Source organism: Herbaspirillum sp. (assembly GCF_017744395.1).
Classification (GTDB): Bacteria; Pseudomonadota; Gammaproteobacteria; order Burkholderiales; family Burkholderiaceae_D; genus Herbaspirillum.
Window position 1 is genome coordinate 56,178 of record NZ_JAGIBI010000002.1, and the last position, 111,900, is coordinate 168,077.

Below are 111,900 nucleotides of genomic sequence, written 5' to 3' on the forward strand. Positions count from 1 at the left end.
CTGACCGAACCTGAACTGACCGGCGAGTGGGAGCACAAGCTGGCGCAGATGGAGCGCGGCAACATCAGCCGCGACGAGTTCATGCGCGAGATCGCGCAGATGACCCAGATTATCGTCAAGCGCGCCAAGGAATACGACAACGACACCATCCCCGGCGACTACGCGACGCTGCAGACGCCCTGCCCGAACTGCGGCGGCGTGGTCAAGGAAAACTATCGCCGCTTCGCCTGCACCAAGTGCGAGTTCTCGATGACCAAGGTGCCGGGCGGCCGCCAGTTCGAAATCGCCGAAGTGGAAGAGCTGCTGAAGAACCGCACCATCGGTCCGCTGCAGGGCTTCCGCTCCAAGATGGGCCGGCCGTTCGCCGCCATCCTGAAGATTTCTCGCGACGAGGAAATCAAGAACTACAAGCTGGAGTTCGATTTCGGCCAGAACGACGGCGAAGGCGAGGGCGGCGAACCGGTCGACTTCAGCGAACAGACGCCGCTGGGCGCCTGCCCCAAGTGCGGTTCGGGCGTCTACGAAATGGGCCTGGCTTATGTTTGCGAAAAGACCGTGGCCAAGCCCAAGGCCTGCGACTTCCGCAGCAGCCGCATCATCCTGCAGCAAGAGATCCTGCCGGAGCAGATGGCCAAGCTGTTGAACGACGGCAAGACCGACCTGCTGCCGGGCTTCATCTCGCAGCGTACGCGCCGGCCGTTCAAGGCCTTCCTGGTGCGCGGCAAGGACGGCAAGATCGGCTTCGAGTTTGAGGAGCGCAAGGCCAAAGCGCCTGCCAAGGGCAAGGCTGCAGCGGCGGAAGCCGATGACGGCGCCGACGAGGCGACGGCCAAGCCGGTGAAGAAGGCGGCGGCGACCAAGGCCAAGACAGCAACAGCCAAGAAACCGGCCGCGGCCAAGAAGCCGCCCCTGAAGAAGGCGACGCCGAAGAAGGCCGCCAGCGCGTAATCGTCACGCACTGTTGCGCTGCCAAAAAGAAAACCCTCGCGATGCAAGTCGCGAGGGTTTTTTGTTATCGGCCGTTTTTCCGCAGCTCAGATGCCGAACGGACGCTGGCCCAGCGCTTCGACCACATGATCGACGAAGCAGGTGATGCGCGCGGCCAGGGCGGTGTTGCGATAGTAGACCGCGTTGATCGACTGGGGTGTATCCAGCGTGTGCCCGGCCAATACCTGCACCAGCCGGCCGCTGTCGCGATCCTCGCGCGTCATGAAATCCGACAGGCAGACGATGCCCAGGCCCGCCAGCGCCATGTGCCGCAGCGTTTCGCCGCTGGAGGAGGCGATGGTCGGCCTGATGTGGACGGTGTTGCCGTCGGCGTCGCGCAGCGGCCAGTCGTTCAGCGTTTCCGGCTGGTTGAAGCCCAGCAGCGCGTGTTCCCTGAGTTCGCCCGGTTCGGCGGGCGCGCCGTGGCGCTTGAGATAGGCGGGACTGGCCAATATCCGCAGGCGGCTGGTGCCGATGGGGCGGGCGTGCAGGGTGGAGTCCTTCAGGGGGCCGATGCGCAGCGCCACGTCGGTGCGCTTTTCGATCAGGTCGACGATGCCCTCGTTGGAGTTCAGCTCCAGTTCCACCTCGGGGTAGCGCGCGCGAAAACCTTCCAGCAGCGGCACCAGCACATGCAGCATGAAGGGCGTGGCCGCATCGACCCGCAGCCGTCCGGCCGGGCGCATGCGGCGCGCCGCCATCTGTTCCTCGGCCTCGTCGACCGAGGCCAGGATGGCGCGGGCATGCTGCAAAAAGGCCGTGCCTTCCTCGGTCAGTTCCAGCCGGCGGGTGGTGCGGCGTAGCAGGGTGGTCTGCAGCTTTTCCTCTAGCCGTCCCAGCGTGCGGCTGGTGGCCGAGATCGTCAGGCCCAGCAGCTCGGAGGCAGCGGTGATCGAACCGGTGTCCACGACGGCCGCGAAGGCCTGCAATTCGTCGAGCGTGGTTTTCATTATTGATATGAAATCAAAAGTATTTGGCTTATACGAGGCTTAATCTGCAAATATAAACCAAGGAGAATGCAATCCATCGAAAAACCCAAGATTTCCTTCAAGGAGAAGTTGCAATGAAGTCATCCACTGCCTTATTTGCCCTAGCCATCGGCGCATTCGCCATCGGCACCACCGAATTCACCCCGATGGGCTTGCTGCCGGTGATCGCCGACGGTGTACAGGTCAGCATCCCCACGGCGGGTATGCTGGTCTCGGCCTATGCGGTCGGCGTCATGGCCGGCGCGCCCGTGATGACGCTGCTGTTCAGCCGCTTCGGCAAGCGCGCCGCCCTGATGTCGCTGATGCTGATCTTTACCGTCGGTAACCTGCTGTCGGCGTTCGCGCCCAGCTACGCCACGCTGCTGCTGTCGCGCCTGATCACCAGCCTCAACCACGGCGCCTTCTTCGGCATCGGGGCGGTGGTGGCGGCCAGCGTCGTGCCCAAGGAAAAGCAGGCCAGCGCGATCGCGGCCATGTTCATGGGCCTGACCATCGCCAACATCGGCGGCGTGCCGGCGGCCACCTGGATCGGGCAGCAGCTGGGCTGGCGCCTGGCCTTCGGCGGCACCGCCGCGCTCGGCCTGATCACCATCGCCGCGCTTTGGCTGGCATTGCCCAAGGGCGAGCCGGGCGCGCGTCCGGATGTGAAGCGCGAACTGAAGGTGCTGACCCGTCCTGAAGTGCTGCTGGCCATGGGCACCACGGTGCTGGGTTCCGGTGCGATGTTCGCGCTCTATACCTATGTCGCGCCGATGCTGGCCGACATCACCCATGCCAGCCCGAGTTTCGTGGCCTTCGCCCTGGTGCTGATCGGCATCGGCTTCACGCTCGGCAACAGCCTGGGCGGCCGCCTGGCCGACTGGTCGCTGGACGGCGCCACCAAGCTGATCCTGGCTGCGCTGGCCATCGTCATGATCGTGCTGCCGCTGGCGATGACGACCCATGTGGGCGCCGCTGTCGGCCTGGTGGTCTGGGGCGCCGCCGCTTTCGGCATCGTGCCGCCGGTGCAGATGCGTGTGATGCAGGCCGCTGCCCAAGCTCCTGGTCTGGCTTCGTCGGTCAACGTCGGCGCCTTCAACCTGGGCAATGCGGTGGGGGCTGCCCTGGGTGGCGCCGTCATCGGCCAAGGCCTGGGCTATGCCGCCGTGCCGCTGGTCGGCGCAGCGCTGGCGGCCGGCGGCCTGGGTTTGGTCTGGCTGGGCAATATGGGACGCCGTGGCGTGGCGACCAGTGCCTGAGCGCACATTCGATCCCCTTTTAATCGTTCCTTTTACCTAATTTGATTCAGGAGTTTTTATGAGCATCCCTTCCTTTGGCGTTGGCACCTTCCGTCTGACCGGCCAGGCCGCGATCGATTCCGTACGCAACGCGCTGGATGTAGGCTACCGCGCCGTCGATACCGCGCAGATCTATGGCAACGAGGCCGAAGTGGGCCAAGCGATCGCCGAGAGCGGCGTCCAGCGTTCCGAGCTGTTCGTGACCACCAAGATCTGGACCGAAAACTACGCCAGGACCAAGCTGGTCGCCAGCCTGCGCGACAGCCTGCAGAAGTTGCGCACCGACTACGTCGACCTGACGCTGATCCATTGGCCGGCCCCCGGCAACGGCGTGGAACTGGCCGAATACATGGAAGCGCTGGCCGAAGCCAAGGCGCTGGGCCTGACCCGCCAGATCGGCGTCTCCAACTTCAACATCGAACTGACCAAGCAAGCCATCGCGGCCGTCGGCAAGGGCGAGATCGCCACCAACCAGATCGAACTGAGTCCCTACCTGCAAAGCCGCAAGCTGACCGCTTTCCTGAAGGAGCAAGACATTGCCGTGACGTCGTACATGACCCTGGCCTATGGCAAGGTGCTCAAGGATCCGGTGCTGGCCAGGATCGCCGACAAGCACCAGGCCACGGTGGCGCAAGTGACGTTGGCCTGGGCGCTGCAACTGGGCTACGCGGTGATCCCGTCCTCGACCAAGCGCGAGAACCTGGCCAGCAACCTGCTGGCGCGCGACCTGAAGCTGGATGCCGACGACATGGCGCTGATCGCCGCGCTGGAGCGCAACGGCCGCGAAGTCAGTCCCGAAGGCCTGGCCCCGGCATGGGATTGATGGAGCGTTTGCGATGACAACGTCTTTGGCGCACCTGGCGGACGGGGGCTTGAGCATCGGCATCGAGGCCCCGCTGGACAACGACTGGACGTCCGTCGGCGAGCAGTCGCGGCGCCAGGCCGGCCGCCTGCCCGGCGAGCCGGATCTGCAGCGCCATGCAGAACTGGCCCAACTGGCCGACCGGCTCGGTTTTCGCGCGCTGTGGGTGCGCGACGTGCCGGTGTACGACCCGTCTTTCGGCGATGCGGCGCAGGTATTCGAGGTGTTTTCCTACCTGGGATACCTGGCTGGCATCACGCGCGATATCTTGCTCGGCACCGCCGCGGTGGTGCTGCCGATCCGCGAACCGCTGCTCACGTTGAAGTCGGCGGCGACGGTGCAGCGCCTGAGCGGCAATCGCCTGATGCTGGGCGTGGCCAGCGGCGACCGGCCGGTGGAATACCCGCTGTTCGGCCGCGATTTCGCCGGCCGCGGCGACAACTTCCGCGAGCAGGTGGCATTGCTGCGCGACGGCGCGCAATCCAGCCTGCCTTCCGGCCTGGAGGTGTTGCCAAGAATGGAGAATCCATTGCCGTTGCTGGTGGCCGGTTTGGCCCAGCAAAGTCCGGCATGGGTGGGGCAGAACATGGATGGCTGTTTGGCCTATCCGGGCACACCCGAGGACCATACGCGCCGCGTGGCGGCCTGGCGCGCCGTGGCCGGCGACAAGCCGTATGCCAGCTTCATCCACCTGGATTTGAGCGAACGCGCCGACGAACCCATGCAGCGCTGGCGTTTCGGCTTGCGCGGCGGCCGCCAGGCGCTGGTTGCCGAACTGCGCGCGCTGCACGCTGCCGGCGTCGACCATGTCGGCCTGCATTTCCGCCGTAACCGGCGCCCGCTCGACGAAACCTTCCATGAGATCGCCGAGCATGTGCTGCCTGTTTTCCACACCCTGCCGGCGGCCGCTGCCGTACTGGCCGAGGAGAGTTGCCATGCCTGATACCCAAGCCCCGCTGTTTGCCGGGCGCAGTTTCCGCGTCGATTACGATGGCCTGTCGGCGCACAACAGTTATTCGGAAGACGGCGGGACGATCCGCTATGCGATCGTCGCCGGCCCGTATGCCGGCGCCAGCGGCGAGGCGCGTTGCCAATGGCGGCAAGTGGGCGAGGGGGTGTATGCGATTTCGTGGCAGGAAGCCGACGGCGCCACCGTCGTGCATATCGACGACTTCATCGGCGGCCATTCGCAGACCTTCTTTACGGCCGCCGACTTGTCATTCCATCGCATGCAAGGCCCGCTGTCCGAATTGGCGGAGTAATCCGCTTCCGCTAATGCGGGGGATGGGTTATCCGCCGTACACGATCGTCAGCGGCGCATGGTCGGAGAAGCGCTGCTCCTTGTAGATCGCCGCGTTCTTCGCGCTGGAAGCGATGCCCTTGGTCGCCACGTGGTAGTCGATGCGCCATCCCACGTTGTTGGCCCAGGCCTGGCCGCGGTTGCTCCACCAGGTATAGGCGTCGCCGGTGGTGTCCGGATGCAGGTGGCGGTAGACGTCGACCAGGCCGAGCTGGTCGAATATCTGCGTCATCCAGGCGCGCTCTTCCGGCAGGAAGCCGGAGTTCTTCTGGTTGCTCTTCCAGTTCTTCAGGTCGATTTCCTTGTGGGCGATGTTCCAGTCGCCGCAGATGACAATCTCGCGGCCGCTCTGTTCCAGTTCCACCAGGTGCGGCAGGAACACTTCCATGAAGCGGAACTTGGCTTGCTGGCGCTCGTCGCTGGAGGAGCCAGACGGCGCATACAGCGAGATCACGGTGAGCTCGCCGAAGTCGCATTCGACATAGCGCCCTTCGTCGTCGAACTCGGTATTGCCGAAGCCGATGCGCACCGAATCCGGCTCGCGCTTGCTATAGACGCCTACGCCCGAATAGCCCTTTTTCTGCGCATAGTGGAAGTGGCCGACATAGCCCTCAGGGGCCAGGAACTGCTCGGTCATGTCGGCCGCCTGGGCCTTCAGTTCCTGCACGCAGACGAAATCGGGCGATTCCTTCTGCAGCCATTCGAAGAAGCCTTTTTTGGCGGCGGAGCGGATGCCATTGAGGTTGGCGGAGACGATTTTAGGCATGGTGTTGTTCCTGCGAAGTAAGGCCGGTAGCATAACCGATAGGGCGTTTCATTTAAAATGTCGGTCTGATTTCGCTGCGCGCAGAAATTGCCAATTGGCAAACATCAGACGCGCCAGCTTCGACTCCACTTTTCCCCGGGAATGTATCTTGAGCAACTTGAGACAGGAATTCATCGAATTCGCCGTGTCGGCCGGCGTGCTGCGCTTCGGCGAATTCGTCACCAAGGCGGGCCGCACCTCGCCTTACTTCTTCAACGCCGGCCTGTTCAATGAAGGCGCGACGCTGGCCCAGGTGGCGCGCTTCTACGCGCAGACGCTGCAGGATGCCGGCATCGAATACGACATGCTGTTCGGCCCCGCCTACAAGGGCATCACGCTGGCCTCGGCCACCGCCGTGGCGCTGGCCGGCATGGGCCGCAACGTGCCGTTCGCCTTCAACCGCAAGGAAGCCAAGGACCATGGCGAAGGCGGCACCATCGTCGGCGCCAAGCTGCAGGGCAAGGTCGTGATCATCGACGACGTGATCTCGGCCGGTACCTCGGTGCGCGAATCGGTGGACATGATCCGCGCCGCAGGCGCCACGCCGTGCGCGGTGCTGATCGCGCTCGACCGCATGGAGCGTTCGGGCAAAGACGGCGCGCTGTCGGAACACTCGGCGGTGCAGGAAGTGGCGAAGGAATACGGCATGCCGGTCATTTCCATCGGCAACCTGAACGACCTGTTCGAGTACATCTCCAACGGCGGCGATGAGCGGGTGTTGCAGTACAAGGATGCGGTGGCTGCGTATCGCACTCGTTACGGCGTGTGATCGCTCCAGGAGCGTGCCGAAATGAAAACGGCTGCATCGGAAGATGCAGCCGTTTTTTTATGCGCGCAGGTTCACAACGGTTTGATTGTTCCCGCAGCGTCCTTGCGATGCAGCCGGTCGTCGAGTTCGCCGAGTTGTGCCGCGACGGCATTCCCGGTCTGCTCCAGCCGCAGGCCCAGTTCTTTTTGCAGCGTGTTCAGGCGCTGTTCCAACTGGGTTTGCTGTTCCGTATGGCGCCGGTGCAATTGTTCCAGCTCGGCCTGCAGATAGGTGCGCAAGTCGTTGAAGCGCGAATATTCCGCCTGGTCGGCCAGGCTGCGTTGCGTTTCCAGTTGCTTGGTCAGGCGCCGGCTCTCCAGCAGCACGCTGGTCTGCAGCGCCAGCGTGTAGAGCAGGAAGAAGGCGGTCAGCACCACCGTCACGCCCAGCATGACCAGGCCCAGCGGCGCCTGGAAATCGGTGTAGATCAGCGACAGCGTGGTCGGTGCCACGAAGGCCGTCCAGTTGACGGCGGCGAAGATGGCGACCAGCGCCAGCAGGACGATAAGGAAAACGGTTCGGAATCTCATTGCAGCCTCCTGTATTGGGTTTGTTTGCAGGCACGCAATGGCGAGTGTAGCAGGGCGGTTGCGATCGCGGCCGTGCTTGCCTGTCCGGCAAGTACGGCCGCTTGGACTGTGCGATGGCTGAGATGTTCCTGGGTCGGCACCGCCTCAGCGCGGCACGCCGCCTTCCACCGTGGTGCGGTACAGCGTGCGGCGCAGGTGCTGCGGCGTGATGGCGGCGTAGTGCTGGGTGCTGCGGTTGTCCCAGAACACCATGTCGTGCGCTTGCCAGCGATGGGTGTAGACGTTCTCCGGCCGTGTGATGTGGGCGTGCAGTTCCTTGAGCAGCGCGTCGCTTTCGTCGCGCGGGATGCCGACGATGTGCGAAGTGAAGCCCTCGCTGACGAACAGGATCTTGCGTCCGCTCTCGGGATGGGTGATGACCACCGGATGCTCGACCGGAGGCACTTCGTCGATCTGCTTTTGCGTCAGCTCGGCGCGCCACGGCGAGAGCTTGCGCAGGCGTTCGTAGCGGTAGACGTAGGAGTGCACCGCGCGTTTGCCTTCCAGCAGCTTCTTGGTTGCCTCAGGCAGCGTGTCCCAGGCGTCGGCGGTATTGGCGTACAGCGTGTCGCCGCGCTCGGCGGGCAGTTCCTGCGAATGCAGCAGCGCGCCCAGGCTGGGCCGGGGCATATAGGACAGGTCCGAATGCCAGTCGGCGCCGGCGTCGACCAGGCCGATCGGCTTGCCGTCTTCCACCACGTTGGAGACGATCAGGATTTCCGGATGGTTCTTCAGGTGGAAGCGGTTGAGCACGTGCACCTGCAGCGGGCCGAAGCGGCGGCTGAACTCGATGTGCTGCTCAGGCGTGATGCGCTGGTCGCGGAACACCACCACGCCGTGCTTGACGAAGGCGGCGCGGATGCGTGCCAGTTCGTCGTCGGCTACCGGACGGTTGAGGTCCAGCCCGACCACTTCCGCACCCAGCGAGCCTCCAAAGGGACGGATTTCAAAAGACTGGCGCAATGCCTGCGCGCGTTCCTGGGTATCAACCGACATGTCTGCTCCATAGCTTGCTGATGGGCTGCCGACGGTGCTGGACGCAGGCTGGGCAGCGAAAAACATCCATTACACTCCCGGTGCCCAATATCAACAACGAAGAAGAATGCATATCGATATGCGCACACTGCCGGATCCCCGGTCGCGGGGATAAAATGCGCGGTATGAAGAAACCCGTAGTCGGAAAGGAAACCGCGGCCGCGGATCACCCGCCTTCGCGGCCGTTGCCGCCGCGCCCCTCGTGGGAAGGCATGAGCGCCGAAGAGGTGGCCGCCCGCAAGCTGGCCAGGGAAGAACGGGATGCGCAGGTGCGCGGCGTGTCGTCCATGGAACAGATGCGCGCGGCGATCAGGCGCGCCAGCCGCGGCTTGCCGGCGCTTGCCGAGGTGCCGCGCATCCGGTCGTCCGGGGCCGCCGCGTTCCGGGCGCGCGCCGCGCTCGGCCTGCCGTTCGTGATCACGGGCATGGTCGGCAAGTGGCCGCTGTCGGCGCTCGCGCCGCAGACCCTGCGCGAGCACTTTGGCCGGCTGGCGGTGCGGGCGCGGGTGGGCGACTACGTCAATACCGCGTTCGCGCCCGACCGCGCCATGCAGGACATGTCGTTGCTGCAATACCTGGACCTGGTCGCTGGCGATCCGCAGACGCTGCCGCCCTACCTGGGCAACCTGGAGCTGGGCGAACTCAACGCCCTGTGTCACTGGCCGGGCTACTTCGACAAGATGGGGCCGCCGCGCTTCTGGATCGGTCCTGCAGGAACGGTGACGCCGCTGCATTGCGACTATGACGACAACATTTTCGCGCAGGTCTGGGGGCGCAAGCGCATCTGGCTCGCGCCCGCGCACCACGACGAGTTCCTGTATCCGAAGGAGGCTAACCCGGTCCTGTTCGGCTCGCCCTTCGATCCCGACCATCCGGATTTCGAGCGATTTCCGCTGGCGCGCCGGGCGGCGCTGGTGGAGTGCGTGATGCAGCCGGGCGAGATGCTGTACCTGCCTGCCGGCTGGTACCACCAGGTCAGGTCGCTGAGTTTCTCGTTATCGGCCAATCGTTGGGCCAGGGGCCGGCCGCTGGCGCTGCAGGGGATGGCGGGGTGATGCCGGCAGGAGCCGTTCAGCGGTAGAAGGCTTCGACCTCGCCCTTGAGCTTGGTCAGCATGGGATTGCCCTTGCGATCCAGCGCCTTGCCTGCGGGGATTTTGATCCAGCCTTCGCTGATGCAATATTCGCCGACGTTGGTGAATTCCTTGCCGTTGAGGCGGATGCCGACGTCGTGCTCGAAGACGGCGGCGACATGGTGCGGGCTGCGAGGATCGATCGACAGGCGATCGGGAAGCGGGGGACGTTGTGCGGTATCGTTCATGGCGACCATTATCGGCGATCTGGCCGGCCAGAACAATTCTTCCATCGGCGCAATCGGGCAGGATGCCGCGACGCCAATGAAAAAGCCGCATCGTGGGATGCGGCTTTTTCGTCACGGCGCGGCCGATGCCGTCAGCCCGCGAGTTTCTTGCGCAGCAACTCGGTCAGTTGCGCCGGGTTGGCCTTGCCGCGGGTGGCCTTCATGGCCTGGCCGATCAGGGCGTTGATGGCCTGCTCCTTGCCGGCGCGGAACTCGGCCACCGACTTCTCGTTGGCCGCCAGCACCTGGTCGACGATGGCTTCCAGCGCGCCGCTGTCGGAGATCTGCTTCAGGCCCTTGGCTTCGATGATGTCGTCGGCCAGCGAGTCCTTGCCGGACTTGGCTTCCCACATGCCGGCGAAGACTTCCTTGGCGATCTTGTTGGAGATGGTGCCGTCGGCGATGCGCTTCAACAGCAGCGCGAACTGCACCGCGCTGACCGGGGCATCGGCGATGTCGGTGTCTTCGCGGTTCAGGGTCGAGGCGACGTCGCCCATCAGCCAGTTGGCGGCGGGCTTGGCTTGTTCGCGGCCGGCCGCGGCCACCACCGCTTCGAAATAGGACGCCATCGCCTTCGACTGGGTCAGCACGGCGGCATCGTATTCCGGCAGCGCGTAATCCTTGACGAAACGCTCGCGCATCGCGCCCGGCAGTTCCGGCATGGTGGCCTTGACGCGCTCGATCCATTCTTGCGCGATGGCCAGCGGCGGCAGGTCGGGGTCGGGGAAGTAGCGGTAATCCTGCGCGTCTTCCTTGCTGCGCATGGAGCGGGTTTCCTTCTTGTCCGGATCGTACAGGCGGGTTTCCTGCACCACGGTGCCGCCGTCCTCGATCAGTTCGATCTGGCGGCGCACTTCGTAGTTGATCGCCTCTTCCAGGAAGCGGAACGAGTTCAGGTTCTTGATCTCGCAGCGGGTGCCGAATTCGGCCTGGCCCACCGGGCGCACCGAGACGTTGGCGTCGCAGCGGAACGAGCCTTCCTGCATGTTGCCGTCGCAGATGCCCAGCCACACCACCAGCGAGTGCAGCGCCTTGGCGTAGCCGACCGCTTCGGCGGCGCTGCGCATTTCAGGCTCGGTGACGATTTCCAGCAGCGGCGTGCCGGCACGGTTCAGGTCGATGCCGGTCATGCCATGGTAGTCCTCGTGCAGCGACTTGCCGGCGTCTTCTTCCAGGTGGGCGCGGGTCAGGTTGATGGTCTTGAACTCGGTCTTGCCGTCCTTCTCGACCGCGAAGGTCATGGTGCCGCCTTGCACCACCGGGATCTCGAACTGGCTGATCTGGTAGCCCTTGGGCAGGTCGGGGTAGAAGTAGTTCTTGCGCGCGAACACCGAGCGCGGCGCGATGGTGGCGCCGATCGCCAGGCCGAACTGGATGGCGCGTTCGACCGCTCCCTTGTTCAATACCGGCAGCACGCCCGGCAGCGCCAGGTCGACCGGGCTGGCCTGGGTGTTGGGTTCGGCGCCGAACTGGGTCGAGCTGCCGCTGAAGATCTTGGATTGGGTCGAAAGCTGCGTGTGCGTTTCGAGGCCGATGACGACTTCCCACTGCATGATGTTGTCCTTGCGAATTCTGTTGATGATTGGCTGGTGCGCAACGGCTTAGGCCGGCTCGCGCAGGTGCCAGTCGGTCGCTTGCTGGAACTGGTGCGCCACGTTCAGCAGGCGGGCTTCGTCGAAATAGTTGCCGATGATCTGCAGGCCGACCGGGCGCTTGCCGTTCTTCTCGCCCTGGCCGAAGCCGCAAGGAATCGACATGCCCGGCAAGCCGGCCAGGCTGGTCGACAGCGTGAAGATGTCGGCCAGGTAGTTGGCGACCGGGTCGTCGGTCTTGTCGCCCAGGTCCCAGGCCACTGTCGGCGACACCGGCCCCATGATGACGTCGCACTGCTTGCCGGCGCCGGCAAGCGCGTTCTGGAAGTCCTGCGCGATCAGGCGGCGGATCTTTTGCGCCTGCAGGTAGTAGGCGTCGTAATAGCCGTGCGACAGTACGTAGGAGCCGACCAGGATGCGGCGCTTGACCTCGTCGCCGAAACCTTCCGCGCGCGACTTCTTGTACATGTCGGCCAGGTCCTTGTAGTCCGCGGCGCGATGGCCGTAGCGCACGCCGTCAAAGCGCGACAGGTTGGACGAGGCCTCGGCCGGGGCGATCACGTAGTACACGGGGATCGACAGTTCGGTCTTGGGCAGCGAGATGTCGACCAGCGTGGCGCCCAGCTTCTCGAATTCGGCCAGCGCGGCGCGCACGGCCTGTTCCACGTCCGATGCCAGGCCGGCGCCGAAGAATTCCTTCGGTACGCCGATGCGCAAGCCTTTGAGGCTATCGTTCAGCGAGCGGTTGAAGTCTTCCTTGGGGCGTTGCAGGCTGGTGGAATCGCGCTCGTCGAAGCCGGTCATGGCGTTCAGCAGCAGGCCGCAGTCTTCAGCGGTCTTGGCGATCGGGCCGCCCTGGTCGAGCGAGGAAGCGAAGGCGATCATGCCGTAGCGCGACACGCTGCCATAGGTCGGCTTGATGCCGGTCACGCCGCACAGCGAGGAGGGCTGGCGGATCGAGCCGCCGGTGTCGGTGGCGGTGGCAGCCGGCGCCAGGCGCGCGGCCACGGCGGCAGCCGAGCCGCCGGAGGAGCCGCCTGGCACGGCAGTCTTGTCCCAGGGGTTCTTGACCGCGCCGTAGAAGGAGTTCTCGTTGCCCGAACCCATTGCGAATTCGTCGCAGTTCACCTTGCCCAGGGTCACGGTTCCGGCATTGTTGAACTGTTCCACCACGGTCGCGTCGAAGGGGCTCACGTAGTTTTGCAGCATCTTCGAGCCGGCGGTGGTGCGCCAGCCGCGGGTGACGAAGATGTCCTTGTGGGCGATCGGGATGCCGGTCAGCGGGCCGGCGTCGTTGCCGGCCAGGCGCGCATCGGCGGCCTTGGCCTGCGCCAGGGTCAGTTCGCGGTCCACGTGCAGGAAGGCGTTGAGGTCGCTGGCATCGATGCGGTCGAGGAACAGCGTCGCCAGTTCGGCGGCGGAAATCTTGCGCGACTGCAGTTGCGCGGACAGTTCTTTGAGGGTGAGCTTGTGCATGGAGTATTCGTTTCGCTGCTGCTGAATAGGTGATCCGGAAGGCGCTTGGACGCCGATGCGGCTTATTCGATGACCTTGGGCACCAGGTACAGGCCGTCCTGGGTGGCCGGCGCCGGCCGCTGGTAATCCTCGCGGCGGTTGGTCTCGGTCACGGCGTCTTCGCGCAGGCGCAGCGCCAGGGCCGGTTCGATGGCGGCGATCGGGTGCGACAGCGGCTCCACGCCGCTGGTGTCGACCGCCTTCATCTGTTCCACCAGGGCGAAGATGCCGTTGAGCTTGTCCAGCGTTTGCTCGGCCTGGGCGTCGGTCAGCTCCAGGCGGGACAGGTTGGCGATGCGTTTGACGTCGGAAAGGGCAAGTGACATGGTCGAAAAGGTGCGCCGGGGCGCGTTGCATGATGTTGAGTTGGAGGCTGGCACGGGCCGGCGGCCGGCAAGCTGGAAGGCAAGCGGCTTTCCGGTTCGCCGGTGCGGCCGCAAAGCCGGCTTGCCGGGATCGTCTCCGGCGGCAGCGGTTTTACAGTCGAAAAGACGGGAAATCCTTGCCAAATGCCCGCCAGATGGCCTTATCGGGCTGGAATTTTTGGCGGATATGCCTGCTGGTTTCTGTTGAATTATAAGGTAGAATGTCGGATTAATGCCTTGCTGGCGCCGGTTTTTCGTGTCGCCGCGGTCATGAACGGACACCCCCCTTATCAAAAAGTTAGGCGCCCTGCGCGGGCGCATCAGGACAATTCATGTTTGGATTTTTACGTAGTTACTTCTCGAACGACCTGGCGATCGACCTGGGTACCGCGAATACGCTGATTTACGTGCGCGGCCAGGGCATCGTGCTGGACGAGCCGTCGGTCGTGGCGATCCGCCAGCAAGGCGGCCCCAACGGCAAGAAAACCATCCAGGCGGTCGGCAAGGAAGCCAAGCAGATGCTGGGCAAGGTGCCCGGCAACATCGAGGCGATCCGCCCGATGAAGGACGGCGTGATCGCCGACTTCACCGTCACCGAGCAGATGCTCAAGCAATTCATCCGCATGGTGCACGACTCCAAGCTGTTCCGCCCCTCGCCGCGCATCATCATCTGCGTGCCGTGCGGCTCGACCCAGGTGGAACGCCGCGCGATCCGCGAATCGGCGCTGGGCGCCGGCGCTTCGCAGGTGTACCTGATCGAAGAGCCGATGGCGGCCGCGATCGGTTCCGGCCTGCCGGTCTCCGACGCCACCGGCTCGATGGTGGTCGACATCGGCGGCGGCACCACCGAAGTGGGCATCATCTCGCTGGGCGGCATGGTCTACAAGGGTTCGGTGCGCGTGGGCGGCGACAAGTTCGACGAAGCCATCGTCAACTACATCCGCCGCAACTACGGCATGCTGATCGGCGAACAGACCGCCGAAGCGATCAAGAAGGAAATCGGCTCCGCCTTCCCCGGCTCCGAAGTCAAGGAAATGGAAGTCAAGGGCCGCAATCTGTCCGAAGGCATCCCGCGCTCGTTCACCATCTCCAGCAACGAAATCCTGGAAGCGCTGACCGACCCGCTGAACAACATCGTGTCGGCCGTCAAGAACGCGCTGGAACAGACCCCGCCGGAACTGGGCGCCGACATCGCCGAAAAGGGCATGATGCTGACCGGCGGCGGCGCGCTGCTGCGCGACCTGGACCGCCTGCTGATGGAAGAGACCGGCCTGCCGGTGATCGTGGCCGAAGACCCGCTGACCTGCGTGGTGCGCGGCTCGGGCATGGCGCTGGACCGCATGGACAAGCTGGGCTCGATCTTCTCGGCTGAGTAATTTACCTGCGCCGGTACCCAGGTGCCGGCCCTCACTTCTCCGGCGGAGATGTCCGCCGGAACCACCGGGGAACCGATACGTTCGATATGACGCAGTTCACACCGACTTGCCCACAGGCGCGGATCTCCATTCCGCCCGGGGTGCAGGCTCGGCTGCGGGACTGTGGCGCATCGGCCTCCCTTTTTATACCGTTCACGACGCAGGAAATGAGTGCCTCGTCCTGCAGTTGGCCGCATCCGTCGGCCCTGCGGCCGGCCTGACGCGATGGAAATCCCACCACTCTTCAAGCAGGGCGCCTCCGCCCGCCTGCGCGTTACCGTATTCGCGCTGCTGTCGGTCGTGATGCTGGTGGTCGATGCCCGCATGCACGTGCTGGGCACGCTGCGCCAGGGCATCGGCACCGTGCTCTATCCCTTCCAGCGGGTGGCGATGATGCCGCGCGACGCCGCCGTCAGCGTGGCCGACTATTTCTCTTCGCTGACCGCCCTGCAGAAGGAAAACCAGGTCTTGCACCAGCAGCAGACCGTCAATGCGCAACTGATGCAACAGGCGCGTCAACTGGTGGCCGAGAACGCGCAGTTGCGCAAGCTGCTGGACATGCAGCAGAAGGTGCCGGTCAAGTCGCTGGTGGGCGAGATCCTGTACGACGCCCGCGACCCCTTCACCCGCAAGGTGATCCTCAACCGCGGCTCGCAGCAGGGCGTGGCGGCCGGCCAGCCGGTGATCGACGATGTCGGCATCGTCGGCCAGGTCACGCGGGTGTTCCCGTTCACCTCCGAAATCACGCTGCTGACCGACAAGGACCAAGCCATCCCCGTGCAGGTGCTGCGCAACGGCCTGCGCAGCGTGGCCTACGGCCGCGGCCAGACCGGCGTGCTGGACTTGCGCTTCATGCCGGCCAACGCCGACATCCAGAAGGGCGACACCCTGGTGACCTCGGGCATCGACGGGGTCTATCCGCCCGGCCTGTCGGTGGCGACCGTGGCGCTGGTGGAGACCCGCTCGGCGGATTCCTTCGCGCGCATCGTCTGCCAGCCGCTGGCCGGCATCGACCGCCATCGCCAGTTGCTGGTCCTGCTGGTCGAGCAGAACCTGCTGCCGCGTCCCGAGCCGGACGCCACCGATGAGAAATCCGCCAAGCTGTTCAAGCGCCGCCTGCGCGACAGCACTCGCGACAGCAGCGGCGACGACGCCAACGCCACGCCCAAGGGCAACGTCTCCGAAGAGCGCAAGGGCGCGGACAAGGTGACGCCACCCGCTGCCCCGGCCGCCGCGCCGGCCCAGTCCGACGGCAAGGAAAAAGCCCGATGAACGATCCGCACTACATCCTGCTGCCGGCCAACCCGCTGTTCATCGCGTTCAGCCTGCTGGTGGCCTTCCTGCTCAACCTGATGCCTTGGGGGCAGATGATCGGCGTGCCCGACTTCGTGGCGCTGGCGCTGGTGTTCTGGAACATCCACCAGCCGCGCAAGGTCGGCATCAGCGTGGCGTTCCTGATGGGCCTGCTGATGGACGTCAACGGCGCCACGCTGCTGGGCGAGAATGCCCTGGCCTACACGCTGCTGTCGTACTTCGCGATCATGATCCACCGCCGCGTGCTGTGGTTCCCGCTGCGCACCCAGGCGCTGCACGTGCTGCCGCTGCTGCTGCTGGCGCAGGCGGTGCAACTGCTGATCCAGCTGCTGGTGACCGGCAAGTATCCGCACTGGTTCTACTTCAGCGAGAGCGTGATCTCGGCCATCCTGTGGCCGCTGGTCAGCGCGCTGCTGCTGGCGCCGCAGCGCCGCGCGATCAATCGCGACGATAACCGTCCCATCTGACGGCCTGAAACAGTTCATCACAGGCGCCAGGCAGCATGACCGAATTCAAGAACACCGCGCACGAACTGAAGCTGTTCAGGCTGCGCCTGCTCGCCGTGAGCGTGCTGGTGCTGGTCTGCTTCGGGCTGCTGCTGGCGCGCTTCCTGTGGCTGCAGGTGGTGCGCCATGACGCCTACGCCGCGCAGGCCGAGGAAAACCGCATCTCGGTGGTGCCGATCGTGCCCAACCGCGGCCTGATCCTGGACCGCAACGGCGTGGTGCTGGCGCGCAACTATTCGGCCTACACGCTGGAAATCACGCCCTCCAAGATCAAGACCAACATCGACGACCTGATCGACGAGCTGGGCACGCTGGTGGAGATCCAGCAGCGCGACCGCCGCCGTTTCCGCCGCCTGCAGGAAGAATCCAAGAATTTCGAAAGCGTTCCCATCCGCACCCGCCTGACCGACGAGGAGGTGGCGAAATTCACCGCCCAGCGTTATCGCTTCCCCGGCGTCGAGGTGCAGGCGCGCCTGTTCCGCCAGTACCCGTACGGCAAGACCGCCGCCCACGTGATCGGCTACATCGGCCGCATCAGCGCCCGCGACGCCGAGCGCATCGCCGACTCCGACGACGAGGCCAACTACAACGGCACCGACTACATCGGCAAGGAAGGCCTGGAAAAGAGCTACGAAAGCCAGTTGCACGGCACCACCGGCTACGAGGAAGTGGAAATCTCGGCCAGCGGCCGCGCCGTGCGCTCGCTCTCGCGCACCCCGGCCACGCCCGGCAAGAACCTGATCCTGTCGATCGACATCGAGCTGCAGAAGGTGGTGGAAGAAGCCTTCGGCGACCAGAAGGGCGCGCTGGTGGCGATCAACCCGGCCACCGGCGATATCCTGGCCTATGTCTCGCAGCCGTCCTACGACCCCAACCTGTTCGTCGAAGGCATCGACCAGCAAAGCTGGGACGAGCTGAACAAGTCGCCTGACCGGCCGCTGCTGAACCGGCCGCTGTCGGGCACCTATTCGCCCGGCTCGACCTACAAGCCGTTCATGGCGCTGGCGGCGCTGGAGCTGGGCCGCCGCCGTCCGCAGGATGCCATCCGCGACCCCGGTTTCTTCGTGCTCGGCAACCACCGTTTCCGCGACGACAAGGAAGGCGGCCACGGCGTGGTCGACATGTACCGCTCCATCGCGATCTCCTGCGACACCTATTACTACATGCTGGCCAACGACCTGGGCGTGAACGCGATCCACGACTTCATGAAGCCGTTCGGTTTCGGCCAGATCACCGGCATCGACCTGGAACACGAGCGCAGCGGCATCCTGCCCTCCACCGAGTGGAAGCGCACCGCCTTCAGGAAGCCCGAGCAGAAGCGCTGGATCGCCGGCGACACCGTCTCGCTGGGCATCGGCCAGGGCTACAACAGCTTCACGCCGCTGCAACTGGCGCAGGCGACCTCGATCCTGGCCAACAACGGCGTGGTGATGAAGCCGCACCTGGTCAAGATCATCGAGGACGGCGTCACCCACGAGCGCACCGAGACCGTGCCCAAGGAAAGCTACCGCATCCCGCTGAAGCAGGAGAACGTCGACTTCATCAAGCGCGCCATGGTCGGCGTGGTCAAGGAAGGCACCGGCCGGGCGGCGTTCCAGGGCGCGCCTTACGAGTCGGGCGGCAAGACCGGCACGGCGCAGGTGGTCAACATCGCCAAGAACCAGAAGTACGACTCCAAGAAGCTCTCGCGCATCTATCACGACAACGGCCTGTACATCGGCTTCGCCCCGGCCGATGCGCCGCGCATCGCCATCGCCGCGGTGGTCGAGAACGGCGGCTGGGGCGCCGGCGTGGCCGCGCCGCTGGTGCGCAAGGCGATGGATTACTTCATGCTGGGCAAGCGCCCCAACGAGCCGATCAAGTCGGTGGCGCCGGCCGATACCGCCGTCGAAGCGCCGGCCGAGGACAGCGGCGGCACGCCCGCCGTCCCGCCCCAGCCAGATGCGCAGCAGGAGTGAGCGTGCGCATCGTTTATCATCCCCATGCGCGCCGCACCTGCGTCGCCGACCAAGCGAGGGAGCCGGCATGAGCCTGCAACGTCCGCCCCTGTGGCAAATCATCAAGCCGCACCTGACGGTGTTCGACGGCGCGTTGTCGCTGATCGTGTTCCTGATCCTGTCGGTGGGCATCGTCACCCTGTACTCGGCCGGGATGAACTTCCCCGGCCGCGTGGAAGACCAGCTGCGCAACATCCTGATCGCCTTCATCGTCATGTGGGCGGCCGCCAACGTCTCGCCGCAACTGCTGCTGCGGCTGGCGGTGCCGGTCTATACGGTGGGCGTGACGCTGCTGATCGCGGTGGCGCTGTTCGGCATCATCAAGAAGGGCTCGCGCCGCTGGCTCAACATCGGCATGGTGGTGCAGCCCTCCGAAATCATGAAGATCGCCATGCCGCTGATGCTGGCGTGGTACTTCCAGAAGCGCGAAGGCATGCTGCGCTGGGATGCCTTCCTGGTGGCGACCATATTGCTGCTGATCCCCGGCTTCCTGATCATCCGCCAGCCCGACCTCGGCACCGGCCTGCTGGTGCTGGCCGCCGGCTTCTACGTGATCTTCTTCGCCGGCCTGCCGTGGAAGGTGCTGGTGGGGCTGTTCATCGCCGGCGCCGCCAGCCTGCCGGTGGTGTGGTCGTTCATGCACGACTACCAGCGCCAGCGCATCATGATGCTGATCGACCCGACTTCCGATCCGCTGGGCAAGGGCTTCCACATCATCCAGTCGACCATCGCCATCGGTTCCGGCGGCATCACCGGCAAGGGCTGGCTGATGGGCACGCAGACCCACCTCGAATTCATTCCCGAGCGCACCACCGACTTCATCTTCTCGGTGTATTCGGAAGAGTTCGGCCTGATCGGCAATATCGTGCTGCTGGTGCTTTACCTGCTGCTGATCGGGCGCGGCATGATGATCACCGCCAATGCGCCGACGCTGTTTACGCGCCTGCTGGGCGGCGCCATCACGATGATTTTCTTCACTTATGCCTTCGTCAACATGGGCATGGTCAGCGGCATCCTGCCGGTGGTCGGCGTGCCGCTGCCGTTCATGAGCTATGGCGGCACCGCGCTGGTGACGCTGGGGCTGGGGGCGGGGATACTGATGAGCATCCAGCGCCACCGCAAGCTGGTCCAGACCTGACGCCCTTCTAGCCGTCTTCTGTTGTCTCAATGGCAATCAGGGGCGCTCCAACGATGAACTTATGTCGTTGGCTGCTTGTCAGCCATGCGGCAACGCACTCTGGTATCGTTGCGAAAAATTCCAGCCGGAGATAGGAATGCACACCATATCGTTCGAATCGCATCGCACGGCCTTCCGCCTGCGCGTCTTGCGCGCGGCGGCGCTGGTCCTGCCGGTGCTGCTGGCGGCCTGCGGCACCACGCCGCCGCCGGCGCGCCAGACGACTGCCCAGGCGCCGGTCAAGGCCGGCGGCGGCGCCCGTCCGTCCAATGTCCCCGCCTTGCCGGCGGCCGGCTCCGGACGCGGCGGCTATTACAAGGATGACGGTCCGGGCGACCACATCCCCGACGGCCTGCTCGACGTGGCCGATGCCGAGCCGCAGGTGGAGCCGGTCTCCAAGGCCGCCACCAGGCCCTACGTGGTATTCGGCAAGACCTATGTGCCGATCACCGACAACCAGCCCTTCATCCAGCGCGGCATCGGCAGCTGGTACGGCAAGAAGTTCCACGGCCAGAAGACCTCTTCCGGCGAGCTGTACGACATGTACAAGATGACCGCCGCGCACCCGACGCTGCCGATCCCCTCCTATGCCCGCGTCACCAACCTGAAGACCGGCAAGCAGGTGATCGTGCGCATCAACGACCGCGGGCCGTTCCACTCCAGCCGCATCATCGACCTTTCCTACACCGCCGCGCTGAAGCTGGGCTATCTCGGTTCCGGCAGCAGCGAACTGGAAGTCGAGCGCATCCTGCCCGAAGAGGCGCAGCGCATGGCCGACGCCCGCCGCAACGGTACCGCGCCGGCGGCGGCCGATCCGATCAACGCGGTCGCCGAGAACGGCGCGGGCATCGCCACCGGCGCGGTCGCCATCAATTCGGTCACGGCCCAGAGCCTGCCGCCGCAGCCGACGGTGGCCGCGGTGCAGCCGATCAACGCCACGACATCGACTTCCGCCAACGGCGCCGGCATGGCCGGTGGCGGCGGCATCATCAACGCGGTCGCCAGCGGTTCCTCGCCGTCGCCGGCCATGCCCCAGGCGGTACCGCTGACGGCCGGCTATTACCTGCAGTTCGGCGCCTATTCGCAAGAGGCCAACGCCTTGCAGGCGCGCGACAAGCTGATGCCGAGCCTGTCGGGCATCGTCGACAACCTGCAGGCGGTGCAGGTCAACGGCCTGTATCGCCTCTACGCCGGCCCGTACCCGACCCGTCCCGACGCGCAGAATGCGGCCTTGATGGTGCGCCAGCGCAGCGTCGGCGCGCCGTTCGTGGTCGAGCGCTGAGGCGGGGCAAGCCTATGCATCCTTACCTCGCGCTCGGCATCGCCATCGTGTCCGAAGTCATCGCCACTTCCGCGCTGCGCGCTTCCGACGGTTTTTCGAAGCTGTGGCCTTCGCTGATCGTGGTGGCCGGCTATGGCCTGGCTTTCTTTTTCCTGTCCGTCACGCTCAAGTCGATTCCGGTGGGCGTGGCGTATGCGATCTGGTCAGGCCTGGGCGTGGTGCTGATCTCGCTGGCGGCCTGGGTGTTGTTCGGCCAGAAGCTGGACCTGGCGGCGATCGTCGGCATGGGTTTGATTGTCGCGGGCGTGCTGGTGCTGAACTTGTTTTCCAAGTCTTCAGCACATTAGTTTTTGATTATTCGTTTTTCAATTCCAGCGCGCGCTCATAGAGCGCGTTTTTTTTCTGCCCGGTGATTTGCGCGGTAAGTGTGGCGGCTTGCTTGACCGGCAACTCTTCCAGCAGGATGCGCAGGATGCGTTCGGCGTCGGCCTGGTTGCCGTCGGACGGCGGCGCTCCCTGCACCAGCACCACGAATTCGCCGCGCTGGCGGTTGGCGTCTTCCTCCAGCCACGCCGGCGCTTCTCCCAGCGGGCAGCGGTGGATGCTTTCGAACAGCTTGGTCAGTTCGCGCGCCAGCACCACCTGGCGCTGCGGTCCGAACACCTGCAGCATGGCTTGCACGGTCTCGACGATGCGGTGCGGCGCTTCATAGAACACCAGCGCGGCCTGCATCGAGGCCAGTTCCTGCAATGCCGTCTCGCGCTGGCGCGCCTTGGACGGCAGGAAACCGACGAAGTGGAAACGCTGGTCGTCCAGCCCGGACGCCGACAGCGCCGTCACCGCCGCCGATGCGCCCGGCAGCGGCACCACTTGCAGGCCGGCCGCGCGCACCGCGTCGACCACCCGCGCGCCGGGATCCGACACCGCCGGCGTGCCGGCATCCGAGACCAGCGCGATGCGCTCGCCCTGGCGCAGCCGTTCGACGATCCTGGCGGCGGCTTCGCGCTCGTTGTGCTCGTGCGCCGCCAGCAGGGTCTTGGACAGGCCGTAGCGCTGCAGCAACTGGCTGGTGTTGCGGGTGTCCTCGCACGCCACCGCATCGGCGATGGCCAGCACGTGCAGCGCGCGCAGGGTGATGTCGCAGGCATTTCCGATGGGCGTGGCCAGCACATATAATGCCGACACCGGATAGTTTTGCTGTGCGGCATCAGACAGGATGGCGGCGGCGGCGCTGGTGTTCTGGTTCATTGGAGGAGGCGGGATGTTCACTGGATTCAAAAAAATGGCCGCGCTGGCGGGTTTGGCCGGCGGCCTTGGCGGATTCTGGATGCCGGTTTGGGCGGCAGCCCCGACAGCCGACAGTGTACCTCTGCTGGCACAAGCTGAGACGAACGCGCCGCAGGCTACTTCACCCGAATCCGCTCCGGTGCGCATGGCGCTGCTGCTGCCCAACCGCGGCGGCATGTTCGGCGCCGCGGCCGATGCCGTGCGCAGCGGCGTCCTGGCGGCCTATTCGCGCCAGAAGGAAAACATCCAGCTGGTCGTGGTCGAGACCGGCGACTCGGTGCCGGACATGCAGCGCGCCTATGACGACGCCTCCGCCAAGTTCGACATCCTGATTGGCCCGCTTTCTCGCAGCGCCGTCACATCCGTCATCCAGAGCGGGCGCGTGGCCAAGCCGACCATCGCGCTGGCCCAGCCCGATCTGCCCGGCGAGGCCGAGGCGCAGCTGCCGCCGATGATGCTCACCGTCGGCCTCTCGATCGACGACGAGGCGCGCCAGGTGGCCAATTGGGTCGAGAAGGAAAAGGCGCCCGGCAAGATCTTCGCCATCTCCACCGCGGTGGCCTGGCAAAAGCGTGCTGTCCGTTCCTTCCAGGCCCGGGCGCGCCAGCTCGGGCTGCAGGTCGACACGCTGGAACTGAGCACGCCCGGCAATGCCCTCTCCGCGCCGGGCCTGGCGCAACTGGCCAAGCGCATCGAACAGGAAAAGCCGGCGTTGATCTTCGCCGCGCTCGACGCCGGCCAGGCGGTGCAGCTGCGCAGCGCGGTCGGCACCGAACTGCCGTTCTACGGCACCTCGCAGATCAACCCCTTCACGCTCAACCGCGACAATCCCAACGACAAGATACCGGAGCTCGATGGCGTCAAGCTGATCGACCTGCCCTGGCAACTGGAACCCGACAACGTCGCGGTGGCGCGCTATCCGCATCCGGCCGGCAATGACGGCGACCGGCCCAATCCGGACCTGGCCCGCCTGTATGCGCTGGGCATCGACGCTTACCGCATCGCCTATGGAATTTCCCGGCAGCAGTCCGGTTTCGACCTCGACGGCGTCACCGGCCGCCTCAATGTCAACATGGCCAGGGGCGGTTCCACCTATTTCCAGCGCCAGGAAACCCAGGCGGTGTACCAGGACGGCCTGCCGGTGCCGACCGCCGACCAATACTGAGCGCGCCATGGGTTTGTTCGACGCCTGGCGCCGCCCGTCGGAGGCGTCCGGTCCTGACTCCCGGACCGGACGCCAGCGTACCGGCGCCGCCGCCGAGGATGCGGCGCTGGCCCATTTGCGCGGCCACGGCCTGGTGCTGGTGGAGCGCAATTTCCGCTGCAAGGGCGGCGAAATCGACCTAGTCATGCGCGACGGCGATGCACTGGTGTTCGTCGAGGTGCGCGCCCGCGCCAGCCGTTCGCACGGCGGCGCCGCGGCCAGCGTCACGCCGGCCAAGCAGCGTCGCCTGATCGTCGCCGCGCAATCGTTCCTGCAGCGTTATCCGTCGCCGCCGCCATGTCGTTTCGACGTGGTGGGTTTCGATGGTCCGGAAGTGGAATGGCTGCGCAACGCCATCGAGGCATAGGCGCTGTTCCGGCGGCGCAAGCCGCAACGGCTCGTCTCCGGTATCCGGCCGCGTCAGGCGGTATCATGTGGAGCGGAATGCCGTGAAACGTTTTCTTTACGGTTCATGCGCGGCTTGGTGCCGCGCAACTCAACTATAATCGCAAGCACTATGACAAATCCCCGCATCCTCGCCCATTTCCAGGAAAGCGCCGACCTGAAGATGAAGGCAGCCAGCGTACTGGCGCAACCGATCGAACAGGCGATTGAACTTATGTTTACCGCGCTGTCGAATGGCAACAAGATTCTTGCCTGCGGCAACGGCGGTTCGGCCGCCGACTGCCAGCATTTCGCGGCCGAACTGGTCGGGCGTTTCGAGCGTGAGCGCCTGCCGCTGCCGGCCATGGCGCTGACCACCGACACTTCCATCCTGACCGCGGTCGGCAACGATTACAGCTACCAGGAAATCTTCTCGAAGCAGGTCCAGGCCTTCGGCCAGGCGGGCGACATCCTGCTGGCGTTTTCCACCTCGGGCAATTCGGGCAATGTGCTGGCGGCCATCGAAGTGGCTCATGAGCGCGACATGCGCGTCATTGCCCTGACCGGCAAAGGCGGCGGCGCCATCGGCAAGATCCTGAACGACACCGATGTCCACATCTGTGTGCCGCATGACCGTACCGCGCGCATCCAGGAAGTGCATCTGGTGACCTTGCACTGCATTTGCGACGGCATCGACGTCGCGCTTTTTGGAGATGATGCGAATGAGTGATACACGATCGATGTTTGTCAGGATGCGCCGCCCGCTGGCGGCAGTGGCCCTGGGCGGCATGCTGGCCCTGAGCTTGCAGGGCTGTTTCGCGGTGTTCGCCGGCGGCGCGCTGGCCACCACCTTCGCTGCCACCGATCGCCGCACGCTGGGCGCGCAGACTGAAGACAAGGCGATCGTGGTCAAGGGCGAGGCCCGCATTCCCGACGTGGTGGCCGCCGGCTCGCACGTCAATGTGACCGCCTTCAACCGCAAGGTGCTGCTCACCGGCGAAGTGCCGGACGAGGCATCCAAGGCCGCCGCCGAGCGCGAGGCCAAGGCGATCACCAACGTCGACACCGTGTACAACGAGCTGGCCATCGGCCCGGCTTCCAGCTTCGGCTCGCGTTCCAGCGATGCGCTCATCACCAGCAAGGTCCTGGCCAGCCTGGTGGATGACAAGACGCTGTACTCCACCGCCTTCAAGATCACCACCGAGCGCGGCATCGTGTACATGATGGGCCGCGTGACCCAGCGCGAAGGCCAGCTCGGCGCCAAGATCGCCAGCGGCGTGTCGGGCGTGCAGAAGGTGGTGACGCTGTACGAGTACATCACTGAAGAAGAACTGCAGGAATACCAGCGCAAGCCGGCCAGCGAGAACAAGGCTTCCAGCTGAACCGGGTCAACCCCGCCTGACCTGCATCAAACCGCCGGCTCGTCCGGCGGTTTTCACATCCGCCGGCCCGCCGCAGGAATCGGCCGGCGCGATTATAATGACTGGGTTACCCTTTCCCGGCGCCGGCCCCATGTTGCCGTCGCGACATTGACGTCCGGATAACGGACGCCGGGGAGCAGCCCGCCATTGGAGCAAGCCCATGTCAGCACCCGCCACATCATCACGCAGCAGCCTTTGGATCAAGATCGCCGGCCTGGCCGTGGTCGTGGCCATTGCCGCCTTCGCCTATTTCAAGATGAGCGCCGGCAACGCGGCGCCCGACGTCACCTTTACCCGGCTCGATGGCCAGCAGGTCGCGTTGAAGGACCTGCGCGGCAAGGTGGTGATGGTCAACTTCTGGGCCACCAGTTGCACCACCTGCGTGGGCGAGATGCCGAAGATGATCGAGACCTACAACAAGTACAAGGAGCGCGGCCTGGACTTCGTTGCCGTGGCCATGAGCTACGATCCGCCGAACTATGTGCTGAACTACACCGAGACCCGCAAGCTGCCTTTCCAGGTGGCGCTGGATACGCAGGACAAGCTGGCCCAGGCCTTCGGCGACGTCAAGCTGACCCCGACCACCTTCGTCATCGGCAAGGACGGCAACATCATCAAGCGCTATGTCGGCGAGCCGCAGTTCGCCGAGCTGCACCAATTGCTGGAGAAGGAACTGGCCAAGGCCTGAACCCGGGTTGTTCCGACCCTGAAAGAAAACGCCGGCAATCGCCGGCGTTTTTGTTAGGGCGGCAGGGAGCCGCGCCGCATCCCATGGCAAGCGCCGTCAACGCGCCGCGACGGCCGGCGTACCGTTTTCCAGCCGGAACACGCTGACCGCCTCCGACAGCGCCGTAGCCTGGTCCTGCATGGCCTTGGCCGCGGCCGCCGCTTCTTCCACCAGCGCGGCGTTCTGCTGCGTGGCCTGGTCGATATGGGTGATGGCCAGGTTGACCTGTTCGATGCCGTCGCTTTGCTCCTGGCTGGCCGCGGTGATCTCGCGCACGATGTCGGTCACGCGCGCCACGCTGGCGACCACTTCGCTCATGGTGGCGCCGGCCTGTTCGACCAGCCTGCTGCCATCATCCACCTGCTGCACCGAATCGTCGATCAACTGCTTGATTTCCTTGGCCGCCGAGGCCGCGCGTTGCGCCAGTGTGCGCACCTCCGAGGCGACGACGGCGAAGCCGCGACCCTGTTCCCCGGCGCGCGCCGCCTCCACCGCGGCATTCAAGGCCAGGATGTTGGTCTGGAAAGCGATGCCGTCGATCACGCCGATGATGTCCGCGATCTTCTGCGAAGAGGCATGGATCGACCCCATGGTCGCCACCACGCGGCCCACCACGTCGCCGCCCTGTTGCGCCACTTCCGAGGCCGAGGTGGCCAGCTGGTTGGCCTGGCGCGCGTTGTCGGCGTTCTGCTTGACGGTGGAGGTCAGCTCTTCCATGGCTGAAGCGGTTTCCTCCAGCGAACCTGCCTGCTGTTCGGTGCGCGCCGACAGGTCCATGTTGCCGCTGGCGATCTCGCGCGAGGCGGTGTTGATGGTCTCGGTGCCCACGCGCACGCGGCCGACGATGTCGAGCAGGTTGTTGTTCATGGTGCGCAGCGCCGCCAGCAGTTTGCCGGTCTCGTCGTTGGTGTCGCTGGCGATGTGGGAGGTCAGGTCGCCGGCCGCCACGGTCTGGGCGATGTTGAGCGCCTGGTTCAGCGGCCGCGTGATGCTTTGCGTGAGCAGCCAGGCCAGTGCCGCGCCCAGCGCCAGTTCGATCAGCCCCAGTACCAGCAGCAGGTTGCGGCCGGAACGGTAGTTGCCGTTGATGTCGGCGGCGGCCTTGTCGATCAGCTGCTTCTGGAAGTCCGAATACCGCAGCACGCCGTTGGCGTAGGCATCCATCATCCTGACCAGTTCGCCGTCGGTCAGGGTGCGCGCCTGCTCGGCGTCGCCCGCGGCCTTCATGTCGAAGATGCGCTGGCGCATGTCGCGGTAGCCGGCGCGCAGCTTGCCGACTTCATCGAACAGGCGTTTCTCGTCGGCGCTGGCGATGGCCGACTCGACGCGCTTCTGCAGTTTGCTGATGTTGGCCGATTCGGCATCGATCTGGCCCTGGAAGAATTTTTGGAAGGCGGCGTCGTCGCTCTTCATCACCGCGAAGGTGCGCACGCCGTTGGTCTTGATCGCCGCATGCCATTGCTCGGCATCGCGCTCTTTCTGCAGGGCGACGCTGACCATGTCTTCGGTGGCGTCGCCGATGTTTTCCAGGCGCCAGACCGCGATCCCCACCATCACCGCCATGAGCATCAGCAATGAAATGAAGCCGATGGCCAGGCGTACGCCTATCTTGAGATTTTTCATCCCTGTCTCCCTCGTGTTGCGGCCCTTGTTCTTGTCGTTTGGTGCGGGCCGGTCGATTATGGCGCGGGCAGCGTAACTACCGCATGTCGGTTTAGCGTAACACAGGGAGGCGTATTTGCGAGCGCAATAATCGTTGTGGCGCAATGCGGCAACACAGGAGGATGGCGCCGGGTAGCGGGAGCGGGAAGCGTCTCAATGCGCGTGCCGGCGCGCCGCCACTCCGCCGGGCAGCAGCACGCACAGCGCGGCGCAGAAGATCAGCGCGAATCCCCACAGGTCGGAGGCGTCCGGGCGTTCCCCCAGCAGGACGACGGCGCCGCAGATGCCGACCACCGGCACCAGCAGCGTGCCCAGCGAGGCCACGCCGGCCGGCATGCGCGCCACGATGTTGAACCAGAGGAGGTAGCCCAGCGCCATGCCGAACAGGATGTGATACCCCAGCGCCGCCAGCACTTGCGGCGCCAAGCCGTGCCAGTGCGGCCAGCCTTCGAAGCTGAGCAGGCCGGTCAGCGCCACCAGCGCGCCGATCAGTAATTGCCATGCGGCTACCGCCAGCGGTTCGGAGCGCAGTCGCGCCCACTTGGTGTAGACGGTGCCGGCGGCCCAGGTGAGCGCAGCCGCCAGCGCCAGCAGCACGCCTTGCGGCATGCCCTTGCCCAGCAGCGGCCACAGCAGGACGGCCAGCCCGCCGGCTCCCAGCAGCAAACCGCAGGCGCGCAGCCGGTCCAGCCGTTCGCCCAGCGCGATGCGGGCGAACAGCACCGACCAGAGCGGCATCGAATAGGTGATGATGGCCACGCGCGAAGTGGCCGCGCCGAGCTGGGCGAAGGTCAGGACGATGTTGAACACGGCCACGTTGAGCAGCCCGGCTACTGCGATATGCATGCGTTCGCGTCCCGAGCGGATCGCCAGTTGGCGTCCCCGCAGCAGGCCCAGCGCGAACACGGCGCAGGTCGCCGCGCTCAGGCCAATGCTGCGCAACGCCCAGGGCGAGACGCCCGACAAGGCCACCTTCACCGCTGGCCAGTTCAGGCCCCACAAGATGCCCAGCAGCACCAGCATGGCTTTGGACTGGCCGTGCTGGCCGGCCGGCGCGGCGCCGTTCATGGCCCGGTTACCAAACCATATCCGCATCCAGCGGATAGATCGGACGGCGCACCTTCTTGATCGGGAACAGCCTGAGGTTGGCGCTGGTCGGCCCGCCGCTGTCCGAATCGCATTCCACCAGGCCGCGGCTGATCGGCACGAATACCGGGCGGCAGTACATGCGCGACTTCAGGATCAGGAAGGATTGCGCCGCCGGATCCAGCCCGAGGCTGGTGAACACGCCCAGGTCGTAGGGTTCGACGCGCTCCTCGGTCACCACGATACGGGCGCGCCCGATGTCGAGCAGCACGCTGCGTCCCATCTGTATCGTCGAGCCGGTATAGATCGGCCCGGTCACGGTGAACTTGCCGTCGGTGATCGCCGCCACCTTGCCGGTCAGCACCGGCGGCACCTTGGTGATTCCCTGTTGGGTCAGCGGCACCTTGTTGCCCACGGCCAGCGTGACGGTGGCGCCCAGTCCCGCTTCGACCATCTGCGCCACCGCTTCCGGGTCGCTGATAGGGCCGACCGCGATGCCGTCCAGCCCCGCCTCCAGCGCCGCTTCCAGCACATCCATGGTGTTGCAGGTGCCGCCCGACATCACGTTGTCGCTATGGTCCAGCAACAGCACCGGGCCGCTGCCGCCACCTTGGCTGCGCTCTCTGGCCTGCGCCAGCGACTGCTTCAGCGGCAGGCTGTCGTAGACGAAGTCGTCGCGCTCGGTCCACATCTGGCGCGCGATCTTCTCGGCCACGGCATCGGCCAGGATGTTGTCGTTCTCGGTGACCACCACCACCGACATGCCGGCATCGCGGAAGTCGGACAGCGGGAAGCCCGCCAGCACCGATACCGCCAGCACGCCATCCTGCCTTTCCGCCGCCTTCGCGGCTTCCACCGCGCGCTGCATGGCCGAGGCCGAGGTGTTGCTGGTCAGCGTGGCCGACAGCAGCGGCAACTGGCGCCAGGCGAGCAGGGGTTTGGATTTTCCATGCAGCAGGTCGACCAGCAAACGGCCGGCATGTTCGCCGGTCTCGTACATGTCGATATGCGGATAGGTCTTGAAACTGACGATGATGTCGGCGTGGTCCACCATCTTCTGCGTGACGTTGCCGTGCAGGTCCAGCGCCACCGCCATCGGCGTATCGGGCGCGACGCGGCGGATGCGTTCGAGCAGGGCGCCTTCGCCATCGTCGGCATTCTCGGCCACCATGGCGCCGTGCAGGTCGAGCATGATGGCGTCGCAGCCCTGTTCGATGGCGCGCACGATGCCGTCGCACATCACGGTGTAGGCATCGGCCGCCACCGCGGCGCTGGGATTGGCCCAGGCCGCCAGCGGCGTGACGATCTCGGCGCCGAGCCTTTCGGCGATGTCGAGGAAGGCGCCCATCGCGGTGCGCGCGCCTTTCTGGTCGCGGTAGGCGGCTGCGTCCCATTGCGGGGCGAAGGCATCGAGCGGCGTGGGAATCGGCGAGAAGGTATTGGTCTCGTGATTCATGCGGGCAATCACGATCTTTGCGATCTTCGGTTTCATGGACATCCTTAGTCGTTGACTACGCCGGCGCTGGCCAGCATGGCCTGCAGCAGCACGTTGCAGCCGGCTTCCAGGTGTTCCGGCTTGGCGTCTTCGATCTCGTTGTGCGATACGCCGTCCTTGCACGGCACGAAGATCATTCCCGACGGCGCCAGGCGCGCGGTGTAGATGGCGTCATGGCCGGCGCCGGAGACCACGTCCATGGTCTTGTAGCCGAGCGCGCCGGCGGCCGCGCGCACATTGCCTACGCAGTCCGGATGGAAGGGGCAGGGCGGGTAATAGGACACGCGCTCCAGCTCGATCTTCAGGCCGGTGCGCTGGCGCGTTTCCTCGATGAAGGCCAGCATGTCCTGGTGCATCCTGTCGAGCAGTTCGTCGCTGACGTTGCGCAGGTCGATCGAGAACTTCACCTGGCCCGGGATCACGTTGCGGCTGTTGGGCATCACCTGCACCGAACCGACCGTGCCGCGCCCGTAGGGCGGATAGCGGTTGGCGATGGCCACCGTCTCCTGCATGATGTAAGTCGAGACCTGCAGCGCATCCTTGCGGATGGCCATCGGCGTCGGGCCGGCGTGCGATTCGAAACCGGTCACCGTGCAGTCGTACCACGACAGCCCCAGCACCGCCGGCACCACGCCGATCACGGTGTCGGCGTTTTCCAGCACCGGCCCCTGCTCGATGTGCGCCTCGTAGTAGGCGCCGATGGGATGGTCGCCGCATTTCTGCTCGCCGATGTAGCCGATGCGCGCCAGCTCGTCCTTCACCTTCTTGCCGTCGGTGTCGGTGGCGTTGTACGCATGCTCCAGCGTGAAGGCGCCGCAGAACACGCCCGAACCCATCATCACCGGCACGAAGCGCGAGCCTTCCTCGTTGGTCCACACCGCCACCTCGATCGGCGCCTCGGTCCGGATATTGTGCCGGTTCAGGGTACGCACCACCTCGATGCCGGACAGCACGCCATAGTTGCCGTCGAACTTGCCTCCGGTCGGCTGCGTATCGATGTGCGAGCCGGTCATCACCGGCGGCAGGTCGTTGTTGCGGCCGGGGCGGCGCATGAAGATGTTGCCTATCTGGTCCACCACCACGCTCATGCCTTCGGCCCTGGCCCACGAGGAGACCAGGTCGCGGCCCTGTTTGTCGAGGTCGGTCAGCGCCAGCCGGCATACGCCGCCTTTGGCGGTGGCGCCGATCTGTCCCAGTTCCATCAGCGAATTCCACAGGCGCTTGCCGTCGATGCGCAGGGTGTTTGTTTGGATTTTCATGTCCATGATGCTTTCCTTGTTGTCTAGTGCGGTGCACCTTCGATACGGCCTGCGGCCTACTCAGGCCGAACGGTAGTCAAACATCCCACTACCGTTCGACCTGAGTAGCTGCGCAGCAGCGTATCGAAGGCGCATCGTCGTCATGCCGCCAGGTTCACGCCCAGGTAGCGGTCCTTCACGCCATCGTCGGCCAGGAACTCGGCATTGCTGCCGCTGTAGGCGATGCGGCCCTGTTCCACAATGTAGTGGCGGTCGGCCAGTTGCGTGCACACTTCCAGGTTCTGCTCGACCAGGATGATGGACATCCCGGTGGCCTTGATCAGCTTGATCTGCGCCACGATCTCATCGACGATCACCGGCGCCAGGCCTTCCACCGGCTCGTCCAGCATCAGCACCTTGGGATGGGTCATCAATGCGCGCGCGATCGCCAGCATCTGCTGCTCGCCGCCGGAGAGCTGGCCGCCGCCGTTCTTGCGGCGTTCCTTCAGGCGCGGGAAGATCTTGTACACGTCTTCCAGGCCCCAGGCCGATTCCTTGCGCGCCGCCATCTTGAGGTTTTCCTCTACGGTGAGCAGCTTGAAGATGCCGCGATGCTCCGGCACCAGGCACACCCCGCGCGCGGCGATCTTGTAGGCCGGCAGGCCGCTGACCTGCTGGCCCTCGAACAGCACGCGTCCCTGCGCCGGCGGCACCACGCCGACGATGCTCTTCAACGTGGTGGTCTTGCCGGCGCCGTTGCGGCCCAGCAGCGTGACCACCTCGCCGGCGTCCACTTGCAGCGACACGCCTTGCAGGATGTGGCTCTTGCCGTAGTAGCCATGTACGTCTTCCACTTGCAGGATCATGCCTTGCCTCCGGTAATCATGCTGCCGAGATAGGCGCGGCGCACGCGCTCGTCGTTGCGGATCTCGTCTGGTTTGCCTTGCGCCAGGATCTGCCCCAACTGCATCACGGTGATGCGGTCGGAAATGTCCATCACGATATCCATGTTGTGCTCGATCAGCACCACCGTGTAGTCGTCGCGCAATGAATGGATCAGGTGTTTCATGTCGGCGATGTCGTCGATGCCCATGCCCGAGGTCGGCTCGTCGAGGAAGATCACCTTGGGCCGGCCGGCCATGGCCATGCCCACTTCCAGCCGGCGCTGCTGGCCGTGCGACAGTTCCGCGGCCACGCGCTGCGCCACGCCCTGCAGCGACAGGCGCGCCACCAGCTGGTCGGCCAGTTCGCAGGCGGCGTGCATCTGCTCGGCGCGTTTCCATGGATTGAGCGCGGCCAGCGGGTTGCGGCCCTGCGCGGCCAGGCGCAGGTTTTCCCATACGCTCAGGTTGGGGAACAGGCTGGTCACCTGGAACGAGCGCGCCAGGCCTTTCTTGACGCGCTTGTAGCCGGGCAGGTGCGCCACTTCCTCGCCTTCCACGCGGATGCTACCTTCGGTGATCGGGGTGGTGCCGGTCAGCGTGTGGAACAGCGTGGTCTTGCCGGCGCCGTTGGGTCCGATCACCGAATGCACGGTGCCGGGCATGATGTCCAGCGTGATGCCGTTGACCGCGGTGAACTTGCCGTAGCGCTTGGTGACGTTCACCGCTTGCAGGATGGGGGCGCTCATGAATGCTTCTCCTTGGCGGTGGCTTTGACGGCGCCCTCGGGTTTGGCCGGGCGCACCGCATCGACCAGTTTCATGGCCAGGCCAAACAGGCCCTTCTGCATGTACAGGCTGACCGCGATCAGCAGCAGGCCCAGCAGCATCAGCCAGCGCGGCCACAAGGTGGAAAGCCAGTTGCCGGCCAGCACGTAGAACGAGGCGCCCAGTACAGAAGCGAACAGGTTGCCGGTGCCGCCGATGACGGTCATGATCAGGATGGCTTCGCTGGTGTGGTACTCGATGTTGGACAGCGGCGCCACGCCGGTCATCATCGCGTGCAGGCCGCCGGCCAGGCCGGTCACCGCGCCTGAGATCACGAAGGCGGCCAGCTTGAGCAGGCGGATGTCGTAGCCCACCGCCGAGGCGCGCGCCTCGTTGTCGCGCACCGCCAGCAGGGTGCGGCCCAGCACCGAATCGACCACCCGCTGCAGCAGCCAGAACACCAGCACGAACAGGACCGCCACCACCGTGTAGTACTGCCACGAGGTAGCGGTCGGCAGCAGCGTCTGGCCGAACACGGACAGCGGCGGGCGCGGGATGTCGAGCAGGCCGTTGTCGCCGCCGGTGACGTCCTTCATCGTGTAGGCGAGGAAGTAGAACATCTGGGCGAAGGCCAGCGTCAGCATCACGAAGTAGGTGCCGCGCTGGCGGATCGAGAACCAGCCCACCAGCAGCGCGGCGATGGCGCCGCCCAACGCGGCCATGGCCAGCGCGGGCAGCAGCGGCGCCTTCAGGTGCAGCAGCACCACGCCGGCGGTATAGCTGCCCACGCCGAAGAAGATGCCCTGGCCGAACGACATCAGCCCGGTATAGCCCAACAGCAGGTTGCAGCCCAGCGCGGCCAGCGCGAACACCAGCACTTCGGTGGCCAGCGTGCCGGAGGTCAGCGCCAGCGGCAGCAGCAGCGCGACCGCGGCGGCCAGCAGGGTATAGCGGAAATGCGCGATATGTTTCATGTGTTCCTCCTCACGCCGCGCCGGGCCGGCCGAGCAGGCCGTTGGGCCGCAGCAGCATGACCGCCGCCATGGCGACGTAGATCATCAGGTGCGCGCCTTCGGACCACACCGTGCTCATCACGCTTTGCACGATGCCGACCAGGATGCCGCCGATCAGCGCGCCCCAGAAACTGCCCAGGCCGCCGACCACCACCACCACGAAGGCGATGCCCAGCGCCTCCACGCCCATGAACGGATCGGCGCCGCGAATGGGCGCGGCCAGCGCGCCGGCCAGCCCGGCGGTGGCCGCGCCCAGCGCGAACACCAGGCTGAAGATGCGGTTGATGTTCAGGCCCAGCAGCGACACCATCTCGGTCGATTCGCTGCCGGCGCGCACGATGGAACCCAGGCGCGTGCCTTCCAGCACCCACCACAGGATCACCGCCATGACCGCGGTGAAGGCGATCACGAACAGCCGGTACTTGGGATAGACGAAGCCGCCGGCCATCACCACGCCTTGCAGCAGGTCGGGCGGCGAGACGTTGTTGCCCAGCGGGCCCCAGTACGAGATCACCGCCTCCTGCAGCACCAGCGCCAGGCCGACCGTGAACAGGATGTGGAAGTGGTGCGGCAGCGCATACACGTGGCGCAGCACGAAGCGCTCCACTACCCAGGCGAACAGGCCCACTACCAGCGGCGCGACCAGCAGCGACCACCAGAAGCCGATGCCCATGTCGGCGATCTGGAAGCACAGGTAGGCGCCCAGCAGGAAGAACGCGCCGTGCGAGAAATTGACGAAGCGCAACAGGCCGAACACGATGGACAGGCCCACCGCCAGCAGGAAGTAGAGCATGCCGATGCCTATGCCGTTGGCGATCTGCAGCAGGTAGATATTCATGGAACCCCGTGACACTCAGTAATACACAATGACCGTTCGGACTGAGTAGGCCCGAAGGGTCGTATCGAAGACTCACCGCCATGTTTCGCACGCAGTCGCGTCTTCGATACGCCGCTGGAGCGGCTACTCAGTCCGAACGGTTGAGTAGCCGCTCCAGCTAGAACGCATTACAGCTTGCACTGCGTCTTTTCCAACGGCAGGAATGACTTGCCGGAAGACACGATATCCGCATAGTCGTTCTTGTTCGCCATCTTCGACTTCGCCTTGCCCTTGAGCAGGTAGTAGTTCTTGATCACCTGGTGGTCGCCCTTGCGGATTTCCTCGGTGCCGGTCAGGCCTTCGTACTTCATGCCTTCCATCGCCGCGATGACCGCCTTCGGATCGGTGCTGTTGGCCTTGATGATGGCGTCGAGCATGATCTTGGTACAGATGTAGGAACCGGCCAGGCTGTAGTTCGGATCGATCTTCAGGTTGTCGTTGACCAGCTTGACGAACTCCTTGTTGAACGGCGAATCGATCGCGTGCCAGTATTGCGCGCCGAAGTAGACGCCGTCGCAGATGTCGGCGCCCAGCGTCTCGAATTGCTCCAGCCCCGAGGCCCAGGCCAGCAGGATCGTACAGTTGTTCTTCATGCCGAAGCTGACCGCCTGGCGCAGCGTGTCGGAAGACTGGGAGCCGAAGTTCAGCAGCAGCAGCACGTCCGGCTTGGCCGCCATGGCGTTGGTCAGGTAGCCGGAGAATTCCTTCTCGGTCAGCGAGTGGTAGCTGTTGCCGACATGCTCGATGCCTTTTTCCTTGAAGATGTTCTTGGCCGCGGTCAACAGGCCTTCGCCGAACACGTATTGCGGAGTGATGGTGTACCAGCGCTTGGCCTTGGGCATCTTTTCCAGCAGCGGGCGCACGGTTTGTTCGATGGCGCCGAAGGTCGGCACCGACCAGCGGAAGGTGGAACGGTTGCAATCGCTGCCGGTGATCTCGTCGGCGCCGGCGGTGGTGATGAAGATGCCGCCGGCCTTGTCGGCTTCCTTGCCCATGGCCAGGGCCTCGCCGGAGAGGATGCCGCCGGCGAAGAAGCGCGTGCCCTTCTCGATGGTCTCCTGCATCTTGCGCACGGCGGTGGCCGGCTTGCCTTCGGTGTCGAGCGTCACGTAGCTGGTGTTCTTGCCCAGCACCTTGCCGTATTTTTGCAGCACCAGCTTCATGCCCATGTCGGCGAACTTGCCGTTGGCGGCGAAGGGGCCTGACATCGGCACCGGACAGCCGAAGGAAATCGCATCGGCTTGCGCGAACACGTCGTTGAAGGCCAGCGCGCCCGGCGCGGCAAGCGCGGACAGTTTCAGAAAATCGCGACGGTTGATCATATTCACATCTCCCTCAGGATAAAAAATTCACAGGTGACATCCACGAAACTTCAACGATTCCTAACGCAAATTCCATGCCCAGCAAGACTGAAAATTCGAATGAAACGAGACGCCGCGCAAGGGCCGGGCGAGCGCATTCCTCCGTCTGGAAAACGCGGATAAGAAAGGTCGAACGGGCATGACATGATGCGAACGATCATGGCGGGCTCCTCCTGGCCGTGAAATGCGTGTCTCTCATTCGATGTTGCGATCCGGTGTCCATGCCCCGATGTATGTTCATGCGGTGGCCATGCGGATTTTCTTGTTTTCCGGAGATGTTCATCTCCATTGCGATTGTCGTCTTTTCCCTCCCTTTGTGCGCTTAATATTTTTCACCGACATTGCAGTGCATTTTGTGCCGCCGCCGCTGCTTTCTTGCACCAACAACCGGCAGTTCCCGCGGTGTGGAAAAACAAAAAACGGCATGAAGGATTCATGCCGTTTTTATTTTCTCTGCCTTACTTCATCTGCGGGAACGCGAACTCCGCTCCGGCGCTTGCGGTGTTTGGCCAGCGTTGCATCACCGCCTTGGCACGCGTATAGAAACGCACGCCCTCCGGCCCGTACATGTGGTGGTCGCCGAACAGGCTGCGCTTCCAGCCGCCGAAGCTGGAGAAGGCCATCGGCACCGGCAGCGGCACGTTCACGCCGACCATGCCGACTTCGATCTGGCGCACGAACTCGCGCGCCACGCCGCCGTCGCGCGTGTACACCGCCACGCCGTTGCCGTATTCGTGGGCATTGATCAGCTCCACCGCGCTGGCGATGTCGGGCGCGCGCAGCACGCACAGCACCGGGCCGAAGATTTCTTCCTTGTAGATCGTCATGTCCGGCGTGACGTGGTCGAACAGGGTGCCGCCGACGAAGAAGCCCTTGTCGAAACCGGGCACCTTGTAGCCGCGGCCGTCGACCACCAGCTTGGCGCCTTCTTCCACGCCGCGGCCGATCAGGCCCTCGATGCGTTCCTTGGCCGCCGCGGTCACCACCGGACCCATCTCGGCGCCGGCGGCCATGCCTTCGTTGATCTTCAGGCTGCGCGCGCGTTCGGCCAGCGCTTCCACCAGCTTGTCGCCGGCCGCGCCGACCGCCACCGCGACCGAGATCGCCATGCAGCGCTCGCCGGCCGAGCCGAAGGCCGCGCCCATGAGCGCGTCGACCGCCAGTTGCATGTCGGCGTCGGGCATCACCACCATGTGGTTCTTGGCGCCGCCCAGCGCCTGCACGCGCTTGCCCTTGGCGGAGCCGCGCGCGTAGATGTACTCGGCGATCGGGGTCGAGCCGACGAAGCTGATGGCCTTGACCTGAGGGTGGTCGAGCAGCGCGTCGACGGTGGTCTTGTCGCCCTGCACGACGTTGAAAACGCCGTCGGGCAAGCCGGCTTCCTGCAGCAGTTCGGCGATCAGCAGCGCGGCCGACGGGTCGCGTTCGGAAGGCTTGAGCACGAAGCTGTTGCCGCAGGCGATGGCGATCGGGAACATCCACATCGGCACCATCGCCGGGAAGTTGAACGGCGTGATGCCGGCCACCACGCCCAGCGGCTGGCGCATCGACCAGGCGTCGATGCCGCGCGCGATCTGGTCGGTGTATTCGCCCTTCAACATCTGCGGGATGCCGGCCGCGAACTCGACGATCTCGATGCCGCGCGCGACTTCGCCCTGGGCATCGGAGAAGGTCTTGCCGTGCTCGCGCACGATGATGCGCGCGAAGTCGTCGGCGCGCTGCTGGATCAGGTGCAGGAAGCGGAACAGCACGCGCGCGCGGGTCAGCGGCGGGGTGTTGGACCAGGCGCCGAAGGCGGCGGCGCCGGCCTTGACCGCGGCGTCGACCTCATCGGCCGTGCCCAGCGCGACCTGCGCCACCGGCACGCCTTGCGCCGGATTGAAGACATCGGCGTAGCGGCCGCTGGTGGTATCGACGCGCTTGCCGCCGATGTAGTGGGTGATCTTTTCCATTGTTGCCCGTTGCTCCGTTATTTGTGATCAGGCCAGCGTCTTGAGGATCGCGGCCAGCTTGCCGAACAGTTCGTCGATTTGCTGCTTGTTGATGATCAGCGGCGGCGACAGCGCGATGATGTCGCCGGTCACGCGGATCAGGATGCCGTCGTTGAAGGCGCGCACGAAGGCGTCGTAGGCGCGTGCGCCAACCTTGCCCGGAATCGATGCCAGCTCGATGCCGGCGATCAGGCCGATGGTGCGCACGTCGATCACGTGCGGCAGGCCGCGCAGCGCGTGCGCCGCATCCTGGAAGTAGTCCGACACCGATTGCGCATGCTCCAGCACGCCTTCCTGCTGGAACACGTCCAGCGAAGCCAGGCCGGCGGCGCAGGCCAGCGGATGGCCCGAATAGGTGTAGCCGTGGAACAGCTCGATGCCGTCCGGGCCGTTCATGAAGGCGTCGTGGATCTCTTGTTTGACGAACACCGCGCCCATCGGCACCACGCCGTTGGTCAGACCCTTGGCGGTAGTGAAGATGTCCGGTTCGACGTCGAAATAGTCGGAGGCGAACGGCGTGCCCAGGCGGCCGAAGCCGGTGATCACTTCGTCGAAGATCAGCAGGATGCCGTGCTTGGTGCACAGCTCGCGCAGGCGCTTCAGATAGCCCTTGGGCGGCACCAGCACGCCGGTTGAGCCGGCTACCGGCTCGACGATCACGGCGGCGATGTTGGAGGCGTCATGCAGCGCGACCAGGCGCTCCAGCTCGTCGGCCAGGTGTGCGCCGTATTCCGGCTCGCCCTTGGTGAAGGCGTTCTTTTCCAGGTTGTGGGTGTGCGGCAGGTGGTCCACGCCCGCGATCAGCGCGCTGCTGAAGGTCTTGCGGTTGCCGCCGATGCCGCCCACCGACATGCCGCCGAAGCCGACGCCGTGGTAGCCGCGCTCGCGGCCGATCAGGCGGGTGCGGGTGGCGTTGCCCTTGGCGCGGTGGTAGGCCAGCGCGATCTTCAGCGCGGTATCCACCGCTTCCGAACCGGAGCCGGTGTAGAACACGTTGGCGAAACGGTTGCCGGTGTAGGCCTTGAGGCGCTCGGCCAGTTCGAAGGCGCTCGGGTGGCCGAGCTGGAAGGACGGCGCGTAGTCGAGGGTGGCCACCGACTTCTGCACGGCCGACACGATCTTGGGATGGGCGTGGCCCAGCGGCACGCACCACAGGCCGGCGGTGCCGTCGAGGATGGCATTGCCGGCGTCGTCGCGGTAATGCATGCCTTCGGCCGAGACCAGCATGCGCGGGCTGGCCTTGAAATTGCGGTTGGCGGTAAATGGCATCCAGTAGGCGGAGAGGCCGGCTTTTTGTTCGGTATGGGACATGGAACGCACCATTTGAGCGAAGTTGGGAACGACTTGATTATTGCCAGACACTCGCAGTATTGTTAGCTACACTTTCAAATTTGATCTGAAACTGTATTGTTTATTTCAATAAACTGTATTGATTGATTCGGCGGGAGCACGGTGCGGCAGCTCGCTTCGCTTTACCGTTGGAAAATGCCGTGCAGTGGCGATTTTCCGGAGCATGAGGCGATATGGCGAAGTGCCCGCAGTACGCTGATGTGTGCTGGACGGAAACAATACACTTTTAAAAAAGATCGAACACTTCAAGCCGGCGGCCAATGAGGTCGCCTGGCAATACGCCGAGAGGATGTCCATGGCCAAGCTTCAGCGCGCGCCGCTGCAACTGGATTTGCAAAGGAATACCGCCGCCCGGCTGGTGGAGCAGGTGGCCGACGGGTTGGCGCTGCTGATCGAGCGCGGCGAGCTGCGTTCGGGCGAGCGCCTGCCGTCGGTGCGGCAACTGGCCGAGAGCCACGGCATCGGCGCCTCTACCGTGGTCGAGGCCTATGAGCAATTGGTGGCGCGCGGCATGCTGCTGGCGCGGCGCGGAGCCGGCTTCTTCGTCGCCGCGCGCGCCGGGCTGGCAGGGGCGCGCGCGGTGTTCACACCGCACGAGCCGGTGATCGACTCGGCCTGGCTGCTGTCGGAAATGTTCGCCGACGAGCGGGTGCCGATCAAGGCCGGCTGCGGCTGGCTGCCGGGTAAGTGGCTCAACGACGAAGGTTTGCACCAGGCCGAGCGCCGCATCATTCGTTCACCCGGCGCGCAGCAGGTCGGTTACGGCCATCCTTTCGGCTATGCGCCGCTGCGCCAGCTGATCGCGCAATTCCTCGGCCACTGGTCGCTCGACGTCGCCATCGACCAGGTGCTGACCACCCACGGCGCGACCCAGGCGCTGGACCTGGTGATCCGCACCATGACCCAGCCCGGCGACACGGTGATGATCGACGATCCCGGCTACTGCAACCTGATCGCGATGCTGCGCCTGGCCGGGCTGAATGTGATCGGCGTGCCGCGCACGCCCGGCGGCGTCGACACCGACATGCTGGAAACGCTGGCGCGCGCCCACCAGCCCAAGATGTTCTTCACCACCAGCGTGCTGCAAAACCCGACCGGCACTTCCTACACGCCGGCCTGCGCCATGCGTGTGCTGCAGGCGGCTGAACGGCATGGCTTCTGGGTGGTGGAGGACGACATCTTCCGCGAGCTGGGCCAGGCCACCGATCCGATGCTGGCCGCGCTGGACGGCTTGCAGCGGGTGATCTACGTGGGCAGCTATTCCAAGACCATCGCGCCATCGCTGCGCGTGGGCTACGTCGCGTGCCAGCGCGAACTGGCGCGCCAGATCGTGCATACCAAGATGGTGCTGACGCTGACCAATTCCGAGATCAACGAGCGCCTGGTCCACAACGTGCTGACCGAAGGCCACCACCGGCGCCACGTGCAGACGCTCAACGCCACGCTGCTCAATGCGCAGTCCACGCTCAACGCCAAGCTGGCCGACGCCGGCCTCACGCCCTTCACCGCGGCGCGCGGCGGCATGTTCACCTGGGCCACGCTGGAAGGCAGCGGCCTGTCGGCGCGCGAGATCGCCGACCGCGCGCGGCAAAAGGGCATCTGGCTGGCGCCGGGCGACTTCTTCCACCTGGCGCCGCCGCAGGTGCCGAGCTTCCGTTTCAATGTGGGCTATGCGGATGCGCCGGAGTTGTTCGATTTCTTCCGCGCGCTGTAGCGGGGGAGTTGCTTACACTTCTTCACGCAGGCGTTTTGGCTGGCCAGTAGAATGGTTGTTCCCTATTCGCGAGGAACGCCACGCATGAGCATTTCCACCCCGACTTCAGGCATCCGCGCCGTCGTGTTCGATTTCGGCGGCGTGCTGTTCGACTGGAGCCCGCTGCACGTCTACCGACACCTGATCGCCGACGACGCCGAGCGCCTGCATTTCCTGACCCACATCTGTTCGCCCGAATGGAATATCCAGCAGGATGGCGGCCGCTCGCTGGCCGATGGCACCGCGCTGCTGGTGCGGCAGCATCCGCAATACGAGAGCCTGATCCGCGTCTTCTACGACCGCTGGAAGGAAATGCTGCGCGGCCAGCTGGATGAGGGCGTGGCGCTGCTGAAGGACTTGCACGCGAAGCAGGTGCCGCTGTTCGGCCTGACCAACTGGTCGGCCGAGACCTTTCCGTTCGCGCGCGACAACTACGATTTCCTCAGTGTGTTCCAGGACATCGTGGTGTCGGGCGAAGAGAAATGCATCAAGCCCGATGCGCGCATCTACGAGATTGCGCTGGCGCGCTATGGCCGCCATCTGGTGGATCTGAAACCGAGGGAGTTGGTGTTCATCGACGATGTGAAGAAGAACGTCGAGGCGGCGCAGGCCTTGGGATGGCGCGGCATCCATCATGTGGATGCGGGCGAGACGCGTGCGCAGTTGAAGTTGCTGGGATTGCCGTTATAAAAGGCGCACCGTCATCCCGGCCCGCGCCGGGATGACGGATTAGTGGCGGCAGGTCAGTTGCAATTGCCGCCGTCGATATCGCATTGCGCGATTGGAGAGCCGGCATTGCCGGCCGTATCGCCGCGGGTTTCCTGCTGCAGGAACTGCGCCCACTCTTCAGGCCGTCCCAGCCACATTCCCACATCCAGCACTTCCAGCGTATCGCCCCGCTGCAGCACGAAGGTGGGGAAGCCACGGCCGCCGACGTAGTTCAGCAGCTCGCGGCTGGCTTCGATGTGCCGGGCCAGTTCCTCTTCTTCGATCTTGTGCAAGGCCTGCGTAAAGGCGTCCGCATCGGCGCCCAGCTTCTGCGCCAGTGCGACCAGCGTGCTTTCGTCGGAGATGCGCAGGCCGTCCCGATAATGCGCGAGCTGGATCACGGCCAGCATGTCCAGTCCGGCATCGTTGCCCTTGAGCGCCTGCATGGCCAGCACCGCGGCGATCGGCGGCGCCGAGTCGAATACCGCGCTGGTATCGGTCAGCAGCCCGTTGAAGTAGTTGTCGCCGAAGGTTTGTCCGGTCATCTGCGCGATGCGGCGGTCGTGCGGCATCACGTAGTTGCGCAATCCGGCATCGACCTGGCGCCGGCTTGGGCCGGCCATCATGCCGCCGCCGTGCGCCTGTACCGGCAGCACCTTGCGCGCCGCCGCCACCAGCGGCGCGGCGCCGTAGCACCAGCCGCACAGCGGATCGTAGATGTAGTGGAGGGCTTGGGTTGTCGCGTTCATGCTCAGTAGCCTACCGTGAAACGCGCGCGCACGTGCTTCGGCTGTTCCAGTTCATCCAGCAGGGCGATGGCGAAATCCTCGTAGGAGATCGAGCTCTTGCCGTCGGCGGCGACCAGCAACTGGTTCTGGCCCAGGCGGAACTTGCCGGTGCGCTCGCCCGGCACGAACAGCGCGGACGGCGACAGGAAAGTCCACGCGATATCCTTTTCATTGCGCAGGTCGTTCAGGAAGTCGCGGCCGGCCGAGGCTTCCGGCTTGTATTCGGCGGGGAATTCCGGGGTGTCGATCAGCGCCTTGCCCGGTGCGATTTCCAGGCTGCCGGCGCCGCCCACCACGGCCAGGCGCTTGACGCCGGCTTGCTTCACCGCAGGCAGCAGATCGGCCGCCTTGAAGTTGGCGAAACGGCCGCTGGAAACCACGGCGTCGGCGCCCTGGAGGGCGGCCGCCAGCGCGGCGGTATCGTGGACGTCGGCGCTGCGAGCGGTGACGTTGGCGCGTGCCGCGATCTTAGAGGCGTCGCGGGCGATGGCGATGACGCTGTGGCCGCGGCGCAGGGCTTCTTCGAGGATGCGGCTGCCGACGTTGCCGGTGGCGCCGATGATGGCGATGTTCATGGTGTTTCCTTTCAACTCAGTGGATGTAGTAAGTGTAGTGGACGGGCAGGAGTCGGCTCAGGGCCACTTCATCTCGCCCTTGATGACCTTGGCGGAGAGTTCCAGCGAAGCGCTGTCGCCCAGTTCCGGATAGCGCTGCTGCATGGCGGTAACCAGCGCGGCGGCGTCGGCGGCCTTGGCGGCTTCCTCATCGAAGGCCTTCAGGTAGTTGCGGGTGAAGCGTACCGATTCGATGTCCAGCGGCGCGCCTTCCGAGAAGTGGCCCGGCACCACGACTTTCGGTTTCAGCTTCTCGATGCGGTTCAGCGTGCCCAGCCAATCCTTGCGCGACTTCAGGCTTTGCGTATCGGCGATCCAGACATGCAGCTTGCCGTCCACCACCACGCCGCCGACCACCGCCTTGAGCGACGGAATCCACACGAAGCTGCGTTCCGGTTGCGGGCCATCGAGGCCGGTGATTTCCAGCTTGCGGCCTTCCAGCGTCAGGTTGCGGCCCTTCAGCGCTTCGGGCACGATGGTCGCGGCCGGCGCGTTGTCGCCCAGCTTGGGGCCCCAGTAGGCCAGCTTGCCTTGAACGGTTTCGCGGATGTGCGCCACGGTCTGCGGAGTGGCGACGATCTTCGCGTCCGGATAGGCGGCGTGGATGGTGTCCAGGCCGAAGTAGTAGTCCGGGTCGCCGTGGCTGATGTAGATGGTGGTCAGCTTCTTGCCGCTGGCGCGGATCTTTTCCACCACTTGCTGCGCTTCGCGCTTGCCGAACTGGGCATCGACCAGGATCGCTTCGCGCTGGCCGGTGACCAGCACGGACGAGACCGGGAAGATGGCTTGCTTGCCGGGGTTGTAGACGTCCAGCTTGAGCGCGTCGGCGGCTTGCGCGCCGGCGGCGGTGAAGCCGGTGGCGGCCAGCGCCAGCGTCAGAGAGAGGCGCAGCAGGCGGGTGGGGAAGTTCATGGAGAGGCTCCGTATCGGTGGAAGGAGTGCTCATCATAGAGTCGCTTTTGTTTTTGAAAAACAGCATAATCGATCATAGTTTGTTTCTAAAAACGTTCAGATGAACAGGCGGCGATGCGATGGACAGATTGACGGCGATGCAAGTATTCGTGGCGGTGGTGGACGGCGGCAGCCTGTCGGCGGCGGCGCAGCAGCTCGACTTGTCGCGCCCGGTGGTGTCGCGCTATGTGGCCGAGCTGGAGGAGTGGGTGGGCGCGCGCCTGCTGCACCGGACCACGCGCCGGCTGTCGCTGACCCCGGCCGGCAACGAGATCCTGCCGCGCTGCCGGCAGATGCTGGAGTTTTCCGACGACATGCGCCACGCCGTCGACGCCCCCGGCGAAACCCCGCGCGGCTTGCTGCGCATCACGTCCAGCACGTCGTTCGCGCAGAGCCAGTTGGTGCAGGCGGTGGTGGAGTACGGCCGGCGCTATCCGGAAGTCGCGGTCGACCTGGTGGCGCTGGACCGCACGGTGAACCTGGTGGAGGAGCGCATCGACCTGGCCATCCGCATGACCACCCGGCTCGATCCCAGCCTGATCGCCCGCAAGCTCAGCGTATGCCGCTCGGTGGTGTGCGCCTCGCCGGATTACCTGGCGCGCCACGGCACGCCGCAGAAGGTGGAAGACCTGGCCTTGCACAATTGCCTGACGCATTCCTACGTCGGCCGCAGCCTGTGGCAGTTCGAAGGCCGCGGCAAGGGCACCAAGCCGGCCTCGGTGGCGGTGGGCGGCAGCATCAGCGCCAATGAGGTGACGGTACTGCTGCAGGCGGTGCTGGCCGGCGTGGGCATCGGCCATATGCCAGCCTATTCGGCGGCGCCGCTGGTGGCTTCCGGGCAACTGGTGCAATTGCTGCCGGAGTACGAGCCGACCCAGCTCGGCATGTACGCGGTGTATGCCTCGCGCAAGCACATGCCGGCGACCTTGCGCACGATGCTGGATTTCCTGGCGGAACGTTTCGGCGGGCAGCCGTTTTGAATTGCGCCCGGCTCAGGGCGTAATGCTGAGCAACTTGTGGACCAGTTCGGAAGAGGTGGACGCGGCGAACTTGCGCATCAGCCGGGCCCGGTGCATCTCCACCGTGCGTGGGCTCAGTTCCACCTGGCGCGCGATCAGCTTGCTGGTCTTACCTTCCACCAGCAGCGCCGCGATCTCGCGCTCGCGCGGCGTCAGGCCGGGGGCGATCGGGCGCTTGGCGCTGACATCCTCGAAGGTCCAGATGCCGGCCGCGTGCGGATCTCCCTGCACCAGCGAATGGCCGGTGACGTGGCACCAGAACATTTCGTCGCTGGCGCGCTTCATGATGCGCTCGTCCGAATAGAAGCCCTTTTCATTGAGGATCGGCACCAGCCGCAGGCCGGTGCGCTCGAACTCGTCGGCGGTCGGGTAGATTTCCTGGAACGACATCTGGCGCAGTTCCTCGACCGCATAGCCGAACATCGCCGCCATCGCCAGGTTGCCCTGCTGGATGACGCGGTTATGCGAAACGCACATGCCGATCGGGGCATGCATGAATACCTGTTCGAAATCGATGACCGGTGGGGTGCTCATGAGTGTGCTGCGGATATATCCTGGGGTTCCCTTGAACCTGGCGCTGCGGCCCGTGTATGCTGCATTGCGCCAGGTATTTTTACCGTATTGTATGGCCTATTTCGCTGACCTATGATGATTGGCGCTTTTAAATGGCCGCTTTATGTGGCATTCATGCTCGCATCATAAGAGCCGAAAGGAGACTCGTGAACAAAGTGTATCCAGACGCGGCCACCGCGTTGAAAGACATCGTCAAGGACGGCCAGACCATCGCGGTCGGCGGCTTTGGCCTGTGTGGCATCCCCGAGGCGTTGATCGCCGCCCTGCGTGATTCGGGCGTGCAGAACCTGACTGCCATCTCCAACAACGCCGGCGTCGACGGTTTCGGCCTGGGCCAGTTGCTGACCACCCGCCAGATCAAGAAGATGATCGCTTCCTACGTCGGCGAGAACAAGGAGTTCGAGCGCCAGTACCTGGCCGGCGAACTGGAGCTGGAATTCACCCCGCAAGGAACGCTGGCCGAGAAGCTGCGCGCCGGCGGCGCCGGCATCCCGGCGTTCTTCACCAAGACCGGTGTGGGCACGCTGGTGGCCGAAGGCAAGGAAATCCGCGAATTCGACGGCGCCAAGTACGTCATGGAACGCTCGCTGGTGGCCGACGTCTCGCTGGTCAAGGCGCAAAAGGCCGACAAGGCCGGCAACCTGGTGTTCAACAAGACCGCGCGCAACTTCAACCCCAACGTCGCCATGGCCGGCAAGATCACCGTGGTCGAGGTGGAAGAACTGGTCGAGGTCGGCCAGCTCGATCCGGACCAGATCCACACCGCCGGCATCTTCGTGCACCGCATCGTGGTCAACGCCACGCCGGAAAAGCGCATCGAACAACGTACCGTCAGCGCGGCGAAATAAGGAGACAGCAATGGCTTGGACCAGAGATGAAATGGCTGCGCGCGCAGCGAAGGAATTGCAGGACGGCTTCTACGTCAACCTCGGCATCGGCCTGCCGACCCTGGTGGCGAACCACGTGCCGGCCAACATCGAAGTGTGGCTGCAGTCGGAAAACGGCCTGCTCGGCATCGGCCCGTTCCCGACCGAGGACAAGGTCGATCCCGACCTGATCAACGCGGGCAAGCAGACCGTGACCACCATCCCCGGCTCGTCCTTCTTCAGCTCGGCGGACTCGTTCGGCATGATCCGCGGCGGCAAGATCAACATCGCCATCCTGGGCGCGATGCAGGTTTCCGGCAAGGGCGACCTGGCCAACTGGATGATCCCCGGCAAGATGGTCAAGGGCATGGGCGGCGCGATGGACCTGGTAGCCGGCGTCGGCCGCGTGGTGGTGCTGATGGAACACGTGGCCAAGGCCAAGGACGGTTCCACCTCGAAGAAGATTCTCAAGGAGTGCAACCTGCCGCTGACCGGCGTGGGCGTGGTCAACCGTATCATCACCGACCTCGGCGTGATCGACGTCACCCCGAACGGCCTGAAGCTGATCGAGCTGGCCGCCGGCGTGACCAAGGAAGAAGTGATCGAGAAGACCGAAGCGCCGCTGGATGTGAGCGCGGTCTGATCGTTTTGACCTGATGTGATGGTCAAGGCAAGGGCGCTGGATTTCCAGCGCCCTTGTTTTTTTGCGTTCAGTTAATCCTCACGCTTGCAACCCGTCATCCCGGCGAAGGCCGGGATCCAGTGTCTTCCGTCGCATATCGATGGCCGCTGAACGACGCTGGGCCCTGACTTTCGTCAGGGCGACGGGAATTCAATTCCACGCGCCGGTCGCCGCCAGGAACGGCGACAACTCCGGCTGCTCCCAGCGCAACGGCAGCGCATGCCGTACCAGCCGCGCCGATTCCACCGAAAACCGCAGCAGCCGCTGCGCGCCTGCGAAGGCTTCCACCTCCGGCCCCTCCCAGATCACCCCGCCGCGCATCGCAAGGTAGAGCAGCGCGCCGTTGTCGAAATCGGCGAACAGCAAGCCGGCGCGCGGCTGCACCAGCAGGTTGCCGATGGTGTTGAAGAATGAGTTGCCGATGAAGTCCGGCACGGTCAGCACGCTGTCGCCGTCGATCCGGACGAAGCCGGGTTTGCCGCCGCGATGCGAGACGTCCGTACCGTGGCGATGGCTGCCGCCCTGCGCTTCTTCATCGTCGCTGGCGAGCGCTGTGGCGATGAAGAAGGTATCGGCGCGATTGATCATCCCGGCCATCTCGGGCGTGAGCGCGGCGGCATCGGTGATGGAGGATGCGGGCGTGGCATCAGCATCCAGCAGCTCAGGCCGGCGCGCCTGGATGTACTTGGGGCAGTTGCCGAAGCTTTGCTCGATGGCGATCTCCAGGCCAGCCTCCGACAGCGCGCGCACCACGCCGTTGGCGCGGTTGCGCCGGCGCGTGTGCGGTTCGATGCCGAGCAGGCCCAGCTTGGCGCCTGCGCGCAGGTTGTCGCGTAGCGGATCGCCTTGCGCGATATGCGGGCCACGCACCTGCAGCGTGCGCTCATCGGGCGAGCGCACGAAGCCCGGCGCACCGCTGATGACCGAAGCCCAGGGACGGCCTTCGGCATCCGTCGAACCTACCACCATGAACGGCAGTTGTTCGAAGAACTCGCGATGCTGGTCGGGCATGAAATCGCGGATCACGCGCGGGCCGACCGTTGCCATCTTCTCTTGCATGCCGGCGCGCTGCTGGGCCAGCAGTTCACCGCGATGGAAGGCCGGGTGAACAGGTATCGGTGCGGTTGACATGGCAGGCTCCTTTCCGGTGGCGATCAGGCGGCGATGGCGTGCGGCGAAGCCTGCATCGGAATGAATCCCGGCAACTGTTCGACGCGTGCGATCCAGGCGCGCACATTGGGATAGGGCGCCAGGTCCACGCCGCCTTCCGGCACGTGGGCGACATAGGTGTGGCAAGCCAGGTCGGCGATGGTCACATGGCCGGCGGCGAGGAATTCGCGATTGTCGAGATGACGGTCGAGAAACGCCAGCAGGGCCAGGGTCTTCTGGTGCGCCAGCGCGTAGTCGAGGTCGCGCTTGAACAGCTTGGCCAGGCGCACGCGGTTGGGGCCCTCGAAGATATCGCCTGAAGCCAGCGACAGGAATTGCTGCACCCGCGCCGCGCCCAGCGGATCGGACGGCAGCCATTGCTCGCTGCCATAGCGCCGGGCGAGGTAGACCAGGATCGCGGTGGATTCGTACAGGGTGACATTGCCGTCGACGATCACCGGTATCTGGCCGCGCGGGTTGAGCGCGAGGAACTCAGGCTGCTTGTGTTGGCCGTGCGGCAGGTCGACGTCGATTACTTCGTGCGGCAGCTCCAGCATGGACAGCAGCAGGCGCACGCGGTGCGCGTGGCCGGATAGCGGGAAGCCGTAGAGGCGGATGGGTTGTCGTGCCGGCATGATGTTCTCCTGGTAGTTGTGGGGGGATGACAAATCTGAACCGAACGATCGGTACAATAAGGTGCGATAATGGCCCTGTCAACCTGGTCTGCGAAATATTTTTGTTGAGCGGCAAGGGATGCGGCGCCGCCGCAACGGCGAAGCGGTCTTATAATCGCTTCAGATTTCAGGCTCCGGTCATGTCCGGGGCCTCCAGCCCAGACAGAAACCGCCATGCCCGCACCCAGCCTGTCGCGCGAGGAAGTCGCGCAGATCCTGCTTTCCGAATTCCGCCGTTCCGGCTACGAAGGCGCCAGCTTGTCCAGCCTCTCGGCCGCGACCGGCCTTGGCAAGTCCAGCCTGTACCACTATTTCCCCAATGGCAAGGTCGACATGGGGCGCGCCGCGATGGAAGTGGTCGGCCAGTGGATGCGCGAGAAGGTGTTGCCGCTGCTCACCTCCGACGCCGCCCCCGAGAAGCGCCTCAAGCGCTACTTCGCCGCCATGAGCGACTACTACGACAAGGGCGCGCTGCCCTGCCTGACCGACCTGTTTACCATCGGCGAGGCGGCCGGCTATTTCCAGCAGCAGTTCAGGCAGAACATCGGCAATACCATCAAGCTGGTCGCCGCCGTGCTGGAAGAGGCCGGCTTCGCCCCCGCCGAAGCCGTGCGCCGCGCCGAAGACGGCCTGGTGATGATGCATGGTGCGCTGGTGGTGTCGCGCGCCCAGGGCAGCACCGCCGTCTTCGCGCGCGTGGTGCGGGGCATTCCCGAGATGTTGCTGGCGCCGTAAGCGCGCCGACCTGCCGGATCCGCCGAGGGCCGCACCGTATGGTGGCGGCCCTTTTTCATTGCTTGACCCCGTTGCAACACCTCGTTGCGGGGAAACGGCACGCCCGCTTGACAGGCGTTTAGTTACTTCTATAATGCTAGTAACTAGCATTATGAAAGTAACGTGCGCCGGTCAACAGAACCGCCGCCGCCATTCCCCAATCACCGAACCGAAAAAGGAACAGCAATGAACAAGAAAGCAAACCAAGGCCGGGCATTGATTACCGGCGCATCGACCGGCATCGGCGCCACCTACGCGGATCGCCTCGCCGCACGCGGGTATGACCTGGTGCTGGTTGCCCGCGACGCCGCCCGGCTGGAGAAGGTGGCGCAGGAGATCAAGGCCAGGTACGGGGTGCAGGTCGAGATCCTGCCCGCCGATCTCATCAACAAGGACGAGTTGCTGCGCGTGGAGCAGCGCCTGCGCAGCGACGACGGCATCACGATGCTGGTCAACAACGCCGGCATGGCGGTGCAGGGCAAGCTGATCGAAGCCGACATCGACCGCTACGACACCATGATCCAGCTCAACGTGGTCGCGGTCACGCGCCTGGCCGCGGCGGCCGCCACCACCTTCGGCAAGCGCGGCAGCGGCGACATCATCAACGTCGCTTCGGTGCTGGCGCTGGCGCCGGAGATGTTCAACGGCGTCTATAGCGGCACCAAGGCTTACGTGCTGAACCTGTCCCAATCGATGCAGACCGAACTGGCGCCGCTGGGCGTGCGCGTGCAAGCCGTGTTGCCGGGCGCCACCCGCACTGAAATATGGGAACGCTCCGGCGGCAGCATTTCCCAGCTGCCGCCCGAGATGCTGATGGAAGTCGACGCCATGGTAGATGCCGCGCTGGCCGGCCTCGACCTGGGAGAGGCTGTCACCATCCCCTCACTGCCCCAGGCCGCCGACTGGAACGCCTTCACCGCTGCGCGTCACGCGCTCGGCCCCAATCTTTCGCGCAACCAGCCGGCGCAGCGCTATCTGGCCCATGCCGGCTGACGAATCCGGCGCATCGCTGCGCGACTGCCCGGTCGCGCGCACGCTGCAGCTGATCGGCGAGTGGTGGACCGTGCTGATCGTGCGCGACGCCTTCGCCGGCAAGACGCGTTTCGACCAGTTCCGCCGCAGCCTCGACATTTCCCCCGCCATCCTCGCCAAGCGCCTGCAGGCGCTGGTCGAGGCCGGCATCATGGAGCGGCGCCGCTACCAGGAGCATCCTCCGCGCGACGAATACCTGCTGACCGATTCCGGACGCGCGCTGCGCCCGGTGATCGCCGCGCTGCGCGCGTGGGGCGAGCAGCACTTCGGCCGCGAACAGATCGAAGCGGAAGAACAGGAGCATGCCGTCGCCTGTGCCGATGTCCGCAAGAAAGCCGCAAGGCGGGAACAATAGTTTTCCCGCCAACGATCGTCCATCCACGATGAACGTCACGCGATCCCGGCCTGTGCCGGGATGACGAAGCCGGACGGGCGGGCCGATGCCCTGCTCGTCCGGAAGCGCATCACCACCCTCCGCCCAAGGCCCTGAACACCGACACCGCCGCCCGCGCATTGTCGGCATGCACCTGCGCCATTTCATCCTGCGCCGCCAGCAGCAGCCGGTCCTCGGTGAGTACTTCGGCCAGGCTCAGCACGCCGCCCTTGTAGGCTTCCTCGGCATTGCTGCGCGCACGCTGCTGGGCGTCGACCTGGGCCGCCAGTTCGCGCGATTGCTGTTCCAGCTGCACCAGCGCCATGATGGCGTTTTCGACATCCTCGGCGGCCACCAGCATGCTCTTGCGATACAGGGCCAGCGCCTCGGCATTGGCGCCCTTGGCGCGCGCGATCTCGGCATCGATGCGGCCGAAATCGAACAGGCGCCAGCGCAGGCCGAGCCCGCCTTGCGCCTGCAAGCTGTCAGCCGTCAGGAAACCGGCCGCGCCCAGGCTCTGGAAGCCGACCAGCGCCGACAGAGACAGGTCCGGATACCACGCCGCCATCGCCTGGCCGATACGTTCGCTGGATGCCGCCAGCCGGCGCTCGGCGGCGATCACGTCGGGCCGGCGGCGCATCAGTTCCACGCCGCTTTGCGAGACGCTGATGGCCGGCACGCGGCTGGTGTCGGCGCGCTGCGCCAGCTCTTGCGCATAGGTGCCGGGCGCGGCGCCCATCAGCACATCGAGGCGGTTGGTCTGGCGCTCCAGTTCAGTGCGCAGCGGCGGCAAGGCGGCGCGCGATTGCGCCAGCCGGGCATCGGCCTGGGCGGTCTCGGCCACGCTGGCCAGGCCGTCCTTCAGGCGCAGGCGCACGATTTCGCCGAGCGCCGACGCCGCCTTGACCTGGTGTTCGGCCAGGGCGATGCGCGCCTGTGCGCCGCGGATGCGGAAGTAGGCGTCCGCCGCTTCCGCCGCCACCGATACCCGCACGCCGGCATGCTGGGCCTCGGCCGCCTGCAGTTCGGCGTCAGCGGCCTGGGCGCCGCGCTTCAGGGCGCCGGCCAGGTCCAGTTCCCAGCTCGCGCCGGCGTCGAGGTCGAACAGGTTCTGCGTGCGCTGGTAGCCCGGCATGTTGCGGGCGATCTCGCCCAGCGGGCTTTGCAGCGACTGCCTGGCGCGCGCCGCCTGGCCGTTGAGATCGCCTTCCGGCAGCCGGCGTGCGCCGGCGATGCGCGCCGTGGCGCGCGCCTGTTCGACCCGCGCCAGCGCCGCGGACAAGTCGAGGTTCTGCGCCAGCACGCGCTGCATGATCGCGCTCAGCGCCGGATCGCCGAAGCCGTCCCACCAGTGGTCCAGCGCGGGCATGGGCGTCTGCGCCGCGCGCTGTTGCAGCAGGGCGACATTGTGCAGCGGCGCGTCCTGGTATTCAGGACGCCGGTAGTCGGGGCCGGTCGTGCAGGCGCTCAGGAGCAGCGCACCGAGCAGGGCGCCACTTAGATATGCCGGCGCCGGCAAGCGGACACCGCGGTTGGTGGAGGGAGTCTTCATGTTTCTGGCCTTTTCATCGATATCCGCCGCCGAAAGCGGTTGGCGGAAGGTTGGCGATCCGGATTTGCGAAACCGGCGATAGTAACTTGCAAAATGATAGTTCAAAGTTTAAACTCACTATCGTTTTGAAAGCAACTGCTATTTGCAGCCTGCATCCACTCCAGCCATCGAGGCCACCATGACCACTCAAAGCACCATCGGCGCAAGCGCGCAACCCGCCGGCACCGCGCCGGCCGCCAGGAAGAAATCCACTCTGCTGAAATACGCCATCCTCGCCATCGCCGTGTTGGCCGCCGCCATCTGGCTGGCCCGCTGGCTTGCCGTCGGCCGCTATATCGAGAGCACCGACGACGCCTACGTCGGCGGCGACATCACCGTGATCGCGCCCAAGGTGGCCGGCAACATCGACCAGGTGCTGGTGAGGGACAACCAGCCGGTGCGCGCCGGCGAATTGCTGGTCAAGCTGGACGACCGCGACTATCAGGCCGCGCTGGCCAAGGCGCGCGCCGCGGTCGCCGCGCAAGAGGCCGCCATCGCCAACCTGGAGGCCGAACGCAAATTGCAGGAGTCGGTGATCGAGCAGGGGCGTGCCGGCATAGCCGCCAGCAGCGCCGAGACCGCGCGCGCCCGCGACGACCAGGCGCGTTACCAGAACCTGTCGGCCAAGGCGGCGGTCTCGGTGCAGAGCGCGCAAAAGGCCGAGGCCGATTACAAGCAGGCCCAGGCCAACGGCCAGAAGGCGCAGGCCGCCCTGAACGCCGCGCAGCGCCAGCTCGACGTGATCGCCACCCAGAAGCAGCGCGCGGCGGCGGCATTGCAGCAAGCCCAGGCCGAGAAGAACCTGGCCGAACTCAACCTGGCCTACACCGAATTGCGCGCGCCGGTCGACGGCGTGGTCGGCAACCGCCGCGCCCGCGTCGGCGCCTACGCCACCGTCGGCGCCCAATTGTTGTCGGTGGTGCCGGCGCAGGGACTGTGGGTAGACGCCAATTTCAAGGAAAGCCAGATCGCCCGCATGCAGGAAGGCCAGGCCGTGACCATCAAGGCCGACGTGTTGCCGGGCGAGGAATTCCACGGCCACGTGCAAAGCCTGGCGCCTGCCACCGGCGCGCAGTTCAGCGTGCTGCCGGCGGAGAACGCCACCGGCAACTTCACCAAGATCGTCCAGCGCGTGCCGGTGCGCGTGGCGCTGGACGCCGACGCCGCGCGCCTGGGCAAGCTGCGCCCGGGCCTGTCGGTCACCGCTGAAGTCGACCAGCGCGCCGGCCGGAGCTGAGCATGGGCTCCGCCACCGCAGCGTCACCGGCCATGCCCACACCCGCAGCTCTTGCCGGGCCGGGTCAACTCACCACGCGGCAGCGCGTGTTCGCCTTCGCCACCATGTGCGTGGGCATGTTCATCGCGCTGCTGGATATCCAGATCGTCTCCGCCTCGCTGGCCGACATCGGCGGCGGACTTTCCGCCGGCGCCGACGAGACCGCCTGGGTGCAGACCAGCTACCTGATCGCCGAGATCATCGTCATCCCGCTGTCGGGCTGGCTGGCGCGGGTGATGTCGACGCGCTGGCTGTTCTCGGCCTCGGCGGTCGGCTTCACCGCCGCCAGCCTGCTGTGCGGCCTGGCCTGGGACATCAACAGCATGATCGCCTTCCGCGCCCTGCAGGGTTTCCTCGGCGGTTCGATGATCCCGATGGTGTTCACCTCGGCCTTCTTCTACTTCCAGGGCAACCAGCGCGTGCTGGCGGCCGCCACCGTCGGCGCGCTGGCCTCGCTGGCGCCTACGCTCGGGCCCACCATCGGCGGTTGGATCACCAGCAACTATTCGTGGCACTGGCTGTTCTTCATCAACCTGGCGCCGGGCGCCTTCGTCGCCATCGTGGTGCCGATGATGGTGAAGATCGACAAGCCCGACCTGTCGCTGCTGCGCGGCGCCGACTATCCCGGCATGGTGCTGCTGGCGACCGCGCTGGGCTGCCTCGAATATGCGTTGGAAGAAGGCCCGCGCTACGGCTGGATGGGCGACGACGTGATCCGCGCGACGGCATGGATTTCGATCGTCACGGGCATCGCTTTCGTCTGGCGCAGCCTGACGTATGCCCATCCGGTGGTCGACCTGCGCGCGCTGAAGAAGATCAATTTCGCGCTGGGCTGCTTCTTCTCCTTCGTCACCGGCATCGGGCTGTTCTCCACCATCTACCTGACGCCGGTGTTCCTGGCGCGCGTGCGCGGCTTCTCGGCGCTGGACATCGGCCTGGCGATCTTTTCCACCGGCCTGTTCCAGATCCTGGCGATCCCGTTCTACACCATGCTGGCGCGCCGGATCGACCTGCGCTGGCTGATGATGTTCGGCCTGGCCTGCTTCACGTTGTCGATGTGGCAGTTCACGCCCATCACCCACGACTGGGGCTGGCACGAGCTGCTGCTGCCGCAGGCGCTGCGCGGCTTCTCGCAGCAGTTCGCGGTGGCGCCGGTGGTGACGCTGACGCTGGGCTCGATCCCGCCGGAGCGGCTGAAGCTGGCCTCGGGGCTATTCAACCTGATGCGCAACCTGGGCGGCGCGATCGGCATCGCGGTGTGCGGCACCATCCTGAATGACCGCACCAACCTGCACTTCCTGCGCCTGGCCGAGCACCTCAACGCCGGCAACGAAGCCATGCAGGACATGCTGCGCAACGGCGCCCGCAACCTGCTGGCAGCCGGGCTTGATGCCGGCGCCGACAGCGCCGGCGCGCTGCGCAACCTGGCGCGGCTGGCCATGCGCGAAGCCCAGACCCAGGCCGTGGCCGACGCCTTCTTCGTCATCATGCTGTGTCTGCTGGTGGCGACGCTGATGGTGCCGCTGATGCGCAAGGTGGAAGCGCCCAAGGCGCCGCCGCCGGATGCGCACTGAGTCCGCGTGGGAAGGGAAAGTGGACGGCTCAGGCGTCCCGCCTCTTGATGCGCTTGAACGAGTCGGGTATCCAGGGGCGCATCGCCACGATCAGCGCGTTGCCGTGTCGCCGCTCCAGCGGCAACGTCAAATCCTGGCGGTGCGCCTTGAGGAATTCGGCGGCCAGGCGTGCCATGCGGCGCTGCAGTTCGGCATTGCTTTCTTCTGAAAGCATGCCGCTGACCATGATCATCTTCTCTCCGGCCTGGTCGAAATGAGAGTTGAAGAAATCATTGCGTAGCTGGTCGCGGAAATACTGCTGGATGGGCCCGGCCGGCAGCCATGAAAAGTCGGGCGCCACGCGCAGCCGGATGCGGTCGTTGGGCAGCAGATCGATGATGCCCAGCTTGTCCAACTGGGCCAGCAGGCGGATCAGTTCGGTGCGCGGCAGCAGATAGGCATCGACGATCTGTTCCGGCGTCCAGCGGTTCAGCACGTGCACCGCTACCAGAAGCAGCCTGGAATCCGACACCAGCTTCTTTTCCTGTTCACGAGTCAGATGCACCGGCGCCGGGTTGTCCTCGGCGACCATGCGCGCCAGATCGCTGATCTGCATCTCCAGCAAGCCGCAAATCTGATCCAGCCGTTCCAGTGTGAAGCTGCGCTCGGCAAATATTCGTTTCACGCTGGCTTCGCTCAACTCCAGCCCCTTGGCCAGCTGCGCATAGGTGACGCTGCGCGCCTTGAGCACATTCTTCAATGCATTGACCAGCGATTCTGCCTGGGCCATGGTTTCCCTCTTTTCGTTTTTCTGTTCGTTGCCGGTATTGTATTTCGATACCAGATATGCCGAAAAGCGCACTTCGACAGGAAGCGCTCAACAACGATGGGAGCCCTTGCTACATTGCGTTCCATCGGACGGCCAGGGTGGCCGCGCCGGCCAAATCACTTCACAAGGAGAAGAAAAATGAATGCCATGTCCCTGCGCCGTATGTCCCTCGGTTTCGTTGTCGCTGCCGCCCTGCTGGCCGGCCCGGCGCATGCCCAGTCGACCCCCAGCAACGCGTCGGCAATTTCGGTGGTGGCTTCGGTCGTCGTGCCGGCTGCCTTTATCTCGGAAGCGGGCACCTACGTGGTCAAGGGAGTACAAGCCTCGGGCAAGGGCACTGTCTATGTGCTGGAGAAAGCCAGTGACGGTGTGCGCGGATCCTTGACCATTGCCGGCAACGTCAGTGGCGCAGCTTCGGTGGGAGTGGGCGAATCGGTGCGCTTCGTCGCCACTTCCGCGGGGATGCTGCTGGTATCGGCCGGCAAGGTGCTGGCCATCATTCCCAACGAACTGGGCCGCGCACTCATGAAGAGCGACAAGTTGTCCTGAGCGGGAGGCCAACATGAACGCTTTTACCCTTTCTTTTGCATTTCTCAGGCGCGTGCAGGCGACAGCCTTGCTGGCGGCTACCCTGGTCATGCCGGTTGCGGTGCATGCCGGCCAGACCTGCGACCGCAGCGAGCCCCGCGAGGCCGCTGTGCGCCAGCAACTGGACATGGCCGTCAAAACGATCGACAGGCTCAATGCCAGCGGCGCCGAGGTGGTTGTGATCGGCCGGGTCGGACAGGATCTGAGCAAGTATGGACAGCGCTATTCGCACCTTGGCTTTGCCTATCGCGAAGGCGGCAGCTGGTTCGTGGTGCACAAGCTCAACGAATGCGGCACGGCGCTGAGCAATATCTATGAGCAGGGCATGGGACAGTTCTTCATGGACGATCCGTTTCAACTGGAAGCGTACGTCTCGGTTCCTCGTCCGGAGATCCAGTCCCGGCTGCGCGAAGCGATCCGGCGCGGACAGGCGACCGCCATGCACGACCAGAGCTACAACATGCTGGCTTATCCCTGGGCCACGCGCTATCAGCAATCCAACCAGTGGGTAGACGAGACGCTGGCGCATGCGATGGAGCCGCAGATCGCCACCCGCGAGCAGGCCCAGGCATGGCTGAAGTTCAAGGGTTATGAACCGGCCGTGCTCAACCTGGGTCCGATGACCCGCCTGGGCGGTCGCATGTTCAAGGCCAACATTGCCTTCGATGATCATCCGAACGAAAAACGCTTTGCGGATAGAATCGAGACCACCACGGCCGATTCGGTATTCGCCTTCCTGCAAAAGACGGGTATCGAAGAGAGCCACTTCGTGATCCGACCTTGACGCCATGCCGCTAGTCTGTCTTATTCATTCCGTTTCTTCATGGCGCGCCGCCTTGCCGGCGGCGCTGCTTGTCTTCCTGTCGTCGTTCGCATGCGCCGCGGGCGACCCCGTCGCCGGCCGCGCGGCCTTCGCCAAGTGCGCCAGTTGCCACCAGGTCGGGCCGTCGGCGCGCGGCGGCTTCGGGCCGCAGTTGTACCAGGTGATTGGACGTAAAGCCGGCTCCACCACCGATTACAAATATTCACCGGCGATGGCCAATGCCGGTTTCGTGTGGACCGAAGACAAGTTGCGCGCCTTCATGAAGGCGCCGAGCGATGTCGTGCCCGGCAACAAGATGCGTTTCTGGGGCATCGGCAGCGACCGCCAGATCGATGACATCCTGGCTTACCTGCGCAGCGTCAAATAACGCGAAGAATCAGCCGAACGGCGCCAGCCCCATGCGCCGCCGCGCCAGGTGGATCGAGCCGTTGCGCACCGCCCAGCGCATCGGCACCGCGGCGACTGCCACCGAGCGCGTCAGCAGCGCGCTGCGCGCGGGCGAGCGTTGCGTCACGCCCAGCATCTGTTGCGCCCAGTCCGGCAGCAGGTCGACGCCGGCGCGCATCATCAGCCGCGTCCACGGCAGCGCCAGCGCATTGGGCGCCGGCGCGTTCAACACCAGTTCCAGCGTCTTGCGGGTGCGTTCGTCGCAGCGCAGTTGCGGGCGCATCCCCTCAATATAGTTATCGATAGCCGCGCGCGAACGCGGCACATCCTGCGCGCCCAGCGCTTCGGCCACGCAGGCGATTTCGTCGAAGTAGCGATCCTGGTCGGCCGCCGTGAAATCCGGGTTGCGATAGCGCAGGTAGGCGCGCAGGAAGCAGCTCACTTCGGCCGCGTGCACCCAGCGCAGCAGCGCCGGATCGCTGGCGGCGTACGGTGTACCGTCGGAGGCGATGCCGTTGACCTGTGCATGGATTTGTTTCACGCGCCCGATCAACCGTTCGGCGTCGGCCCGGCTGCCGAAGGTGGTGCCGGCGATGAACTGGGCGGTGCGGCGCAGGCGGCCCAGCATGTCGGCCTGGAAGTTGGAATGGTCCCAGACGCCGGCCAGCGGCAGCGGGTGCAGCATCTGCAACAGCAGCGCGGCGACGCCGCCGGTCAGCATGGCGGTGAAGTCGCTGTGCACCTGCCAGGCGGCCGAATCGGAGCCGAACAGGCCGGGGTCGCCGGGCGGGTTGAGGAAGTCGGCGCTGCCGGGCGGACGGCTGATGGCCAGCACGCTGGCTTCGATGCGCTTGCGCAGAAATTCCATGGCGTGAGAACCGGAGAGAAGGATAGAGCCGGAAGTTTGACATAGCCCGGGCAGCCTTGCCGAAGGCTCTCCTAACTGACATTTCTGTCAGAAAAAATTCCTGCCGGCAAGCCTGCACGCCTTGTTGTGCGCCGCTACAATAGCCGACGCTGCAGGCCGCTCACGAACAACAAAAGGCAAGATCCGCATCGGCGAAAGCCCGGCGGAGGGGGAGGCGGCTCCGGCAAGGCACCAGGACTTGAAATCAGGAAGCGTGGCGGCGCAGGGGATATGTGCGTTGCCGCGCATGACAGTAAGCGGGTGGGAGCGCGCCTTTGGCATGTCGCAGCAATCCGCCCACACCTATTGATGAAATGAGCCCCACCCCATGAACATGGTTGCGCTGGCCTTGCGCCGCCCATACACCTTCATCGTGATGGCGATGCTGATTGTCCTCGCCACGCCGTTGACCCTGCTCAACATGGCGACCGACATCTTCCCGGAAATCAATATCCCGGTGGTCAGCATCATCTGGAACTACAACGGCCTGTCGGCCCAGGAAATGGGCCAGCGCATCGCCGCGCAGAACGAACGCGGCCTGACCACGGTGGTGAGCGACATCGAGCACATCGAGTCGCAATCGCTGGCCGGCGTTTCCGTGATCAAGGTGTTCTTCCAGCCCAAGGCCAACATCCAGCAGGCCATCGCCCAGGTGGTGGCCTCGGTGCAGTCGCAGGTGCGCCAGCTGCCGCCGGGCATCACGCCGCCGCTGGTGATCAAGTATTCGGCTTCCAGCATTCCGGTGATGCAATTGGCATTGTCTTCGCCGACCTTGCCGGAGCAGACCGTGTTCGACGCCGCCGTGCAGACATTGCGCCCGCAGCTGATCACCATCCCCGGCGTGGCCGTGCCCTATCCCTACGGCGGCAAATCGCGCCTGATCTCGGTCGACCTCGACACGCAAGCCCTGCAGGCGCGCGGGCTGGCGCCGATCGACGTGGTCAACGCGGTCAACACGCAAAACCTGATCCTGCCTTCCGGCACCGCCAAGTTCGGCGCCACCGAATACACGGTCAAGATGAACGGCTCGCCGGAAGCTGTGGCAGGCTTGAACGAACTGCCGGTGCGCACCGCCAACGGCGCCACCATCTACCTGAAGGACGTGGCCAACGTGCGCGACGGCTTCTCGCCGCAGACCAACGTAGTGCGCCAGGACGGCGCGCGCGGCGTCCTGCTGTCGATCCTCAAGAACGGCGGCGCCTCCACGCTGGATATCGTCGCCAACCTGCGCAAGATGCTGCCGCAGGCACAGCAGACCCTGCCGGAAGACGTCAAGATCACGCCGCTGTTCGACCAGTCGCTGTTCGTCAAGGCGGCGGTCGCGGGCGTGATCAGCGAAGCGCTGATCGCCGCCGGCCTGACCGCGGCGATGGTGCTGCTGTTTCTGGGCAACTGGCGCAGCACGCTGATCATCGGCCTGACCATCCCGCTCTCCATCATGGCCGCCATCCTGGCGCTGGCGGCGCTGGGCGAGACGCTCAACCTGATGACGCTGGGCGGCCTGGCGCTGTCGGTGGGCATTCTGGTCGACCAGGCCATCGTCACCATCGAGAACATCGAGCGCCACATGCACCTGGGCAAGCCGCTGCACGACGCCATCATCGTCGGCGCCGGCGAGATCGGCGTGCCGGCCTTCGTCTCCACGCTGTGCATCTGCATCGTGTTCGTGCCGATGTTCTTCCTCTCCGGCGTGGCGCGTTTCCTGTTCGTGCCGCTGGCCGAGGCGGTGGTGTTCGCGATGGTGGCGTCCTACATCCTGTCGCGTACCCTGGTGCCGACGCTGGTGATGCTGCTCATGGGCAGCCACGGCCAGGTCGACAGCGCCAAGAAGAGCCTGCTGCAGCGCGTCTACCTGGCCTTCGACAACCGCTTCGAGCGCGTGCGGCGCGGCTACACGCTGGTGCTGTCGTCGCTGCTGTCGCACCGGCGCCGCTTCGCGCTGGGCTTCCTCGGTTTCTGCCTGCTGTCGTGTTTGCTGTACCCCTTCCTCGGCCGCGACTTCTTCCCCAGTGTCGACGCCGGCCAGTTGCGCTTGCACATGCGCGCACCCACCGGCACCCGCATCGAAGAGACCGCGCGCCTGGCCGACCAGGTCGAGCAGGTGATCCGCGAACTGATTCCCCCGAGCGAACTGGAAACCATCCTCGACAACCTCGGCGTGCCCAACTCCGGCATCAACCTTTCCTACAGCAACGCCGGCACCATCGGCACGCTGGACGGCGAGATGCTGATGGCCTTGAAAGAAGGCCACCGCTCCAGCGAAGAGCTGATGGCGCTGCTGCGCGCGGAATTGCCTAAGCGCTTCCCCGGCGTCGAGTTCTTCTTCCAGCCCGCCGACATCGTCACCCAGATCCTCAACTTCGGCTTGCCGGCCGCCATCGATGTGCAGTTCACCGGCGCCAACATGGAGAAGAATGCCGAGCTGGCCGCCGAGCTGACCAAGAAGATCCGGCAGATTCCCGGCGCCGTCGACGCCCACGTGCACCAGCGCCTGGACGGCCCGGCACTGGACCTGCGCATCGACCGCACGCGCCTGCAGCAGTTCGGCTTGTCGGCCGCCAACGTCGGCCAGAACCTGCTGATCGCGCTGTCTGGCAGTTCGCAGACGCAGCCGGCGTTCTGGCTCAACCCCAACAACGGCGTGGTCTACAGCATCGCCGTGCAGTCGCCGCAGTACACGGTCGATTCGCTGGATGCGCTGCTGAACATTCCGGTCGGCGCCGGCGCCAACGCCGTGTCCAATGCCTCGATCGCCAACGCCAATACGCAATTGCTGGGCAACCTGGTCGATGTGCGCGCCGGGCGCCAGATGGCGATCGCTTCTCGCTACAACATCTCGCCGGCCATCGACGTGTTCGTCAGCGTGCAGGGCACCGACCTGGCCAGCGTGGCCGGCAAGGTGGAAAAGCTGGTGGAAGAGGTCAAGCCCAAACTGCCGCGCGGCAGCCAGGTGGTGATCCGAGGACAGGTGGAAACCATGCAGTCTTCCTTCATCGGCCTGGGCGTCGGCCTGGCGATGGCGATCGTGCTGGTCTACCTGCTGGTGGTGGTCAACTTCCAGTCGTGGATCGATGCCGCCATCATCATCGCCGCGCTGCCGGCGGCGCTGGCCGGCATCGCCTGGATGCTGTTCATCACCGGCACCACGCTGTCGGTGCCGGCGTTGACCGGCGCCATCATGACCATGGGCGTGGCCACCGCCAACAGTATCCTGATCGTGGCGTTCGCGCGCCAGCGCAAGGATGAGGGCGCCACGCCGCTGGCCGCCGCGCTGGAGTCCGGCGCAACCCGCATCCGGCCGGTGCTGATGACGGCGCTGGCGATGATCATCGGCATGATCCCCATGGCGCTGGGCCTGGGCGAAGGCGCCGAACAGAATGCGCCGTTGGGGCGCGCGGTGATCGGCGGCCTGCTGTTCGCCACCGTATCGACACTGTTTTTCGTGCCGGTGGTGTTCGCCGGCGTGCATCAGAGATTGGCCCGCAGGGCGGAGCGGCGTGCATCGCAGCACATCACGCCCGCGCAACAACCGGAGAATTGAGTCATGTCGCAAGAACGCCATTCCGAACTGGGCATCCATGCCCTGCCCGATGAGGGCGAGCTGCTCAAGCGCCAGCAGATGACCAAACGCGCCAGGCTGGTGCTGGTGGTCGTGCTGGTATTGCTGGCGGCCGGCGCTGCCCGCACCATCGCCAGCCGCGTCGTCAACGCGCGCGAACTGCAGGCCGGCACCGCCGAGCGCGCCAAGGTGTTCGTGCGCGTGACCGAAGCCCGCAGCAGCGCCGAAGGCCAGACCCTGGCGCTGCCGGGCACGCTGCAAGGTTTCGTGCAGTCGCCGATCGCGGCGCGCTCCTCCGGCTACCTCAAGCGCTGGTACAAGGACATCGGCAGCGAAGTGAAGAAGGGCGAATTGCTGGCCGAACTGGATACGCCGGAAATCGACCAGCAGCTGTCGCAGGCCGTGGCCGCGCGCGGCCAGGCCGCTTCCAGCATGGAGCTGGCCAAGAGTTCGATGGCGCGCTGGGAAGCGCTGCGCAAGAAGGACGCGGTCTCACAGCAGGAAGTCGATGAACGCCGCAGCGCCTACGCGCAAGCCAATGCCAACCTGGCTGCCGCCGAAGCCAACGTCGAGCGCCTGCGCCAGGTGGAAGGCTTCAAGCGCATCGTCGCGCCGTTCTCCGGCATCATCACGCGCCGCAACGTCGACGTGGGCGACCTGATCGATCCGGGCGCCGGCCGCGCGCTGTTCGTGCTGTCGCAGACTGATCCGCTGCGGGTGTACGTGAACGTGCCGCAGTCTTACGCCAACCTGGTCAAGCCCGGACAGAAGGTGGTCATCACCCAGGCCGAATTGCGCGGCCGCCAGTTCGAAGGCAAGGTGGCGCGCACCGCCGGTTCCATTGACCCCTCCACGCGCGCGATGCAGATCGAGGTGAGCCTGCCCAATGCCGACAACGCCTTGTTGCCGGGCGCGTTCGTGCAGGTGTCTTTGCCGCTCAAGCCCAGCGGCACCTTGCTGGTGTCGGCCGATACATTGATGTTCCGCCGCGACGGCGCGATGGTGGCGGCGGTCGATGCGCAAAACAAGGTGCACCTGAAGAAGGTGAAGGTCGGGCGCAACCTTGGCTTGATGGTGGAGGTGCTGGACGGCCTGGACGGCAATGAACGGCTGATCCTCAATCCATCCGATTCGCTGGCCGAAGGCGACCAGGTGGAAGCGGTCGCGGACAAGCAGGCGCCCGCCGCCGACAAGAAAAAGGCCGCATCGTGACTACCCGTCGCACGCTGATCGCCCTGGCCTGCGCGCTGGCGCTGGCCGGCTGCGCCGCCGGGCCGGATTACAGGAAGCCGGAGATCGACATGCCCGCCGCCTGGGCGCCGGAAGCGCCGTGGCGTCCGGTGCAGCCGCAGGATATGGCCGCGCGCGGCCCTTGGTGGGAGCGCTTCAACGATGCGCAGCTCAACGCCTTGCAGGAGCGCGCACTGGCCGGCAACCAGACGCTGGCGATCGCCGCGGCGCGGCTGTCGCAGGCGCGCGCGCAGCTCAATGTGGCGTCCGCCGGGCAGTATCCGCAAGTGGGCATCAACGCGCGCGCCGCGCGCCAGCGCATTTCCGCCAACCGCCCGCTGACCAATTACAACTCGCCCAACTATGCGACGGTGCAGAACGATTTCGCGCTGGGCCTGAACGTCAGCTATGAGCTCGACCTGTTCGGCCGCGTGCAGCGTTCGGTGGAAGGCGCGGCGGCATCGGCGCAGCAGGCCGCGGCCGACTTCGAGAACACCCGCCTGCTGCTCACGGCCGAACTTGCCAGCAATTATTTCAACCTGCGCGAGCTGGACATCGAGCTCGATGTGGTCACGCGCGCCATTGCGCTGCAACGCCGCGCGCTGGAACTGGCGACGGCGCGCCATGACCTCGGCGCCACTTCCGGTCTCGACGTGGCCCAGCAGCAGGCATTGCTGGACAGTACGCTGACCCAGGTCGACATCCTGGGCAAGCAACGCGCGCAGTACGAGCACGCCATCGCCACCCTGACCGGCACGCCGGCGCCAGGCTTTTCGATTGCGCCGTCGACCGCGGCCATCGCCTTCCCGGCGATTCCGCCGGGCGTGCCGTCGGACCTGCTGGAGCGCCGCCCCGACATCGCTTCCGCCGAGCGCGCCATGGCCGCCGCCAACGCGCAGATCGGCGTGGCCAGTGCGGCCTTCTATCCGAGCTTCATGCTGCAGCCCGCCTACGGCGTCGACAGCCGCAACTGGGCGACGCTGTTCAATGCGCCCAGCGTGCTGTGGTCGCTGGGCGTGTCGGCCACGCAAAGCCTGTTCGACGCCGGCCGCCTGCGCGCCGGCGTGGATTTCACCAAGGCCGGCTACGAAGCCGCGGTCGCTTCCTACAAGCGCACCGTGCTGACCGCGATGCAGGAAGTGGAAGACGGCATCACCGGCATCGCTTCTCTGGACCGCGCCCATGCGCAATCGCAAGCCGCCATCGCCAGCGCGCGCCGGGTGCTGGAACTGGCCGACAGCCGCTACGAAGGCGGCGTCAGCCCCTATCTCGACGTCATCACCGCGCAGCAGGCCTTGCTCAACAGCGAGCGGCAGGCGGCGCAGTTGATGGGGCAGCGCTTGCTGGTATCGGTCTTCCTGTTCAAGGCGCTGGGCGGCGACTGGCATGAGCGGCGCGAGGGAGAGCTGCCGTCGCAAGCCGTGAACCGGTGACGCGGATCATCGGGGCCAGCCCTGCCGGGGGTTTCCTGCGTGGCAATATTGATTTATTGATAAGGTGCTGTTGCTACCATTTCTGACGCCATTGACAGCTTGCTGACAGCTTCGTGGAAAAAATGCCCGTCAACGGCGCAATTGCTGGCTAAACCCCTCTGTTCTTGCCGATATGGGCGGTCGCGCCGCTGCCTAAAATTGGGATGAATTTTTGTGAGAATCTCCAATCCGAGGGCACCATGAACTGGTTCTATAATCTGAAGATCGCCAGAAAACTGATCCTTTCCTTTGCCGTCGTGATCGCACTGACGGTCGTCCTGGGCGGTTTCGCCATCCGCCAGCTCAGCGCGGTCAACCAGGCCTCTACCGATATCGCGAAGAACTGGCTGCCGACCATCAAGGCCGCGCTGGCCATCCAGGCATCGCTGCCGCGCATGCGCATTTCCCAATTGCAGATGGTGACCGCCAACCAGGACAGCGACCGGGAAGACGCCGACAAGGCCATCAAATCGCGCCTCGACATCCTTGCCAAGCAGCGTGCCGCCTATGAAGCCTTGATTTCCGAGCCGGAAGAAAAAAGCATCTACGACCAGTTCAGCAAAACCTTCGCGGCCTATCTCGATGTCGACAAGCAGCTCAAGGCCTTGGCCACCTCCGGCAAGGAAGAGGAGGCGCGGACGCTGTTCAAGGGCGAGTCGAACAAGCTGTTCCGCACGATGAACGAGCAGCTGGACGGCATCGTCAAGGTCAACGACGCCGGCAGCACGCGTTCCGACAAGAGCGCCACGGACATGTACGAGGCGGCCAAGCTATGGATCGGCGGCCTGCTGGCGGCGGTCGTGGTGATCGCTTTCGGGCTGGCCATCAGCGTCGCGCGCATCGTCTCGCGGCCGCTGGGCGATGCCGTCGAAGTCGCCCAGCGCGTGGCCCAGGGCGACCTGACGGTGGATATCCGAGCCACGGGCACCGACGAAACCGGCCAGCTGATGCATTCCCTCAAGGCCATGAACGACAGCCTGCAAAAGATCGTCGGCGAAGTGCGCACCGGCACCGATACCATCACCACCGCATCATCGGAAATCGCCACCGGCAACCTCGACCTGTCCTCGCGCACGGAAGAGCAGGCCAGCTCGCTGGAAGAAACCGCTTCGGCCATGGAAGAGCTCACTTCCACCGTCAAGCAGAACGCCGACAATGCGCGCCAGGCCAACCAGCTGGCGGTGTCGGCATCCGAGATCGCCAGCCAGGGCGGCAGCGTGGTGGGCCAGGTGGTGGAAACCATGGGCTCGATCAACGAGTCTTCGCGCAAGATCGTCGACATCATCAGCGTGATCGACGGCATCGCCTTCCAGACCAACATCCTGGCGCTGAACGCGGCGGTGGAAGCCGCGCGCGCCGGCGAACAAGGGCGTGGCTTCGCCGTGGTGGCATCCGAAGTGCGTTCGCTGGCGCAGCGCTCGGCTGCCGCCGCCAAGGAAATCAAGCAGCTGATCGACGATTCGGTGGGCAAGGTCGACGCCGGCAGCGTCCTGGTCGAGCAGGCCGGCAACACCATGAGCGAGATCGTCAGCAGCGTGCGGCGCGTGACCGACGTGGTCAGTGAAATCACCGCGGCCACGCAGGAACAGAGCACCGGCATCGAAGAGATCAACCGCGCCATCACGCAGATGGACGAAGTCACACAGCAGAACGCCGCGCTCGTGGAGCAAGCGGCCGCCGCCGCGCAGTCGCTGCAGGACCAGGCCGGCCGTTTGCAGGAAGTGGTCAGCGTGTTCAAGCTCAAGCGCTGACCCGAGGGCTTTCCAAACAAAAAACGCGCCGATGACGGCGCGTTTTTTACATCAGCTTCAGGCGCCGTCCGGAATCTCCGGATCCACCAGTTGCGCCAGCAACTGCAGGGATTCCTGCCAGCCGGCGTAACAGAACTCCAGCGGAATCGCCGGCGGGATGCCTTCCTGCACGATGTTGAGTTCGCTGCCGGTGAGCACCGGGCGGATCGTCACCGTCACCTTCATTTCGCCGGGCAGGTCGGGATTATCGAACTTGTCGGTGTAGACGATGCGCTCACCGGGCACCAGCTCGATATACGTGCCGCCGAAGGATTGCGAACTGCCGGTGCTGAAATTGGTGAACGACATCTTGTGCGAGCCGCCCACGCGCGCATCCATGTGATGCACCTTGGCGGTGAAGCCATGCGGCGGCAGCCATTTCACCATCGCATCGGGATCGAGGAAGGCGCGGTAGACGCGCTCGGGTTTGGCGCGCAGGACGCGGTGCAGGCGGACGGTATTGGGCGTATTCATGGGTGTCTCCTTCTTTGGGGGAAAACAATGCGGCCGATCAGCCCACTGCTGAGCTGCTCATGCCGGTTGATGGCAAACAGCTTCCACATTATGCCTGTCCGGGGCCGGGATGAAAGCGCGCCCAGATGCCGGGCGCACCATTGTCGCGGCCCCCGGCCCGCCCCTTTTTTGCGATCCGCTGTCCGTTGCGCAATCCTTGCCGACTTCCCCTATCATTTCGCTTTCCTCCCACCAGCTTGCCTGCCATGTCTTCCTTCGAATTTTCCTTTCCCCGCCATGTGGTCGTGATCGGCGCCGGCGCCGTCGGCCTGATGAGCGCCATCCATGCGCTCGACCAGGGGCTGCAGGTGACGCTGCTGGACTTCAACGAAGCCGGCAGCGAAGAGGCGTCGAGCTACGGCAACGCCGGCTGGCTGTCGTCGCATTCGGTGATCCCGCCGGTGGAGCCGGGGATGTGGAAGAAGGTGCCGGGTTACCTGGCCGATCCGCTGGGGCCGCTGTCGATACGCTGGCGTTATTTGCCGAAGCTGATGCCGTGGCTGCTGCGCAATCTGGCCAGCGCGCGGCGCGAGCGCATCCGCGCCACGGCGCGCGCCTTGCGTTCGCTGGTGGCCGATGCCCGGTTGCTGCACCTGGAAGTGGCGCAACGCGCCGGCGTCGGCCATCTGATCGATACCTCGGGCGTGCTGCATGTCTATCGCTCCCGCCGGCAGTTCGAGGCCGACAATTTCGGCTGGGGGGTGCGGCGCGAACTCGGCATCGGCTGGACGGAGCTGGAAGGGGACGCGCTGCGCGCGCGCGAACCGGATCTGGATCCGGCGTTCGGGTTCGCCGTGCATGTGGATGAGGCCGGCCATTGCAAGAACCCCGGCGCCTACATGCAGGCGCTGGATACCTATGCGCGCGCACGCGGAGCACGCCGGGTACAGGGGCGGGCCACCGGGTTCCGTATCGAAGAGGGCCGGCTCAAGGCGGTGCTGACCGAGGCGGGGGAGATGGTCTGCGACGCCGCCGTGATCTCGGCCGGCGCCCGTTCCAGGCAACTGGCCGCCGCCGCCGGCGACCGCGTGCAGTTGGTGAGCGAGCGCGGCTACCACGCCAGCATCGCCGGCCACGAGTGGCAGGCCACCGCGCACACGCCGATGATGGTGTCCGAATTCAAGATAATCGCCACCCAGATGGAAGGCGGGCTGCGCATCGCCGGCCAGGTCGAGTTCGCCTCGTTCGAGGCCGCGCCCGACTGGCGGCGCGGCGAGATCATGCGCGACATCGCGCTGAAGATGTTCCCCGGCCTGCCGCGCCAGCTGCCGGCGCCAGATGTCAAATTCTGGCTGGGCCGCCGCCCCAGCACGCCCGACGGCAAGCCCTGCATCGGCTACGCGACGGCCAGCCGGGACATCGTCCATGCCTATGGCCATGGCCATATCGGCCTGGGGTGTTCGGCGCGCACCGGGCGCATCGTGGCGCAATTGCTGGCGGGGCAAGCGCCGGAGATCGATCTCGCACCGTTCAGCGCGCAGCGCTTCTGATGGCTATCCGAATGAAATATTCTGCGCCGCCATAAGAGTGGTGCGCACGCCATACGCACCCAGGCGCGACAGGGTCGTATTGTGGTGAGCAATGATTTGCGCCGCCTCCAGCACGCCGTCGCCGGCGGTGGTGTGGGCATCGTCCGCCAGCGTCACCGGATAGCCCAGCGCCAGCGCGCGGCGCACGGTGGATTCGACGCAGAACTCGGTTTGCATGCCGCACACCACCAAGTGCGAGATATGCCGCATCTTCAGCATCGATTGCAGTTCGGTCTGGTGGAACGCATCCGAACCGCGCTTGCGCAGCATCACATCCTGTGGCGCGGTTTCCAGCCCTTGCACCAGTTGCCAGCCGGTGCTGCCGTGCGCCATCTCCCCGTTATCCTCATGCTGCACGCAGATGACCGGCACATCGGCGGCGCGCGCCCGCTGCGACAGCAGGTTGATGGCGGCGATCACGCGCGCGGGTTCGGCGACGGCATCCGGGCCGGCGCACAAGGCGTGCTGGACATCGATGATGAGCAAGGCGGTGGGCATGGCAATGTCTGGAAGGCGTTGTTGGGACCGTACCGATAGTAACGGATTCGGCCCCGCCGCGTGCCTGCCTTCATTGCGCCAGATGGTCGCGCAGGTGCCTGCCGCGGTATTGCCTGCGGAACGATCCGCGCCGTTGCAGCTCCGGCACCACCTTGCCGGCGAAGTCGTCGAAGCCGTATGGCAGGTGCGAGGGCGAGATGACGAAGCCGTCGGCGCCGCCCTGTTCGACGATATGTTCCAGCCAGTCGGCGATATCGGCCGCCGTGCCCGCGACCTGCGGCGTTAGCACCCCTTGCGCGTAGAGGCGGCCGGCGTCGGCCAGGGTGAGCTGCCGCTCGGCCGAGATTTCCCTGAGCAGCTTGAACAGGCCCTGGATACCGCCGACCTGGACATCGCCGATGGGCGCGTCCAGCGCATAGGCGGAGAAGTCCACGTTCATGTGGCTGGACAAGGTCGACAGCCCCACTAGCGGATCGGCCAGGGCGTTGGCTTCTTCACGTAATTGCTCGGCGTGCGCGCGCGACTGGCCGACGAAGGGCATCACGGCGGAGAGGATCTTGATGTCTTGCGGCCGGCGGCCGAACTTGCCGGCGCGGCCCTTGAGGTCGTCGTAGAAGCGCTGCATGCGCGCCAGGTCGGGCTGGATGTTGAACACCACTTCGGCCCAGCGCGCGGCGAAGTCCTGGCCGCGGTCGGAGGAGCCGGCCTGGATGATCACCGGGCTGTGCTGCGGCGATGCCGGAATGTTGAGCGGCCCGCGCACGTTGAAGTGCGTGCCGGCGTGGTCGATGGCGCCGACCTTGCCGGCATCGGCATAGCGGCCGTCGGCGGACAGCTGCAAGGCATCCGGCTGCCAGCTGCGCCACAGCTTGTGCGCGACGTCTAGGAATTCGTCGGCGCGGTCGTAGCGCACGTCGTGCGGCAGCGTTTCCTTCAGGCCGAAGTTGTCGGCCTCGCCCTGGTTGACCGAGGTCACCACGTTCCAGGCGGCGCGTCCGCCCGAAAGATGGTCCAGCGTGGCGAATTCGCGCGCTAGGCTGTAGGGCTGCGAGTAGGTGGTGGAACGCGTGGCGCCCAGGCCGATGCGTTCGGTGACCGCCGCCAGCGCGCCCAGGATGGGCAACGGGTCCAGCCGCGTGGCGTCCTGGTCGCCGACGGCGATGCCGTGGCGGTGGCTCTCGCCGTAGCGCGTCGACACCGCCAGGCGGTCGGCGAAGAACAGCAGGTCGAAATTGGCGCGTTCCAGCGTCTGCGCGATATGGCGGTAATAGTCCAGCTGCAGGAAGCCGCCGGGACTGCTCTGCGGATGCCGCCACAGCGCCTGGCTGTGGGCGGCGTTGCCGGCGATCAGGAAGGCGGCGAGATGCATGGCTCAAACGAGGACTTCAGGATAGACCTTGTCCTGCACCCGCACCGAGCTCTTGAGCAGGCCCAGCTTGAGGAAGGCATCGGCGATCTGCTGCTGTTCGGCGACGATGCCGGCGTCGACCGCCACCGTGGTGTAGTTGCGGCGTTCGGTGGCCAGCTTCAGCACCTTGGCGTCCACACCCAGTTGCGGCGCCAGCAGGTCGGCGGTTTCCTGCGGATGCGCCTGGGTCCAGGCGTTGGCCTTCTTCAGTTCGGCGAACAGCGTGCGCACGATGTCCTTGTTCTGGTCGACGAACTTCGGCACGGCCAGGTGGAAGGTGCGGTTGTTGGAGAGCCCGCTGCCGTCGCGCAGGATGCGCGGGCGGCTGGTGATCTCCTGGCCGGCCAGGAACGGATCCCACAGCGTGGCGGCGTCGACGTTGCCGGATTGGAACGCCGCGCGCACATCGGCCGCGTTGGTGACGTAGACCGGTTCGATGTCGTTGTAGCTCAGGCCGACTTCTTCCAGCGCCTTGAGCAGCAGGAACTGCACGTTCCAGCCGCGCCCGGTGGCGACCTTCTTGCCCTTGAGGTCCTTCACCGTGCGGATCGGCGAATCCTGGGCGACGAAGATGGCGATGCCCTTGGGATACGGCTGTTCCGCGCCGAGGTAGACCGCGTTCACGCCCGAGGCGTTGGCGAATACCGACGGCGTATCGGCGGCGTGGCCGAAGTCGATGGCATTGGCATTGAGCGCTTCGGTCAGTTGCGGGCCGGCTGCAAACTCGAACCATTTGACCGACCAGCCGCGCGGCTGCAGCGCCTGCTCCAGCCTGCCGGTGCCTTTGAGGATATTGAGCGTGTTGAATTTCTGGTAGCCGATGCGCAAGACCTTGTCCTGCGCGGCCCGCACCAGCGGCGCGCCGCCGGCCAGCGCGCCGGCCGCCAGGCCTTGCAGCAGCAGGCGCCGTTTGAGATTGTGTTGTTCGCCGTCCATGGCTTTCCCCCTTCTGCGATCCAAAAGGAAGCAGCTTAGGGAGGTAGCGGCCGGGGTGGAAGGAACAATTCCGCAGTTGCAAATGCGGAATTGTTTGTAGCCGGACCGGCAATGCTTTTCCGGCCATTTCCTGTCATTTTTCGTCATTTATTGCCTGCATGCCACTGCGGCAATTTGTCCCATTGCCGGGAGGCTCGGGTATTTTTAAAATGGCGGTTCTTCATCGCATCCCTTCTTTTCCCATGACCGCATTGTTCGACCGCGTGGAAGCATTCGTGCGCAAGGCTTCAGGATGGCACATCGTGCTGGCCCTGCTGCTGGTGTGCGGCCTGCTGTGCTGGGCGGTCTGGGTATGGGCCACCGGCGAGGGCCGGGTGCCGTTCGCCATGTTCGACTTCTGCATCACGCCGCCGGCAGCCGCCGGAAAATAAACGTCGTCAGCCGTTAAAATGGGCGCTCGTTTTGCTGACGAGGCCGCATGCGCTCCCCATCCGCCACTTCCCGTTCTTCCGTCCGTTTCCAACCGCGCCTGACGCTGCAAACGCTCACGCGCGGCGACGGCGTGCTCGGCATGCGCGCGCACGGCCTGTTCGGCCCGCGTGGCGGCATGGTGACGGTGGCGCAGATCGACTGGGTGTACGGCGAAGGCGCCGGGCGCTGGAGCATGCCGGCACCGGTGCGCTTCGAAGACGAAGGAGGCGCCGGCTATACGCCGGCGCATGTGGTGCGCGACGTGCCGGCCGAAACGGCCGCCCTCGAACTGATCCGCGAACTGGGTTTCCTGCCGCTGCGCGAAGATGCCTTGCAATGGCGCGCGCACAATCCCCTGCACGATGCCGGCCCGTTGTGGACGCTGGTGCAGGAAGCTTCCTTCGGCGACTTCTGGGCCGACCAGGCGCCGCGCCTGCAGCGGCTCGGCTGGCAACTGGTGGTCAGGCCCGGCTTCGCGCATGAGAGCGTGCCGGTCACCGCCTGGCGTTTCATCGTCAGCAGCGAGACCGGCGAAGTACTGGGCAAGGAAGTGGCCGCGCCCTTGCAGCCGCGCGCGTTTTCGAGCGAGGTATTCAGCGGCCTCGATCCGTCCGGGCGCTGGCTGCTGGCCATTGGCATCGAGGTCGACGGCGAGAACATGGACGTCGGCCCGATGGTGGCCGACCTGTTGCGGCGCGACCCGCGCTGGGCCGATGCGCAGCAAGTCGAAAAGATGGACGACCACGCCGTGATCTCGCTGCGCGCCCCGGGCGGGCGCCGCATCGATGCCATGGCCGGACCATTGAAGGCGGTGGTGCTGGCGCTGCTCGATTTGCTGGGCGACCTCAAGCGCAAAGAGGGGCCGCTGAAACTGACGCCGTGGGACGCTCACCGGCTCGATGCCATCCATGGCGCGCTGCTGAACCTGGACGGCGGCGCGCCCTGGCATATGAGCGGCGAAGCCGGCGTGCTGCAACTGGCGCGGCGGTTGCGCGAGGCCGGCGCGGTGCGTAGCATCGACGCGCCGCAGGGATTGGGCATCGCGCTGCGCGGCTACCAGCTGCAAGGTGTGGCCTGGCTGCAATACCTGCGTGAACAGGGGTTGGCCGGCATCCTCGCCGACGACATGGGCTTGGGCAAGACCGCACAGGTGCTGGCACACATGCTCATCGAAAAGCAGGCCGGCCGGCTCGACCTGCCGGCGCTGGTGGTGGTGCCGACTTCGCTGCTGTTCAACTGGCAGCAGGAGGCGCAGCGCATCGCGCCGGACTTGCGTGTGCTGGCGCTGCACGGCGAAGGCCGTGCACGGCATATCGAAGCCATCGGCAATGGCGAGGCCGACCTGGTGCTGACCACCTATCCCTTGTTATGGCGCGACTTGGGCGAACTGACCCGCTTGCGTTTCCATCTGCTGGTGCTGGACGAAGCGCAAACGGTGAAGAACGCCGCTTCGCGCAGCGCCGCCGCCGCGCGCAGGCTGCACGCGCGCCACCGCATCTGCATGACCGGCACGCCGCTGGAAAACCATCTGGGCGAGCTGTGGACGCAATTCCATTTCCTGATGCCGGGCTTCCTCGGCGACGCGCGCAGTTTTTCGCGCTTGTGGCGCAAGCCCATCGAAGAGCAGGGCCAGACCGTGCGCGCACGCTTGCTGGCGCAGCGCGTGCGTCCCTTCATCCTGCGCCGGCGCAAGGAGGATGTGCTGCAGGAACTGCCGCCGCGCACTGAGATCATCGAACGGCTGCAATTGCAGGGACGCCAGCGCGAGCTGTACGAGAGCGTGCGCATCGCCGCCGACAAGCAGGTCAGGCGCGCGCTGCAGCGCCGCGGCTTGTCCGGCTCGCACGTGACGGTGATGGATGCGCTGCTGAAGTTGCGCCAGGTCTGTTGCGATCCGTACCTGCTCAAGGACGGCCGCATGCCCAAGGGCATCGAGCGCGCCAAGATCGAACTGCTGCGCGGCATGCTGCCGGCGCTGGTGGCGGAAGGGCGGCGCATCCTGGTGTTTTCGCAATTCACGGCGATGCTGGCGCTGATCGAAGCCGAGCTGCGCGAACTCGGCTTGCCCTGGCTCTCGCTGACGGGCGACACCGAACCCGCCGCGCGCGGCGCCGTGATCGCGCAATTCCAGGCGCAACAGGCGCCGCTGTTCCTGATCAGCCTCAAGGCCGGCGGCGTCGGCCTGAACCTGACCGCGGCCGACACGGTGGTGCTGGTCGATCCCTGGTGGAACCCGGCGGTGGAAGAACAGGCCATCGCCCGCGCGCACCGCCTGGGGCAGACGCAGCAGGTGTTCGTCTACAAGCTGGTGGTGGAGGGCAGCATCGAGGAACGGCTGCTGGAACTGCAGGCGCGCAAGTCGGCGCTGGCCGAAGGCGTGTTGGGGCGCGACGATGCGCAGGCGGTCAAGTTCGGCGAGGAAGAGCTGCAGGCATTGCTGGCGCCGCTGGGGATGGGCATACGGGAGAAAGTGGCGGAGATGCCGGCCCGTTCGTTGACTGCGGATGTGTGGGACGGCGTGTCCTGAAAACGGCCGCTACAGTTCGGATACTTCTTCCAACCCCTTCCTCTCCGCATCCACCGCAAACTTCAGCGCGCATAATCCAGCCGCTATCGCCAGCGCCGCGCCCAGCGCATATCCCCCCGCCACCGCATGCCGGTCGCCGCCGGCGATCAGGCGGCCGAACAGCGCCGGCGCGATGAAGCCGCCGGTGCCGGTGCCCACCGCGTAGAAGATGGCGATCGCCAGCGCCCGCATCTGCAATGGGAACACTTCGCTGGCCGTGAGATAGGCCGAGCTGGCGGCTGCCGAGGCGACGAAGAACACCGCGCTCCAGCACAGCGCCAGCGTCAGCGCGTTGAGCAGCCCGGCATCGAAGGCCCACGCGGTGGCCGCCAGGCCGATGCCCGACAGCAGGTAAGTGGCGGCGATCATGCGGCGCCGGCCCAGGCTGTCGAACAGGTGGCCCAGCAGGAGCGGCCCCAGCACGTTGCCCAGCGCGAACGGGAAGATGTAGAGCGCCACGCGGTTGTCCGGCACCTGGTAGAAGCGCGTGAGCACCAGCCCATAGGTAAAGAAGATGGCGTTGTAGACGAAGGCCTGCGCCACCATCATCAGCACCACCATCATGCTGCGCGTGCGGTAACGGCGCAGCAGCACGTGCGCGATGGCGCCGAGGCCCGGCATGCCGCCGCCGGCCCGGTGCGCGTGGCGCACGGTTGCGATCGCCGGCAGCGCGCCATGTTCGGCGGCGACCTGGGCTTCGATGCCGGCCACCACCTGTTCGGCTTGCGCGCGCTTGCCGTGCATCAACAGCCAGCGCGGGCTTTCCGGCACGTGGCGGCGCACCAGGACGATGGCCGCGGCCAGCACCGCGCCCAGCAGGAAACAGGCGCGCCAGCCGTCGGCCGGCCCCAGCGCGCGCTCGTCGAGGATCAGCAGCGATAGGCCCGCGCCCAGTGCCGCGCCGATCCAGAAGCTGGCGTTGATGATGAGGTTCACGCGGCCGCGCACGCGCGCCGGCACCAGCTCATCGATGGCGGAATTGATAGCGGCGTATTCGCCGCCGATGCCCAGGCCGGTGACGAAGCGGCACAGGGCCAGTGACGCGAAACCGGTGGAAAAGGCGGTGGCCAGCGTGGCCAGCATGTAGACCGCCAGCGTGACCATGAACAGCCGCTTGCGGCCCAGCTTGTCGGTCAGGCGGCCGAACAGCAGCGCGCCCGCTACGGCGCCGCCGATGTAGAGCGAGCCGGCCCAGCCGACCTGGACGGCATCCAGCGCCAGCGTGTCGGGCCGCTCCAGCACGCTGCCGAGGGAGCCGGCCAGCGTCACTTCCAACCCATCCAGTATCCACGCCACGCCCAATGCGGCCACGACGCGCCAATGCCAGCGCGACCATGGCAGGCGGTCGAGGCGGGCGGGGATGTCGCTGGCCGCAGTCATGCTGGTCTCCTGTTTTTCTTGGCCGGTTCAAGCCAGACAGGCAGTGCGCATGCGCGGTTCCCGGTCGGCGCAACGGCAGAGGTTGCCGAAAGGGAAATATGGGTGCGCCTGGCGACTCAGTCTTTTCCTGATGCCGTTCGCGGCAGGACGGCGCTACTATCGCGCATCAAGTCGATCTGGAGAAGGAGCGGCAGAAAATGGAATGGGTAGACATCATGCGATATGCGGCCTATGCCGTACTGGGGCTTTCCCTGGCAGGCCTGGCGGGATCCCTGGGGGTGTTCTTCATCTTGGAGTGCCGCTGGAAGGATAAGGCGGGCGCAGGGGCGGCGCCGCTGCGCGAACCATGCGCGGCACCGGTGCGCGCCCTCCCGATGCTGCCGGGGCAGTGGGAGGAGATGCGGGTCATGGCCGAGGAGGCTGGCCCCTTGTGGGATGAGCTGTCCGACGCCGCGCCGGGCGCCGGACGGGTTCAGTGCGGGCGTCAGCCCTTCGCGCCAGATCCGGAGGCCGTCCTGGCGGGACTGATGAAAAGCACGATCAGCACCGTCGCCATCAATTCCACCAGCGCGATGCCGGTCAGGCCCTGGGCATAACGGCCGGTGGTGCTCTTCAGGTAACCCAGCAGTTGCGGCGAGAAATAGCCCGAGAGGTTGGCCACCGAATTGATCACCGCCAGGCCGATGGCGATCGCGCTGCCGGACAGGTATTGCCCCGGCAATTGCCAGAAGATGGGGATCGCGCCCATGGTGCCGGCCGACGACAGTGCCAGCGAGAAGATGACCCCGGCCGCATTCTTCTCGCCGACGAAATAAGCCGCCAGCAACAGGCCGGTAGCGCCGATGGCCGCCGCCACCGCGGTATGCAGGCGGGTTTCCTTGCTGCGGTCGGACAGCCAGCCGTTGAGCACCATCCCGCCCCAACCACAGGCATAGATGCCGCCCATGATCCAGCCCAGGGTCTTGATGTCGGTGAAGCCGACTTCCTTGACCAGGCTGGGGCCGTAATACACCAGCGTCGCATTGCCGGCGATGATGCAGAAGAACACGGCGATCAGCACCCAGATCTTGCCGCTTTTCAGCGACGCCGCGAAGCTGTGCTCGCGCGGGCCCAGCTTGCGGTCTTCATCGGCCATCTCGGCGGCGATGTGCGCTTTTTCGCTGTCGGAGAGCCACTTGGCCTTGGACGGCAGGTCGGTAAGGATGAAGAAGGCGACCAGGCCCATGAGCACCGACGGGATGCCTTCGATGATGAACAGCCATTGCCAGCCTTGCATGCCGGCGGCGCCCTGGCTCATTTCCATGATGTAGGCGGCCAGCGGGCTGCCCACCACCAGTGAAACCGCCGAGGCCGATACGAACACGCCGAGCGCCTTGCCGCGCCGGTGCGCCGGCAGCCAGTAGGTGAGGTAGAGGATCACGCCCGGCTGCAGGCCGGCTTCGAACGCGCCCATCAGGAACCTCAGCAGGTAGAACTGCCCCGGCGTCTGGACCCAGGCCATGGCGATGCACACCACTCCCCAGCCGATGGTGATGCGCATGATGGTTTTGCGCGCGCCGATCTTTTGCAGCAGCATGTTGCTGGGCACTTCGAACAGGAAGTAGCCGATGAAGAAAATGCCGGCGCCGGCGCCGTAGATCGCGTCCGACCAGTGCAGGTCGTTCATCATGGTCAGCTTGGCGAAGCCGACGTTGACGCGGTCGACCCAGGCCAGGAACCAGATCAGCGTGACGCAGGGAATGATGCGCCAGATGACCCGGCGGAAGGTGGCATTGTGTTCGTCGAGCGCCGCCGAGGCGGATAGTGGCGATGCGGTTTCTGTTACGGACATGGAACTCCCCCTGAATGGACGATGGGTACTGCGCAAAGCGTGTGGCTGGAAATACTCGCGGCTCCTTCGCGCTTCTTTGCAGGAGCATTTTTCATGCCATTGGCGGCAATGTTTTTATCCGTCGTTTATGCGTCGTTTTTACGGTCGCTGATATTTCGGTTGATGATAGTGAGAAATAAGCGAGGCCAAGGGCGCGGTGAACGCCGTTTCGCCGGAAAAATATCGCGGCCGGCCTGCAATGCGCGTCCCGCCTGGGTTTTATGGGGGTGGGAGAAAAATATGCCGATAGCTTTATTTCTATCTCCGCGATAGACGCCGGCGATTATTCCGTTTTGCAGAACACTCAATTCCCGTTTCCCGCGTTTTTCTCCGCACGGCCCATCCCTACACTGCAGTCATCGATGAACGACATCGCAACGCAAGAAACGATGCGGTTCTGAGAAAGGCACATGCCATCTCACATTACCCGTGCATGTACCGCTGAATGCAATTCCGCATATCCGACCGAACACCCAAGGAGAAACATCATGTCTGCAAAATATATCGTCGCCGCCGCGCTGGCCCTGTCCGCTTCGTCCCTGGCATTTGCCGAGGCTCCGTATCCGGTGGAAAAGCCGTTCGTCTCGCAAACCACCCGCGCTGTCGTCAAGGCCGAGCTGGCCAAGGCACAGGAACAAGGCTTGGCCAACCAGCCTGACGCGGTCTACCCGGTCGTGACTTCGGCGCCTGCCAACAGCGGCCTGCAAACCGCCGGCAGCGTCCAGCCGTCGCTGTACACCGGCGCCTGATGGCCGGCAGGGCGGGAGAGCATCCCGCCCGCAATCATTGAGTAGTCGATGCAGGTAAAACAAGAAAAGGGGAAACATCATGTGGCACCAACTGTTTTCGCGCAGCCTGTCCCTCTATCCGAGGATCTACATGCAGTTCGCCGCACTGGTCGGCTTATTGATTGCCGCCGAGTTCAGCATGGGTACGCTCAGCATGATGCTGACCCAGCGCGCGATGTACCGGGTTTCGCAACGCCTGCGGGGTACCCGGCGCCGTCGTGAGGCAGCGCGCAGGATGCGCGATGCGCATATCGACGGTAATTGCTGCGCCTGAGTTTTCTTCTTTTTGGCAGCCAAGCGCTGCGGGAACGGCCCGATGCGACATCGTTCGCATCGGGCTTTTGTTCGTCTGGACGCCGCATCCGGCGCGCCTTATGCCAAAATGGCATGGGACACCGGCCGTCCGCATTTGTATAGTGGCTGCCGGGTTGGAGGCCCGGAGCGGCGGCATTGCCATGCTGTCGCGTACCGGGCGAATCGTCGGGTGGCGCGCCATCCGCGCCAGGTGGAGCGGGAAACAATGGAAATCAAATGGGTCGAGGACTTCCTCTCGGTGGTGGAGACGCTGAACTTCAGCCGCTCGGCCAAGCTGCGCAACGTGACGCAGCCGGCTTTCGGCCGCCGCATCAAGTCGCTCGAAACCTGGCTGGGCGCCGAGCTGTTCGACCGCTCTTCCTACCCTTGCACGCTGACCCCGGCCGGTGAATCCTTCGTGCCCATCGCCCGGGAGATGCTGAACCAGTCGATGCAGGCGCGGCTGGTCTTGCGCGGCCAGCTGGCCGGCGCGCAGACCGCGGTCCGTTTCGCCATGCCGCATACGCTGCTGCTGACGGTGTTTCCCAAGCTGCTGTCGGAGATCGAAAAGAAAGTCGGCGCCATCGCCACCACGGTGATGGCCGGCAACGTGCACGATGCGGTGATGGCATTGGTCGAGCGCAACTGCGACCTGCTGCTCTGCTACGACCACCGCCAGCAGGGGATTGCCCTCGACACCGAACGCTACGGCGTGCTGTCGCTGGGCAAGGAGCCGTTGCGCCCCTACGTGAAGCCGCTGGCCAGCGGCAAGCCGAAATACGTGCTGCCGGGCACGCCCAACGACCCCTTGCCGTTCCTCAGCTATTCGCCGTATTCGTCGCTCTCGCGCATCGTCGAGAAGGCGCTGCATACCAGCCCGCGCCGCGTGCACCTGTTCCGCCGTTTCGAGACCGACCTGGCCGAGGGCCTGAAGAACATGGCGGTGGAGGGGCACGGCATCGCCTGGCTGCCCGCCAGCGCGGTCGCGCGCGAAGTGGCCGAAGGCAAGCTGACGCTGGCGATCGCCCCCAACGACCGCGAGGCGCTGGAACTGGGGCTGTGGTGCGACGAAATGGATATCCGCGTCTATCGCCGCCTGGATGGCGCCAACCCGGAAATCGACCGCATCTGGAATTACCTGAAGGCCGAACACGCGGGCGGCTGAGCCTGTATCGGCCGGCCCGCATTTGAACCGTTTCAACATTTTTACCGATTGAAGGAGTCCCCATGAAATTGCTCAGCAACCAGCAGATCAGCGAGCTGCTCACCACCGAAGATGCCATCGGCGCCATGCGCGAGGCGTTCGCGGCGGCCGGCGAGGGCGCGCACCAGGGACGCGTGCGCACCAGCGCTTCCAACGGCGTGATGCTGTCGATGATGGGCGCGGTGATCCCCGGCGCGGGCATCGCTGGCGCCAAGGTCTACACCACCATCAAGGGCCAGTTCAAGTTCGTGATCGTGCTGTTCTCCAGCGAGACCGGCGCGCCGCTGGCCACCATCGAAGCCGACACCATGACCGGCCTGCGCACCGCCGCCGCCACCGCGGTCGCTTGCGACGCGCTGGCGCGGCCCGATGCGCAGGTGCTGTCGGTGATCGGCACCGGCGTGCAGGCGCGCTCGCACGTGCCGGCGCTGCTGCAGGTGCGCAAGTTCAAGGAAGTGCTGGTGGCGGGCATCTCCGGCCAGCAGGAGCTGGCCGATGAGATCACCCGCACGCTGGGCGTGCCGGCGCGCGTGGTGACGGTCGACGAAGCCGCCGCCGGCGCCGACGTGCTGGTGACCGTGACCCGTTCGGCCACGCCGCTGTTCGACGGCAAGCTGTTGCGCCCGGGCGCCTTCGTGGCGGCGGTGGGCGCTTCCAAGGCCAATGTGCGCGAGCTGGACGATACCGCCATCGCGCGCGCGGCCGCGCTGTTCGTCGAATGGAAGCCGCAGGCCCAGCAGGAAGCCGGCGACCTGGTGCAATGCGCGCCCGGCACCTTCGACTGGAACAATGTGATGGAGCTGGCGCAGGCGGTGGACGGCAGCATGCCCTACCGGCGCGGTGCCGACGACATCGTGATCTACAAGGCCATCGGCATCGGCCTGGAAGACGTGGCGCTGGCCGGCCTGGCTTACCGCAAGGCCTGCGCCAAGTACGGCTGGTAAGCGGCAAGCGCGAGCGACAATGAAAAACGCCGCAGGTGAATAGCCTGCGGCGTTTTTGTTTTCATTTGACGGAAATCAGGTTCGGGCCTGCGCCTTGCCGGATACGCGCGGCGCCGCCGGCTTGGCGCGCAGCGCGGTGGCCGTGGCCGCCAGCACGATGGCGATGCCGGCCACGGTGCCGGTGGTGACCGGCTCGTCCAGCAGCAGCCAGGCCCACAGCGATGCCGTCATCGGCACCAGGAAGGTGACGGTGATGGCCTTGGTCGCGCCTTCGGCCGAGATCAGCTGGAAGAACAGCGCGTAGGCGATGCCGGTGCACACCACGCCCAGCACCAGCACGGCCAGCAATGCCGGTCCGGCGGCGCCGGCCTGGACGGCCGCGGCGGCATGCGGCAGCCCCGGCAGGGCGAAAGGGATCAGGCACAGCGCCGCCGCGAACTGGCTGCCGGCGGCCATGGCGATGGGCGAGATGCCGTTGCCGCGCATGCGCGTATAGGTGGCGGCGAAGCCGTAGCTGACCGCCGCGCCCATGGCCGCCAGCACGCCGAAGACTACCATCGCCTCGGCCGGCACCGGCCCGACGCCGACCAGCACCGCTACCCCGGCCAGGCCCAGCACGAAGGCGCCCAGGCGCATCGCGGTCAGCCGTTCGCCCAGCAGCAGGAAGCCGAACAGCGCGGTGAACACCGGCGCCAGCGAATTCATGGTGGCCATGTAGGAAGAGGGAATGTGCAGCGCCGACCAGGCGAACAGGCTGAACGGCAGTGCCGTGTTGGCGATACCGATGACCAGGTAGGGCCGCCAGTTGTGCCGCCATTGCAGGCGGTCGCCGCGCGAGCGGGCGAAAGCCAGCAGCGCCAGCGTGGCCAGCGAAGCGCGGCCGAAGGTGGTGAGCATGGGGCCGAACACCGGCGCGGCGATGCGCATGAGCATGAAGCTGGTGCCCCAGATGGCGGCGAGCAGGAGGAGCTTGGCGATATTCGACGGAGACATGGAGGGCGATCGAATGCGATGGAGCAGCGAGTGTAATGCTCCTCTCCGTAGCGGGCATAGGTACAGTTATGCGGATTTCCACCGGGCCACTTTGCGCGACGGTAACAGCGCCGCATGCCACTTTTGCCAAACTGTACATGTCGCCTTTTCCGGACAGCTGCTAATGTCGGCACGGTCAACGTAAAGGGAGAAGGGTGTGCTGACAATCTACGGCAGGGACAATTCCATCAACGTGCGCAAAGTGCTGTGGGCTTGCGCTGAGCTGGGTATCGAATACCGGCGCGAGGACTGGGGCATCGGCTTTCGCTCGACCCGGGAGCCGGCGTTCCTCGGCATGAACCCGAACGCCATGGTGCCGGTGGTCGACGACGACGGTTTCGTGCTGTGGGAATCGAATACCATCCTGCGCTACCTGGCCGGCCAGTACGGCGGCGCGGCGCTCTACCCGGCCGCGCCCCGCGAGCGCGCCCGCGTCGACCAGTGGATCGACTGGCAGGCCAGCGACCTCAACCGTGCATGGAGCTACGCCTTCATGGCGCTGGTGCGCAAGTCGCCGGCGCATGGCGACGCGCAGCAACTGGCCGCCTCCATCGACAACTGGGGCGGCTTCATGCGCGTGCTGGAACAGCAGCTGCAGCAGACCGGCGCCTATGTGGCGGGCGATGCCTTCACGCTGGCCGATATCCCCGTCGGGCTGTCGGTCAACCGCTGGTTTGGCACGCCGTTCCAGCATCCCGAGTTGCCGGCGGTGGCGGCCTATTACGAACTGCTGACGCAGCGGCCGGGCTTTCGCTCCTTCGGGCGCAATGGCATGGCCTGAGAACAGGTTCTGAGAACAGGTTTTGAGGGCGGGGAAGGTACACTTGCGTTTTGCCTGTGTCCCTTCTTGCCCGATCTCCAATGAACCGAAAGAAAAACCTGCTGTTTCTCGCCGCCTTCCTGGGCTGCCTGCTGCTGTCGAGCGTGCCGCTGATCGCGCTGCTGTTTTATTGAGACGGCAGCGCGACCGCGGCATGCCCGGACTACGCGGGTGAAAGCGTATCAGTAGCGCTCCAGCCAGTGCGCGTAAGGCGCCGGCAGCGTCCACGATGGGCGCGCCACGCCCAGCTCCTTGGCGGCGGCATAGGTCCAGTGCGGGTTGACCAGGTGCGATCGGCCGACCATCACCAGATCCAGCTGCTGTTCCTTGACCACGCGCTCGGCGATCTCCGGCGTGCCGAAGCCCCAGGCCGACGATACCGGCACATCGGCTTCGCGGCGCACGCGTTCGGTGACTTCGCCGAGGAAGGCCGGGCCCCAGGGGATGGTGGTGTCGGGAATGGTGAAGCCCACGGTGACGCTGAGCATGTCCATGCCGTCCGCCTTGAACTGGCGCACCAGGCCGATCGATTCCAGCAGCGTCTGCTCGTCGCGGCCGTCATATTCGAGCACGCCGAAACGCACCGTCAGCGGCAGGTTTTCCGGCCACACCTTGCGCACTTCGCGCAGGGTTTCCAGCAGGAAGCGGGCGCGGTTTTCCACGCTGCCGCCATAGATGTCGTCGCGCTGGTTGGCGTGCGGCGAGAAGAAGCTCTGCGCCAGGTAGCCGTGGGCGAAATGCAACTCCAGCCATTCGAAACCGACGTCGCGCGCGCGGATGGCGGCATCGACGAAGTTCTGGCGCACACGGGCGATGTCGTCGATGCTCATGGCCTTGGGAACCTTGGGCAGGTTGCGGCCGTAGGCGATGGCCGAGGGTGCGATGGTGGGCCAGCCGCGGGCATCGCCTTCGGCGATATGGTCGTCGCCTTCCCAGGGCACGTTGGCGCTGGCCTTGCGGCCGGCGTGGGCGATCTGGATGCCGGGCACCGAGCCGGCCGCCTTGATTTCCTGCACCACCGGCACGAAGGCTTGCGCCAGCTCATCGGACCAGATGCCGGTGCAAGCCGGGGTGATGCGGCCTTCGGGAGCGACCGCGGTGGCTTCGACGATCACCAGGCCGGCGCCGCCGCGCGCCATGCCGGCGTAGTGGGAAACGTGCCAGTCGTTGGCGCGGCCGTCGATGGCCATGTACTGGCACATCGGCGGCACGGCGATGCGGTTGCGCAGGGTAATGTCTTTGAGTTTGAACGGTTGGAACAGGGCGGACATGGGTAGCCTTTGGTTTCGGTAATGTCGACAGGGAAATGTTATTCGTTAGTTCGAATATATTCGAACTATGGAAGCAGTATAACCCAAGGTGTATCATCTTGCAGATGCGCCCCTACAAACATCCCGCCGCCAGCGAACTGGTCCTCGAACGCGTGCTCTATGCCCTGAGCGATTCCATCCGCCTGGATATCGTGCGCCACCTCGCGCAGGTGGCCTGCGCGACCTGCGGCGAACTCGACGGCGGCCGTCCGAAATCCACCGTCTCGCACCACTTCAAGGTCCTGCGCGAAGCGGGGCTGGTGCTGACGGAAAGCACCGGCACCACCCATATGAACACCCTGCGCCGCGCCGACATCGAAAGCCGTTTCCCGGGCTTGCTGTCGGCCATCCTGTCGCAGGGCGCGCCGGCCAAGGCCGCGGCCAAGAAGGACAAGGCGGCGTAATCGGCGTAATCGCAATCCAGACAAGACAGCTCGGAACCTTCATGAACATCTTCATCACCGGCGCGACAGGCTATATCGGCGGTTCGGTCGGCCGCCATCTGGCCGCGGCAGGGCATGCCATCCGCGGACTGGCGCGCGATGCCTCCAAGTCGGCCGCGCTGCGCGCGATCGGCATCGAACCGGTGATCGGCACGCTGGATGACGGCGCGCTGCTGCGTGACGAGGCGGCCCGCGCGGATGCGGTCGTCAACTGCGCCAGCAGCGACCACCGCCCCGCCATCGAGGCGCTCATCGAAGACCTGGGCGAACAGGGCAAGATCCTGCTGCACACCAGCGGCTCCAGCCAGGTGGGCGACGCCGCGGCCGGCAATGTGCTCAACGTGCAGGTCTTCGATGAAGACACGCCGCTGGTCGTGGGCGCCGAGAAATGGGCGCGCTACGAACTCGACCAGCGCATCCTGGCCGCGCCGGGCATACGCGGCACCGTCGTCTGCAATACGCTGATCTACGGCCACGGCACCGGACTGCAGCCCGACAGCGTGCAGATCCCGGCGCTGGTGAAGCAGGCGCGCCAGAGCGGCGTGCTGCGGCTGGTCGGGCGCGGCATCAACCGCTGGGCCACGGTGCACCTCGACGATGTGTGCGCGCTCTACCAGCTGGCGCTGGAGCGGCCCGGTACGCGGGGTTTCTATTTCGCCGAAAACGGCGAGTCCTCCTATGCCGACATGGGCCAAGCCATCGCCCGGCGCCTGGGCATCGACCGCATCGAACACCTGAGCGAAGAGGCGGCCATCGCCTTGTGGGGCCTGAACATGGGGCGCTACTCGCTGGGATCGAACAGCCGCGTACGCGCGCTGCGGGCGCGGCGCGAACTGGGTTGGCAGCCGCGGCACGCATCGGCGGTGGAATGGATCGAGCGCGAGATGCGGCTGCCGGCGGCGTGAGGGCGTGACACGCTGACAAAACCTGTGCCCGCCGCCACCGGGTTCCGCTGACGGCCATTCCATCCGATACGGCTCGTCTGTTTACCCGCTGAATCCTCTCCTTGGCAGTAGGTTGTCATACCACTTTCCCTGGCCAATTCACCGTTTGTGCGCGCCTATGCGCGGCGATGGCCTAGTCTTGTCCGGTTTTTGCCAAGTTTTTGCAAAATTCCGGCAGATTAAATTAAAGAAATCCGTCATTACTACGTAACCATGAGATGTAAAGATTAACTGACATAATGTCAGCTATCCGAATCCCGATACCTGGCGCTTAGCAGTATTGCTAAGCGAAGCGATATTTCCGTCCGGGCAAGCCAAACGGCTTCCCAGGGCAACCAACATATTCTGGAGCATTCATGGCAACGTCCACCGGTTCCGTCTCCACTGCCGCCGGGCCCCTCGATGTCGAGACCCTGGTCAAGCAGCTCATGGCGGCTGAATCCAAGTCGCGCTTGACCAATCTGAAGGGCAAGGCGAGCGCGTTCAATACGCTCATCTCCGCCTACGGCAATTTCAAGGGCGCGCTGACCACCTACCAGAACGCCATCAAGGGCCTGACCTCGGCCAGCTTCAGCTCGCAAAAGTCCGCCATCAGCAATGCCGGCACCGGCAGCAACCTGACCACCGATCCCTTCACGGCCGACATCAATACCGACGAAACGACCAAGAAGCTGGCGCAGAAGCTGAAATCGGGCGGTTTCACCGCCGGGCAGCTCTTCAATGCGGGCGATTCGATCGCGATCAAGGTCGGCACCGACCAGCCGACGTTCGTCACGCTCAAGGCCAACTCGACGTTGGCCGGGGTGCGCGACGCCATCAATGCCTCGAAGGCCGGCGTGACGGCCTCGATCGTTACCGACGGCAGCGGCGACCACCTGGTGCTGGAGGCCAATGCCGGCGGTACCGCCAATACCATCAAGATCACTGCCAACGGCAGCCTGGCGGGGTTGAGCTACGACGCGTCGTCGAACCAGCCGAGCGCGGTCACGCAAATCCAGGCGCCGCGCGATGCGACCAAGGCGGCGTCGGGCAAATACACCGTCTCCGTATCGCAGCTGGCGCAGGCGCACAAGGTCAGTTCGGCCGGCATCGCGCCGGGCACGACCTTCGAGAAGGGCGTGCTGGCCATCAAGACCGGCAACGGCTCGACCGCCATCATCAAGCCGCGCACCAACACCCTGGCCGGCGTGCGCGACGCCATCAACGCCAGCGACGCCGGCGTGAACGCCGCCATCGTCAGCGACGGCAAGAACGACCATCTGGTCATCACCGCCAAGGACAGCGGCGCCGCCAACAGCCTGCGCATCACCGGCACCGACAATTTCTCGGTGTTCTCCTTCGATCCCAGCGGCAAGCTGACCACGCCGGGCGTGCCGACCGGCCAGGCCTTCAGCGCCGGCAACTTGACTTTGCAGGTGGGCGGCAAGTCGGTCAGCATCACCCCCACCGACCTCGACGGCAGCGGCGCCATCGGCCTGAACGATGTCGTGGCCTCGATCAACGGCGCCAACGCGGGCGTGACGGCCAGCATCAGCAACGACGGCACGCAAGACCACCTGGTGCTCACGCCCGCCGGCACCGATCCGGTGATGATCACCGGATCGGGCGATTACGCGCCGCTGAGCGGCAGCACGATGGGGCAGCTGTCCAAGGCGCAGGATTCCTCGCTGTCGATCGACGGCGTCACCGTCACCAGCCCCAGCAACAAGGTGAGCGATGCCATTTCGGGCGTGACGCTGAACCTGGCCAAGGTGACTACCGCCGCCGACAGCTTCACGCTGTCGATCAGCAACGACACCAGCGGCGTGAGCACCGCGGCCAATACTTTCGTGTCGGCGTACAACGCCCTGGTCAAAGCGGTCAACTCGCTGACCAGGCAGACGCCGTCGACCACCAAGGGCGAGGCCAACACATCGTCGCCGCTGGGAGCGGAGTCGTCGGTGAAAACCGTCATGGAGCAACTGCGCGGCACGCTGCTGACGTCCATGAGCGATGCCACGGGGACGATGTCCCTGTCCCAGATCGGCATCTCCTTCCAGAAGGACGGCACCCTGGCGCTCAACGCCGACAAGCTGTCCAAGGCCACGGCCCAGAACTTCGACGGCGTCAGCAATCTCTTCAGCTCCAGCAACGGCGTCATCCCCAAGCTGCAGAAGCTGATGGACGGCATCCTCGGCGACAGTGGCATCGTCGCCTCCAAGTCCAAGGGTTTGCAGGACAGCCTGAAGGTCAACACCGACCAGCAGGCCGCGGTCAACGCGCGGCTGCTGACGCTGAAGGATTCCTACACCAACCAGTTCAACCGCCTCAACCTGACGCTGGCGACCATGCAGTCGCGGCAGACCTACCTGACCCAACAGTTGGCGAAACTGAACGGCAACAAGTAAGGCGGCAGTAACAGGCAAGAAAAAGGGGACCCCGGCCAAGCCGAGGTCCCCTTTTTTATCGCCGGCTTGCGGCTTAGCTGGTTTTGGTCACCTTGTTGAGATGGCGCGGCTTGTCCGCATCCATGCCGCGTGCCGCCGACAGTCGCGCGGCCATCACATAGAAGGCCTGGATGGCGACGATGGGATCGAGGTCGGGCGTGGCCGCCACCGGCAGCGTCAGGTCGCGCTGGGGGATGTTGTCAGGCGCGGCCAGCAGCACCTTGGCGCCGCGATGGCGCATCTCGTCGGCCAACTGCACCATGCCGGCCTGGGCCGGGCCGCGGGTGGCGAACATGAGCAGCGGATAGCCGTCGTCGATCAGCGCCATCGGCCCGTGCTTGATCTCGGCGCCGCTGAAGGCTTCGGCCTGGATGGCGCAGGTTTCCTTGCATTTCAGCGCGGCTTCCAGCGCCAGCGGGAAGCCGATGCCGCGCCCCACCACCATGATGCGGCTGGCGGGGGCCAGCGCTTCGATCGCGGGCGACCAGTCGAGGCCTGCCGCCTGGCGCAGCGCCTCGGGCAGGCGGTCGATGGCCTGCAGGAATTGCGCGTCGTCCTGCCAGTGGCCCGCCAACAGCGCGCCGGCCACCAGGCTGGCGATGAAGCTCTTGGTGGCGGCCACGCTGGTTTCGACGCCGGCATGCAGGGGGATGCTCCATTCGGCGGCGTCCGCCAGCGGCGAACTTGCATCGTTGACCAGCGCCACGGTGGTGGCGCCGCCGGCGCGGAAATAGCGGATCGGCTCGACCACGTCGGGGCTTTGGCCCGACTGCGAGATGGCGATGGCCAGCGCGTTTTTCACGATCAGCGGCGCCCGGTTCAGGGTCACCAGCGACATCGGCAGCGAGGCCACGATATGGCCCAGGCGCGCCATGGTCAGGTAGGCGCAATAGGCGGCGGCATGGTCGGAACTGCCACGCGCCACGGTGACGATGCCCGAGGGCGGCGCCGCGCGCAATCGCTTGCCCAGTTCGGCATAGCGTTCGCGCTCGCGCGTCAGTTGCAGGGCCACATAATCAGCGGCCGAGCGGGCCTCTTTGAGCATCTGGGACTCATCGGGCATCTGCGAGGTCAATCTCTTCTCCTTCCACATAAACGGCCTTCAAGGCGAATTGGCGGTCCAGCACCACGATGTCGGCGTGGCAGCCGGCATTGAGGCGGCCGCGGTCATCCAGGCCGAGGTAGTCGGCCGGATAGGTCGAGGTGCGCAGCGAGGCTTCCGATACTTCCAGCCCCAGCGAGACCAGGTTGCGCAGCGCCTGATCCATGGTCAGGGTGCTGCCGGCCAAGGTGCCGTCGGCCAGCCGCACGCCGCCGGCGCACTTGTGCACCACTTGGCGGCCCAGCGTGTAGTCGCCGTCGGGCATGCCGGCGGCGGCGGTGGAGTCGGTCACGCAATACAGGCGCGGGATGGCGCGCAGCGCGGCGCGGATGGCGCCGGGGTGCACGTGCAGCAGGTCGGGGATCAGCTCGGCATATCTGGCATGCGCCAGCGCCGCGCCGGCCATGCCGGGCTCGCGGTGGTGGAAGCCGGTCATGGCGTTGAACAGGTGGGTGAAGCCGGAGGCGCCATGCGCCAGCGCGGCCACGCCGTCGTCGTAGCTGCCCAGCGTGTGGCCGATCTGCACCTTCAGGCCGCGGTTGGCCATCTTGCAGACCAGCTTCAGGTGGCCGTCGACTTCGGGGGCGATGGTGATCAGCTTCAGCGGCGCCAGGCTGTTGAGGTAGTCGACCTGTTCCAGCGACGCCTCGATGGCGAAGTCGGGCTGGGCGCCCAGCTTGCCGGGGTTGATGTAGGGGCCTTCCAGGTGCACGCCGAGGATGCGCGCGCGGCCTGGCACGTGGTTGGCGCAGGCGGCGCCGACCGCCTTGAGCGCGTTTTCCAGCTCGTCCAGCGGCGCCGTCATGGTGGTGGCCAGCAGGCTGGTGGTGCCGTGCCGCGCATGCAGGCGGGTGATGGCGTCGACGGCGTCGCCGCCTTCCATCACGTCGCGTCCGCCGCCGCCGTGCACGTGCAGGTCGATGAAGCCGGGCAGGATGTAGTCGCCCTCGTCGATCAGGCGCGGTTCGCGCCGCAGCGGCCGCCCTTCGATCGAGCGGATGCGCCGGTCGAAGACGACTTCGCCGGAGACCCAGCCCTGCGGGGTCAGCACGTTGCCATGAATAGTCTTGAAGGTATCCATCGTGTCAGTCCTTGGAGGATTGCAAGGATCGCTTGGCCAACAGCAAGGCGCCGTCGGCGGCATCGCTTTCGGCGGCAACGATGCGTTGTCGCAAACCGGCGGAGAGATAGCCGTTCAATGCGTCGGCCAGGCCGCCGCACAGCGCCAACGGCAGGCGTTTCTGGGGATCGAGCGCGCCGGCCATCGATGCGATCTCGTCGGCGGCTGCCTGCATGATGGCGCGGGCGGCTTCGTCATCGCCCGCATGCGCCACCACCAGCCGCGCCAGGCGCGCGAAGGCGGCCTGGTCGGCTGATGCCAGCCAGTCTAGTACGGTCTCGCGTTCGCTGCGCACGTCGTGTGCAGAGCGTGTATCGGCGGCCGGCAATTCGCCGGCGCAGAACGCCAGCACCGCGTTGGCCAGCGCGCCGCGCGCGGCGCGGCCGTCGATGGCGTGCTGCGTGTGGTGGATGGCGCGGATGCCCATCCAGGCGCCGCTGGCATCGTCGCCGGAGGGGAAGCCCCAGCCGTCGACGGTGCGCTGGCGGCCATCGATGTCGGCGGCGATGCCGATGGTGCCGGTGCCCACCGCGATCACCGCGCCCGGCTCGCCGTGATGCGCGCCGAGCAAGGTGGTGACGCCATCGGTGGCGGCTTGCAGCGCGCCGAAGGCGGGCGCCGTGGCGTGGAAATCGGCGGCCCATTGCGCCACGTTATAGCCGGCGATGCCGATGCCTACCGCCAGTTGCGGCAGCGGCGGCATGGCCAGGCCGGCATGGGTGAAGGCTTGCGCGATGGTCGCCATGATGGCGCGCCATGCGGCGTCGGCGCCGTTGCGCAGGGCCGAGCCGGGACCGGCGGCTTCGGCCAGCACGCGGCCGTCGACGGTGGCGATGCGCACCAGGGTCTTGGTGCCGCCGCCGTCCACGCCGGCCAGCCAGGCGATGGGGGAAGCGGGGGAAAGGGCAGTGTTCATGGCAGCGGCAAACGCCTCAATGGCGCTTCGACGATTGCAGGTTGCCGGGCTTGAGGCGGCGCAGCGCCTGGCCTTGCGCGTCGAACACGTGGAACGCATGGCTGTCGGCCGACAGCTCCAGATGCTCGCCGATGTTGACGTCGCGATTGCCGTCGCCGCGCACCACGATGTCCTGTCCGCCTTCCAGCGTCAGGTAGATGAAGTTGGCTTCGCCCAGGTGCTCCACCAGGTTGACGGTGCCGCCGAAGCGTTCCGATCCCTGCGCGTGTTCGCGGATCTGTTCGGCGCGCAGGCCCAGCGTCACCTTGTCGCCCGGCCTGGTCGAACCGGGGGCGACATCGGCGCGCAGTTGCGCGCCGCCCGCCACGGCCACGGTCACGCTGTCTTCGGTCACTTGCGTCACGGCGCCCGGCAGCAGGTTCATCTTGGGCGAGCCGATGAAGCCGGCCACGAACAGGTTCTGCGGATGCTGGTACAGCTCCAGCGGCGAGCCGGCCTGCTGGATGCGGCCTTCGTGCATGACCACGATCTTGTCGCCCAGCGTCATCGCCTCGACCTGGTCGTGGGTGACGTAGACGATGGTGGCGGCCAGCTCCTTGTGCAGCTTGGCGATCTCCAGCCGGGTTTGCACGCGCAGCGCGGCGTCGAGGTTGGACAGCGGTTCGTCGAACAGGAACAGGCGTGGCTTGCGCACGATGGCGCGGCCGATCGCCACGCGCTGGCGCTGGCCGCCGGACAATTCGCGCGGCAGGCGCTCCAGCAGGTGGTCGATCTTGAGGATGCCGGCGGCGTGGCGGATGCGCTCGTCGATCTCGTGCTTGCCGCTGCCGGCCACCTTCAGGCCGAAGGCCATGTTCTTGTACACCGTCATGTGCGGATACAGCGCGTAGCTCTGGAACACCATGGCGATGCCGCGCTCGGCCGGCGGCAGGTGGTTGACCACCTTGCCGCCGATGGCCAGCTGGCCGCCGCTGATTTCTTCCAGCCCGCACAGCATGCGCAGCAGGGTCGACTTGCCGCAGCCGGAGGGGCCGACCAGCACGCAGAATTCGCCGTCGCGGATGTCGAGGTTGAGGTCGGCCAGCACATTGGCGCGGCCGTCGTAGGATTTCCTCAGGTTTTCAATGCTTACGTTTGCCATGTTCAATCCCAGTATGAGTTTATTTGACGGCGCCGGCGGTCAGGCCGCGGATCAGCTGGCGCGAGAAGGCGACATACAGCAGCAGGATCGGGATCACTGCCATCGACAGCGCCGCCAGCACCGAATTCCAGTCGGTGGCGTACTGCCCGATGAACTGCTGCACGCCCAGCGTGACGGTGCGGGTTTCCTCGCCGGGCGCCAGGATCAGCGGGAACCACAGGTCGTTCCAGGCCGGGATCATGGTGAACACCGCCACCGTCGCGATCGCCGGGCGGATCAGCGGCAGGATCACCTTGAAGAAGATGGCGATCTCGCCCACGCCGTCGCAGCGCGCCGCATCCTTCAGTTCGGACGGGATCTGGCGGATGAACTCGGACAGGATCATCACCGCCAGCGGCAGGCCTTGCGCGGTGTAGACCAGGACCAGCGCGGTGCGCGTATTGATCAGGTCCAGCGCCACCACCAGTTGCAGGATCGAGACCGTGCCCAGGCGGATCGGGATCATGATGCCGATGGCGATGAAGAAGTTGAGGAAGCGGTTGCCGGGGAACTTGTATTCCGACAGCGCCCAGCCGGCCATGGCCCCGAACAGCACGATCAGCACCAGCGAACCCAGCGTGACCGCCAGGCTGTTGCCGAAGTAGAGCAGGAAGTGGGTGCCGGACAGCACCTTCTCGAAACCGACCAGGGTCAGCGTCTCGGCAGTGGGCAGCGACATCGGCCCGTCGAAGATGGCGTTGCGGGTCTTGACCGAATTGATCAGGATCAGCGCGATCGGGAACAGCGCGATCACCGCGTAGATGCACAGCACGAAGTGCACCCACAGGTGGCCGGCCGGGCCGAAGCTGCGCTGCACCAGCGTCGGCGGCGCAGCCGGCGAGGCGGTTCCGACGTAGGAAGTGGTGGAGGAAGAAGGCATCGGGATATCCTCGCGCTTACAGCGCATAGCGGGTCAGCCTGCGCTGCACCAGGTAGAAGTAGGTGCCGACGCCGGCCAGGATCACCAGGAACATCAGCGTGGCCACGGCCGCGCCCATGGTCGGGCTGCCGATCTGCGCCTGGTAGCCGAAGAAGGTGCGGTAGAAATAGGTACCCAGCAGGTCGGCCGAGTAATTGGGGCCGGCCAGCGCGCCCTTGACCGAATAGATCAGGTCGAAGGCGTTGAAGTTGGCCACGAAGGTGAGGATGGTCACCAGCCCCAGCGTCGGGTAGATCAGCGGCAGCTTGATCTGCCAGAAGATGCGCATGGCGGAGGCGCCCTCGGCGTGCGCGGCTTCCAGAACTTCCTCGGGCACCGCCAGCAGGGCGGCGTAGATCAGCATCATCGGGATGCCGATGTATTGCCATACCGAGATCAGCGACAGCGTCACCAAGGCGGTCGATTCCTGGCCCAGCCAGGGGCCGAACCAATCGGCCAGGCCGACGAAGCCCATCAGCTTTTCGCCCACGCCCCACAGCGGGGACAGGATCAGCTGCCAGATGAAGCCGATGATCACCACCGACAATAAGGTGGGCAGGAAGATCAGCGTGCGGTAGGTGCGCGCGCCGCGCAGGCCCTTCAAGCTGAACAGCGTCGCCAGCAGCAGGCCGATCGGGTTTTGCAGCGCCATGTGGATGCAGAAGAACTTGATGTTGTTCCACATCGCGTTCCAGAAGGCGGCTGACCAGTCGGGGTCGAACAGGATGGTGCGGTAGTTGTCGAGGCCGGCGAAGCTGTTCACGCCGGCGTCGTTGCTGGTGTAGAAGCCCAGGCGCAGCGTATCTGCCAGGGGCAGGGCGCTGAACATGGAATAGATGATGACGGCAGGCGCGAGGAATACCACGAGCTGCCAGGCGCGGACTGTTTTCACTGCGTCTCCTGAGAGAGAGGTCGAAGGCGGGGCCGGACCGGCGTCTTGGCGCGCCCATGCCCGGCCTTCCTTTTCTTCTTGTTTGGATCAGGTCAAATCAAATGGCGCCGCCTGTGAGAGGCGGCGCGGTCGTGCATCCGCTTATTGCTGCGGCTTGTACCACTTGGCGAAACCGGACTGGATCTTGGCGGCGGCATCCTTGGGCGCCAGCTTGCCGTTGAGCACCTGGGAATTGACGTTCCACATCTCGTTTTCCATGCTCGGCGTGCCGCGGTTGAGGATCTGCGAGTTCACGCGGATGGTGGACGCGCAGTTCTTGCGCCACGACAGCATCTGCTTGGCGATCGGATCCTTCACCGAGATCAGGTGGTTCGACAGCGAGAAGAAGCCGGTGACCTTGTTGGTGTAGAGGTCGGCGAACTCCTGCGAACCCAGCCAGGCCAGAAACTTGTAGGCGTCTTCCTTGTTCTTGGACTTCTTGTTGATGCCCATGCCGATGTCGTTGTGGTCGGAGATGTAGCAGGCGTCGCCGGCCTTGGGCACCGGCGGCGGGAAGGCGCCCATGTCCAGCTTGCCGTTGAAGTAGGCGATATCCCAGGAACCGGCCGGATACACCGCGCCCTTGCCCAGCGCGAACATGTTCTGGCTGTCGCCGTAGGTCTGGGCCGAAGCGCCCTTGGGCAGGTACTTGCCCAGCTTGGCCTCATAGTCCCAGGCGGCGACGAATTGCGGGTCGGTGAACTTGGCCTTGCCGGCGATGAGCGCCTTGCGGCCTTCCTCGCCCTTCCAGTAATTGGGGCCGATGCCGGTGAACAGCACCTGGTGCGATTCCCACTGCTCGGAGGTGCCCATCACCAGCGGCGCGTACTTGCCGTTGGCCTTGACGGTGTCGAGCAGCTTGAAGAACTCGGCTTCGGTCTTGGGCGGCTCCAGGTTCAGTTCCTTGAAGATCTTGGTGTTGTAGAAGAAGCCGTGGATCACCGAGGCGATCGGCATGCAGAAGGTATCCTTGCCATCGTCGGTCTGCCATGCGGTCTTCGCCGCTGCCGGGAAGAACTCCATGCCGGGCTTGCCGTCCAGCTTTTCCAGGTGGCCCTTGTTGTACAGCGAGAGCGAGACGTCGAACGGACGGCAGGCCACCATGTCACCGGCGGTGCCGCCGGCCAGGCGCGCGGCCAGGCTGGAGTCGTATTCGGTGGGCGCGGTCGGCGCGAACTTCACGGTGATGCCGGGGTTCTGTTTCTGGAACGCGGGGATCAGCACGGTTTCCCACAATTGCAGGTCGTCCACGCGCCAGCTTTCGATGGTGAGGGTGCCGGCCTGGGCATGTCCTCCGACCGACATCGCCAGGGCGGCGGTGGCGGCCAGCGTGGCCGCTGCGCGTTTCACGAAGGGAAGGGGGGCGTGCTTGTATTGCTTGGTTTGCATCGTTTGTCTCCTGGCGTTGTTGGCTGTTGATCGCTCTTGCCTGTAGGGATGGATACGGCCCGGTTATCGGCGAAGCGAGTCACGATATGGATGGGCAGCGGCGCGACAGTAGCACTGCGAGGCATGTGATGCGAACTTGGCCAGGTAGGTGTCGATATTGGTGTAAGGTGTTGATTTAAATGGGAAAAATAGGAAGTGCCAGAGACCCGCCGATTACGTATCTTTACAGCCCCGGACGGACTCGCGTCGAACCCGCCTCGTGATACGGCGCATCGGCGAATGTGAGTGCGCCGCGCGCCGGCCAATCTAAAGAAATGAAGCCTTACATTTCTTTACAAGAGATGAATTGAATTAATGTTTTCATCTAGGGCCTTCGGTAACGGGAGGCCTGTCGCAAATTGCACCGCGGCAGTTGCCGGGCTATAGTCTTTCCCGGTTTGGAGACACACGGACAGAATGATAAAAATGAAATGCCTCGTCCGCGCGTCGCTCGCATTGGCCTTGCGCCGTTGCGCGACGGCGGCGGTTCCGGCAACCCTTTCCCTGTTGATGCTGGTGGCGCTGGCGGTATCCGCTGCGCTGCCGCTGCCGGCGCGCGCGGCCGCCGGCGCGGCGCCGGCCACGCCGGGTTCGTTGCAGGTGCTGCATTGGTGGACATCGGCCGGCGAGCGCCGCGCACTCAACGTGGTGGTGAACCAACTGGCCAGGCAGAACATCCAGTGGCGCGACGTCCCGATTCCGGGCGGCGCCGGCATGGGCGCCGGCAAGGTCTTGAAGAGCATGGTGCTGGCAGGGCGCGCGCCCGAGGTCACGCAATTGAACGGCGTGATCTTCGGCGAATGGGCCGACCTCGGCTTGCTGCTGGAACTGGACAACGTCGCCGTGCAGGGCAACTGGGAAAAGCAGATGTTCCCCACCGTCTGGGCGCTGCTGAACAATCGCGGGCATGTGGTGGCCGCGCCGCTGGGGATCCACCGCATCAACACGCTGTTCTACAACACCGCCATCTTCAACCGGCTGGGACTGACGCCGCCCAGGACCTGGGACGACTTCGACCGCGTGGCGCAAGCCTTGCGCCGCGCCGGCATCACGCCGCTGGCGCAAAGCGCCGAAGCCTGGCAGGTCGCCACCCTGTTCGAGAACCTGGCGCTGGCCGAAAGCGGCCCGGCTTACTATCGCCGCCTGTTCGTGGAGATGGATCCCGCCGCCTATGCCGATGCGCGCATGATCAGCATCCTCAAGCGCCTGCGCCGGCTGGGGCAGGCGACCGAGCAGCCGCTGCGCGAACGCTCCTGGACCGAGACCGCGCGCAGCATGGCCGACGGCGAGGCCGCCATGTTCATCATGGGCGACTGGGCCAAGGGCGAATTCACCGCCTGGGGCCTGGCGGTGGACCAGCAGTTCGGCTGCGCGCCGGTGCCGGGAACCGGCGACTACCACTTGTACAGCATCGACACCCTGGCCATGTTCGCCGACGACTATTCGCACCAGGCCGCGCAGGAGACGCTGGCGCAGATCGTCACCTCGCCGGCGGTGCAGTCGGACTACAATAAATTCAAGGGCGCCATTCCGGTCTGGCGCACCGCCGATCCGCACATGGACCGCTGCACGCGCGACTCCTGGCGCGCATTCGGCAAGGGCCAGTCGTACCAGGCGCCCAGCCTGGTGCACCGGATGGCCACCGATGAAACGACCAAGGACGTCATCATCGCCGAGGTGCAGCGCTTCTTCCTCGACCGCCAGATGGGCGAGGAACAGGCGCAGCGCCGGCTGGTGTCGATCGCGCGGGCGCTCTCGCGCGGCCGTGGACAATAAGGAACAAGAGACATAGGAAGCATAGCGATGACACGCAAGATATTGATCGTCGACGACGACCAGAAGACCCGCACCCTGCTCAAGGCCTATCTGGAAAAGAACCAGTACGAGGTGCGCCTGGCGCACGACGGCACCGCTTTCCTGGCCGAGTTCCAGCGCTATGCCGATGAGCTGTCGCTGGTGATCCTGGACGTGATGCTGCCCGACACCGACGGCTTCGCCCTGTGCAAGACCGTGCGCCGCAAGTCCAACGTCCCCATCATCATGCTCACCGCCAGCTCGGACGAGACCGACCGCGTGGTCGGCCTGGAGCTGGGCGCCGACGACTACATCGCCAAGCCCTACAGCCCGCGCGAACTGCTGGCGCGCATCAAGGCCATCCACCGCCGCATCGGCATCGACAGCACGGCCGCGCCGCGCTACTACCGCTTCGTCGGCTTCACGCTCGACACCGTCGAACGCACGCTGACCGACAGCGCCGGCGCCGTGGTGGCGCTGACCGGCATGGATTACCAGTTGCTGAAATACTTCGTCGAACACCCGGGCGACGTGCTCGACCGCAACGTCCTGTGCGAAGAGACGCGCGGCCGCGACGCCGGTCCGCTGGACCGTTCGCTGGACGTGCAGATCAGCAAGCTGCGCCTGCGCCTGAATGATGGCGGCCGCCAGCCGCACCTGATCAAGACCGTGCGCGGCGCCGGCTACGTGTTCTCAGCCGACGTCAGCGCGGCCGCCGCATGAGCGGGCGGCCATGAGCGTCAACGAGGGCGCGCCCGCGGCCGCGCAGGAGGAGGCCCCGCAAGCCGCGCCGCCGCGCTCGCTGCGCGCCCGGCTGGCGGCGTTCCTGGATTGGATATTGCCCAACTCGCTGCTGGGGCGCCTGTCGGTGGTGATGATCTTCGGCGTGCTGGTCACGCAGGTGGCCGGCGGCCTGATCTGGGCGGCGCAGTTGCGCACCAAGTCCGAGGCCGAGACCCGCATCGCCGCGCAGCACCTGGCGCACAGCGCGTCGGTGGCGATCCGCTACTTCATGAGCCTGCCTTCCAACTACCGGCCGCTGATGATCCAGCAGCTGCGCGAGATGGGCGGCACGCGCTTCTTCATCAGCGCCAACAGCGGGCCGGTGCCGGTGGCTTCCATCGGCGACAACCCGCTGGCCGCGGTGGCGCTGGATGTGGCCACGCGCACGCTGGCCGAAGACCTGCCCTTCCTGCCGGCGCCGCAACTGGCGTTCGCCTGGCCGGACAGCCTGCAGGTCTCCGGCGACGGCCTGAAGATTTCCGACCTGCCCGAAAGCTGGGTGCAGCACATCCTGCTGGTCAAGCCCAACTCGGCGCCGGTGCTGGTGATCCAGGTGCAGGTGGAAAGCGGCAAGTGGCTCTACCTGGCCGCGCTGATGCCCAATCCCTATTTCCTCGACAGCGGCAATCCGCTGTGGCTGGACCGGCTGGTGCTGCAGGGCTCCTCGCTGGCGGCGATCCTGCTCCTGACCATCCTGGTGGTGCGCTGGACCACCCGCCCGCTGGCGGCGCTGGCCGATGCGGCCGAGGCGTTCGGCAAGGGCGAGACGGTGCCCGAGCTGCCCGGCACCGGCAGCCGCGAATACGTCAAGACCGCGTATGCGTTTTCCGGCATGCGCGAGCGCATCAAGCGCTACCTGGAAGACCGCGAGCGGCTGTTCGTCTCCATCTCGCACGACCTGCGCACGCCCATCACGCGCCTGAAACTGCGTACCGAACTGATGGACGACGACGACATGCGCACCGAATTCCACGACGACCTCGACGAGCTCGACATGATGGTCAAGGGCGCGCTGCAATCGGTCAAGGACAGCGACATCCATGAGAACCGCACCGAGGTGCGCCTGGATACGCTGGTGGCGCGCATGATCCGCGACGCCAGCATGGCCGGCCACGAGATCGCCTTCACGCCCTCCGGCATCAACGTCATGGCCAAGCCGCTGGCTTTGAAGCGCGCCATCGGCAACCTGTTCGACAATGCGCTGCACTACGGCCAGAAGGTCGAGATCGCGATCCGCCATGTGCAGGGGGCGGACGGCGGGCTGGTCGAAATCGAGATCCGCGACCATGGCCCGGGCGTGCCGGAAGACGCCATGAGCACGCTGTTCCAGCCGTATGTGCGGCTCGAACACGGACGCGCCCAGAACAGCGGCGGCATGGGGCTGGGGCTGGGCATCTCGCGCAACATCGTGCAGGCCCACGGCGGAGAACTGCTGTTGCGCAACCATCCCGAAGGCGGGCTGGTCGCCACCATCATCTTGCCGGCGCGGTAAGCGGCGCACGGCATTTCACCTGAACCTTGATAAGGATAGCCATGACCTATATCGCCACCCCTTCCCGCTACGATGGCCAGATGCCCTACCGGCGCGTGGGCAAGAGCGGCTTGCTGCTGCCCGCCATTTCGCTCGGCCTGTGGCAGAACTTCGGCGGTTCCGACAATTTCGAGACCGGCCGCGCGGTGCTGCGGCGCGCTTTCGACCGCGGCGTCACCCACTTCGACCTGGCCAACAACTACGGCCCGCCGGCCGGTTCGGCGGAAGAGAATTTCGGCCGCTGGCTGGCCAAGGACTTCGCGCCCTACCGCGATGAACTGGTGATCTCCAGCAAGGCCGGCTGGCAGATGTGGCCCGGCCCCTACGGCGGCCCCAGCGGCGCGCGCAAGCACCTCATCGCCAGTTGCGAGCAGAGCCTGCGCCGCATGGGGCTCGACTATGTCGACATCTTCTATTCGCATCGCGTCGACCCCGACACGCCGCTGGAAGAAACCATGGGCGCGCTGGCTCACCTGCACCGCCAGGGCAAGGCGCTGTATGTCGGCATCTCGTCCTACTCGCCCGAGCTCACGCGCAAGGCTGCCGCCATCCTTAAGAGCGAGGGCGTGCCGCTGCTGATCCACCAGCCCAATTACTCGATGCTCAACCGCAGCATCGAAAACGGCTTGCTGCAGGCGCTGGACGAGCTGGGCGTGGGCTGCATCGGCTTCTCGCCGCTGGCGCAGGGCATGCTGACGTCCAAGTACCTCAACGGCGTCCCGGAAGGCGCGCGCGCCACCCGCGCGCCGTCGCTGCCGCAGAGGATGCTGTCGCCGGAAAACCTGGCGCGCATCCGCGCGCTGGACGAGATCGCCCAGCGCCGCGGCCAGACCCTGGCGCAGATGGCGATCGCCTGGGTGCTGCGCGATGCCCGCGTGACCTCGGCCCTGATCGGCGCGCGCAATGTCGAACAGCTGGACGGTTCGCTGGACGCCTTGAAGAACCTCGGCTTCAGCGCCGCCGAACTGCAGCAGATCGACCAGCATGCCATCGACGGCGGCGTCGACCTGTGGCGCGTCTCCTCGTCGATCACCTGACAGCGGCCGGCAGCCTTCGCATGTCCCGCACGCATGCGAAGCGGCGCAAATCTCGTTTGAGCGCGGCATCGGCAGGTGCTCCAATGCAGTCATCCCCCCGGCACGATTGGATGTGCCGGGAACAATGCGGATCGACCAGGAGCCTGCCATGCATATGCACCCCCATCTTCCTTATCCGGACAGCGAGGCGGACGGCGTCATCGCGCCGCTGAGCTATCTCGCGGCCGATGCCGTGCGCCCCGTCAGCTACGCGTTCACGCCGCCGCCCGGGCAGCCGTGGGAAAGCGCTTCGTACGAGGCGCGCGACTGCTTCATCGCCGATGCCCGCCGGCAGCAGGGGCTGGCGCTGGACGGCAACGGTTTCCTGCTGGCCGACGCGCCCAGCGCGGTGCGCGATTTCGACGATGAAGACGCGATCGTCGCCACTTATTACGCCGAGGCGATGGAGTTGGCGCTGACGGCCACCGGCGGCACGCACGCCTATGTGTTCGACCACCTGGTGCGGCGGCGCGAAGCCGGCCGCGCCGCGCTGAGCTTCGGCCGCGCATCGGCGGCGGGGCGCGCCGCCGCCAACGGCCGCATCCACAACGACTACACCGAGGAATCCGGGCGCCGCCGCCTGGCGCTGGTGTTGCGCGACTCCGACCTGCTGCCTTTCGTGCAGCATTTTTCCATCGTCAACATCTGGCGCGCCATCAACGGGCCGGTGCAGGACACGCCGCTGGCGGTGTGCGACGCCCGCAGCGTGCAGCCCGCCGAGCTGGTGCGCGGCGAAGTGCGCTATCCCCGGCGCACCGGCGAGATCTTCCAGTTGCGCCATGCCGAGCACCATCGCTGGTCGTATTTTTCGCGGATGGACCGGCATGAGGCGCTGCTGTTCAAGCAATACGATTCGCGCACGCAAGGCGTGGCGCGTTTCACGCCGCATGCCGCGTTCGACCTGCCGGATATCCCGGCCGACGCGCCGCTGCGCGAGAGCATCGAAGTGCGCTGCCTGGTGGTGCACGCATGAGCGCGCCGGCCATTGAGTTCTGGTTCGACTTCGGCAGCAGCTACAGCTACCTGAGCATGATGCGCATCGAGGCCGGGGCGGCGCAAGCCGGCGTCGTCGTCGAATGGAAACCGTTCCTGCTGGGGCCGGTATTCCAGGCGCTGGGCTGGAGCACTTCGCCCTTCGTGCTGCAGAAGGAAAAGGGCGACTACATGTGGATCGACATGCAGCGCCAATGCCGCAAATACGGCCTGCCATGGAAGAAGCCGGGCAATTTCCCGCGCGCCGCGGTGCCCCCCACGCGCATCGCGCTGGCCAATGCCGGACAGCCCTGGGTGGGCGAATTCTGCCGCCACGTGATGCTCCTCAATTTCGCCGAGGACCGCGACATCGATCGTCCTGAAACTGCACTGGAAGTGTTGCGCGATATGGGGTTGCCGGCGCCGGCGTTATGGGAGGAGGCGCAATCCGAGGAGTGGCGCGCCAGGTTGCGCGCGCAGACCGCGGCGGCGCGCTGGCGCGGCATCTTCGGCGCGCCGACTTTCTTCGTCGGGCGCGAGATGTTCTGGGGCAACGACCGGCTGGACGATGCGCTGGCTTGCTGCAAAAGCGCTGCCTAGCTGCGCGCTTCGCCGCAAATCCAGTCGGCCACCTGGCGCACTTCGCGGCGCGGTTCGGCGTCGGCCTGGAGCAGCCAATAGGCGTGGCCTTCCTCGGGCTGCGCGCGCGCCGGCGCCAGCATCGCCAACTGGCCGTTTTCCAGCAGCGGCCGGATCAGTTCCATGCGTCCCAACGCCACGCCCTGGCCGGCCACGGCTGCCTGGATCACCATGTCGTATTGGTTGAAGCGCAGCATGCCGCGCTTTTTCCCTTTGCCTTTGCCGGCGCCGGCGAGGTCTTGCCATTGCTGCCATGAGAGCCAGGCGTTGGGCTGGTCGAATTCCAGCAGCGGGACATCCGGCGGCAATTGCCCGGCGCTGGCGCCGGCCAGCAGCAGCGGGTGCGCCACCGGCGCCACCGATTCACCGAACAGCCGCTGCGCGCCGGGCGGCGCCAGCGCGGCGGTGGTATAGCGGATCGCCAGGTCGATGCCGTCGCGGCGCAGGTCGGCCAGGCTGTCGCTGGCGGCCACGCGCACGTCGATGCCGGGCAGGCGCTGCTGCAGGTGCGCCAGGCGCGGCAGCAGCCACAGGCCGGTGACGCCGATGCTGGCGGTCACCGTCACCGGCTTGGCCGCCTGCGCGCTGCGCAATTCGCCCAGCACATCCTGCAATTGCTGCAGCACCGCGTCGGCGCTGCGGAACAGCCGCTCGCCCTCGGGCGTGAAGGCGATCGAACGGTGGCCGCGCACCAGCAGACGGGTTCCCATGAATTCCTCCAGCGCATGGATCTGGCGGCTGACCGCCGATTGCGTCAGGCACAGGTCTTGCGCCGCCAGCGTAATGCTCATGCGGCGCCCGGCGGCGACGAAGCCGCGCAGAAGGTCCAGGGAGGGCAGTTTCAGCAGTGGAAGAGACATTCCTTGGCGGCATGCGAAAGAGGAAATCTCCATTGAACCACAAGGCGCCTTCGGCTGCAGAAGGCGGGCGTGGAAAGGCAGGCGTCAGCCGGCGGGCTTGCCGGGCGGCAGGATGACCGTCACCGCCAATCCGCCTTCGGCCGAGGTATCCAGCGCGACGCTGCCGCCGTGCTGCTGCACCACCGTTTTCACGATCGCCAGCCCCAGGCCGCTGCCGCTCTGGGTCTGGTCCGGATCGCGGAAGAAACGGTCGAACACGCGCTCACGCATGGCCGGCGCGATGCCCGGCCCGGCGTCCGACACGCCCAGCTGTACGCCCTGCGCCGTCACGCGCACATCCACTTCGACCCGCGAGCGCGCCGGGCTGTACTTGACGGCGTTTTCCACCAGGTTATCGACCAGCGACACCAGCCCTTCGCGCGCGCCGTCCACCCATGCCGTATCGCGCGCATCAAGTTCCAGCTCCACCTCGCGCTCGGCCGCCAGCGGCGACAGCGCCGCCAGCCGTTCCTGTACCAGCGCGGTCAGGTCCAGCGGACGCAGCGGCGCCTCGGTGTGCGTCTCGCTGCGCATGAGCAGCAGCAACTGGCGCACCAGCCGGGTGGCGCGGTTGCCGCTGTTGAGGATGCCGCGCAGCAGTTCGCGCTGGTGGGCGTCGGCCACGCGCGATTGCAGCGCCTCGACGTTGATGCGCATGGCCGCCAGCGGGGTGCGCAGCTCGTGCGCGGCGTCGGCGATGAAAGCGCGTTCGCGCCCGGCGCTCTCGCGCACCCGCGCCAGCAGGTCGTTGATGCAGTCGACCATGTTGCGCAGCTCTTCATGCTTGGGCATCGATTGCAGCGGCGTCAGGTCCTGCGGTCCGCGTTCGGCGACTTCGCGCGCCACCTTGCTCCACGGCCGCAGCGCCACGCGCACCGAGAGCCAGGCCGGCAGCAGCAGGAAGGGCAGGCTGATCAGCAGCGGCAGCACGTAGTAGCCGCGCGAATTGATGTGGATGAAGAAGGTCCAGGCATCGCCCGGTATCACCAGCGAGGCCTCGGTATCCGAGCGCGGCGACCTGGCGGTGCGGCTGCGCCAGAAGCGATCGCCCACGGCCACGCGTTCATTGGTGTCGTAGCGCGTGTTGCGCACGCCCAGGGGCGCATCTTCGGAGGCATAGATCACCTTGCCGTGGCTGCGCACGATCAGGCTGGTCGAGATGTTGGAATCGTTGCCGGCGCCATAATCCTCGCGCAACGCCAGGTCGATCTCGCGCAGGATCTGGTTGCGCGCTTGCGGGCGGTCTTCCAGTTGGTCGGCCACCGCGAGGACGGTGTCGAACACCTTGGTGCCGCCCAGTAATCCGGGGCTGCGCAGGCTTTCCCACAGCACGTAGGTGAGGAAGGCGCACCACAGCAGCGTGAGCAGCAGCAGTTGCGCCAGCATGATCCGCCGCACCAGGGAGGGCGTCGTGATGCGGCGCCACCAGCGGCGCACCATCATTCGCCTCCCTTGCGCAATGCCATGGTGTCGACCACGTAGCCGACGCCGCGCACCGTGCGCACGAAGCCGTCGCCGATCTTGCGGCGCAGGTTGCCCATATGCACGTCCAGCGCGTTGCTGGCGTTTTCATGGGCGCCGGGCAGCGCTTCTTCCTCCAGCAGGCGCCGCGTGACCACGCGGTCGGCGCGCACCATCAGCAGCTTGAGCAGGGCGTATTCGCTGGCGGTCAGTTCTACCGCCAGCCCGTCCACCGTCACGCGCCGCGTCGGCACGTGCAGCGCCAGGCCGCGCACTTCCAGCGTGTCGCCGTCGAAGCCGTAGCTGCGCCGCGCCAGCGCCTTCACGCGCGACAGCAGTTCGGCCAGCACGAAGGGCTTGACCAGGTAATCGTCGGCGCCGCCGTCCAGGCCGCGCAGGCGGTCTTCCAGCGCGTCGCGCGCGCTCAGGATGATGACCGGCAGGTTGTGCCGCTCGCGCCGCAGGCGCGCCAGGATGCGCATGCCGTCGCCGTCGGGCAGGCCGAGGTCGAGCAGCACCAGTTCGCAGGCGCCGGCCTCGAGCTGGCGCAGCGCGTCTTCCTGCTGGCGCACCCATACCACGTCGAAGCCATGGTCGGCCAGCGCGATGCGCACGCCGTTGCCGAGGTCGAGGTCGTCTTCTATCAGGAGGATTTTCATGCCGCGAGTGTATACGCGGCGCGTGAAGAATGGCTGAAGACGGGGCGACGGCGCCCGGTTGCGCGGGCGGCTTCATTTTTCCTTCATGTCCGGTTCATCGGGGCTTCATGCTCGGATTCCATACTGCGCTGCAACGGGGCCTGGCCTCGCCTTCATCCATTCCACGACTGAACCAAAACTGAAAGGCATTCCATGAGAAGTATCGAATCGTGCCGGCCGCAGCGCTCGCGGCGCGTCCCTTCGGCAGCATTGCGCGTCCTGTTGCAACCTTGCCCGCCGCTGGCGCTGCTGGCGGTCGCTGCGCTGGCGGTATTGGCCGCGCCTGTCCAGTCCGCCGAAGCGTCCAAGGCGCCCCAGGGCGACGTGCTCACGCTGGGCGCGGGCGTGGCGTTCGGCCCGCGCTATTCCGGCTCCGACCAGAACCGCACCGGCCTCGGGCTGACGTTCGACTATGCGGCGTCCAATGGCTTCTTCATCGGCACCACGCGCGGGGCCGGTTATGGCGGCCACGCCGGCAAGATCGACTACAGCGTCGCCCTGGGCTATCGCGAAGGCCGCAGGGACAGCAACCAGAGCAGCTTCATGGGCCGTACCGGCAGCGACTATCTGCGCGGCATGGGCGAGATCAAGGGTTCGGCCACCGCGCTGCTCGGCCTGGGCTATACCGTCACCGACTGGCTGCGCCTGGGGCTGCAAGCCGAAGTGCCGCTGTCCCAGCGCGACAACGGCAGCGCGCTGCATTTCGGCGCCAGCAGCCCGTTCTACAGCAGCGGCTCCGACGAGCTGACGCTGGGCCTGACCGGCAGCTGGGGCAACCGCAAATACGTGCAGACCTACTACGGCGTGACGGCGGCGCAGTCGGACGCATCCGGTTTCCGCCAGTACACCGCCAAGTCGGGGATCTACGCCTACACGCTGCAACTGGGCTGGAAGCACAAGTTCGACGCCAACTGGAGCCTGATGGCATCGGCCGGCGCCATGCAGCTTGCCGGCGACGCCGGCAACAGCCCCATCGTCAAGCGCAAGACGGCGCCGATGGGCAGCGTTTTCATCACCTACAGCTATTGATGCGAACCGGATGCGCCGATCCCTTGGGCCAATCGAGAAAGGACTTTCATGGCGAACGAGCATGACGACCTGATCCTGCTCACCGGCGCCACCGGGTTTCTCGGCGGCGCGGTGGCGGTCGAGCTGATGCGGCAGCGCCAGGGCGATCGCCTGCTGCTGATGGTGCGCGGCGCGGATGCGGCCAGTGCCTATGCCCGCGTCACCTCGCAACTGCGCCGCCTGGGCGCGCCGGAAGAATCGCTGCGGCGCTTGCGCCCTGCGCAGATCCTGCTGGCCAGCCTGGAGCGGGTCGAGTCCATCGCCGGCGATACGCGGCTGGCGCGGGTAGGCGTGGCGATCCATTGCGCGGCGCATGCCAGCTTCACCGCCCATCCGGCGATGGGGGCGCTCAACGTCGACGCCAGCGTGATCCTGGCGCACCTGCTGCAGCGCTATGCGCCGTTGCGCCGCTTCGTCTACATCGGTACCGCGATGGCGTGCGGCAACCGGCAACCGGCCGGCAGCGACATTTCCGAAAGCGCGGCGCTGCCGCTGGACGAGCGTGCGCACCTGGTGCCGTACACCCATTCCAAGGCGGTGTGCGAACTGCTGCTGAGGAAGATGGCGCCGGCGTTGCCGTTGGTGGTGCTGCGCCCATCGATCGTCGTCGGCCATACCCGGCTTGGCTGCGCGCCATCGGCCAGCATCTACTGGGTCTTCCGCGCCTGGCGCGCATTGGGCGCGAGCGTGGCGGAACTGCGGCAGAAGATCGACGTGGTGCCGGTGGACTGGTGCGCGGCGGCCGTCGCGGCGGCGGCGCTGCGGCCGGAGTGGAAACATGAATTGCTGCACCTGTCGGCCGGCGCGCAGCGAAGCTGCAGCTTCGCCGATATCGACGCCGAACTGGCGCGGGCCGCCGGCGAGTCGCCCGGCGCCTATGGCATCCTGCCGCCGGAGCGCCTGCCGGAACTGCTGCCGCGCATCCGTGAACGCCTGCCCGACTGCAACCCGCGTTTGATGCTGCGGGCGCTGCGGCTCTACGGCGGCTTCGCGCGGCTGGGCTACACCTTCGACAACCGCGCCATGCAGGAAGCCGGGATTCCGCCCCCTCCGCCGCTGACGCGCTACATCGGCCTGTGCGCGCAGAGCGTGGCGCACCAGCCGGTGTCGCAGCAGATGGCCTGGGATTTCAAGTGAAGATGGATATGGCGGCGGCTAAGGACGCATCTCACGTTTCATTGTGAAATGGGTTCTTACAGCCGCACTTCGATCACGCCGGGGAAGGCGATGCGCACCACCAGCCCGCTGCCTTGTGCCGGGCTTTCCAGCGCGATGTCGGCCTGGTGCATGGCGGCGATTTCGCGCACGATGGACAGGCCCAGGCCGGTGCCGGAGGGATTGATGTGCTGGGTCGCGCCGGCGCGGTAAAAGGGTTCGAACACGCGCCCGCGTTCGGCTTCCGGGATGCCGGGGCCGTTGTCTTCCACTTCCAGCAGGGCGCCGGTGGGTTGGCCCGGTTCGCTGGCGCCGCGCACGCGCAGCGTGATGCGCCCGCCGTCGGGCGTATAGCGGATGGCGTTGTCCAGCAGGTTGACCATCAGCTCATGCAGCAGCAGCGCATTGCCGTCGATGCGGATATCGCCTTCGCTTTCGAAGGACAGTTCGATGCGGCGCATCACCGCCTGCTGCGACAATTCCAATGCCACCTGGCGCATGGCGTCGGTCAGCGAGACCGGGGCCATGCCGCCTTCGACCGCGCCGTGTTCGGCGCGCGCCAGGGTCAGCAGGCGGTTGGCCAGGTGCACGGTGGAGTCGGTGGTGCGCGCCATGCCTTCGAACAGTTCCCGCAATTCGGACGGGGCATGCTGTTCGCGCCTGAGCTCGCGCAGGCCCAGTTCGGCCTGGGTCTTCAATACCGTCAGCGGCGTGCGCAACTGGTGCGAGGCGTCGGCGATGAAGCGGCGCTGGCCGGCGATCAGCGTTTGCAGTCTTTCCATGTAGCCGTTCATGGCCAGCACCAGCGGCCGCATCTCCTTGTGCACCAGCGCCGGGTCGAAGCCGGAGAGGTCGGTCGGGGCGCGCGACTCGACCTCGCTGCGCAACTGCATCATCGGGCGCAGCACGAAGCGCACCGCGAACCACACCAGCAGCGCCGCCACGATCACCAGCGTGCCCTGGCGCCACAGCGTGTCGAACAGGATCTTGCGCGTCATGCCGTTGCGCGCGTCCATGGTCTCGCCGACCTGGATCAGCGCGATGCCGCGCATGCTGTCGTCGTAGACCGGCTGCAGCAGCGCGGCGATGCGGATGGGCTGGTCGTGGTAATCGGCCTGGTAGAAGCGCACCAGCGCCGGATAGGCTTCCGAGCGCTTGACGTTGGGCGGCACCGGCGGCAGGTCGTCGTAGCCGGATACCAGCTCGCCGTTCAGGCCGGTGACCTTGTAATAGATGCGGCCCAGGGTGTCGGTTTCGAAACTGTCGAGGGCGACGTAGGGGACGTCGGCGATCACGTGGCCGTCGACGATGGAAACGCGCTCGGCCAGCGCGCGGGTGGAGGCCAGCAGCGAGCGGTCGTAGGCCAGGTCGGCCACTTCCAGCGCGTTGTAGTAGACCGAGACGGCGTCCACCGCCACCAGCAGCGTGAGCGGCAGCAGCAGCCAGCGCAGCAGTTGGCTGCGCAGGCTGCCCAGCCTGGCGGGGGCGGCGCCTGCCATCAGGCGGCCTGCAGCAGGTAGCCCAGGCCGCGCAGGGTGGTGATGGAGACCCGTCCGGGGCCGGCATGCTCCAGTTTCTTGCGCAGGCGGTGGATGTAGATTTCGATGGCGTCGATGCTGGCGTTATCGTCCAGCGAGAACACCTGCTGGAATAATTTCTCTTTCGGCACCGTATGGCCGTGGCGTACCAGCAGCGCTTCCAATACCGCATGCTCGCGCGGAGTCAGCGCCAGCAATTCGCCGCCGTAGGTGAAGGTGCGCGAGACGGTGTCGAAGCTCAGCGCGCCGCAGCTGACGGTGACCGCCTCGTTGTTCTGGCTGCGCCGCAGCAGGGCTTTCACGCGTGCTTCCAGTTCTTCCAGTTCGAAGGGTTTGGCGAGATAATCGTCGGCGCCGAGGTTGAGGCCGTTGACGCGGTCGGTGAGCCCGCCGCGGGCGGTCAGGATCAGCACCGGCGCCCGGTTGCCGCGCGCGCGCATGCGTTTCAGGACTTCCAGCCCGTCCATCTTGGGCAGCGTCAGGTCGAGGATCACCAGCGCGTATTCCTGCGTCAGCAGCAGGCTGTCGGCATCGGCGCCGTTGCGCGCGCACTCCACATTGAGGTGGGCGTCCTGCAGGGCCTTGGAAAGCCAGCGGGAAAGCTCGACGTGATCTTCTACCAGCAAGATGCGCATGATATTGCCTTGTTCGAATAATGTTGATGCGGCGCCGAAATGTTGTTGATACGGCTACGGCGTGTCTCCAGCGCGGATGCTAACAGATGCCTGCGGCGCTTTGAAATGCATGGTTGGCAAGTGCCGGCATGGCGCGCCGGGATTTTTTACAACGGACATTTCATTGAAAGCCGACTGAAAGGCTTTTCTTGTAGCATTCGCCAACACCAAAAAAGAATCAGCTGGAGACAGACCATGACGTATTTCCCCGATTCCCGATATTGCGCCGGCGCTTGAGCCGAGACCGCAACACATGAAAGCGAGCAGCCTGCGTACCTTGCTGATGGCGTGCCTGTTGGCATGCGCGGCGCCGTACGCGCTGGCGGTGGAGTGTATCGTCCCGGCCAAGCCCGGCGGCGGCATGGATGCCACCTGCAAGATGCTGCGCAAGGTGTTGCGCGAAGAAGGCGGGACCGGGCCGGTGAAGCTCAGTTACCTGCCCGGCGGGATCGGCGCGGTGGCGTGGAGTTCGGTGGTGTCGCAGCGGCGCGGCGGGCCCGATACGCTGGTGACGTTTTCTGGCGGTTCGCTGCTGAACCTGGCGCAGGGCAAATACGGCAAGGCGTCGGTGGACGACGTGCGCTGGGTGGCCGGCGTGGGCATCGACTACGGCATGATCGCGGTGCGCGGTGACTCTCCCTGGCGCAATCTGCGCGAGCTGCTGCAGGCGATCCGAAAGGATCCCGGCAAGACCACGGTGGGCTTGTCCGGCACGGTGGGCAGCCAGGACTGGCTGAAGATGGCGCTGATCGCCGGCCGCGCCGGCATCGAGTCCCGCCAG

Annotated in this window: 106 protein-coding genes (2 of these 106 running past the window's edge); 56 read left to right on the plus strand and 50 right to left on the minus strand. The window is 65.7% G+C overall.

Annotation, left to right across the window (positions count from 1 at the left end):
• On the plus strand, positions 1-948 hold the 3' end of the coding sequence (locus tag J7548_RS06085; RefSeq protein ID WP_290971795.1) for a DNA topoisomerase III. It extends 1,716 nt beyond the left edge of the window; the window shows 948 of its 2,664 coding nt (coding positions 1,717-2,664); the start codon falls outside the window, past its left edge; it ends in the stop codon at positions 946-948.
• Positions 949-1,034: 86 nt separating this feature from the next.
• On the opposite strand, the gene J7548_RS06090 is transcribed toward J7548_RS06085, so the two are convergent.
• Complete coding sequence (locus J7548_RS06090) at positions 1,035-1,937, minus strand: LysR family transcriptional regulator (RefSeq protein ID WP_290971797.1); 903 nt, start codon at positions 1,935-1,937, stop codon at positions 1,035-1,037.
• A 113-nt stretch (positions 1,938-2,050) separates the two neighbouring features.
• Between J7548_RS06090 and J7548_RS06095 the strand changes: the two genes are divergently transcribed.
• Genes J7548_RS06095 through J7548_RS06110 form a run of 4 tightly spaced genes read left to right on the plus strand, consistent with a single transcriptional unit; the run spans position 2,051 to position 5,377 of the window.
• A complete protein-coding gene (locus J7548_RS06095) occupies positions 2,051-3,214 on the plus strand; it encodes an MFS transporter (protein ID WP_290971800.1) in 1,164 nt (387 codons plus the stop codon).
• Positions 3,215-3,272: 58 nt separating this feature from the next.
• The gene (dkgB, locus tag J7548_RS06100; protein WP_290971803.1) at positions 3,273-4,076 is read left to right on the plus strand and encodes a 2,5-didehydrogluconate reductase DkgB; all 804 of its coding nucleotides are present in this window, start codon (positions 3,273-3,275) and stop codon (positions 4,074-4,076) included.
• Positions 4,077-4,089: 13 nt separating this feature from the next.
• Positions 4,090-5,058, plus strand: a complete 969-nt coding sequence (locus J7548_RS06105; protein ID WP_290971805.1) for a TIGR03571 family LLM class oxidoreductase — start codon at positions 4,090-4,092, stop codon at positions 5,056-5,058.
• Positions 5,051-5,377, plus strand: coding sequence for an adenylate cyclase (locus J7548_RS06110; protein ID WP_290971807.1), 327 nt, complete (start codon positions 5,051-5,053; stop codon positions 5,375-5,377). The genes J7548_RS06105 and J7548_RS06110 overlap by 8 nt, the downstream gene beginning before the upstream one ends.
• 27 nt (positions 5,378-5,404) lie before the next feature.
• Here the strand turns inward: J7548_RS06110 and J7548_RS06115 are convergent, their stop codons facing one another.
• Positions 5,405-6,181, minus strand: a complete 777-nt coding sequence (locus J7548_RS06115) for an exodeoxyribonuclease III (protein ID WP_290971810.1) — start codon at positions 6,179-6,181, stop codon at positions 5,405-5,407.
• Positions 6,182-6,329: 148 nt separating this feature from the next.
• Here J7548_RS06115 and pyrE point away from each other — a divergent pair, with 148 nt between their 5' ends.
• On the plus strand, positions 6,330-6,989 hold the full coding sequence (gene pyrE, locus J7548_RS06120; protein ID WP_290971813.1) for an orotate phosphoribosyltransferase: 660 nt from the start codon (positions 6,330-6,332) through the stop codon (positions 6,987-6,989).
• Between the two features lie 71 nt (positions 6,990-7,060).
• Here pyrE and J7548_RS06125 read toward each other — a convergent pair whose 3' ends face one another.
• Together J7548_RS06125 and J7548_RS06130 are read right to left on the minus strand one after the other, a co-directional pair.
• The gene (locus J7548_RS06125) at positions 7,061-7,558 is read right to left on the minus strand and encodes a LapA family protein (RefSeq protein WP_290971816.1); all 498 of its coding nucleotides are present in this window, start codon (positions 7,556-7,558) and stop codon (positions 7,061-7,063) included.
• Between the two features lie 144 nt (positions 7,559-7,702).
• Positions 7,703-8,593 (minus strand): TauD/TfdA family dioxygenase, encoded by an 891-nt coding sequence (locus J7548_RS06130; RefSeq protein WP_290971819.1) that lies wholly within the window; start codon positions 8,591-8,593, stop codon positions 7,703-7,705.
• Positions 8,594-8,757: 164 nt separating this feature from the next.
• Here J7548_RS06130 and J7548_RS06135 point away from each other — a divergent pair, with 164 nt between their 5' ends.
• On the plus strand, positions 8,758-9,687 hold the full coding sequence (locus J7548_RS06135; RefSeq protein ID WP_290971822.1) for a cupin-like domain-containing protein: 930 nt from the start codon (positions 8,758-8,760) through the stop codon (positions 9,685-9,687).
• A gap of 16 nt (positions 9,688-9,703) precedes the next feature.
• On the opposite strand, the gene J7548_RS06140 is transcribed toward J7548_RS06135, so the two are convergent.
• From J7548_RS06140 to gatC, 4 genes are all read right to left on the minus strand, one after another.
• On the minus strand, positions 9,704-9,952 hold the full coding sequence (locus J7548_RS06140) for a DUF3297 family protein (RefSeq protein ID WP_290971825.1): 249 nt from the start codon (positions 9,950-9,952) through the stop codon (positions 9,704-9,706).
• A gap of 131 nt (positions 9,953-10,083) precedes the next feature.
• Positions 10,084-11,544: an Asp-tRNA(Asn)/Glu-tRNA(Gln) amidotransferase subunit GatB gene (gene gatB / locus J7548_RS06145; RefSeq protein ID WP_290971827.1), complete on the minus strand. Its 1,461-nt coding sequence runs from the start codon at positions 11,542-11,544 to the stop codon at positions 10,084-10,086.
• A gap of 48 nt (positions 11,545-11,592) precedes the next feature.
• Entirely contained in the window at positions 11,593-13,059 is a 1,467-nt protein-coding gene (gatA, locus tag J7548_RS06150; protein ID WP_290971830.1) for an Asp-tRNA(Asn)/Glu-tRNA(Gln) amidotransferase subunit GatA, read from the minus strand.
• 62 nt (positions 13,060-13,121) lie between these two features.
• Complete coding sequence (gatC, locus tag J7548_RS06155) at positions 13,122-13,424, minus strand: Asp-tRNA(Asn)/Glu-tRNA(Gln) amidotransferase subunit GatC (RefSeq protein WP_290971833.1); 303 nt, start codon at positions 13,422-13,424, stop codon at positions 13,122-13,124.
• 371 nt (positions 13,425-13,795) lie between these two features.
• Here gatC and J7548_RS06160 point away from each other — a divergent pair, with 371 nt between their 5' ends.
• The 7 genes from J7548_RS06160 (at position 13,796) to J7548_RS06190 (ending at position 21,501) form a co-directional block, all read left to right on the plus strand.
• Positions 13,796-14,839, plus strand: a complete 1,044-nt coding sequence (locus J7548_RS06160; RefSeq protein ID WP_290971836.1) for a rod shape-determining protein — start codon at positions 13,796-13,798, stop codon at positions 14,837-14,839.
• 264 nt (positions 14,840-15,103) lie between these two features.
• Entirely contained in the window at positions 15,104-16,150 is a 1,047-nt protein-coding gene (mreC, locus tag J7548_RS06165; RefSeq protein ID WP_290971839.1) for a rod shape-determining protein MreC, read from the plus strand.
• The gene (gene mreD, locus J7548_RS06170) at positions 16,147-16,659 is read left to right on the plus strand and encodes a rod shape-determining protein MreD (protein ID WP_290971842.1); all 513 of its coding nucleotides are present in this window, start codon (positions 16,147-16,149) and stop codon (positions 16,657-16,659) included. Before mreC ends, mreD begins: the two co-directional genes overlap by 4 nt.
• A 35-nt stretch (positions 16,660-16,694) precedes the next feature.
• A complete protein-coding gene (mrdA, locus tag J7548_RS06175; protein ID WP_290971845.1) occupies positions 16,695-18,656 on the plus strand; it encodes a penicillin-binding protein 2 in 1,962 nt (653 codons plus the stop codon).
• A gap of 67 nt (positions 18,657-18,723) precedes the next feature.
• Entirely contained in the window at positions 18,724-19,833 is a 1,110-nt protein-coding gene (rodA, locus tag J7548_RS06180) for a rod shape-determining protein RodA (RefSeq protein WP_290971848.1), read from the plus strand.
• A gap of 136 nt (positions 19,834-19,969) precedes the next feature.
• A complete protein-coding gene (locus tag J7548_RS06185) occupies positions 19,970-21,154 on the plus strand; it encodes a septal ring lytic transglycosylase RlpA family protein (protein ID WP_290971851.1) in 1,185 nt (394 codons plus the stop codon).
• A 14-nt stretch (positions 21,155-21,168) separates the two neighbouring features.
• Positions 21,169-21,501: an SMR family transporter gene (locus J7548_RS06190; protein ID WP_290971853.1), complete on the plus strand. Its 333-nt coding sequence runs from the start codon at positions 21,169-21,171 to the stop codon at positions 21,499-21,501.
• A gap of 7 nt (positions 21,502-21,508) precedes the next feature.
• Here J7548_RS06190 and rsmI read toward each other — a convergent pair whose 3' ends face one another.
• Positions 21,509-22,402: a 16S rRNA (cytidine(1402)-2'-O)-methyltransferase gene (rsmI, locus tag J7548_RS06195; protein WP_290971856.1), complete on the minus strand. Its 894-nt coding sequence runs from the start codon at positions 22,400-22,402 to the stop codon at positions 21,509-21,511.
• A 184-nt stretch (positions 22,403-22,586) separates the two neighbouring features.
• On the opposite strand from rsmI, the gene J7548_RS06200 reads away from it, so the two are divergent.
• The 5 genes from J7548_RS06200 (at position 22,587) to J7548_RS06220 (ending at position 26,138) form a co-directional block, all read left to right on the plus strand.
• Positions 22,587-23,606 (plus strand): penicillin-binding protein activator, encoded by a 1,020-nt coding sequence (locus J7548_RS06200; RefSeq protein WP_290971859.1) that lies wholly within the window; start codon positions 22,587-22,589, stop codon positions 23,604-23,606.
• A gap of 7 nt (positions 23,607-23,613) precedes the next feature.
• Positions 23,614-24,012 carry a YraN family protein gene (locus tag J7548_RS06205; RefSeq protein ID WP_290971861.1) on the plus strand — a complete coding sequence of 133 codons (399 nt, stop codon included), beginning with the start codon at positions 23,614-23,616 and terminating at the stop codon, positions 24,010-24,012.
• Between the two features lie 150 nt (positions 24,013-24,162).
• Positions 24,163-24,759 (plus strand): phosphoheptose isomerase, encoded by a 597-nt coding sequence (locus tag J7548_RS06210; protein WP_290971862.1) that lies wholly within the window; start codon positions 24,163-24,165, stop codon positions 24,757-24,759.
• On the plus strand, positions 24,752-25,411 hold the full coding sequence (locus J7548_RS06215) for a BON domain-containing protein (RefSeq protein WP_290971864.1): 660 nt from the start codon (positions 24,752-24,754) through the stop codon (positions 25,409-25,411). The genes J7548_RS06210 and J7548_RS06215 overlap by 8 nt, the downstream gene beginning before the upstream one ends.
• 199 nt (positions 25,412-25,610) lie before the next feature.
• Positions 25,611-26,138: a TlpA disulfide reductase family protein gene (locus J7548_RS06220; RefSeq protein ID WP_290971866.1), complete on the plus strand. Its 528-nt coding sequence runs from the start codon at positions 25,611-25,613 to the stop codon at positions 26,136-26,138.
• A gap of 96 nt (positions 26,139-26,234) precedes the next feature.
• Here J7548_RS06220 and J7548_RS06225 read toward each other — a convergent pair whose 3' ends face one another.
• From J7548_RS06225 to J7548_RS06275, 11 genes are all read right to left on the minus strand, one after another.
• Entirely contained in the window at positions 26,235-27,800 is a 1,566-nt protein-coding gene (locus J7548_RS06225; protein WP_290971869.1) for a methyl-accepting chemotaxis protein, read from the minus strand.
• A gap of 192 nt (positions 27,801-27,992) precedes the next feature.
• Entirely contained in the window at positions 27,993-28,907 is a 915-nt protein-coding gene (locus J7548_RS06230) for a DMT family transporter (RefSeq protein ID WP_290971872.1), read from the minus strand.
• A 7-nt stretch (positions 28,908-28,914) separates the two neighbouring features.
• On the minus strand, positions 28,915-30,417 hold the full coding sequence (locus tag J7548_RS06235) for a M81 family metallopeptidase (RefSeq protein WP_290971874.1): 1,503 nt from the start codon (positions 30,415-30,417) through the stop codon (positions 28,915-28,917).
• Between the two features lie 8 nt (positions 30,418-30,425).
• A complete protein-coding gene (locus J7548_RS06240; protein WP_290971877.1) occupies positions 30,426-31,685 on the minus strand; it encodes a Zn-dependent hydrolase in 1,260 nt (419 codons plus the stop codon).
• Positions 31,686-31,819: 134 nt separating this feature from the next.
• Positions 31,820-32,524, minus strand: coding sequence for an ABC transporter ATP-binding protein (locus tag J7548_RS06245; protein WP_290971880.1), 705 nt, complete (start codon positions 32,522-32,524; stop codon positions 31,820-31,822).
• Positions 32,521-33,288 (minus strand): ABC transporter ATP-binding protein, encoded by a 768-nt coding sequence (locus J7548_RS06250; RefSeq protein WP_290971883.1) that lies wholly within the window; start codon positions 33,286-33,288, stop codon positions 32,521-32,523. The genes J7548_RS06245 and J7548_RS06250 overlap by 4 nt, the downstream gene beginning before the upstream one ends.
• Entirely contained in the window at positions 33,285-34,280 is a 996-nt protein-coding gene (locus tag J7548_RS06255; protein WP_290971886.1) for a branched-chain amino acid ABC transporter permease, read from the minus strand. The genes J7548_RS06250 and J7548_RS06255 overlap by 4 nt, the downstream gene beginning before the upstream one ends.
• Positions 34,281-34,290: 10 nt before the next feature.
• Positions 34,291-35,157, minus strand: coding sequence for a branched-chain amino acid ABC transporter permease (locus J7548_RS06260; protein ID WP_290971889.1), 867 nt, complete (start codon positions 35,155-35,157; stop codon positions 34,291-34,293).
• 167 nt (positions 35,158-35,324) lie between these two features.
• The gene (locus tag J7548_RS06265; RefSeq protein WP_290973295.1) at positions 35,325-36,515 is read right to left on the minus strand and encodes an ABC transporter substrate-binding protein; all 1,191 of its coding nucleotides are present in this window, start codon (positions 36,513-36,515) and stop codon (positions 35,325-35,327) included.
• Between the two features lie 500 nt (positions 36,516-37,015).
• Positions 37,016-38,509 (minus strand): CoA-acylating methylmalonate-semialdehyde dehydrogenase, encoded by a 1,494-nt coding sequence (locus J7548_RS06270; protein ID WP_290971892.1) that lies wholly within the window; start codon positions 38,507-38,509, stop codon positions 37,016-37,018.
• Between the two features lie 27 nt (positions 38,510-38,536).
• The gene (locus J7548_RS06275) at positions 38,537-39,859 is read right to left on the minus strand and encodes an aspartate aminotransferase family protein (RefSeq protein ID WP_290971893.1); all 1,323 of its coding nucleotides are present in this window, start codon (positions 39,857-39,859) and stop codon (positions 38,537-38,539) included.
• Positions 39,860-40,193: 334 nt separating this feature from the next.
• On the opposite strand from J7548_RS06275, the gene J7548_RS06280 reads away from it, so the two are divergent.
• Positions 40,194-41,612 carry a PLP-dependent aminotransferase family protein gene (locus J7548_RS06280; RefSeq protein WP_290971896.1) on the plus strand — a complete coding sequence of 473 codons (1,419 nt, stop codon included), beginning with the start codon at positions 40,194-40,196 and terminating at the stop codon, positions 41,610-41,612.
• A gap of 84 nt (positions 41,613-41,696) precedes the next feature.
• Positions 41,697-42,341 (plus strand): HAD family phosphatase, encoded by a 645-nt coding sequence (locus J7548_RS06285; protein WP_290971899.1) that lies wholly within the window; start codon positions 41,697-41,699, stop codon positions 42,339-42,341.
• A gap of 53 nt (positions 42,342-42,394) precedes the next feature.
• Here the strand turns inward: J7548_RS06285 and J7548_RS06290 are convergent, their stop codons facing one another.
• From J7548_RS06290 to J7548_RS06300, 3 genes are read right to left on the minus strand one after another with little or no spacing between them, the layout of a single operon-like run.
• Positions 42,395-43,108, minus strand: a complete 714-nt coding sequence (locus J7548_RS06290) for a DsbA family protein (protein WP_290971902.1) — start codon at positions 43,106-43,108, stop codon at positions 42,395-42,397.
• A 2-nt stretch (positions 43,109-43,110) separates the two neighbouring features.
• Positions 43,111-43,722: an NAD(P)-dependent oxidoreductase gene (locus J7548_RS06295; RefSeq protein WP_290971905.1), complete on the minus strand. Its 612-nt coding sequence runs from the start codon at positions 43,720-43,722 to the stop codon at positions 43,111-43,113.
• 57 nt (positions 43,723-43,779) lie between these two features.
• A complete protein-coding gene (locus tag J7548_RS06300; protein ID WP_290971908.1) occupies positions 43,780-44,673 on the minus strand; it encodes an MBL fold metallo-hydrolase in 894 nt (297 codons plus the stop codon).
• A gap of 119 nt (positions 44,674-44,792) precedes the next feature.
• Here J7548_RS06300 and J7548_RS06305 point away from each other — a divergent pair, with 119 nt between their 5' ends.
• Positions 44,793-45,692, plus strand: coding sequence for a LysR family transcriptional regulator (locus J7548_RS06305; protein ID WP_290971911.1), 900 nt, complete (start codon positions 44,793-44,795; stop codon positions 45,690-45,692).
• 12 nt (positions 45,693-45,704) lie between these two features.
• Here the strand turns inward: J7548_RS06305 and J7548_RS06310 are convergent, their stop codons facing one another.
• Positions 45,705-46,265, minus strand: coding sequence for a PAS and helix-turn-helix domain-containing protein (locus J7548_RS06310; RefSeq protein WP_290971915.1), 561 nt, complete (start codon positions 46,263-46,265; stop codon positions 45,705-45,707).
• A 185-nt stretch (positions 46,266-46,450) separates the two neighbouring features.
• On the opposite strand from J7548_RS06310, the gene J7548_RS06315 reads away from it, so the two are divergent.
• Both J7548_RS06315 and J7548_RS06320 read left to right on the plus strand, forming a co-directional pair.
• A complete protein-coding gene (locus J7548_RS06315; RefSeq protein WP_290971918.1) occupies positions 46,451-47,152 on the plus strand; it encodes a CoA transferase subunit A in 702 nt (233 codons plus the stop codon).
• A 10-nt stretch (positions 47,153-47,162) separates the two neighbouring features.
• The gene (locus J7548_RS06320; protein WP_290971921.1) at positions 47,163-47,813 is read left to right on the plus strand and encodes a 3-oxoacid CoA-transferase subunit B; all 651 of its coding nucleotides are present in this window, start codon (positions 47,163-47,165) and stop codon (positions 47,811-47,813) included.
• 189 nt (positions 47,814-48,002) lie between these two features.
• On the opposite strand, the gene J7548_RS06325 is transcribed toward J7548_RS06320, so the two are convergent.
• Together J7548_RS06325 and J7548_RS06330 are read right to left on the minus strand one after the other, a co-directional pair.
• Positions 48,003-48,983 (minus strand): pyridoxamine 5'-phosphate oxidase family protein, encoded by a 981-nt coding sequence (locus tag J7548_RS06325; RefSeq protein ID WP_290971924.1) that lies wholly within the window; start codon positions 48,981-48,983, stop codon positions 48,003-48,005.
• A 23-nt stretch (positions 48,984-49,006) separates the two neighbouring features.
• Entirely contained in the window at positions 49,007-49,636 is a 630-nt protein-coding gene (locus tag J7548_RS06330) for a glutathione S-transferase (protein WP_290971926.1), read from the minus strand.
• 213 nt (positions 49,637-49,849) lie between these two features.
• On the opposite strand from J7548_RS06330, the gene J7548_RS06335 reads away from it, so the two are divergent.
• From J7548_RS06335 to J7548_RS06345, 3 genes are all read left to right on the plus strand, one after another.
• Positions 49,850-50,410 carry a TetR/AcrR family transcriptional regulator gene (locus tag J7548_RS06335; protein WP_290971928.1) on the plus strand — a complete coding sequence of 187 codons (561 nt, stop codon included), beginning with the start codon at positions 49,850-49,852 and terminating at the stop codon, positions 50,408-50,410.
• Between the two features lie 225 nt (positions 50,411-50,635).
• A complete protein-coding gene (locus J7548_RS06340) occupies positions 50,636-51,442 on the plus strand; it encodes an SDR family oxidoreductase (RefSeq protein WP_290971931.1) in 807 nt (268 codons plus the stop codon).
• Positions 51,432-51,836 carry a helix-turn-helix domain-containing protein gene (locus J7548_RS06345; RefSeq protein ID WP_290971934.1) on the plus strand — a complete coding sequence of 135 codons (405 nt, stop codon included), beginning with the start codon at positions 51,432-51,434 and terminating at the stop codon, positions 51,834-51,836. The genes J7548_RS06340 and J7548_RS06345 overlap by 11 nt, the downstream gene beginning before the upstream one ends.
• Before the next feature lie 109 nt (positions 51,837-51,945).
• Here J7548_RS06345 and J7548_RS06350 read toward each other — a convergent pair whose 3' ends face one another.
• Positions 51,946-53,406 (minus strand): efflux transporter outer membrane subunit, encoded by a 1,461-nt coding sequence (locus J7548_RS06350; RefSeq protein WP_290971937.1) that lies wholly within the window; start codon positions 53,404-53,406, stop codon positions 51,946-51,948.
• Positions 53,407-53,584: 178 nt separating this feature from the next.
• Between J7548_RS06350 and J7548_RS06355 the strand changes: the two genes are divergently transcribed.
• Complete coding sequence (locus J7548_RS06355; RefSeq protein ID WP_290971940.1) at positions 53,585-54,682, plus strand: HlyD family secretion protein; 1,098 nt, start codon at positions 53,585-53,587, stop codon at positions 54,680-54,682.
• A gap of 32 nt (positions 54,683-54,714) precedes the next feature.
• Positions 54,715-56,295, plus strand: a complete 1,581-nt coding sequence (locus J7548_RS06360; RefSeq protein WP_290973297.1) for a DHA2 family efflux MFS transporter permease subunit — start codon at positions 54,715-54,717, stop codon at positions 56,293-56,295.
• A gap of 28 nt (positions 56,296-56,323) precedes the next feature.
• Here J7548_RS06360 and J7548_RS06365 read toward each other — a convergent pair whose 3' ends face one another.
• Positions 56,324-57,064, minus strand: a complete 741-nt coding sequence (locus J7548_RS06365) for a helix-turn-helix transcriptional regulator (protein ID WP_290971943.1) — start codon at positions 57,062-57,064, stop codon at positions 56,324-56,326.
• Between the two features lie 177 nt (positions 57,065-57,241).
• Between J7548_RS06365 and J7548_RS06370 the strand changes: the two genes are divergently transcribed.
• Genes J7548_RS06370 through J7548_RS06380 form a run of 3 tightly spaced genes read left to right on the plus strand, consistent with a single transcriptional unit; the run spans position 57,242 to position 58,881 of the window.
• Positions 57,242-57,652 (plus strand): hypothetical protein, encoded by a 411-nt coding sequence (locus J7548_RS06370; RefSeq protein ID WP_290971946.1) that lies wholly within the window; start codon positions 57,242-57,244, stop codon positions 57,650-57,652.
• Between the two features lie 13 nt (positions 57,653-57,665).
• A complete protein-coding gene (locus J7548_RS06375; protein ID WP_290971948.1) occupies positions 57,666-58,475 on the plus strand; it encodes a DUF2145 domain-containing protein in 810 nt (269 codons plus the stop codon).
• Positions 58,476-58,479: 4 nt separating this feature from the next.
• Positions 58,480-58,881, plus strand: a complete 402-nt coding sequence (locus J7548_RS06380) for a cytochrome c family protein (RefSeq protein ID WP_290971950.1) — start codon at positions 58,480-58,482, stop codon at positions 58,879-58,881.
• A 9-nt stretch (positions 58,882-58,890) separates the two neighbouring features.
• Here the strand turns inward: J7548_RS06380 and J7548_RS06385 are convergent, their stop codons facing one another.
• On the minus strand, positions 58,891-59,769 hold the full coding sequence (locus tag J7548_RS06385; RefSeq protein WP_290971952.1) for an oxygenase MpaB family protein: 879 nt from the start codon (positions 59,767-59,769) through the stop codon (positions 58,891-58,893).
• A 367-nt stretch (positions 59,770-60,136) separates the two neighbouring features.
• On the opposite strand from J7548_RS06385, the gene J7548_RS06390 reads away from it, so the two are divergent.
• The 4 genes from J7548_RS06390 to J7548_RS06405 all read left to right on the plus strand — a co-directional run bounded on the left by J7548_RS06390 (position 60,137) and on the right by J7548_RS06405 (position 67,820).
• Positions 60,137-63,349, plus strand: coding sequence for an efflux RND transporter permease subunit (locus J7548_RS06390; RefSeq protein WP_290971954.1), 3,213 nt, complete (start codon positions 60,137-60,139; stop codon positions 63,347-63,349).
• Between the two features lie 3 nt (positions 63,350-63,352).
• A complete protein-coding gene (locus tag J7548_RS06395) occupies positions 63,353-64,579 on the plus strand; it encodes an efflux RND transporter periplasmic adaptor subunit (RefSeq protein ID WP_290971956.1) in 1,227 nt (408 codons plus the stop codon).
• Positions 64,576-66,030: an efflux transporter outer membrane subunit gene (locus J7548_RS06400; RefSeq protein WP_290971958.1), complete on the plus strand. Its 1,455-nt coding sequence runs from the start codon at positions 64,576-64,578 to the stop codon at positions 66,028-66,030. Before J7548_RS06395 ends, J7548_RS06400 begins: the two co-directional genes overlap by 4 nt.
• A 239-nt stretch (positions 66,031-66,269) precedes the next feature.
• Positions 66,270-67,820: a methyl-accepting chemotaxis protein gene (locus tag J7548_RS06405; RefSeq protein ID WP_290971962.1), complete on the plus strand. Its 1,551-nt coding sequence runs from the start codon at positions 66,270-66,272 to the stop codon at positions 67,818-67,820.
• Positions 67,821-67,877: 57 nt separating this feature from the next.
• On the opposite strand, the gene J7548_RS06410 is transcribed toward J7548_RS06405, so the two are convergent.
• On the minus strand, positions 67,878-68,333 hold the full coding sequence (locus tag J7548_RS06410) for an SRPBCC family protein (RefSeq protein WP_290971965.1): 456 nt from the start codon (positions 68,331-68,333) through the stop codon (positions 67,878-67,880).
• 245 nt (positions 68,334-68,578) lie between these two features.
• Between J7548_RS06410 and J7548_RS06415 the strand changes: the two genes are divergently transcribed.
• Positions 68,579-69,862 carry an FAD-binding oxidoreductase gene (locus J7548_RS06415; RefSeq protein WP_290971967.1) on the plus strand — a complete coding sequence of 428 codons (1,284 nt, stop codon included), beginning with the start codon at positions 68,579-68,581 and terminating at the stop codon, positions 69,860-69,862.
• Positions 69,863-69,865: 3 nt separating this feature from the next.
• Here the strand turns inward: J7548_RS06415 and J7548_RS06420 are convergent, their stop codons facing one another.
• From J7548_RS06420 to J7548_RS06430, 3 genes are all read right to left on the minus strand, one after another.
• The gene (locus tag J7548_RS06420) at positions 69,866-70,399 is read right to left on the minus strand and encodes a cysteine hydrolase family protein (RefSeq protein WP_290971970.1); all 534 of its coding nucleotides are present in this window, start codon (positions 70,397-70,399) and stop codon (positions 69,866-69,868) included.
• 70 nt (positions 70,400-70,469) lie between these two features.
• Positions 70,470-71,768: an LLM class flavin-dependent oxidoreductase gene (locus J7548_RS06425; RefSeq protein ID WP_290971973.1), complete on the minus strand. Its 1,299-nt coding sequence runs from the start codon at positions 71,766-71,768 to the stop codon at positions 70,470-70,472.
• A gap of 3 nt (positions 71,769-71,771) precedes the next feature.
• On the minus strand, positions 71,772-72,743 hold the full coding sequence (locus J7548_RS06430; RefSeq protein WP_290971976.1) for an aliphatic sulfonate ABC transporter substrate-binding protein: 972 nt from the start codon (positions 72,741-72,743) through the stop codon (positions 71,772-71,774).
• 242 nt (positions 72,744-72,985) lie between these two features.
• Between J7548_RS06430 and J7548_RS06435 the strand changes: the two genes are divergently transcribed.
• Positions 72,986-73,174, plus strand: coding sequence for a metallothio multi-domain protein (locus J7548_RS06435; protein ID WP_290971979.1), 189 nt, complete (start codon positions 72,986-72,988; stop codon positions 73,172-73,174).
• Positions 73,175-73,221: 47 nt separating this feature from the next.
• Positions 73,222-75,741 (plus strand): DEAD/DEAH box helicase, encoded by a 2,520-nt coding sequence (locus tag J7548_RS06440; RefSeq protein ID WP_290971982.1) that lies wholly within the window; start codon positions 73,222-73,224, stop codon positions 75,739-75,741.
• Positions 75,742-75,750: 9 nt separating this feature from the next.
• Here J7548_RS06440 and J7548_RS06445 read toward each other — a convergent pair whose 3' ends face one another.
• The 3 genes from J7548_RS06445 to J7548_RS06455 all read right to left on the minus strand — a co-directional run bounded on the left by J7548_RS06445 (position 75,751) and on the right by J7548_RS06455 (position 79,338).
• On the minus strand, positions 75,751-77,160 hold the full coding sequence (locus J7548_RS06445) for an MFS transporter (protein ID WP_290971985.1): 1,410 nt from the start codon (positions 77,158-77,160) through the stop codon (positions 75,751-75,753).
• Positions 77,161-77,644: 484 nt separating this feature from the next.
• Positions 77,645-78,991, minus strand: coding sequence for an MFS transporter (locus tag J7548_RS06450; protein ID WP_290971988.1), 1,347 nt, complete (start codon positions 78,989-78,991; stop codon positions 77,645-77,647).
• A 125-nt stretch (positions 78,992-79,116) separates the two neighbouring features.
• Positions 79,117-79,338 carry a hypothetical protein gene (locus J7548_RS06455; protein WP_290971991.1) on the minus strand — a complete coding sequence of 74 codons (222 nt, stop codon included), beginning with the start codon at positions 79,336-79,338 and terminating at the stop codon, positions 79,117-79,119.
• 180 nt (positions 79,339-79,518) lie between these two features.
• Between J7548_RS06455 and J7548_RS06460 the strand changes: the two genes are divergently transcribed.
• The 4 genes from J7548_RS06460 to J7548_RS06475 all read left to right on the plus strand — a co-directional run bounded on the left by J7548_RS06460 (position 79,519) and on the right by J7548_RS06475 (position 82,260).
• Complete coding sequence (locus J7548_RS06460; RefSeq protein ID WP_290971993.1) at positions 79,519-79,779, plus strand: DUF4148 domain-containing protein; 261 nt, start codon at positions 79,519-79,521, stop codon at positions 79,777-79,779.
• Positions 79,780-79,858: 79 nt separating this feature from the next.
• A complete protein-coding gene (locus tag J7548_RS06465) occupies positions 79,859-80,092 on the plus strand; it encodes a hypothetical protein (RefSeq protein ID WP_290971995.1) in 234 nt (77 codons plus the stop codon).
• A gap of 246 nt (positions 80,093-80,338) precedes the next feature.
• Entirely contained in the window at positions 80,339-81,277 is a 939-nt protein-coding gene (locus J7548_RS06470) for a LysR substrate-binding domain-containing protein (RefSeq protein WP_290971998.1), read from the plus strand.
• A 62-nt stretch (positions 81,278-81,339) separates the two neighbouring features.
• Complete coding sequence (locus J7548_RS06475; protein ID WP_290972001.1) at positions 81,340-82,260, plus strand: ornithine cyclodeaminase family protein; 921 nt, start codon at positions 81,340-81,342, stop codon at positions 82,258-82,260.
• A 75-nt stretch (positions 82,261-82,335) separates the two neighbouring features.
• Here the strand turns inward: J7548_RS06475 and J7548_RS06480 are convergent, their stop codons facing one another.
• Positions 82,336-83,253, minus strand: a complete 918-nt coding sequence (locus J7548_RS06480; RefSeq protein WP_290972003.1) for a DMT family transporter — start codon at positions 83,251-83,253, stop codon at positions 82,336-82,338.
• 196 nt (positions 83,254-83,449) lie between these two features.
• Here J7548_RS06480 and J7548_RS06485 point away from each other — a divergent pair, with 196 nt between their 5' ends.
• Complete coding sequence (locus tag J7548_RS06485; RefSeq protein WP_290972005.1) at positions 83,450-84,073, plus strand: glutathione S-transferase; 624 nt, start codon at positions 83,450-83,452, stop codon at positions 84,071-84,073.
• Positions 84,074-84,294: 221 nt separating this feature from the next.
• On the opposite strand, the gene J7548_RS06490 is transcribed toward J7548_RS06485, so the two are convergent.
• Positions 84,295-85,383, minus strand: a complete 1,089-nt coding sequence (locus J7548_RS06490; protein ID WP_290972007.1) for an NADH:flavin oxidoreductase/NADH oxidase — start codon at positions 85,381-85,383, stop codon at positions 84,295-84,297.
• 104 nt (positions 85,384-85,487) lie between these two features.
• Here J7548_RS06490 and J7548_RS06495 point away from each other — a divergent pair, with 104 nt between their 5' ends.
• From J7548_RS06495 to fliD, 3 genes are all read left to right on the plus strand, one after another.
• Complete coding sequence (locus J7548_RS06495) at positions 85,488-85,826, plus strand: helix-turn-helix domain-containing protein (protein ID WP_290972010.1); 339 nt, start codon at positions 85,488-85,490, stop codon at positions 85,824-85,826.
• Between the two features lie 41 nt (positions 85,827-85,867).
• The gene (locus J7548_RS06500) at positions 85,868-86,770 is read left to right on the plus strand and encodes an NAD-dependent epimerase/dehydratase family protein (protein ID WP_290972013.1); all 903 of its coding nucleotides are present in this window, start codon (positions 85,868-85,870) and stop codon (positions 86,768-86,770) included.
• A 395-nt stretch (positions 86,771-87,165) separates the two neighbouring features.
• On the plus strand, positions 87,166-89,196 hold the full coding sequence (gene fliD / locus J7548_RS06505; protein WP_290972016.1) for a flagellar filament capping protein FliD: 2,031 nt from the start codon (positions 87,166-87,168) through the stop codon (positions 89,194-89,196).
• 73 nt (positions 89,197-89,269) lie between these two features.
• Here the strand turns inward: fliD and J7548_RS06510 are convergent, their stop codons facing one another.
• The 7 genes from J7548_RS06510 to J7548_RS06540 form a co-directional block, all read right to left on the minus strand.
• On the minus strand, positions 89,270-90,280 hold the full coding sequence (locus J7548_RS06510) for an SIS domain-containing protein (protein WP_290973300.1): 1,011 nt from the start codon (positions 90,278-90,280) through the stop codon (positions 89,270-89,272).
• A gap of 7 nt (positions 90,281-90,287) precedes the next feature.
• Positions 90,288-91,418 (minus strand): N-acetylglucosamine-6-phosphate deacetylase, encoded by a 1,131-nt coding sequence (gene nagA, locus J7548_RS06515; RefSeq protein ID WP_290972019.1) that lies wholly within the window; start codon positions 91,416-91,418, stop codon positions 90,288-90,290.
• A gap of 4 nt (positions 91,419-91,422) precedes the next feature.
• Positions 91,423-92,373: a BadF/BadG/BcrA/BcrD ATPase family protein gene (locus tag J7548_RS06520; RefSeq protein ID WP_290972022.1), complete on the minus strand. Its 951-nt coding sequence runs from the start codon at positions 92,371-92,373 to the stop codon at positions 91,423-91,425.
• 16 nt (positions 92,374-92,389) lie between these two features.
• The gene (ugpC, locus tag J7548_RS06525; protein WP_290972025.1) at positions 92,390-93,514 is read right to left on the minus strand and encodes a sn-glycerol-3-phosphate ABC transporter ATP-binding protein UgpC; all 1,125 of its coding nucleotides are present in this window, start codon (positions 93,512-93,514) and stop codon (positions 92,390-92,392) included.
• Between the two features lie 19 nt (positions 93,515-93,533).
• Positions 93,534-94,433: a carbohydrate ABC transporter permease gene (locus J7548_RS06530; protein WP_290972028.1), complete on the minus strand. Its 900-nt coding sequence runs from the start codon at positions 94,431-94,433 to the stop codon at positions 93,534-93,536.
• A 16-nt stretch (positions 94,434-94,449) separates the two neighbouring features.
• A complete protein-coding gene (locus J7548_RS06535; RefSeq protein WP_290972031.1) occupies positions 94,450-95,364 on the minus strand; it encodes a sugar ABC transporter permease in 915 nt (304 codons plus the stop codon).
• A gap of 141 nt (positions 95,365-95,505) precedes the next feature.
• Positions 95,506-96,708 carry an ABC transporter substrate-binding protein gene (locus J7548_RS06540; RefSeq protein WP_290973303.1) on the minus strand — a complete coding sequence of 401 codons (1,203 nt, stop codon included), beginning with the start codon at positions 96,706-96,708 and terminating at the stop codon, positions 95,506-95,508.
• Between the two features lie 633 nt (positions 96,709-97,341).
• On the opposite strand from J7548_RS06540, the gene J7548_RS06545 reads away from it, so the two are divergent.
• The 6 genes from J7548_RS06545 to J7548_RS06570 all read left to right on the plus strand — a co-directional run bounded on the left by J7548_RS06545 (position 97,342) and on the right by J7548_RS06570 (position 103,587).
• Positions 97,342-98,607: an ABC transporter substrate-binding protein gene (locus J7548_RS06545; RefSeq protein WP_290973306.1), complete on the plus strand. Its 1,266-nt coding sequence runs from the start codon at positions 97,342-97,344 to the stop codon at positions 98,605-98,607.
• 27 nt (positions 98,608-98,634) lie between these two features.
• Complete coding sequence (locus J7548_RS06550; RefSeq protein ID WP_290972034.1) at positions 98,635-99,348, plus strand: response regulator transcription factor; 714 nt, start codon at positions 98,635-98,637, stop codon at positions 99,346-99,348.
• Positions 99,349-99,358: 10 nt separating this feature from the next.
• Positions 99,359-100,900 (plus strand): ATP-binding protein, encoded by a 1,542-nt coding sequence (locus tag J7548_RS06555; protein WP_290972037.1) that lies wholly within the window; start codon positions 99,359-99,361, stop codon positions 100,898-100,900.
• A 41-nt stretch (positions 100,901-100,941) separates the two neighbouring features.
• Complete coding sequence (gene mgrA, locus J7548_RS06560; RefSeq protein ID WP_290972040.1) at positions 100,942-101,976, plus strand: L-glyceraldehyde 3-phosphate reductase; 1,035 nt, start codon at positions 100,942-100,944, stop codon at positions 101,974-101,976.
• 148 nt (positions 101,977-102,124) lie between these two features.
• Positions 102,125-102,988: a CmcJ/NvfI family oxidoreductase gene (locus J7548_RS06565; protein WP_290972043.1), complete on the plus strand. Its 864-nt coding sequence runs from the start codon at positions 102,125-102,127 to the stop codon at positions 102,986-102,988.
• Positions 102,985-103,587 (plus strand): 2-hydroxychromene-2-carboxylate isomerase, encoded by a 603-nt coding sequence (locus J7548_RS06570; RefSeq protein WP_290972046.1) that lies wholly within the window; start codon positions 102,985-102,987, stop codon positions 103,585-103,587. The genes J7548_RS06565 and J7548_RS06570 overlap by 4 nt, the downstream gene beginning before the upstream one ends.
• On the opposite strand, the gene J7548_RS06575 is transcribed toward J7548_RS06570, so the two are convergent.
• The 3 genes from J7548_RS06575 to J7548_RS06585 form a co-directional block, all read right to left on the minus strand.
• Complete coding sequence (locus J7548_RS06575) at positions 103,584-104,486, minus strand: LysR substrate-binding domain-containing protein (RefSeq protein ID WP_290972048.1); 903 nt, start codon at positions 104,484-104,486, stop codon at positions 103,584-103,586. The genes J7548_RS06570 and J7548_RS06575 overlap by 4 nt on opposite strands.
• An 84-nt stretch (positions 104,487-104,570) precedes the next feature.
• Entirely contained in the window at positions 104,571-105,968 is a 1,398-nt protein-coding gene (locus J7548_RS06580; protein WP_290972050.1) for an ATP-binding protein, read from the minus strand.
• Complete coding sequence (locus J7548_RS06585; protein ID WP_290972053.1) at positions 105,965-106,645, minus strand: response regulator; 681 nt, start codon at positions 106,643-106,645, stop codon at positions 105,965-105,967. The genes J7548_RS06580 and J7548_RS06585 overlap by 4 nt, the downstream gene beginning before the upstream one ends.
• 192 nt (positions 106,646-106,837) lie before the next feature.
• On the opposite strand from J7548_RS06585, the gene J7548_RS06590 reads away from it, so the two are divergent.
• Both J7548_RS06590 and J7548_RS06595 read left to right on the plus strand, forming a co-directional pair.
• Positions 106,838-107,713, plus strand: coding sequence for a MipA/OmpV family protein (locus J7548_RS06590; protein ID WP_290972056.1), 876 nt, complete (start codon positions 106,838-106,840; stop codon positions 107,711-107,713).
• A 48-nt stretch (positions 107,714-107,761) separates the two neighbouring features.
• Complete coding sequence (locus J7548_RS06595) at positions 107,762-108,889, plus strand: SDR family oxidoreductase (RefSeq protein WP_290972059.1); 1,128 nt, start codon at positions 107,762-107,764, stop codon at positions 108,887-108,889.
• Positions 108,890-108,945: 56 nt separating this feature from the next.
• On the opposite strand, the gene J7548_RS06600 is transcribed toward J7548_RS06595, so the two are convergent.
• Positions 108,946-110,406 (minus strand): sensor histidine kinase, encoded by a 1,461-nt coding sequence (locus J7548_RS06600; RefSeq protein ID WP_290972062.1) that lies wholly within the window; start codon positions 110,404-110,406, stop codon positions 108,946-108,948.
• Positions 110,406-111,080 carry a response regulator gene (locus J7548_RS06605; RefSeq protein WP_290972064.1) on the minus strand — a complete coding sequence of 225 codons (675 nt, stop codon included), beginning with the start codon at positions 111,078-111,080 and terminating at the stop codon, positions 110,406-110,408. The genes J7548_RS06600 and J7548_RS06605 overlap by 1 nt, the downstream gene beginning before the upstream one ends.
• 292 nt (positions 111,081-111,372) lie before the next feature.
• Here J7548_RS06605 and J7548_RS06610 point away from each other — a divergent pair, with 292 nt between their 5' ends.
• A protein-coding gene (locus J7548_RS06610) for a tripartite tricarboxylate transporter substrate-binding protein (protein ID WP_290972066.1) crosses the window boundary here: on the plus strand, positions 111,373-111,900 show its 5' portion. It continues 435 nt past the right edge of the window; only the first 528 of its 963 coding nucleotides appear in the window; its start codon is at positions 111,373-111,375; its stop codon lies beyond the right edge, outside the window.

Bases quoted from the DNA above. Each gene is read 5' to 3' on its own strand.
- J7548_RS06090 (WP_290971797.1), bottom strand. From the start codon at position 1,937: ATGAAAACCACGCTCGACGAATTGCAGGCCTTCGCGGCCGTCGTGGAC.
- J7548_RS06095 (WP_290971800.1), top strand. From the start codon at position 2,051: ATGAAGTCATCCACTGCCTTATTTGCCCTAGCCATCGGCGCATTCGCC.
- dkgB (WP_290971803.1), top strand. From the start codon at position 3,273: ATGAGCATCCCTTCCTTTGGCGTTGGCACCTTCCGTCTGACCGGCCAG.
- J7548_RS06105 (WP_290971805.1), top strand. From the start codon at position 4,090: ATGACAACGTCTTTGGCGCACCTGGCGGACGGGGGCTTGAGCATCGGC.
- J7548_RS06110 (WP_290971807.1), top strand. From the start codon at position 5,051: ATGCCTGATACCCAAGCCCCGCTGTTTGCCGGGCGCAGTTTCCGCGTC.
- J7548_RS06115 (WP_290971810.1), bottom strand. From the start codon at position 6,181: ATGCCTAAAATCGTCTCCGCCAACCTCAATGGCATCCGCTCCGCCGCC.
- J7548_RS06125 (WP_290971816.1), bottom strand. From the start codon at position 7,558: ATGAGATTCCGAACCGTTTTCCTTATCGTCCTGCTGGCGCTGGTCGCC.
- J7548_RS06130 (WP_290971819.1), bottom strand. From the start codon at position 8,593: ATGTCGGTTGATACCCAGGAACGCGCGCAGGCATTGCGCCAGTCTTTT.
- J7548_RS06135 (WP_290971822.1), top strand. From the start codon at position 8,758: ATGAAGAAACCCGTAGTCGGAAAGGAAACCGCGGCCGCGGATCACCCG.
- J7548_RS06140 (WP_290971825.1), bottom strand. From the start codon at position 9,952: ATGAACGATACCGCACAACGTCCCCCGCTTCCCGATCGCCTGTCGATC.
- gatB (WP_290971827.1), bottom strand. From the start codon at position 11,544: ATGCAGTGGGAAGTCGTCATCGGCCTCGAAACGCACACGCAGCTTTCG.
- gatA (WP_290971830.1), bottom strand. From the start codon at position 13,059: ATGCACAAGCTCACCCTCAAAGAACTGTCCGCGCAACTGCAGTCGCGC.
- gatC (WP_290971833.1), bottom strand. From the start codon at position 13,424: ATGTCACTTGCCCTTTCCGACGTCAAACGCATCGCCAACCTGTCCCGC.
- J7548_RS06160 (WP_290971836.1), top strand. From the start codon at position 13,796: ATGTTTGGATTTTTACGTAGTTACTTCTCGAACGACCTGGCGATCGAC.
- mreC (WP_290971839.1), top strand. From the start codon at position 15,104: ATGGAAATCCCACCACTCTTCAAGCAGGGCGCCTCCGCCCGCCTGCGC.
- mreD (WP_290971842.1), top strand. From the start codon at position 16,147: ATGAACGATCCGCACTACATCCTGCTGCCGGCCAACCCGCTGTTCATC.
- mrdA (WP_290971845.1), top strand. From the start codon at position 16,695: ATGACCGAATTCAAGAACACCGCGCACGAACTGAAGCTGTTCAGGCTG.
- rodA (WP_290971848.1), top strand. From the start codon at position 18,724: ATGAGCCTGCAACGTCCGCCCCTGTGGCAAATCATCAAGCCGCACCTG.
- J7548_RS06185 (WP_290971851.1), top strand. From the start codon at position 19,970: ATGCACACCATATCGTTCGAATCGCATCGCACGGCCTTCCGCCTGCGC.
- J7548_RS06190 (WP_290971853.1), top strand. From the start codon at position 21,169: ATGCATCCTTACCTCGCGCTCGGCATCGCCATCGTGTCCGAAGTCATC.
- rsmI (WP_290971856.1), bottom strand. From the start codon at position 22,402: ATGAACCAGAACACCAGCGCCGCCGCCGCCATCCTGTCTGATGCCGCA.
- J7548_RS06200 (WP_290971859.1), top strand. From the start codon at position 22,587: ATGGCGCTGCTGCTGCCCAACCGCGGCGGCATGTTCGGCGCCGCGGCC.
- J7548_RS06205 (WP_290971861.1), top strand. From the start codon at position 23,614: ATGGGTTTGTTCGACGCCTGGCGCCGCCCGTCGGAGGCGTCCGGTCCT.
- J7548_RS06210 (WP_290971862.1), top strand. From the start codon at position 24,163: ATGACAAATCCCCGCATCCTCGCCCATTTCCAGGAAAGCGCCGACCTG.
- J7548_RS06215 (WP_290971864.1), top strand. From the start codon at position 24,752: ATGAGTGATACACGATCGATGTTTGTCAGGATGCGCCGCCCGCTGGCG.
- J7548_RS06220 (WP_290971866.1), top strand. From the start codon at position 25,611: ATGTCAGCACCCGCCACATCATCACGCAGCAGCCTTTGGATCAAGATC.
- J7548_RS06225 (WP_290971869.1), bottom strand. From the start codon at position 27,800: ATGAAAAATCTCAAGATAGGCGTACGCCTGGCCATCGGCTTCATTTCA.
- J7548_RS06230 (WP_290971872.1), bottom strand. From the start codon at position 28,907: ATGAACGGCGCCGCGCCGGCCGGCCAGCACGGCCAGTCCAAAGCCATG.
- J7548_RS06235 (WP_290971874.1), bottom strand. From the start codon at position 30,417: ATGAAACCGAAGATCGCAAAGATCGTGATTGCCCGCATGAATCACGAG.
- J7548_RS06240 (WP_290971877.1), bottom strand. From the start codon at position 31,685: ATGGACATGAAAATCCAAACAAACACCCTGCGCATCGACGGCAAGCGC.
- J7548_RS06245 (WP_290971880.1), bottom strand. From the start codon at position 32,524: ATGATCCTGCAAGTGGAAGACGTACATGGCTACTACGGCAAGAGCCAC.
- J7548_RS06250 (WP_290971883.1), bottom strand. From the start codon at position 33,288: ATGAGCGCCCCCATCCTGCAAGCGGTGAACGTCACCAAGCGCTACGGC.
- J7548_RS06255 (WP_290971886.1), bottom strand. From the start codon at position 34,280: ATGAAACATATCGCGCATTTCCGCTATACCCTGCTGGCCGCCGCGGTC.
- J7548_RS06260 (WP_290971889.1), bottom strand. From the start codon at position 35,157: ATGAATATCTACCTGCTGCAGATCGCCAACGGCATAGGCATCGGCATG.
- J7548_RS06270 (WP_290971892.1), bottom strand. From the start codon at position 38,509: ATGGAAAAGATCACCCACTACATCGGCGGCAAGCGCGTCGATACCACC.
- J7548_RS06275 (WP_290971893.1), bottom strand. From the start codon at position 39,859: ATGTCCCATACCGAACAAAAAGCCGGCCTCTCCGCCTACTGGATGCCA.
- J7548_RS06280 (WP_290971896.1), top strand. From the start codon at position 40,194: ATGGCCAAGCTTCAGCGCGCGCCGCTGCAACTGGATTTGCAAAGGAAT.
- J7548_RS06285 (WP_290971899.1), top strand. From the start codon at position 41,697: ATGAGCATTTCCACCCCGACTTCAGGCATCCGCGCCGTCGTGTTCGAT.
- J7548_RS06290 (WP_290971902.1), bottom strand. From the start codon at position 43,108: ATGAACGCGACAACCCAAGCCCTCCACTACATCTACGATCCGCTGTGC.
- J7548_RS06295 (WP_290971905.1), bottom strand. From the start codon at position 43,722: ATGAACATCGCCATCATCGGCGCCACCGGCAACGTCGGCAGCCGCATC.
- J7548_RS06300 (WP_290971908.1), bottom strand. From the start codon at position 44,673: ATGAACTTCCCCACCCGCCTGCTGCGCCTCTCTCTGACGCTGGCGCTG.
- J7548_RS06305 (WP_290971911.1), top strand. From the start codon at position 44,793: ATGGACAGATTGACGGCGATGCAAGTATTCGTGGCGGTGGTGGACGGC.
- J7548_RS06310 (WP_290971915.1), bottom strand. From the start codon at position 46,265: ATGAGCACCCCACCGGTCATCGATTTCGAACAGGTATTCATGCATGCC.
- J7548_RS06320 (WP_290971921.1), top strand. From the start codon at position 47,163: ATGGCTTGGACCAGAGATGAAATGGCTGCGCGCGCAGCGAAGGAATTG.
- J7548_RS06325 (WP_290971924.1), bottom strand. From the start codon at position 48,983: ATGTCAACCGCACCGATACCTGTTCACCCGGCCTTCCATCGCGGTGAA.
- J7548_RS06330 (WP_290971926.1), bottom strand. From the start codon at position 49,636: ATGCCGGCACGACAACCCATCCGCCTCTACGGCTTCCCGCTATCCGGC.
- J7548_RS06335 (WP_290971928.1), top strand. From the start codon at position 49,850: ATGCCCGCACCCAGCCTGTCGCGCGAGGAAGTCGCGCAGATCCTGCTT.
- J7548_RS06340 (WP_290971931.1), top strand. From the start codon at position 50,636: ATGAACAAGAAAGCAAACCAAGGCCGGGCATTGATTACCGGCGCATCG.
- J7548_RS06345 (WP_290971934.1), top strand. From the start codon at position 51,432: ATGCCGGCTGACGAATCCGGCGCATCGCTGCGCGACTGCCCGGTCGCG.
- J7548_RS06350 (WP_290971937.1), bottom strand. From the start codon at position 53,406: ATGAAGACTCCCTCCACCAACCGCGGTGTCCGCTTGCCGGCGCCGGCA.
- J7548_RS06355 (WP_290971940.1), top strand. From the start codon at position 53,585: ATGACCACTCAAAGCACCATCGGCGCAAGCGCGCAACCCGCCGGCACC.
- J7548_RS06360 (WP_290973297.1), top strand. From the start codon at position 54,715: ATGCCCACACCCGCAGCTCTTGCCGGGCCGGGTCAACTCACCACGCGG.
- J7548_RS06365 (WP_290971943.1), bottom strand. From the start codon at position 57,064: ATGGCCCAGGCAGAATCGCTGGTCAATGCATTGAAGAATGTGCTCAAG.
- J7548_RS06370 (WP_290971946.1), top strand. From the start codon at position 57,242: ATGAATGCCATGTCCCTGCGCCGTATGTCCCTCGGTTTCGTTGTCGCT.
- J7548_RS06375 (WP_290971948.1), top strand. From the start codon at position 57,666: ATGAACGCTTTTACCCTTTCTTTTGCATTTCTCAGGCGCGTGCAGGCG.
- J7548_RS06380 (WP_290971950.1), top strand. From the start codon at position 58,480: ATGCCGCTAGTCTGTCTTATTCATTCCGTTTCTTCATGGCGCGCCGCC.
- J7548_RS06385 (WP_290971952.1), bottom strand. From the start codon at position 59,769: ATGGAATTTCTGCGCAAGCGCATCGAAGCCAGCGTGCTGGCCATCAGC.
- J7548_RS06390 (WP_290971954.1), top strand. From the start codon at position 60,137: ATGAACATGGTTGCGCTGGCCTTGCGCCGCCCATACACCTTCATCGTG.
- J7548_RS06395 (WP_290971956.1), top strand. From the start codon at position 63,353: ATGTCGCAAGAACGCCATTCCGAACTGGGCATCCATGCCCTGCCCGAT.
- J7548_RS06405 (WP_290971962.1), top strand. From the start codon at position 66,270: ATGAACTGGTTCTATAATCTGAAGATCGCCAGAAAACTGATCCTTTCC.
- J7548_RS06410 (WP_290971965.1), bottom strand. From the start codon at position 68,333: ATGAATACGCCCAATACCGTCCGCCTGCACCGCGTCCTGCGCGCCAAA.
- J7548_RS06415 (WP_290971967.1), top strand. From the start codon at position 68,579: ATGTCTTCCTTCGAATTTTCCTTTCCCCGCCATGTGGTCGTGATCGGC.
- J7548_RS06420 (WP_290971970.1), bottom strand. From the start codon at position 70,399: ATGCCCACCGCCTTGCTCATCATCGATGTCCAGCACGCCTTGTGCGCC.
- J7548_RS06425 (WP_290971973.1), bottom strand. From the start codon at position 71,768: ATGCATCTCGCCGCCTTCCTGATCGCCGGCAACGCCGCCCACAGCCAG.
- J7548_RS06430 (WP_290971976.1), bottom strand. From the start codon at position 72,743: ATGGACGGCGAACAACACAATCTCAAACGGCGCCTGCTGCTGCAAGGC.
- J7548_RS06435 (WP_290971979.1), top strand. From the start codon at position 72,986: ATGACCGCATTGTTCGACCGCGTGGAAGCATTCGTGCGCAAGGCTTCA.
- J7548_RS06440 (WP_290971982.1), top strand. From the start codon at position 73,222: ATGCGCTCCCCATCCGCCACTTCCCGTTCTTCCGTCCGTTTCCAACCG.
- J7548_RS06445 (WP_290971985.1), bottom strand. From the start codon at position 77,160: ATGACTGCGGCCAGCGACATCCCCGCCCGCCTCGACCGCCTGCCATGG.
- J7548_RS06450 (WP_290971988.1), bottom strand. From the start codon at position 78,991: ATGTCCGTAACAGAAACCGCATCGCCACTATCCGCCTCGGCGGCGCTC.
- J7548_RS06460 (WP_290971993.1), top strand. From the start codon at position 79,519: ATGTCTGCAAAATATATCGTCGCCGCCGCGCTGGCCCTGTCCGCTTCG.
- J7548_RS06465 (WP_290971995.1), top strand. From the start codon at position 79,859: ATGTGGCACCAACTGTTTTCGCGCAGCCTGTCCCTCTATCCGAGGATC.
- J7548_RS06470 (WP_290971998.1), top strand. From the start codon at position 80,339: ATGGAAATCAAATGGGTCGAGGACTTCCTCTCGGTGGTGGAGACGCTG.
- J7548_RS06475 (WP_290972001.1), top strand. From the start codon at position 81,340: ATGAAATTGCTCAGCAACCAGCAGATCAGCGAGCTGCTCACCACCGAA.
- J7548_RS06480 (WP_290972003.1), bottom strand. From the start codon at position 83,253: ATGTCTCCGTCGAATATCGCCAAGCTCCTCCTGCTCGCCGCCATCTGG.
- J7548_RS06490 (WP_290972007.1), bottom strand. From the start codon at position 85,383: ATGTCCGCCCTGTTCCAACCGTTCAAACTCAAAGACATTACCCTGCGC.
- J7548_RS06495 (WP_290972010.1), top strand. From the start codon at position 85,488: ATGCGCCCCTACAAACATCCCGCCGCCAGCGAACTGGTCCTCGAACGC.
- J7548_RS06500 (WP_290972013.1), top strand. From the start codon at position 85,868: ATGAACATCTTCATCACCGGCGCGACAGGCTATATCGGCGGTTCGGTC.
- fliD (WP_290972016.1), top strand. From the start codon at position 87,166: ATGGCAACGTCCACCGGTTCCGTCTCCACTGCCGCCGGGCCCCTCGAT.
- J7548_RS06510 (WP_290973300.1), bottom strand. From the start codon at position 90,280: ATGCTCAAAGAGGCCCGCTCGGCCGCTGATTATGTGGCCCTGCAACTG.
- nagA (WP_290972019.1), bottom strand. From the start codon at position 91,418: ATGGATACCTTCAAGACTATTCATGGCAACGTGCTGACCCCGCAGGGC.
- J7548_RS06520 (WP_290972022.1), bottom strand. From the start codon at position 92,373: ATGAACACTGCCCTTTCCCCCGCTTCCCCCATCGCCTGGCTGGCCGGC.
- ugpC (WP_290972025.1), bottom strand. From the start codon at position 93,514: ATGGCAAACGTAAGCATTGAAAACCTGAGGAAATCCTACGACGGCCGC.
- J7548_RS06530 (WP_290972028.1), bottom strand. From the start codon at position 94,433: ATGCCTTCTTCCTCCACCACTTCCTACGTCGGAACCGCCTCGCCGGCT.
- J7548_RS06540 (WP_290973303.1), bottom strand. From the start codon at position 96,708: ATGTCGGTCGGAGGACATGCCCAGGCCGGCACCCTCACCATCGAAAGC.
- J7548_RS06545 (WP_290973306.1), top strand. From the start codon at position 97,342: ATGCTGGTGGCGCTGGCGGTATCCGCTGCGCTGCCGCTGCCGGCGCGC.
- J7548_RS06550 (WP_290972034.1), top strand. From the start codon at position 98,635: ATGACACGCAAGATATTGATCGTCGACGACGACCAGAAGACCCGCACC.
- J7548_RS06555 (WP_290972037.1), top strand. From the start codon at position 99,359: ATGAGCGTCAACGAGGGCGCGCCCGCGGCCGCGCAGGAGGAGGCCCCG.
- mgrA (WP_290972040.1), top strand. From the start codon at position 100,942: ATGACCTATATCGCCACCCCTTCCCGCTACGATGGCCAGATGCCCTAC.
- J7548_RS06565 (WP_290972043.1), top strand. From the start codon at position 102,125: ATGCATATGCACCCCCATCTTCCTTATCCGGACAGCGAGGCGGACGGC.
- J7548_RS06570 (WP_290972046.1), top strand. From the start codon at position 102,985: ATGAGCGCGCCGGCCATTGAGTTCTGGTTCGACTTCGGCAGCAGCTAC.
- J7548_RS06575 (WP_290972048.1), bottom strand. From the start codon at position 104,486: ATGTCTCTTCCACTGCTGAAACTGCCCTCCCTGGACCTTCTGCGCGGC.
- J7548_RS06580 (WP_290972050.1), bottom strand. From the start codon at position 105,968: ATGATGGTGCGCCGCTGGTGGCGCCGCATCACGACGCCCTCCCTGGTG.
- J7548_RS06585 (WP_290972053.1), bottom strand. From the start codon at position 106,645: ATGAAAATCCTCCTGATAGAAGACGACCTCGACCTCGGCAACGGCGTG.
- J7548_RS06590 (WP_290972056.1), top strand. From the start codon at position 106,838: ATGAGAAGTATCGAATCGTGCCGGCCGCAGCGCTCGCGGCGCGTCCCT.
- J7548_RS06595 (WP_290972059.1), top strand. From the start codon at position 107,762: ATGGCGAACGAGCATGACGACCTGATCCTGCTCACCGGCGCCACCGGG.
- J7548_RS06600 (WP_290972062.1), bottom strand. From the start codon at position 110,406: ATGGCAGGCGCCGCCCCCGCCAGGCTGGGCAGCCTGCGCAGCCAACTG.
- J7548_RS06605 (WP_290972064.1), bottom strand. From the start codon at position 111,080: ATGCGCATCTTGCTGGTAGAAGATCACGTCGAGCTTTCCCGCTGGCTT.